The organism is Pseudoalteromonas xiamenensis (assembly GCF_030994125.1).
GTDB lineage: Bacteria > Pseudomonadota > Gammaproteobacteria > Enterobacterales > Alteromonadaceae > Pseudoalteromonas > Pseudoalteromonas xiamenensis_B.
This window is the reverse complement of record NZ_CP099917.1, coordinates 2390001-2505343: the sequence shown is the minus strand read 5'-3', so window position 1 is coordinate 2505343 and position 115343 is coordinate 2390001. Positions and strand designations below refer to the sequence as shown.

At 44.4% G+C, this 115343-nt stretch carries 102 protein-coding genes, 6 tRNA genes, 2 rRNA genes, 5 pseudogenes and 1 riboswitch (1 of these 116 only partly in view); of the genes and pseudogenes, 42 read left to right on the top strand and 73 right to left on the bottom strand.

The features are described 5' to 3' along the window. The 8 genes from rplJ to deoC form a co-directional block, all read right to left on the bottom strand. A protein-coding gene (rplJ, locus tag NI389_RS11685) for a 50S ribosomal protein L10 (RefSeq protein ID WP_208842203.1) crosses the window boundary here: on the bottom strand, window positions 1-18 show its beginning. The gene continues 477 nt to the left of window position 1, outside the view; 18 of the gene's 495 nt are visible here — the first part of the coding sequence; it begins with the start codon at window positions 16-18; the stop codon falls past the left edge of the window. A gap of 305 nt (window positions 19-323) precedes the next feature. Next, on the bottom strand, window positions 324-1025 hold the full coding sequence (gene rplA, locus NI389_RS11680; RefSeq protein WP_308360075.1) for a 50S ribosomal protein L1: 702 nt from the start codon (window positions 1023-1025) through the stop codon (window positions 324-326). Between the two features lie 4 nt (window positions 1026-1029). Beyond that, the gene (gene rplK, locus NI389_RS11675) at window positions 1030-1458 is read right to left on the bottom strand and encodes a 50S ribosomal protein L11 (RefSeq protein ID WP_308360074.1); all 429 of its coding nucleotides are present in this window, start codon (window positions 1456-1458) and stop codon (window positions 1030-1032) included. 173 nt (window positions 1459-1631) lie between these two features. Further along, window positions 1632-2189: a transcription termination/antitermination protein NusG gene (nusG, locus tag NI389_RS11670; protein WP_208842200.1), complete on the bottom strand. Its 558-nt coding sequence runs from the start codon at window positions 2187-2189 to the stop codon at window positions 1632-1634. A 4-nt stretch (window positions 2190-2193) separates the two neighbouring features. Next, on the bottom strand, window positions 2194-2571 hold the full coding sequence (secE, locus tag NI389_RS11665; protein ID WP_208842199.1) for a preprotein translocase subunit SecE: 378 nt from the start codon (window positions 2569-2571) through the stop codon (window positions 2194-2196). Between the two features lie 129 nt (window positions 2572-2700). Then, window positions 2701-2777: transfer RNA gene (locus NI389_RS11660), tRNA-Trp, on the bottom strand. Between the two features lie 291 nt (window positions 2778-3068). After that, window positions 3069-3512, bottom strand: a complete 444-nt coding sequence (locus NI389_RS11655) for a hypothetical protein (RefSeq protein WP_308362549.1) — start codon at window positions 3510-3512, stop codon at window positions 3069-3071. A gap of 62 nt (window positions 3513-3574) precedes the next feature. Next, window positions 3575-4324: a deoxyribose-phosphate aldolase gene (gene deoC / locus NI389_RS11650; protein ID WP_308360072.1), complete on the bottom strand. Its 750-nt coding sequence runs from the start codon at window positions 4322-4324 to the stop codon at window positions 3575-3577. Window positions 4325-4726: 402 nt separating this feature from the next. On the opposite strand from deoC, the pseudogene cysG reads away from it, so the two are divergent. From cysG to NI389_RS11615, 7 genes and pseudogenes are all read left to right on the top strand, one after another. Further along, window positions 4727-6168: pseudogene (gene cysG, locus NI389_RS11645) on the top strand (siroheme synthase CysG). Between the two features lie 32 nt (window positions 6169-6200). Next, window positions 6201-7100, top strand: a complete 900-nt coding sequence (gene cysD, locus NI389_RS11640) for a sulfate adenylyltransferase subunit CysD (RefSeq protein ID WP_208842196.1) — start codon at window positions 6201-6203, stop codon at window positions 7098-7100. Then, a complete protein-coding gene (cysN, locus tag NI389_RS11635) occupies window positions 7100-8512 on the top strand; it encodes a sulfate adenylyltransferase subunit CysN (protein ID WP_308360071.1) in 1413 nt (470 codons plus the stop codon). The genes cysD and cysN overlap by 1 nt, the downstream gene beginning before the upstream one ends. A gap of 36 nt (window positions 8513-8548) precedes the next feature. Further along, window positions 8549-10272, top strand: a pseudogene (locus tag NI389_RS11630) (SLC13 family permease). A gap of 12 nt (window positions 10273-10284) precedes the next feature. Further along, complete coding sequence (cysC, locus tag NI389_RS11625; RefSeq protein WP_308360069.1) at window positions 10285-10881, top strand: adenylyl-sulfate kinase; 597 nt, start codon at window positions 10285-10287, stop codon at window positions 10879-10881. A gap of 3 nt (window positions 10882-10884) precedes the next feature. After that, window positions 10885-11652, top strand: a complete 768-nt coding sequence (gene cysQ, locus NI389_RS11620) for a 3'(2'),5'-bisphosphate nucleotidase CysQ (RefSeq protein WP_308360068.1) — start codon at window positions 10885-10887, stop codon at window positions 11650-11652. 223 nt (window positions 11653-11875) lie between these two features. Next, window positions 11876-12682 (top strand): arylamine N-acetyltransferase family protein, encoded by an 807-nt coding sequence (locus NI389_RS11615; RefSeq protein WP_308360067.1) that lies wholly within the window; start codon window positions 11876-11878, stop codon window positions 12680-12682. A 40-nt stretch (window positions 12683-12722) separates the two neighbouring features. Here NI389_RS11615 and NI389_RS11610 read toward each other — a convergent pair whose 3' ends face one another. Then, window positions 12723-15326, bottom strand: a complete 2604-nt coding sequence (locus NI389_RS11610) for a putative bifunctional diguanylate cyclase/phosphodiesterase (RefSeq protein WP_308360065.1) — start codon at window positions 15324-15326, stop codon at window positions 12723-12725. Window positions 15327-15572: 246 nt separating this feature from the next. Between NI389_RS11610 and NI389_RS11605 the strand changes: the two genes are divergently transcribed. The 5 genes from NI389_RS11605 to NI389_RS11585 all read left to right on the top strand — a co-directional run bounded on the left by NI389_RS11605 (window position 15573) and on the right by NI389_RS11585 (window position 20543). Then, window positions 15573-16544, top strand: a complete 972-nt coding sequence (locus NI389_RS11605) for an ABC transporter substrate-binding protein (RefSeq protein WP_308360063.1) — start codon at window positions 15573-15575, stop codon at window positions 16542-16544. Beyond that, entirely contained in the window at window positions 16531-18999 is a 2469-nt protein-coding gene (locus NI389_RS11600) for an EAL domain-containing protein (RefSeq protein ID WP_308360062.1), read from the top strand. Before NI389_RS11605 ends, NI389_RS11600 begins: the two co-directional genes overlap by 14 nt. Window positions 19000-19145: 146 nt before the next feature. Continuing rightward, the gene (locus NI389_RS11595) at window positions 19146-19580 is read left to right on the top strand and encodes a transcriptional repressor (protein ID WP_308360061.1); all 435 of its coding nucleotides are present in this window, start codon (window positions 19146-19148) and stop codon (window positions 19578-19580) included. Window positions 19581-19656: 76 nt separating this feature from the next. Beyond that, window positions 19657-20124: a chemotaxis protein CheX gene (locus tag NI389_RS11590; RefSeq protein ID WP_208842185.1), complete on the top strand. Its 468-nt coding sequence runs from the start codon at window positions 19657-19659 to the stop codon at window positions 20122-20124. After that, window positions 20121-20543 (top strand): secondary thiamine-phosphate synthase enzyme YjbQ, encoded by a 423-nt coding sequence (locus NI389_RS11585; protein ID WP_308360059.1) that lies wholly within the window; start codon window positions 20121-20123, stop codon window positions 20541-20543. Before NI389_RS11590 ends, NI389_RS11585 begins: the two co-directional genes overlap by 4 nt. A 53-nt stretch (window positions 20544-20596) precedes the next feature. Here the strand turns inward: NI389_RS11585 and alr are convergent, their stop codons facing one another. From alr to orn, 20 genes and pseudogenes are all read right to left on the bottom strand, one after another. Further along, window positions 20597-21676, bottom strand: a complete 1080-nt coding sequence (gene alr / locus NI389_RS11580; RefSeq protein ID WP_308360057.1) for an alanine racemase — start codon at window positions 21674-21676, stop codon at window positions 20597-20599. Continuing rightward, window positions 21676-23055: a replicative DNA helicase gene (gene dnaB / locus NI389_RS11575; protein ID WP_308360056.1), complete on the bottom strand. Its 1380-nt coding sequence runs from the start codon at window positions 23053-23055 to the stop codon at window positions 21676-21678. The genes alr and dnaB overlap by 1 nt, the downstream gene beginning before the upstream one ends. A gap of 125 nt (window positions 23056-23180) precedes the next feature. Beyond that, window positions 23181-24134 (bottom strand): DUF4097 family beta strand repeat-containing protein, encoded by a 954-nt coding sequence (locus tag NI389_RS11570; RefSeq protein ID WP_308360055.1) that lies wholly within the window; start codon window positions 24132-24134, stop codon window positions 23181-23183. Window positions 24135-24148: 14 nt separating this feature from the next. Next, window positions 24149-24628, bottom strand: a complete 480-nt coding sequence (locus NI389_RS11565) for a hypothetical protein (RefSeq protein ID WP_308360054.1) — start codon at window positions 24626-24628, stop codon at window positions 24149-24151. Then, on the bottom strand, window positions 24615-25166 hold the full coding sequence (locus tag NI389_RS11560; RefSeq protein ID WP_208842172.1) for an RNA polymerase sigma factor: 552 nt from the start codon (window positions 25164-25166) through the stop codon (window positions 24615-24617). The genes NI389_RS11565 and NI389_RS11560 overlap by 14 nt, the downstream gene beginning before the upstream one ends. A gap of 217 nt (window positions 25167-25383) precedes the next feature. Further along, window positions 25384-27108: a DUF7305 domain-containing protein gene (locus NI389_RS11555; RefSeq protein ID WP_308360053.1), complete on the bottom strand. Its 1725-nt coding sequence runs from the start codon at window positions 27106-27108 to the stop codon at window positions 25384-25386. Beyond that, window positions 27105-27614: a PilW family protein gene (locus tag NI389_RS11550; RefSeq protein WP_308360052.1), complete on the bottom strand. Its 510-nt coding sequence runs from the start codon at window positions 27612-27614 to the stop codon at window positions 27105-27107. The genes NI389_RS11555 and NI389_RS11550 overlap by 4 nt, the downstream gene beginning before the upstream one ends. Window positions 27615-27621: 7 nt before the next feature. Continuing rightward, window positions 27622-28029: a type IV pilus modification PilV family protein gene (locus NI389_RS11545; RefSeq protein WP_308360051.1), complete on the bottom strand. Its 408-nt coding sequence runs from the start codon at window positions 28027-28029 to the stop codon at window positions 27622-27624. After that, entirely contained in the window at window positions 28020-28478 is a 459-nt protein-coding gene (locus tag NI389_RS11540; protein WP_308360050.1) for a GspH/FimT family pseudopilin, read from the bottom strand. Before NI389_RS11540 ends, NI389_RS11545 begins: the two co-directional genes overlap by 10 nt. Further along, entirely contained in the window at window positions 28465-28887 is a 423-nt protein-coding gene (locus tag NI389_RS11535; protein ID WP_308360049.1) for a type IV pilin protein, read from the bottom strand. Before NI389_RS11535 ends, NI389_RS11540 begins: the two co-directional genes overlap by 14 nt. 213 nt (window positions 28888-29100) lie before the next feature. Further along, a complete protein-coding gene (rplI, locus tag NI389_RS11530) occupies window positions 29101-29553 on the bottom strand; it encodes a 50S ribosomal protein L9 (protein ID WP_208842166.1) in 453 nt (150 codons plus the stop codon). 35 nt (window positions 29554-29588) lie between these two features. Continuing rightward, window positions 29589-29816 (bottom strand): 30S ribosomal protein S18, encoded by a 228-nt coding sequence (rpsR, locus tag NI389_RS11525; RefSeq protein ID WP_005493466.1) that lies wholly within the window; start codon window positions 29814-29816, stop codon window positions 29589-29591. An 11-nt stretch (window positions 29817-29827) separates the two neighbouring features. Then, the gene (priB, locus tag NI389_RS11520) at window positions 29828-30151 is read right to left on the bottom strand and encodes a primosomal replication protein N (protein WP_208842165.1); all 324 of its coding nucleotides are present in this window, start codon (window positions 30149-30151) and stop codon (window positions 29828-29830) included. A gap of 37 nt (window positions 30152-30188) precedes the next feature. Then, window positions 30189-30530 (bottom strand): 30S ribosomal protein S6, encoded by a 342-nt coding sequence (gene rpsF, locus NI389_RS11515; RefSeq protein ID WP_208842164.1) that lies wholly within the window; start codon window positions 30528-30530, stop codon window positions 30189-30191. A gap of 188 nt (window positions 30531-30718) precedes the next feature. Next, a tRNA-Gly gene (locus tag NI389_RS11510) sits at window positions 30719-30794 on the bottom strand. 199 nt (window positions 30795-30993) lie between these two features. Continuing rightward, a tRNA-Gly gene (locus NI389_RS11505) sits at window positions 30994-31069 on the bottom strand. 120 nt (window positions 31070-31189) lie between these two features. Next, window positions 31190-31265 (bottom strand) — tRNA-Gly (locus tag NI389_RS11500). A gap of 120 nt (window positions 31266-31385) precedes the next feature. Then, window positions 31386-31461 (bottom strand) — tRNA-Gly (locus tag NI389_RS11495). A 47-nt stretch (window positions 31462-31508) separates the two neighbouring features. Beyond that, a tRNA-Gly gene (locus tag NI389_RS11490) sits at window positions 31509-31584 on the bottom strand. Window positions 31585-31836: 252 nt separating this feature from the next. Continuing rightward, a pseudogene (gene orn, locus NI389_RS11485) lies at window positions 31837-32381 on the bottom strand (oligoribonuclease). A gap of 160 nt (window positions 32382-32541) precedes the next feature. Between orn and rsgA the strand changes: the two are divergent. The 4 genes from rsgA to NI389_RS11465 all read left to right on the top strand — a co-directional run bounded on the left by rsgA (window position 32542) and on the right by NI389_RS11465 (window position 35888). Beyond that, window positions 32542-33597, top strand: coding sequence for a small ribosomal subunit biogenesis GTPase RsgA (gene rsgA, locus NI389_RS11480; RefSeq protein ID WP_308360047.1), 1056 nt, complete (start codon window positions 32542-32544; stop codon window positions 33595-33597). Between the two features lie 160 nt (window positions 33598-33757). Beyond that, window positions 33758-34624: an archaetidylserine decarboxylase gene (gene asd / locus NI389_RS11475; RefSeq protein ID WP_308360046.1), complete on the top strand. Its 867-nt coding sequence runs from the start codon at window positions 33758-33760 to the stop codon at window positions 34622-34624. 227 nt (window positions 34625-34851) lie between these two features. Continuing rightward, window positions 34852-35361, top strand: coding sequence for a hypothetical protein (locus tag NI389_RS11470; RefSeq protein ID WP_308360044.1), 510 nt, complete (start codon window positions 34852-34854; stop codon window positions 35359-35361). Then, window positions 35358-35888: a hypothetical protein gene (locus NI389_RS11465; protein WP_308360043.1), complete on the top strand. Its 531-nt coding sequence runs from the start codon at window positions 35358-35360 to the stop codon at window positions 35886-35888. Before NI389_RS11470 ends, NI389_RS11465 begins: the two co-directional genes overlap by 4 nt. A 54-nt stretch (window positions 35889-35942) precedes the next feature. On the opposite strand, the gene NI389_RS11460 is transcribed toward NI389_RS11465, so the two are convergent. The 8 genes from NI389_RS11460 to NI389_RS11425 form a co-directional block, all read right to left on the bottom strand. Continuing rightward, window positions 35943-36701, bottom strand: coding sequence for a HesA/MoeB/ThiF family protein (locus tag NI389_RS11460; RefSeq protein ID WP_308360041.1), 759 nt, complete (start codon window positions 36699-36701; stop codon window positions 35943-35945). Further along, the gene (thiE, locus tag NI389_RS11455) at window positions 36698-38218 is read right to left on the bottom strand and encodes a thiamine phosphate synthase (protein ID WP_308360040.1); all 1521 of its coding nucleotides are present in this window, start codon (window positions 38216-38218) and stop codon (window positions 36698-36700) included. The genes NI389_RS11460 and thiE overlap by 4 nt, the downstream gene beginning before the upstream one ends. A 29-nt stretch (window positions 38219-38247) precedes the next feature. Further along, complete coding sequence (locus tag NI389_RS11450; protein ID WP_308360039.1) at window positions 38248-39030, bottom strand: thiazole synthase; 783 nt, start codon at window positions 39028-39030, stop codon at window positions 38248-38250. Between the two features lie 6 nt (window positions 39031-39036). Next, on the bottom strand, window positions 39037-39234 hold the full coding sequence (thiS, locus tag NI389_RS11445; RefSeq protein ID WP_308360038.1) for a sulfur carrier protein ThiS: 198 nt from the start codon (window positions 39232-39234) through the stop codon (window positions 39037-39039). Beyond that, window positions 39231-40235: an FAD-dependent oxidoreductase gene (locus NI389_RS11440; protein WP_308360037.1), complete on the bottom strand. Its 1005-nt coding sequence runs from the start codon at window positions 40233-40235 to the stop codon at window positions 39231-39233. Before NI389_RS11440 ends, thiS begins: the two co-directional genes overlap by 4 nt. Before the next feature lie 75 nt (window positions 40236-40310). Then, complete coding sequence (gene thiC / locus NI389_RS11435) at window positions 40311-42263, bottom strand: phosphomethylpyrimidine synthase ThiC (RefSeq protein WP_308360036.1); 1953 nt, start codon at window positions 42261-42263, stop codon at window positions 40311-40313. Window positions 42264-42447: 184 nt separating this feature from the next. Beyond that, window positions 42448-42548, bottom strand: a riboswitch (TPP riboswitch). Between the two features lie 145 nt (window positions 42549-42693). Beyond that, window positions 42694-42999: an META domain-containing protein gene (locus NI389_RS11430; protein WP_308360035.1), complete on the bottom strand. Its 306-nt coding sequence runs from the start codon at window positions 42997-42999 to the stop codon at window positions 42694-42696. A 188-nt stretch (window positions 43000-43187) separates the two neighbouring features. Further along, window positions 43188-43589 (bottom strand): acyl-CoA thioesterase, encoded by a 402-nt coding sequence (locus NI389_RS11425; RefSeq protein WP_308360034.1) that lies wholly within the window; start codon window positions 43587-43589, stop codon window positions 43188-43190. Between the two features lie 158 nt (window positions 43590-43747). Between NI389_RS11425 and NI389_RS11420 the strand changes: the two genes are divergently transcribed. Further along, window positions 43748-45826, top strand: a complete 2079-nt coding sequence (locus NI389_RS11420; RefSeq protein WP_308360033.1) for a TonB-dependent receptor — start codon at window positions 43748-43750, stop codon at window positions 45824-45826. A gap of 115 nt (window positions 45827-45941) precedes the next feature. Here the strand turns inward: NI389_RS11420 and speD are convergent, their stop codons facing one another. The 11 genes from speD to rpe form a co-directional block, all read right to left on the bottom strand. Further along, complete coding sequence (gene speD / locus NI389_RS11415) at window positions 45942-46754, bottom strand: adenosylmethionine decarboxylase (protein ID WP_208842152.1); 813 nt, start codon at window positions 46752-46754, stop codon at window positions 45942-45944. 92 nt (window positions 46755-46846) lie between these two features. Continuing rightward, window positions 46847-47254 carry an OsmC family protein gene (locus NI389_RS11410; RefSeq protein ID WP_308360032.1) on the bottom strand — a complete coding sequence of 136 codons (408 nt, stop codon included), beginning with the start codon at window positions 47252-47254 and terminating at the stop codon, window positions 46847-46849. Window positions 47255-47330: 76 nt separating this feature from the next. Further along, complete coding sequence (locus NI389_RS11405; protein WP_208842150.1) at window positions 47331-47666, bottom strand: DUF3802 family protein; 336 nt, start codon at window positions 47664-47666, stop codon at window positions 47331-47333. 134 nt (window positions 47667-47800) lie between these two features. Then, a complete protein-coding gene (gene astD / locus NI389_RS11400; RefSeq protein WP_308360031.1) occupies window positions 47801-49273 on the bottom strand; it encodes a succinylglutamate-semialdehyde dehydrogenase in 1473 nt (490 codons plus the stop codon). A 14-nt stretch (window positions 49274-49287) separates the two neighbouring features. Then, window positions 49288-50304: an arginine N-succinyltransferase gene (gene astA, locus NI389_RS11395; RefSeq protein WP_308360030.1), complete on the bottom strand. Its 1017-nt coding sequence runs from the start codon at window positions 50302-50304 to the stop codon at window positions 49288-49290. A 70-nt stretch (window positions 50305-50374) separates the two neighbouring features. Next, on the bottom strand, window positions 50375-51583 hold the full coding sequence (locus NI389_RS11390) for an aspartate aminotransferase family protein (RefSeq protein WP_308360029.1): 1209 nt from the start codon (window positions 51581-51583) through the stop codon (window positions 50375-50377). Between the two features lie 311 nt (window positions 51584-51894). Beyond that, window positions 51895-53067 carry an HDOD domain-containing protein gene (locus tag NI389_RS11385; RefSeq protein ID WP_308360028.1) on the bottom strand — a complete coding sequence of 391 codons (1173 nt, stop codon included), beginning with the start codon at window positions 53065-53067 and terminating at the stop codon, window positions 51895-51897. Between the two features lie 117 nt (window positions 53068-53184). Then, window positions 53185-53766, bottom strand: a complete 582-nt coding sequence (locus NI389_RS11380) for an anthranilate synthase component II (protein WP_308362548.1) — start codon at window positions 53764-53766, stop codon at window positions 53185-53187. A 187-nt stretch (window positions 53767-53953) separates the two neighbouring features. Beyond that, window positions 53954-54958, bottom strand: a complete 1005-nt coding sequence (gene trpS / locus NI389_RS11375) for a tryptophan--tRNA ligase (RefSeq protein WP_308360027.1) — start codon at window positions 54956-54958, stop codon at window positions 53954-53956. A gap of 26 nt (window positions 54959-54984) precedes the next feature. Further along, on the bottom strand, window positions 54985-55647 hold the full coding sequence (gph, locus tag NI389_RS11370) for a phosphoglycolate phosphatase (protein WP_308360026.1): 663 nt from the start codon (window positions 55645-55647) through the stop codon (window positions 54985-54987). 2 nt (window positions 55648-55649) lie between these two features. Next, on the bottom strand, window positions 55650-56318 hold the full coding sequence (gene rpe / locus NI389_RS11365) for a ribulose-phosphate 3-epimerase (protein ID WP_308360025.1): 669 nt from the start codon (window positions 56316-56318) through the stop codon (window positions 55650-55652). Window positions 56319-56512: 194 nt separating this feature from the next. On the opposite strand from rpe, the gene NI389_RS11360 reads away from it, so the two are divergent. Both NI389_RS11360 and NI389_RS11355 read left to right on the top strand, forming a co-directional pair. Then, on the top strand, window positions 56513-56800 hold the full coding sequence (locus tag NI389_RS11360; protein ID WP_372588599.1) for a hypothetical protein: 288 nt from the start codon (window positions 56513-56515) through the stop codon (window positions 56798-56800). A gap of 11 nt (window positions 56801-56811) precedes the next feature. Continuing rightward, window positions 56812-57000: a DUF2970 domain-containing protein gene (locus NI389_RS11355; RefSeq protein WP_308360024.1), complete on the top strand. Its 189-nt coding sequence runs from the start codon at window positions 56812-56814 to the stop codon at window positions 56998-57000. Window positions 57001-57094: 94 nt separating this feature from the next. On the opposite strand, the gene NI389_RS11350 is transcribed toward NI389_RS11355, so the two are convergent. The 9 genes from NI389_RS11350 to NI389_RS11310 form a co-directional block, all read right to left on the bottom strand. Continuing rightward, entirely contained in the window at window positions 57095-57925 is an 831-nt protein-coding gene (locus NI389_RS11350; protein WP_308360023.1) for a Dam family site-specific DNA-(adenine-N6)-methyltransferase, read from the bottom strand. Window positions 57926-57976: 51 nt separating this feature from the next. Beyond that, window positions 57977-59419: an SPOR domain-containing protein gene (locus NI389_RS11345; RefSeq protein WP_308360022.1), complete on the bottom strand. Its 1443-nt coding sequence runs from the start codon at window positions 59417-59419 to the stop codon at window positions 57977-57979. Then, window positions 59419-60489 carry a 3-dehydroquinate synthase gene (aroB, locus tag NI389_RS11340; protein ID WP_308360021.1) on the bottom strand — a complete coding sequence of 357 codons (1071 nt, stop codon included), beginning with the start codon at window positions 60487-60489 and terminating at the stop codon, window positions 59419-59421. The genes NI389_RS11345 and aroB overlap by 1 nt, the downstream gene beginning before the upstream one ends. A 29-nt stretch (window positions 60490-60518) precedes the next feature. After that, the gene (gene aroK / locus NI389_RS11335; protein ID WP_208842137.1) at window positions 60519-61037 is read right to left on the bottom strand and encodes a shikimate kinase AroK; all 519 of its coding nucleotides are present in this window, start codon (window positions 61035-61037) and stop codon (window positions 60519-60521) included. Window positions 61038-61204: 167 nt separating this feature from the next. Beyond that, entirely contained in the window at window positions 61205-63307 is a 2103-nt protein-coding gene (locus tag NI389_RS11330) for a type IV pilus secretin PilQ (protein ID WP_372588598.1), read from the bottom strand. Continuing rightward, a complete protein-coding gene (locus NI389_RS11325) occupies window positions 63285-63833 on the bottom strand; it encodes a pilus assembly protein PilP (protein WP_208842136.1) in 549 nt (182 codons plus the stop codon). The genes NI389_RS11330 and NI389_RS11325 overlap by 23 nt, the downstream gene beginning before the upstream one ends. Next, window positions 63830-64438, bottom strand: coding sequence for a type 4a pilus biogenesis protein PilO (locus NI389_RS11320; RefSeq protein WP_308360019.1), 609 nt, complete (start codon window positions 64436-64438; stop codon window positions 63830-63832). The genes NI389_RS11325 and NI389_RS11320 overlap by 4 nt, the downstream gene beginning before the upstream one ends. 26 nt (window positions 64439-64464) lie before the next feature. Beyond that, window positions 64465-65043: a PilN domain-containing protein gene (locus NI389_RS11315; protein ID WP_208842134.1), complete on the bottom strand. Its 579-nt coding sequence runs from the start codon at window positions 65041-65043 to the stop codon at window positions 64465-64467. Then, window positions 65031-66110: a pilus assembly protein PilM gene (locus NI389_RS11310; RefSeq protein ID WP_308360018.1), complete on the bottom strand. Its 1080-nt coding sequence runs from the start codon at window positions 66108-66110 to the stop codon at window positions 65031-65033. Before NI389_RS11310 ends, NI389_RS11315 begins: the two co-directional genes overlap by 13 nt. A 132-nt stretch (window positions 66111-66242) precedes the next feature. Between NI389_RS11310 and NI389_RS11305 the strand changes: the two genes are divergently transcribed. Then, a complete protein-coding gene (locus NI389_RS11305) occupies window positions 66243-68693 on the top strand; it encodes a penicillin-binding protein 1A (protein ID WP_308360017.1) in 2451 nt (816 codons plus the stop codon). A gap of 77 nt (window positions 68694-68770) precedes the next feature. On the opposite strand, the gene metL is transcribed toward NI389_RS11305, so the two are convergent. Both metL and metB read right to left on the bottom strand, forming a co-directional pair. After that, window positions 68771-71116 (bottom strand): bifunctional aspartate kinase/homoserine dehydrogenase II, encoded by a 2346-nt coding sequence (gene metL, locus NI389_RS11300; protein ID WP_308360016.1) that lies wholly within the window; start codon window positions 71114-71116, stop codon window positions 68771-68773. Between the two features lie 4 nt (window positions 71117-71120). Continuing rightward, window positions 71121-72377, bottom strand: a complete 1257-nt coding sequence (metB, locus tag NI389_RS11295; RefSeq protein ID WP_308360015.1) for a cystathionine gamma-synthase — start codon at window positions 72375-72377, stop codon at window positions 71121-71123. A 309-nt stretch (window positions 72378-72686) separates the two neighbouring features. Between metB and metJ the strand changes: the two genes are divergently transcribed. Next, a complete protein-coding gene (gene metJ, locus NI389_RS11290) occupies window positions 72687-73007 on the top strand; it encodes a met regulon transcriptional regulator MetJ (protein WP_208842132.1) in 321 nt (106 codons plus the stop codon). A 56-nt stretch (window positions 73008-73063) separates the two neighbouring features. Here the strand turns inward: metJ and NI389_RS11285 are convergent, their stop codons facing one another. Both NI389_RS11285 and rpmE read right to left on the bottom strand, forming a co-directional pair. Then, window positions 73064-74305 (bottom strand): malic enzyme-like NAD(P)-binding protein, encoded by a 1242-nt coding sequence (locus NI389_RS11285; RefSeq protein WP_308360013.1) that lies wholly within the window; start codon window positions 74303-74305, stop codon window positions 73064-73066. Window positions 74306-75113: 808 nt separating this feature from the next. Then, the gene (rpmE, locus tag NI389_RS11280) at window positions 75114-75329 is read right to left on the bottom strand and encodes a 50S ribosomal protein L31 (RefSeq protein WP_208842130.1); all 216 of its coding nucleotides are present in this window, start codon (window positions 75327-75329) and stop codon (window positions 75114-75116) included. A 220-nt stretch (window positions 75330-75549) separates the two neighbouring features. Here rpmE and priA point away from each other — a divergent pair. From priA to NI389_RS11255, 5 genes and pseudogenes are all read left to right on the top strand, one after another. Beyond that, a pseudogene (gene priA / locus NI389_RS11275) lies at window positions 75550-77720 on the top strand (primosomal protein N'). Window positions 77721-77725: 5 nt separating this feature from the next. Next, window positions 77726-78262, top strand: a complete 537-nt coding sequence (locus NI389_RS11270) for an SPOR domain-containing protein (protein ID WP_308360011.1) — start codon at window positions 77726-77728, stop codon at window positions 78260-78262. Window positions 78263-78339: 77 nt separating this feature from the next. Next, complete coding sequence (gene hslV, locus NI389_RS11265) at window positions 78340-78858, top strand: ATP-dependent protease subunit HslV (RefSeq protein ID WP_208842127.1); 519 nt, start codon at window positions 78340-78342, stop codon at window positions 78856-78858. A gap of 11 nt (window positions 78859-78869) precedes the next feature. Continuing rightward, window positions 78870-80198 (top strand): HslU--HslV peptidase ATPase subunit, encoded by a 1329-nt coding sequence (gene hslU / locus NI389_RS11260; protein ID WP_208842126.1) that lies wholly within the window; start codon window positions 78870-78872, stop codon window positions 80196-80198. Window positions 80199-80244: 46 nt separating this feature from the next. Next, the gene (locus NI389_RS11255) at window positions 80245-80619 is read left to right on the top strand and encodes a gamma-butyrobetaine hydroxylase-like domain-containing protein (RefSeq protein ID WP_308360010.1); all 375 of its coding nucleotides are present in this window, start codon (window positions 80245-80247) and stop codon (window positions 80617-80619) included. A 34-nt stretch (window positions 80620-80653) separates the two neighbouring features. Here NI389_RS11255 and NI389_RS11250 read toward each other — a convergent pair whose 3' ends face one another. The 3 genes and pseudogenes from NI389_RS11250 to NI389_RS11240 all read right to left on the bottom strand — a co-directional run bounded on the left by NI389_RS11250 (window position 80654) and on the right by NI389_RS11240 (window position 84245). Then, on the bottom strand, window positions 80654-82534 hold the full coding sequence (locus NI389_RS11250) for a methyl-accepting chemotaxis protein (protein ID WP_308360009.1): 1881 nt from the start codon (window positions 82532-82534) through the stop codon (window positions 80654-80656). A 141-nt stretch (window positions 82535-82675) separates the two neighbouring features. Continuing rightward, window positions 82676-83727: pseudogene (locus NI389_RS11245) on the bottom strand (MJ1255/VC2487 family glycosyltransferase). Then, entirely contained in the window at window positions 83724-84245 is a 522-nt protein-coding gene (locus tag NI389_RS11240; protein ID WP_308360008.1) for a phosphatase PAP2 family protein, read from the bottom strand. The pseudogene NI389_RS11245 and the gene NI389_RS11240 overlap by 4 nt, the downstream one beginning before the upstream one ends. A 169-nt stretch (window positions 84246-84414) precedes the next feature. On the opposite strand from NI389_RS11240, the gene rraA reads away from it, so the two are divergent. Then, window positions 84415-84930, top strand: coding sequence for a ribonuclease E activity regulator RraA (rraA, locus tag NI389_RS11235; protein WP_308360007.1), 516 nt, complete (start codon window positions 84415-84417; stop codon window positions 84928-84930). Then, window positions 84930-85994 (top strand): formimidoylglutamase, encoded by a 1065-nt coding sequence (locus NI389_RS11230; protein ID WP_308360006.1) that lies wholly within the window; start codon window positions 84930-84932, stop codon window positions 85992-85994. The genes rraA and NI389_RS11230 overlap by 1 nt, the downstream gene beginning before the upstream one ends. Here NI389_RS11230 and NI389_RS11225 read toward each other — a convergent pair. Together NI389_RS11225 and hutI are read right to left on the bottom strand one after the other, a co-directional pair. Continuing rightward, on the bottom strand, window positions 85959-87755 hold the full coding sequence (locus NI389_RS11225) for a GGDEF domain-containing phosphodiesterase (protein ID WP_308360005.1): 1797 nt from the start codon (window positions 87753-87755) through the stop codon (window positions 85959-85961). The genes NI389_RS11230 and NI389_RS11225 overlap by 36 nt on opposite strands. A gap of 24 nt (window positions 87756-87779) precedes the next feature. Continuing rightward, a complete protein-coding gene (hutI, locus tag NI389_RS11220; protein ID WP_308360004.1) occupies window positions 87780-89003 on the bottom strand; it encodes an imidazolonepropionase in 1224 nt (407 codons plus the stop codon). 111 nt (window positions 89004-89114) lie between these two features. Here hutI and hutC point away from each other — a divergent pair, with 111 nt between their 5' ends. Further along, window positions 89115-89819 carry a histidine utilization repressor gene (gene hutC, locus NI389_RS11215; protein ID WP_308360003.1) on the top strand — a complete coding sequence of 235 codons (705 nt, stop codon included), beginning with the start codon at window positions 89115-89117 and terminating at the stop codon, window positions 89817-89819. Between the two features lie 60 nt (window positions 89820-89879). On the opposite strand, the gene NI389_RS11210 is transcribed toward hutC, so the two are convergent. Continuing rightward, window positions 89880-90638: an NAD-dependent epimerase/dehydratase family protein gene (locus NI389_RS11210; protein ID WP_308360002.1), complete on the bottom strand. Its 759-nt coding sequence runs from the start codon at window positions 90636-90638 to the stop codon at window positions 89880-89882. A 163-nt stretch (window positions 90639-90801) separates the two neighbouring features. On the opposite strand from NI389_RS11210, the gene NI389_RS11205 reads away from it, so the two are divergent. Together NI389_RS11205 and hemN are read left to right on the top strand one after the other, a co-directional pair. Further along, on the top strand, window positions 90802-92832 hold the full coding sequence (locus tag NI389_RS11205) for a methyl-accepting chemotaxis protein (RefSeq protein WP_308360001.1): 2031 nt from the start codon (window positions 90802-90804) through the stop codon (window positions 92830-92832). Between the two features lie 130 nt (window positions 92833-92962). Further along, on the top strand, window positions 92963-94333 hold the full coding sequence (hemN, locus tag NI389_RS11200; RefSeq protein WP_308360000.1) for an oxygen-independent coproporphyrinogen III oxidase: 1371 nt from the start codon (window positions 92963-92965) through the stop codon (window positions 94331-94333). Window positions 94334-94407: 74 nt separating this feature from the next. On the opposite strand, the gene NI389_RS11195 is transcribed toward hemN, so the two are convergent. The 3 genes from NI389_RS11195 to NI389_RS11185 are packed head-to-tail and all read right to left on the bottom strand — an operon-like array spanning window position 94408 to window position 97147. Further along, window positions 94408-95427, bottom strand: a complete 1020-nt coding sequence (locus tag NI389_RS11195) for an aldo/keto reductase (RefSeq protein WP_308359999.1) — start codon at window positions 95425-95427, stop codon at window positions 94408-94410. A gap of 5 nt (window positions 95428-95432) precedes the next feature. Next, entirely contained in the window at window positions 95433-96386 is a 954-nt protein-coding gene (locus tag NI389_RS11190; protein ID WP_308359998.1) for an aldo/keto reductase, read from the bottom strand. 29 nt (window positions 96387-96415) lie between these two features. Further along, window positions 96416-97147 carry a dienelactone hydrolase family protein gene (locus NI389_RS11185; RefSeq protein WP_308359997.1) on the bottom strand — a complete coding sequence of 244 codons (732 nt, stop codon included), beginning with the start codon at window positions 97145-97147 and terminating at the stop codon, window positions 96416-96418. A gap of 331 nt (window positions 97148-97478) precedes the next feature. On the opposite strand from NI389_RS11185, the gene NI389_RS11180 reads away from it, so the two are divergent. After that, entirely contained in the window at window positions 97479-98348 is an 870-nt protein-coding gene (locus NI389_RS11180; protein WP_308359996.1) for a LysR family transcriptional regulator, read from the top strand. Between the two features lie 110 nt (window positions 98349-98458). Here NI389_RS11180 and NI389_RS11175 read toward each other — a convergent pair whose 3' ends face one another. Beyond that, a complete protein-coding gene (locus NI389_RS11175; RefSeq protein ID WP_308359995.1) occupies window positions 98459-99631 on the bottom strand; it encodes an MFS transporter in 1173 nt (390 codons plus the stop codon). A 330-nt stretch (window positions 99632-99961) separates the two neighbouring features. On the opposite strand from NI389_RS11175, the gene NI389_RS11170 reads away from it, so the two are divergent. From NI389_RS11170 to NI389_RS11125, 10 genes are all read left to right on the top strand, one after another. After that, window positions 99962-100723, top strand: a complete 762-nt coding sequence (locus NI389_RS11170) for an AfsA-related hotdog domain-containing protein (protein ID WP_208842111.1) — start codon at window positions 99962-99964, stop codon at window positions 100721-100723. Between the two features lie 27 nt (window positions 100724-100750). Further along, window positions 100751-101332: a glutathione S-transferase family protein gene (locus NI389_RS11165; RefSeq protein ID WP_308359994.1), complete on the top strand. Its 582-nt coding sequence runs from the start codon at window positions 100751-100753 to the stop codon at window positions 101330-101332. 65 nt (window positions 101333-101397) lie between these two features. Next, window positions 101398-102405: a ketoacyl-ACP synthase III family protein gene (locus NI389_RS11160; protein WP_308359993.1), complete on the top strand. Its 1008-nt coding sequence runs from the start codon at window positions 101398-101400 to the stop codon at window positions 102403-102405. A 223-nt stretch (window positions 102406-102628) separates the two neighbouring features. Then, a complete protein-coding gene (locus tag NI389_RS11155) occupies window positions 102629-104950 on the top strand; it encodes an efflux RND transporter permease subunit (protein WP_308359992.1) in 2322 nt (773 codons plus the stop codon). Between the two features lie 26 nt (window positions 104951-104976). Continuing rightward, the gene (locus NI389_RS11150; protein WP_308359991.1) at window positions 104977-105771 is read left to right on the top strand and encodes an outer membrane lipoprotein-sorting protein; all 795 of its coding nucleotides are present in this window, start codon (window positions 104977-104979) and stop codon (window positions 105769-105771) included. A gap of 74 nt (window positions 105772-105845) precedes the next feature. Next, window positions 105846-107501 carry an FAD-dependent monooxygenase gene (locus NI389_RS11145; RefSeq protein ID WP_308359990.1) on the top strand — a complete coding sequence of 552 codons (1656 nt, stop codon included), beginning with the start codon at window positions 105846-105848 and terminating at the stop codon, window positions 107499-107501. Between the two features lie 23 nt (window positions 107502-107524). Further along, on the top strand, window positions 107525-108733 hold the full coding sequence (locus tag NI389_RS11140; protein ID WP_308359989.1) for a hypothetical protein: 1209 nt from the start codon (window positions 107525-107527) through the stop codon (window positions 108731-108733). 13 nt (window positions 108734-108746) lie between these two features. Next, window positions 108747-109424, top strand: a complete 678-nt coding sequence (locus NI389_RS11135; RefSeq protein WP_308359987.1) for an HAD family hydrolase — start codon at window positions 108747-108749, stop codon at window positions 109422-109424. Between the two features lie 38 nt (window positions 109425-109462). Beyond that, the gene (locus NI389_RS11130; protein ID WP_308359985.1) at window positions 109463-110230 is read left to right on the top strand and encodes an SDR family NAD(P)-dependent oxidoreductase; all 768 of its coding nucleotides are present in this window, start codon (window positions 109463-109465) and stop codon (window positions 110228-110230) included. Between the two features lie 2 nt (window positions 110231-110232). Beyond that, complete coding sequence (locus NI389_RS11125; RefSeq protein WP_308359984.1) at window positions 110233-111261, top strand: hypothetical protein; 1029 nt, start codon at window positions 110233-110235, stop codon at window positions 111259-111261. Between the two features lie 950 nt (window positions 111262-112211). Here NI389_RS11125 and rrf read toward each other — a convergent pair. Beyond that, window positions 112212-112326, bottom strand: a 5S ribosomal RNA gene (rrf, locus tag NI389_RS11120). A 130-nt stretch (window positions 112327-112456) separates the two neighbouring features. Next, window positions 112457-115340, bottom strand: a 23S ribosomal RNA gene (locus NI389_RS11115). Between the last annotated feature and the right edge of the window lie 3 nt (window positions 115341-115343).

Below are 115343 nucleotides of genomic sequence, written 5' to 3'. Positions count from 1 at the left end.
TTGAAGATTTAAAGCCATGGGTGTTACTCCTGGTTTATAGGGAAATACTTCCCAGTTCTACTTTACTCTACCGAAGCAGAGTGCTTTTTACGGCGAGAACCAGAAGATTAGGAAATCTAGCTGGGATTCACACCGTCTACGTAGGATAAAGATTAAGGCAAAGCCTCCTACGGTCTTGGACGGAAACGCAATGTATCGAATCACTATATACTAGCTTCCGACATTATGCGCTTCAACCCGAATTTGGTCTTTGTTGGAAATTACTTTCTCAACAAAATGGCGCAAAATTATAGTTCAAATTTCGCGCCATGTAAACACTCAAATTATACTTGAGCGTTTAGAGAGTTTTGGTCAACAGAAACACCAGCACCCATCGTTGTAGAGATAGTTACTTTCTTAACGTAAGTACCTTTTGCTTGAGCAGGCTTAGCCTTCTTAAGCGCAACGATTAGTGACTCAAGGTTTTGTTGAAGTTGCTCAGCAGTGAAGTCAACCTTACCGATAGTAGTATGGATGATACCATTCTTATCGTTACGGTAACGAACCTGACCTGCCTTCGCATTTTTAACTGCTTCTGCAACGTTAGGCGTTACAGTACCAGTTTTAGGGTTTGGCATTAGACCACGTGGGCCTAGGATTTGACCTAGTTGACCAACAACGCGCATTGCATCTGGAGAAGCAACAACTACGTCGAAGTTCATTTCGCCTTTCTTAACTAGTTCAGCAAGGTCTTCCATACCAACGAATTCAGCACCAGCTTCTTTCGCCGCGTCAGCGTTAGCACCTTGAGTGAACACTGCAACGCGTACGTCACGGCCTGTACCGTTAGGAAGAACTGTAGCACCACGAACGTTTTGGTCAGATTTACGAGCATCAATACCAAGGTTAACAGCAACGTCAACACTCTCAACGAATTTAGCAGTCGCAAGTTCTTTAAGAAGAGCTACCGCTTCGTTGATTTCGTAATCTTTAGTCGCATCAACCTTTTCACGGATTGTGCGCATACGCTTAGTTAATTTAGCCATTCTATTAGTCCTCTACGTTCAAGCCCATTGCACGTGCAGAACCTGCGATCGTGCGTACCGCTGCGTCAAGATCAGCAGCTGTTAGATCTGGACGTTTAGTCGCTACGATCTCTTCAAGTTGAGCACGTGTAACTGTACCCACTTTCTCAGTGTTTGGACGCTTAGAACCAGACTTGATGCCAGCAGCCTTCTTAAGAAGGTAAGACGCTGGAGGAGTCTTCATAGAGAATGTAAATGAACGGTCACCGTACACTTCGATTACAACTGGAACTGGTGCGCCTTTTTCCATAGCTTCTGTACGTGCGTTGAACGCTTTACAGAATTCCATGATGTTCACACCACGTTGACCTAGTGCAGGACCTACTGGTGGACTTGGGTTAGCCATACCAGCGGCAACTTGTAGCTTGATAATAGCTTCAACTTTCTTAGCCATGATAATACCTCATTTAGTGGGTCTTAGCCTCGTGCGCGCGAGGACGCGTACTCAAGCGGCTTCCCATTACATTAAAAAACAACTTTTTACCCGTCGCGTATAACGCTAACAGTAAAAAGGCCGCTGATTATAATGTAATCAGCGGCCTTTTGCAATCATCTCAAATCGAGAAATTACTTATCTTGTTCTACTTGACCAAACTCAAGTTCAACTGGTGTTGAGCGACCGAAAATAAGTACTGATACCTTAACACGGCTCTTCTCGTAATCGACTTCTTCAACCACACCGCTGAAGTCAGCAAATGGACCGTCGATAACACGAACCACTTCACCTGGCTCGTACATTTTAGCAGGCTTAGGTGCGTTAATGTTCTCTTGAAGACGGTTAAGAATACGATCAGCTTCTTTCTTGCTGATTGGTGCAGGTCTGTCTGACGTACCACCAATAAAGCCCATAACACGTGGTGTATTGTTCACTAAGTGCCATGATTTATCGTTCATTTCCATTTCAACTAACACGTAGCCTGGAAAGAATTTACGCTCAGATTTGCGCTTTTGGCCTGCACGCATTTCGACCACTTCTTCAGTAGGAACTAAAATCTCACCGAAGTACTCTTCTAATCCCTCGATTTTAATGTGCTCAATAATCGTTTGAGCAACACGTTTTTCGAAACCAGAAAACGCTTGAATTACGTACCAACGCAATTTTCTTTCTTTATTCTCTTCTGACATGGGATCAGATCTCCACTCCAGTTAAAAACCCAACAATGCGGAATAAAATGCCGTCTAATCCCCAAAGAATCAACGCCATAACAACCGTTGCAATCATCACGATAAACGTTGTGTGCATTGTTTCTTGACGCGTCGGCCAAACCACTTTGCGCACTTCGATACGTGCTTCTTTTGCAAACGCGATAAAGGCTTTACCTTTTTCAGTCGCAGACGCAACACCTAACGCAGCACCAATTGCTACTACAACGCCAATTGCACGCACTAGTACAGATAGTTCAGAATACATATAGTTTCCAACTACTGCGCCAGAAAGCAAGGCAATTGCCACTAACCATTTTACCGTGTCCATCGAGCTAGACGGGGTTTCTACATTCGTGCTCATAGTTCTATTTACCTTTAGTACAGACACAACAACCCTGCATACAGCAAGGTAAGTCATTCAATCCAAATTTATAAATAAGCGCTTATTTAGAAAAAACAAACATCATTTTAGACTTGGACTGGAATAAAGTGGCAGGGGCGACAGGACTCGAACCCGTAACCATCGGTTTTGGAGACCGCTGTTCTACCAATTGGAACTACGCCCCTGCAAAGTGGATGCTCATTATACTGACACTTGTTTTTAAAACAAGAGTAAAACACGAGGTTATCGTAATTCTCGTCTAATTAACCAGCAAGGAATTGGAAACTACGGTTTACTCTTTAATTTTCATCAACACTACTAATTTCACGAATTAAATCAATAACTAATTAAAAAAATAAGAATGTAGTTTGAAAACCCACCCTTTCTAAAAGAACATTTTTCATACTGAAACTTACCTAATACCGAATAAAAATTAGATTTAGGCTAAATTTCAGTCTTTGTGGGAAGCGAAAAAATTAACCAATTCGACACAGCCCTTCTTTGCCAAAATAGTCACACACCAGCCAAATTTGTTCGAAGGGTTGATTTTTAGGTGTAGTTAAACGAAGTAGCGCCAATTCAAGATCAGAGCGATGCCACAATGAGCTGGCGTTTCGGATCACCAACCACACGCGTTCTGAGGTATATTTCTTTTTGTATTTTTGCGACAGCAGTCTCGACAAAGCAGTCGGTAGATGTTCGTCGTCAGGTGTTTGCGCCATGAACGCCAATTCCCGTTGCATATTGAGCGACAAAGGCCGTCCCAGCACCGCCATCGCTTCGGATTCACTGGAGTAAAGGTGCGCAATTTCAAGGTCGAGCTGCTGACCATCAAGGTAGCAACTCACATCAGGTTTAGCGGGAGTGTTATGCCAAATATGCCTGATTTGAATGTTAAATTGACTTTCGTAAAGCCGCATAAATAGTTTCGCGGCCTGATGTTCTAGCGCAATTTTCTCTTTTTCACTTTCTCTGAGTGGGCTCACAATTCCAACCGTAATTTAGCATACACATCTTGAAGCAAACTCGATGCACCAAATCGTACCGTATCGGCAGTGACCCCTTCAACACCAAATGTTTCTTGCGCAAGGATAAGGTACGGACGCGCATCTTCAAGCGTCTTAATACCACCAGATGCCTTGAAACCAACTCTTTTCGTACTTTTGCCAAGTACACTCAGGATGCTTTTTGCCGCGTCTTCGGTAGCATTAATCGCCACTTTCCCTGTGCTGGTTTTAACAAAGTCAGCTCCTGCAAGCAATGCTAGGCGCGTTGCCTCTGCAATAAGTGCTGAGTTGCGGAGCTCTCCGCTTTCAATGATCACCTTTAATTTGGCTTTACCTGAAATAAGTTGTTTAGATGACTTAATATATTGCCAAGGTGTATCAGCGTCTTCGAGCAAGAATTGCTGGTACGGCATGACCAAATCAATCTCATCTGCGCCGGCTTCTATGGCTTGCTTGGTTTCTCGCAGTACTTTATCTAGCGGCTCTACGCCTTTCGGAAAATTGGTTACCGTAGCAACCTTAATCGATGTCCACCCAAGCGCTGAGAGCGTTGTTTTAACTTGTTGTACAAATTCAGGAAACACGCAAATGGCCGCGGGTAGCCCTAAACTCGCATCAATACTGCCAATCAATTGCGAAATGCTATTGGCATCATCATCATGATTTAGCGACGTCAAATCCATTAAACTTAACACCTGACGTGCAACTTCACGTTGTTCGACCATGGCCTTTGTCCTACTTTAAATGTTACTTCGCCAGTAAAAAATATCTCTCCCTCACAACCACAGGACATATGTCCGGAAAATGACGTAACTTTTGTGACATTGCAGTACAATTTTCATTCAAAATATATTCTCGCGTGCAGTTTGCTACGTAAGTAGCACCGTGAATAGGTCTTAAGTCATTTTTGCGAATAACTCATAACAAATCTCTCTAAGCCGCAGTTTTTAAGCTAATTCCCTTTATGATTTACGCAAGTCCTTGTATCGTCGAGAAACGAACATGCAGCGCCTCCACTTATAACTTTTGGATATATAATCTTGGTTTTTATTATTTTTTGGCCTGTATCAGTCATTATATCCTGCGCGTTACAAACTGACCGCCGGTCAAGTTAAGAGGACATCATCGTGCAGTACTTACCGATATTCACTAAATTAGATAACAAACCCGTTGTCATTATTGGGGGTGGGGAAGTTGCTGTACGAAAAGCTCGCGCGTTATTGAAAGCGAATGCTCGCCTTACTTTAGTCGCGCCCAGCTTCGATAAAGCAGTCTACGCTTTGCAAGAATCGTTCGACATCACTTTAATTCAAGCAACGTTCGACGCATCACAACTTCATGGCGCGATGCTCGTCATCGCAGCAACCGATGATGAAATAGTAAATCAGCAAGTGTTCAATGCCGCTGATGAACTGAATATTTTTGTTAATGTGGTCGACGACCAACCAAAATGTAGCTTTATTTTTCCATCCATTATCGACCGTAACCCAATTACTATTGCAATTTCGAGTGCAGGCACAGCGCCCGTTCTCGCTCGCCGCTTACGCGAAAAGTTAGAAACCTTGGTTCCTCAACATATTGGACCGTTAGCTGAGTTAGTTGGTCGCTTTCGAAACACCGTCAAAAGCCGTTTTACTCAACTATCAGACCGACGTCAGTTTTGGGAAAAAGTATTTGATTCAGCGGTCGTCAGTGACATTCAAAGTGGAAACACAACTGACGCCGAAACTCGCCTAAAATGTATGTTAGAAGCTGAGCCTAAACCGGAGGGTGAAGTGTATATCGTAGGCGCAGGCCCTGGTGATGCGGAATTGCTGACGTTAAAAGCGCTTCAGTTAATGCAACAAGCTGATGTTGTGGTTTATGACTATCTAGTCTCAGACGAGATAATGGAATTAGTTCGTCGAGACGCCGAACTAATCTGTGTTGGCAAACGCATGGGCAATCACAGTGTCTTACAAGAAGACACGAACAAATTACTAGTCGACCTTGCTCGCCAAGGCAACAAAGTTTGCCGTATCAAAGGGGTGACCCATTTATATACGGCCGTGGTGGAGAAGAAGTGCAAGAGCTTGCTAAGCATAACGTACGATATCAAATTGTGCCCGGCATTACGGCAGCCGCGGGTTGCAGCGCATACGCTGGGATCCCCCTTACCCACCGAGACCATGCACAAGCGATTCAGTTTGTGACTGGTCACTGTAAAAAAAATGGCAATGACCTTGATTGGGCTTCACTCGCAAAACCGAATCAAACTTTAGCGGTATATATGGGCGTGGTAAAATCACCTGACATTCAAGCTAAGTTAATTGAACATGGTCGCGTAGCTACGACCCCGGTGGCGATTATCGAGAATGGTACACGCAAAAACCAACGCGTGTTTACAACAACACTTGAACAGATGGCTTCGGAAATTGAAGCGCAACAAGTGCAATCACCAGCTTTACTCATCATCGGTGAAGTTGCAGCACTGCATCAAGAATTAGCGTGGTTTGGCAAGACAGAGCAGGTCTCAAGCTTTGCCCAACCAATTACGAAAGTTGGTCAAACCGACTTCCGTGTGGCATAACAGTTTTATAGTTTGAAGTAGGACGACGAACAATGGCTTTAACGCATCTTCAGCAACTCGAAGCTGAAAGTATTCGAATTATTCGTGAAGTCGCAGCAGAGTTTGAAAACCCAGTCATGTTGTATTCGATTGGTAAAGACTCTTCGGTATTGCTCCACTTAGCACGCAAAGCGTTCTATCCTGGAAAAATCCCATTCCCTTTGCTGCACGTTGATACGGATTGGAAATTCCGCGAAATGATCGAATTTCGTGACCGCTTAGCAAAAGAGTATGGTTTTGATCTTATCGTACACAAGAACCCTGAAGGCATGGCAATGGGGATTAGTCCATTCGTGCACGGTTCTGCTAAACACACTGACATCATGAAAACGCAGGGTTTAAAACAAGCGCTCGACAAATACGGGTTTGATGCGGCATTTGGTGGTGCACGTCGCGATGAAGAAAAATCTCGCGCAAAAGAACGTGTGTATTCATTCCGTGATAAGCATCACCGCTGGGACCCGAAAAATCAGCGCCCTGAACTTTGGAACAACTACAACAGCCAAATCAATCCTGGTGAAAGTATCCGTGTGTTCCCATTGTCGAACTGGACGGAGTTGGATGTATGGCAATACATCTATCAAGAAGGCATTGAAATCGTACCTCTTTATTTATCAAAGCCGCGCCCCGTTGTTAAGCGCAATGGTACGCTAATTATGGTCGACGACGAGCGTATGCCGCTTGAAGAAGGGGAAGTACCAGAAATGCGCTCTGTGCGTTTCCGTACACTCGGCTGTTATCCGTTAACTGGTGCTGTTGAATCAACAGCAGATACCTTAACGGGGATCATCGAGGAAATGTTGTTGTCGACTTCATCTGAACGTGAAGGTCGTGTAATCGACCATGATTCAGCTGGGTCAATGGAAAAGAAAAAACGTGAGGGCTACTTCTAATGTCAACTGCGAATGAAGTTAAAGAACTGGGTATTGACGCCTATTTATCGCGCCAACAAAGTAAGAGCCTATTACGCTTAATGACCTGTGGTAGCGTTGACGATGGTAAATCTACCTTGATTGGTCGTTTACTCCACGACAGTCACCAAATTTATGAAGACCAATTAGCGGCTTTGCATCGCGACAATGAAAAAGTGGGTAATGCTGGTGAAGAACTCGATTTAGCATTGCTTGTGGATGGCCTTCAAGCCGAGCGCGAGCAAGGGATCACAATTGACGTTGCGTATCGTTACTTTTCAACAGCCAAGCGTAAATTTATCATCGCGGATACACCAGGGCACGAACAGTATACGCGCAACATGGTCACGGGTGCATCCACATCGGATCTTGCTATTATTCTTGTTGATGCGCGTTACGGTGTGCAGGTGCAAACTAAGCGTCACAGCTTTATCTGCGACTCGTTAGGCATTACACAATTCGTTGTTGCAATCAACAAGATGGATATTGTGGGCTTTGACGAAGTGGTCTACGAGCGCATCAAAGCAGATTACCTAAAGTTTGCCGCTCAGCTAAACGTCAAGCATATCAAATTTGTACCAATATCAGCGTTAAAAGGCGACAACGTGGTCTCTCGTTCTGAGCAGACACCATATTACACCGACAAGCCGCTGCTTGAATTGTTAGAAGACTCTCCGGCAGCTGAAGCGAACAACGACTTTGAAGCGCGTTTTCCTGTTCAGTACGTAAGCCGTCCAAACCTCGATTTTCGCGGTTTCCAAGGCACGTTGACTTCAGGGTCATTAAGCCAAGGCCAAGCAGTTAAAGTATTGCCGTCTGGCAAGCGTTCAGCAATCAAAGAGATTGTGACGTTCGATGGTAATTTAGAGCAAGTAGAAACGGGACAAGCGGTGACACTCACGTTGAACGACGAAATTGATATTAGTCGTGGTGATGTTATTGTGCCTGCAGAGTCAGCGGCACAAGTAAGCAATCAAATCCAAGCAAAATTAGTTTGGATGCACGATGCCCCGCTAGTAATAGGTAAAACCTACAACTTCAAGTTAGCCAGCAAGCGAACAGCAGCTATTGTGCGCAAAATCGATAACACCATTGATGTGAATACACTTGAGCACGGTGAAGCGACTGAGTTGCAACTGAATGAAATCGCCATTGTTACGCTCGAATTGACCGAATCAGTCGTGGTTGATTTGTATCGCAATAACCGTGAAATGGGGGCATTTATTCTCGTTGACCGTCTAACCAACTTAACCGTTGGAGCCGGCATGGTCGAAAATGTACTTTCAACGAGTGAAACCAAAACAAGTCAGTACAGTGAATTTGAAGTAGAGTTCAACGCACTCGTACGTAAGCACTTTCCACATTGGCAAGCGCTTGATATTTCTAAGCTGTAACCTGAGATAATGCCTGTTTAAAGGAAAAAGAAATTTATGTTCGAGCAGTGGATCTTAACAGGCATTATGTTGGTACTCGTCGGGTGTCTATTTGGCACTCGACTTAATCCCGCGTGGTTGTTCGTTGGTGCCATTACCACTGCGTATGTAACTGGTCTCATTGAACTGGAACATATGCTGACGAATTATGCGAATCCATCGCTCATCACCCTCGTATTATTGATCTTAATCTCCATTGCGGTTGAGAAAACCACGCTCATTCAATACTTGGCAAAGAGTTTGGCGAATGGCAGTTTAACGCGCTCCGTGTTAAAGCTGGGTTTATCGACGGCATTTCTTTCGTCGTTTACAAACAACACTGCCGTTGTTGCATCGCTTATCAGTGCGGTTAAAGAAAGTCCCAAGCACAGCCCTTCGAAATTGTTGTTGCCGCTGTCTTACACCGCCATTTTAGGTGGTACTTTGACCCTCATAGGCACGTCCACCAACTTAATTGTCAATGGCTTTGCTGTTGAAGCGGGTATGGCTCCAATCGGATTTTTTGATTTTACCTTAGTCGGTTTAGGGGCACTTGGCGTTGGCTTAACAACAATAGTCTTGTTGCTCAAATACCTGCCAGACAATGGGAAAAAAATAACGAAGTCGTGCCGTTTTACCTCGAAGGTAAAGTACAGTCAGGTTCGAAACTCATTGGTCGCACTGTAGAAGAAAACGGACTTCGTGATTTAAAAGCGCTGTTTCTTGCCGAAATTATTCGCGGCGAACGTCGCATCGTCGCCGTGACACCTCAACAAGAAGTACTTGAGGGCGACATACTGCTTTTCGTGGGTGACATCCAGTCCGTCCCCTTACTTCAGCGCTTCGATGGGCTGAAAGTAGTTCACGATAAACACGAAAAAGACGTAAACCACCTTGTCGAAGTAGTTATTAGCCAATCTTCAAAGTTTATTGGTAAAACAGTGAAAGAAGCGCGTTTTCGAGAGCAATTCCACGCGGCCGTTATTGCGATACGCCGTGGCCACGACAGGCTCCAAGGCGGGCTTGGTAAGGTTCAGCTCCAAGCCGGCGATTCTCTTATTCTTGCACCAAGTAGCGAGTTCTACGAATTACCTAATTTGAAACGTGAGTTTGTCTATATCTCGGGTCTAGACCTGCAAACTCATCTCGCGCCAAAGCAGTCGAACTTAGTACTGGGCAGTTTCGTTGCCGTATTAGGTCTATCGATATTTAACGTGCTACCTCTGGTTAAAGGTTTACTCGTCTTACTCGTTGTGTTTTTGGTGACGGGCATGATCAAGGTAAATGAAATGAAGCGTCGCTTCCCTGTCGAATTATTAGCGGTGGTAGGCAGTGCGATTGGCCTTGCTAAATTGATGATAGAAACTGGCCTTGCGGCACAAATTTCGGCAGGCTTATTTGCAGTATTGGGTGATTTTGGCCCATATGGCGCCTTTATCGCTATCTTCCTAATGACCGTTTTATTCACTGAACTCATTACGAATAACGCTGCCGCAGCACTTTCTTTTCCTGTTGCTTATGCGTTAGCGATTGGGTTCAACGTGAATCCAATGCCGTTTGTTATGGCCGTTGCGTTTGGCGCATCCGCTAGTTTCATTTCACCATTTGGTTATCAAACTAACCTCATGGTATATAGCGCAGGCAACTACCGTATTCGTGATTACGTTACGATGGGCTTGCCTCTATCGGTGATCTACTCCATTACCGTTCTGACCCTTATACCTCAAGTCTTTCCTTTTTAACGAGGCCCTAAAATGGATGAAAATATCGTTTGGCATCAATATGCAGTTAACAAACATACACGCAGTGAACAGAAGAAGCATAAACCATGTATCCTTTGGTTCACCGGATTTTCAGGGTCAGGAAAAAGTACCGTTGCCGGTGCACTTGAAAGTGCATTACAACAGTCCGGTGTACACACTTATTTGCTCGACGGCGACAACGTTCGTCATGGGCTCTGTAAAGATCTCGGATTTAGCAACGAAGATAGGGTAGAGAACATTCGCCGAGTTGGCGAAGTAGCAAAGCTCATGGTCGATTCTGGATTAGTTGTCCTTACTGCCTTTATTTCCCCATTTCAGGCAGAACGTGATATGGTAAGAATGCTCGTTGAGGACGGTGAATTTATTGAAGTATTTTTAGACACCCCTTTAGATGTGTGTGAGTCGCGTGATCCTAAAGGCTTATACAAAAAAGCACGTGCTGGGGAAATAAAACACTTTACTGGTATAGATTCGGATTACGAACCTCCGGTTAATCCTGAGATCCGCATCGATACAAGTCGCTTAGCACTTAACGAGTCCATAAATACGTTACTAAGCTACTTAAAAGATAGAGAAATCATAGGATAACCCATGAACCAAACGGAGCTACTGGAAGAAGTATTAAATCTTTCGCGTGAAGCCGGAAAAGCCATCATGGTCATCTATGCGAAAGACTTCGCGATTGACTACAAACAAGATGAAAGTCCAGTGACCGAAGCTGACATAGCCGCTCACCAAATTATCAGTGCTCGTCTTACTGAATTGACACCTCACATTCCAGTATTAAGTGAAGAAAACGCAGACATTAGTTGGACTGAACGTCAAACATGGAGTCAGTATTGGCTAGTCGATCCGATTGATGGCACGAAAGAGTTCATCAAGAAAAATGGTGAATTTACGGTCAATATCGCCCTTGTCAGAAATGGCGTCCCCGTATTGGGCGTAGTTCATGCGCCTGCTCTCAATGTCAGCTATTTAGCCGCCGAAGCAATTGGCGCGTTCAAAGAAATTGGCGAAGCTCGAATTGAACTCAAAGTGACTGAAGTGCCTAATGAAGGTGTAATTAAAGTGGTAGGGTCTCGTTCTCACCCTTCCCCTGATTTAGCGGAGTTTTTGACTCAATTTGATGACGTGGACATGGTCCCAAAAGGCAGTTCATTGAAGTTGTGCTTAGTTGCGGAAGGTGAAGCCGATATTTACCCTCGATTAGGCCCAACAAGTGAATGGGATACCGCAGCCGGACACGCCGTCGCTGCTATCGCTGGAGCAACCGTGACTAATATTGATGGTTCTCCACTTCGCTACAACCAAAAAGACAGTTACTTAAATCCGTATTTTGTCGTGTCACGGATTAAGTGATTTTCAAGCACTCAAGCAATGCGACACCCGATGTCGTATTGCTCTTTTAGAATAATTTTAGCTCCTCCCCCTAACACGCTGTTTTAATCTGCGTAATCCCTCGCCTCTTTTCCTCCAAAACCGATTTGTAAATAAAACGGGTAAAAAGTTGTATTTGAATATTGACCTTAACTTAACTTGAGGTTTTAAACTGCTTATCAATAACAAATCAGAGAGAACCACGATGAGCATTCAAACCTACCTAGACACGTTAAATTTGGAAACAACGTCATTAGGCTTAAAGCAAATACAAGAATTACAAGCTAAGCACTTAATGAACTACAGCTTTAGTAGCATTAATGCGATGAAACCCGATTTATTGCCTTTAGAACTGGATGAGGTCCTCGACAGGTTAATTGCAAAACGCCAAGGCGGGTACTGTTTCGAGCACAACAAAATCGCCTTTGAAGCTCTTAAATACCTCGGGTATGACGTGCAATTGTTGCTAGCACGCGTAAAGCTAAGTGGGGCACAAGACAATGCTAGAACGCATCGCATCACGTTAGTCCATTTGGGGAACGAGAGTTATGTTGTGGATGTTGGGTTTGGTTCTAAAAATCCGCTCGCGCCAATTAACGTTACACGCTCCGGTTTTGTCGAAGTCGGCTCAATGCGTTATTGGGTGGATAGGAACGAACAGGAATTTGAAATCAAAATGATTGAACCCGAAGAGGTCATTTTGTACAGCGCTGATTTCAGTCATGCAAATGAAAACGATTGTAATGTCGGACACTTTTTCTCACATCAACATCCATCTTCAGGGTTTGTGCAGAATTTAGTGCTGTCGAGAAATGAAGGTCACACTATTCATACGCTGCGTAACTTACTCTTAAAAACGTATGATGTTGCCACCAAGACCAGTCAAGAACAGACATTAACCTCTGTTGAAGCACTTAAGCAAGTTATCGAGGTGCAATTTTTAGTGTCACTTAACAACACGGATGGTCAGTTTATCTTCAACAAAGCCAAAACGAATATGCTTTCGCAATAATTGAAATAGAGAACCTACTTCACCATTCTCTTCTCATTGATTAAGTGGGTTCTATTTCAATGGTGCGCTCTTGCGCACAAGTTGGTTGACTTCGAATAAGTTGAATTGCGTCTGTGTGTATCACGGGTTTGCCCAACAAGAATCCTTGAAGTTGATGATGGTATAAAGGTTCTAACGCGCGGAATTGGCTCTCTGATTCAATGCCTTCAACTGTCACAGTAAGCTGAAAGTTCTCCGCAATAGCAGCAATCGTTTTTATAAGCCGATAGGCTTTTGTGCAATGACTCATATCGTCAACAAATGCCTTATCTATTTTAAGGCCGGTTGCGGGTAAGGATTTAAGCCGCGCAAGACTACTGTGACCTGTGCCAAAATCATCAATATACACGTCAATATCAGATTCAATGAGCAACTCAAGTGACTCCGTCATTTGTGTGTCAGCGGACACGAGAGCACTTTCTGTCACCTCAATCTTGATTTGTGATGGTGTTATTCCGTGAGTTTCCATCAACGCTATAAACCAGCGATAAAATCCAGGTTGTTCAAGTTGCAGTGGAGCAACATTGAGGCTGACAAAAAAATCTTGCCTGTTTGAGTGCTCGATAAACTCGCAAGCTGTTTTACAAACCCATTCCCCCAACGCGAGGATCTTGCCGCTTTCTTCAGCAATAGGAATAAATTCTGTAGGACTTACGACGCCTAATACAGGACTATGCCAACGCACAAGTGCCTCAAACCCCTTTATCTCAATTCCATCGCGAGCAAATATCGGTTGATAGACAAGGTGGAATTGATCGAAAACGAGCCTATCACTCAATGCTTTTTCAATTTCCAATCGCCGAGTTTTGGATACCGCCATTGTTGGTGTGAACTCGCAATATCCATTTTTACCTCGTTTTTTAGCTTCTTCCATGGCAAATCCAGCTTCATGCAACAACCTTTCAGCACTGGTCGGTGTGCCTGGCTTAAAATGGCGTACCCCCATACTGACACTCACCAGCAGTGAATTGAATTGCAATAGCATGGGCCTTGCCATGGCAATTAAAAAAGACTCAAGTTCGATTTCTAATGGCTCAGTTAAATTCAACATTGGCAGCAAAACAGCAAACTCATCGGAACCTAAACGTGCAATTTCTCCGTTTGCGGCAAATTGGTATCGCAGACGGTTCGACAATTCAAGTAACACCTGATCGCCAATATCATGGCCTAAGGTGTCATTAACGAGCCTAAAACGATCAATATTTAGATAAAGTAATGCATAGGTGTGATTGGCAGGTTCATTCTCATGGCACACTTGATTGATTGCGTTTAACAGCGAAGAGCGATTCCATAGATCCGTTAAGTCGTCATGCTCAGCTCGATACTTTAATTGTGATTGTTGTAGCATCTGGTCGGTAATATCACTGAGCTGTCCTTCAAAGAAACGGTCGTCACCGCTCTTTATCCACTGGCCCGATAGTTTAACCCACAAACTGCCTTTTGTTTGACTAAGTGCCAACCACTCCCACTGACCAACATCGGCACCGTTTTGGACTATGCTTAACCACATTTGAATGTCCACGTCTTCCGCCATCCACGTTTCAAGTCTTACTTCACTTGCCACCATATCGCCCAAGAAAAGGGCAGCAAATTTAGGGTTGTATTCTTGAATCACGCCATCGGCGTCCACAACAATGAGCGCTTCTTGAGTATGCATGAAAAGGCTTTTGTATTTTCGCTCCGCGATGAGTTGTTGCTCTAACGCCTCAGTTCGAAGTCGCGCGGCCTCTTGAGATGCTTTATTCGCCTTTTTTAGCTTCTCAGTTTGGTTTGTAACAGCCTTTGTGATGATGGCCTTTTGCTGGGTGAGTGTTCGTATATACGTTACTAACATCCAGCCCACAAAAGAGACAAAGCAAAATAATGCCAGAAAGGTGTAGTTCTCCCACCCTGAATTTGCGTCCTTTCGAATCACGGTCGCCAAGTCTAAAATGAGCGAACCATTACCCAACTGCACTTGTCGCTCAACTCGACGATGGGAAGTAAAAAACACATCGTCGCCTTCAAAATAAAGCGTCTGGTGTACTGACGAAATAACTAAATTGTTCGTTAAATCGGAGTAACCATCGACAGCCTGAGCTAAAAACAATGATGCATCAAGGATGGCAACGACAAATTCGTTATCAGCGAGGAGTTGTAACATAGGCTTTTTTATCACAAGCCAGCGAGCCTTACCTTCGAGATTGAAGTATGTAATAACTCTGCTATTCCCGAGCTTGGTATTTGGCAATGTTTGCGCTTGCAAATCGATTCCTTTTGGGAAAATAGCCCCTTCTCCCGCCAGATAACGCACCTGGCTGTTTCCATGATTATCAAGCGTAAAATAACCGATGGCGCGTAAAGGAGCGAAGTGATCGTGCTCTGCATCAAACAATAAATCGAGATCTCGTTGCTTGTCGGTACTTTGTAAGTGGGACTGCGTTGCATCTAAAATATGATCTATATGGACAAATCTATCTTGTAACCGTGCTGCGTAGCTCCCGAGAGATTTATCCACTTCCAAATAGGTATTTTCTTCTAAAGAACCTTTCAATTGGAAAAAACATAAGCCAAAGAGCAAGATAAAGGCGACATAACAAGAAGATAACCAGATTGCAGAGCGCATACTCAATTTCATTACCTAAAACACATCCGTACATATTACCTTTCTCCGCCCATTTAACGCTATTAATATTCATTCTCAATCAGATTAACCATGTAAAAAGTAAGTTTAATTGCGGGTTTTCTCATTTCGTGACTTCACCAAAGACCAAAAACTTGAATTAGCTCAAAAAACGGCCTGTTGGTGATTTTGCTTTGAGAATTTTGGACTAGACTTTTGTTAACGAATAAGCCAAGGCCATCATCATCTATGATTCAATCATTGAATGCTTTCAAAGTTAGCTTCTTCTTTATTGCCCTCATTATATTGAGTGGGTGCCAACCGAGTTATCAAACTCATCTACGTGTTGCTGCAAATAACTGGATTGGCTACACACCGTTATATCTTGCTGATGATATGGGGTTATTTGAACCTCAAAAAATTAAGATGATTGAAATGCCGTCAGCGTCTGAGGTGATCCATGCCTTCCGTTCGGGTTCAATAGAAGTCGCGGCGCTGACCTTGGATGAAGCTTTAACGATCGTTGACGACAACTATGATGTGCGACTAATTCTAGTATTAGATATCTCAGATGGTTCGGATGTATTGCTCGCTAAACCTGAAATAAAGAACATCGCTGAATTAAAAGGGAAAAAAGTCGCCGTTGAATATAATGCTGTTGGCGCTTTACTGCTTGATAGCGCTTTAGCATCCGCAGATCTAACCCCCCAAGATGTTGACATTCAGAGCTGCAATTTTGATGCTCACATTGATTGTTACGCCCAATATGATGCCCTCGTTACCTTCGACCCTGTTAAGACAAAATTACTGAATCAAGAGGCGAAATTACTGTACAGTAGCAAGAGCATGCCCAATGTGATTCTAGATGTGTTAGTCACAACACAAGAGGTCATTGATCATCAACCTGAGCAGCTACAAACTCTACTTGAATCCTATTTTCAAGCCCGTAAATACCTCCAGAAAAGCCCTGAAAAAGCCATAACACAACTTGAAGCCAGTATGAAAATACCTAAGGATGTATTAGTGAAAGCATATGGTGGCGTTATCTTGCCTGACTACTCTCATAATCGACAACTGATAAGCGGCTCATCACCTAAACTCAATCAAACACTCCTTGGTTTGAAAAAGATCATGCTAGAACGCAAATTACTCCGACGAAATATAGATACGAGTGATTTTATTGACGCGTCCTTCTTGGAGAGAGTGGGTGAAGATTATTAACGCGGTACGAATTCGAGTTTGGCTACCGGTTTGTATGCTCATCTTTTTATTGTCATTGATGAGCAGTATTGTTTGGCTAAACTACAGTGAACAGTCACAAAATCTGGTACAACAAAGTCAACTTTCTTTCGTGAACACGATGTCAGGTCTGGCACGCGATATCGAAAGACACGTGCAACGAGAGGAAAATCTCGAGGTAGAACGCCTATTTAAGCTTCGTAACATCGATACTCATTTTGAGCTTTTGCTGGGCCTTAGTGACCAACACGTCATTCAATTCAGTTCAAAGTCCAAGTTTATTGGCCATGACATCAAAGCACTACCCCACCCTCTCTCTGAAGCCACACTGTCAGAAGTTCAAAAAGTTCACAAGCCCGCAGTTCATTACGATGCGCAATCAAAACGCCTCATCGGCTATTTCCCTTTTGCAAGAACGCCAAAAAATGATGAGCTTAGGCCCTTTGTCGTTGGCGTTATTTACGGTGAATATACCTTACAAGAAGACTTCTATCGTATCGAGCAACAAATCATTAAAAAAAGCTTCGTCTTTTTATTTTTTATTTGTCTAATGCTCGGGTTCTTAGCCTATTTTATTCATATCTACGTGCTCAAACCCATTTCGCAGCTAATTTCTGCAACACAATTAATTGGCTTAAATACCGATGTCACCAAGTTAGAAATCAATGGCACCGGTGAATTTGCTTCGCTGGCAAATAACTTTAACTCCATGGCTAAACTGCTTCATCTCCAAGTTCGTGATTTAAAGCAAGCGAAAACCAACAGTCATGAGAAACAACTGTTACTAGAAAGCTTCTTAAATGCCATTCCAGACCTGTTTTTTGTCGTAAAGCAAGATTCTACAATTACCCAGTTCCACACCGCGAATCCTGAGGCGCTCTACACATCACCAAGTCATTTTCTTGGTAAGAAAATGACTGAGGTTTTACCGTTAACGGTCGCAAACTTACTCGAAAGGGCATTAAAAGAGTGCATTAAAAAACAGACTTTGTCTGAGATTCAGTACGAGCTCGACATCATGGGTCAAGTTCGTCACTTTGAAGCAAGACTTAGTCCGATAAAAGCCTATGAGAGTGTTGCGGTGGTCGTCAGGGATATTACCGAGCACAAGCATCAAGAAGAGCTTATCTTTAAACACGCATTTTATGACTCCTTAACAGGCTTGCCGAATCGTTATCTTGTCCTAGAGCGCTTGTCACAAATGATCATTGAATCGAAACGCACACGCGGTCAGATAGCCGTCATGTTTATTGATTTAGATGACTTTAAAAAGGTGAATGACTCTACGGGACATGAAACTGGGGATAAACTCCTGATCGATGCCGCAAAACGCTTACAAGGTGCGCTGCGTGAACAAGACACTGTCGGGCGTCTGGGGGGAGATGAGTTCATCATTTTGCTCAAATCAATACGAGATCAAAGTAATGTGGTGCCTATTGCAAACAATTTGGTCAAATTATTTCAAAGTCCATTTTGTATAGACCAAAAAGAGTTTTCAGTATCTCTCAGCCTTGGTATTGCCATGTACCCCAATGACGCGGATTCTCCACAAGAATTACTCAGTAAAGCAGATTCTGCGATGTATAACTCAAAACGACAAGGCCGCAATACGTTCTCGTTTTATACAGAAAAAATGAGTGAAATACTCGCGCGACGTTTACAGCTCGAATCTATGATGCAAAGCGCGTTGGAACGAAACGAGTTTTCCGTTTTCTTCCAGCCTCAGTTCGACTTGAAGACCAAAAAGTTGATCGGTGCGGAAGCGCTACTACGTTGGAACAGCAACCGCTTGGGTCCCATTTCCCCTGCAGAGTTTATTGAGGTTGCGGAACAAAATGGCTACATCATTGAACTGGGTAAATTTGTACTTCGAGAAGCGCTTGCCAACGCACAAACATGGCAACAAGATTTACCGTATCCCTTAAGGATCGCGATAAATCTTTCTCCTCGCCAATTTAGAGACGTGAGACTCCTCCACGACTTACAGAAATTCATGGCGAACAACGTGGATCCCAAAGTACAAATTGAACTTGAAATCACCGAAGGTCTTCTCTTAAGCGGTGATGATTCTGTAAAGAGTACGCTTTACCAACTGCATGATCTGGGTTTTATGCTTGCCATGGATGATTTTGGTACAGGTTACTCTTCTCTGAGCTACTTGAGACAATATCCTTTTGATGTACTTAAAATCGATAAATCCTTTGTGCAGGACATGGGCCATGATTCAGGCATACAACTCGTCAATACCATCATTAGTATGGCGCATGGACTCGGTTTAAAAGTGGTCGCGGAAGGAATTGAAACAGAAGAGCAAATGGAACTGTTAACCAAACTTGGCTGTGATGTTGGTCAAGGTTTTTATCTTGGTAAACCAATGCCATCTAACGTATTCGATGAGTTAATCACACATTTCCATTCACTCTATGTCGGATCTTAACCGTTATTGTTTGCACCTACTTTAAATACGCAACATACTGATTATTGTGCTCAGTTTAAAAAAACGGCCATGAATTATCGCATCAACGATGAAGACTATTAATTAGATTGTGTTAGTATGGTTGAGTAGTTTAAGGATGTGTGAGCATGAATGTAGAATTGTTGGTAGGCAAGGCAAAACAAGTTTGCGATAACCGTGGTGCGCGTTTTACCCCTATTCGTGAAAAAGTTTTTCGACTCTTAGCCAGTAAACAAGGCGGTGTAGGTGCCTATGATTTGTTGGAAGAGCTCAAAGTGACTGAAACCAGCGCAAAACCTGCGACGGTTTACCGTGCGTTAGATTTTCTTGCTGAATTGGGGTTTATCCATAAAATAGAAAGCACAAATGCGTTTATGCTGTGCCAACATTTTGATCACCACCATCCCGTGCAGTTGCTCATTTGTGACAAATGTGGTCAAGTGGACGAGCTGCATTCAAGCGTTTTATCGCATGAGTTAAACGCGTTAGCGGCAGAACATGGCTTTGTTGTTTCGGCGCAAACCATTGAAGCTCATGGGCGTTGTGAAAAGTGCAAAGATTAAATGCAGGAAATCAAATCAGCACTACACTTAAGAATGAGCATTGCTATTTTGAAATTTTTGTAAGGGAAAAAATACAATGAATGTAGAATTCATCAACCCTTTTTTATCCTCTCTTATCAATGTTTTAGCCACTATGGCACAAACAGAATTGACACCAGGTAAGCCAAAAATCAAGAAAGATGAAGTGGCTCGCGGTGATGTTTCTGGTCTTATAGGAATGGTTGGCCCACAAACCAAGGGATCGTTTTCAATTACGTTTGATGCAAGTTTAGCGCTTGCCATTATGGAACGTATGTTGGGTGAACGCCCAGACAAAATAAATGAAGAAGTCACCGATATGGTCGGTGAAATCACTAACATGGTGACTGGTGGCGCAAAGAATTTGTTGGGCGAAAAAGGCTATGACTTTGATATGGCTACACCGATTGTTGTATCCGGTCCTGGGCACACTATTACACATAAATGTGAAGGTCCGAAAATCATCATGCCATTCACTTCACCTGACGGTAATGCCAATATCGAGGTTAGTTTCGATAAATTATGATTTGGGTAAGAAAATCGCTCTCGTTGAAACCCCGTTCTCGGGGTTTTCATTTAATAGACACTGAAATAGTTAATGCGATACCTGAACTGTCACAGTGCTCTATCGGGCTCCTGCATCTTTTTCTGCAGCACACATCTGCGAGTCTAACCATCAACGAAAATGCCGACCCCACGGTGCGTATGGACTTGGAAAGCCATTTTAATCAGTTTGTTCCCGAGCGCCAATCGTATTATCGTCATGACTACGAAGGAGATGACGACATGCCCGCCCACATCAAATCGAGCATTCTAGGCGTTTCTTTGACTATTCCTGTAGAGGCTGGACGGTTGCAAATGGGAACTTGGCAAGGAGTTTACCTCGGCGAACACCGCGATAATGGTGGCGTGCGAAAACTGATAGTAACGCTTCAAGGGCAATAAACCCATTCGACATAGGGTAAAATGGGCTTTCAACGGGGGGATTATGCGCGTACTTAACCTAAATACTCGTAGCTCACTCGCGGTGTAACGTTACACAGTAATTCATACGGAATCGTTCCCGCACTCTCGGCAATTTCCTCAACTGGCAGATTTGGGCCCCACATTTCGACGGCATCACCAATTTTAACGTTATTGGTATTGTCACCAATGTCGACGGTGATCATATCCATGGAAACACTACCGACTATCCCAAAACGTTTGCCAGCAATCATGACTGGAGTGCCTTCTTTGGCATGTCTTGGGTATCCATCGCCATAACCAACAGCAATAACGGCTAAATAGGTAGTTTCTTTCGCTTGCCAACGTGAACCGTAACCCACCCCTTCGCCTTTTGCAACTTTGCGAATTGCGATGACCTTCGTCGTAAGTCGCATGACGGCTTTAAGACCGTGATCTGAACCAATTTGGCCAACCATCGGTGACACACCATACAGCATCAAACCAGGTCGCACCCAATCGCCGTGACTGCTTGGCCAGCCGATGATCCCCGCAGAGTTTGCTAGACAAAGCGCTTCGTGTTGAGAGTTTATAGTATGCAGAAATGCATCAATTTGTTTTGTTGTTTTGTCATTGGCAAGATCATCTGCACACGCAAAATGGGTCATCAAATTAACGTTCGGTTTGGCATTTGCACAGGCCTTTAAACGACGATAGAACGATTCGAACTGAGAGGGTTCTATACCGAGGCGATGCATGCCGGTATCCACTTTCAACCACGTCGCAATGGGTGCATCCAAATTAGCGGTTTCCAAAGCAGTCAATTGGGTTTCATCGTGGATAATCGTCTGGAAATTGTTGGCCAATAGAATTGGCAAATCCGCTTCATGGAAAAACCCTTCCAACAACACGATTGGCTTGGTTAGCCCGCCTGCGCGAAGCGCTAACGCCTCATCAATACGGGCGACCGCAAATGCATCCGCTTCCGCCAAATGTTGTGCAATCTTTACCAATCCATGCCCATACGCATTCGCCTTCAATACCGCCATAATTTTGCTTTGTGGTGCAAATGCTTTGGTTCTTGAAAGGTTAAAAGACAGTGCTTCTAAATCAATTTCTGCAGCAACTAAACGCATTAATACTCATCTTCAAATGCCGGACCGGCGTAATTATCAAAACGAGAGTATTGGCCTTGGAACGTTAACCTAACCTTACCAATCGGACCATTACGCTGCTTACCGATAATAATTTCGGCAATACCTTTATCTGGACTGTCTTCGTGATATACCTCATCACGGTAAATGAACATGATTAAGTCGGCATCCTGCTCGATGGACCCAGATTCACGAAGATCCGAGTTTACAGGACGTTTATCGGCACGTTGTTCCAATGTACGGTTTAGCTGCGACAGCGCCACAACTGGACACTGCAATTCTTTTGCTAAGGCTTTTAATGAACGTGAGATTTCGGCAATTTCTAAGGTACGGTTATCCGATAAACTTGGAACACGCATAAGCTGTAAGTAGTCCACCATGATCATAGAAATACCGCCATGATCACGCGCAATACGCCGCGCACGTGAACGCACATCGGTTGGTGTAAGACCTGACGCGTCATCTACATACATCTTACCTTTGTCCATGAGAAGACCCATCGTCGAAGACAAACGCGCCCAATCATCGTCATCTAACTGGCCTGTACGGACTTTAGTTTGGTTAATACGACCAAGCGAAGCGAGCATCCTCATCATGATCTGTTCTGATGGCATCTCGAGTGAGAAGATAAGCACAGGCTTGTCTTGCGTCATTGCCGCATGTTCACACAAGTTCATGGCGAACGTAGTTTTACCCATAGATGGACGCGCCGCTACGATAATCAAATCGGAAGGTTGCATACCCGCCGTCATTTTGTCTAAGTCGTTGTACCCTGTACTAACCCCAGTAACACCATCTTGTGGTGACTGATAGAGCTCTTCAATTTTATCTACCGTTTTTTCCAAAATGGCGTGAATACTTTGCGGGCCTTCCGTACTTTTTGTTCGCTTTTCCGCAATTTTAAACACTTTACTTTCAGCCAGATCCAATAACTCATGGCTATCGCGACCTTCAGGATTAAAACCGGCTTCGGCAATCTCATTGGCCACGCCAATCATTTCACGTACAACGGCTCGTTCACGTACGATGTGCGCATAGGCATCTATGTTCGCAGCACTTGGCGTGTTTTTGGCGATTTCAGCCAAATAAGCAAATCCGCCCACACTCGCCAATTGATTGTTCTTCTCCAACGTTTCGGAAATCGTGATCAAATCGATAGGTTGGCCAAGTTCAACCAACTTTTCCATCGCTTCGAAAATCAGCTTGTGCGTTCGCGTGTAAAAATCGTGAGAGACAACGAGCTCCGCCACGCGGTCAAATGCTTCGTTATCCAGCATCAATCCACCCAATACCGATTGCTCGGCTTCAATGGAATGCGGTGGGACTTTTAGTGATTCGACTTGTTTATCCGGTCTTGCCATCTTGCTTATTACCTTGGAAGTGAAGCTCTATTCTATCGGCTTCGAAGGAATGTGCAAACCGTCAGGAAGGAAATCACCAGAAGAACCAAAAAAACGATGCTTCTGGTGACAATTAATGCAAAAAATTAACGATTCTTGAGCGTGATGTTGCCACTGACTGTGTCAATTTCAATGTTAGCTTTACCGCCATTCGTTGAAAAGTTTAAGCGGCGAGAGCCTGAATATTTTGCCTTTGTAGCCTGTTCGTCGCTCAATTTGTTGTGGATACTACCACCCGAGTGCGTTTGGATATCAAAATTTGCCGACACATTGGTTGGGAAATACAGTTCAGTGTCACCACTCACGCTGTTAATATCAATACGTGCACCGGACAATAATTCTTCAACGTAAATCTCCGCCTCACCATTAACCGTATTGTAATCAAGGTTTTTAAGTTGTTTAAATCGGAACTCCACTTCACCGTTCACATTCTCAAATTTCACGTCTTGGGCTTCGGTATCACTGTTCACTTCCCCATTCACGGCGTTAATACGTAGCGAGCCTTTCGAGTGACGGTCTTTAATGTCACCGTTAACCGTTTCTAGATGGATGTCTCCTTCTAAATCAGTCGCCGTAACACCACCATTTACCGTTGATAGGTGTGTCGTTCCTGTAAGTTTAGTCGCTTTAATATCACCATTTACCGTCTTAACTCGAGTATGGTTCAACAAGTCGCTCACCGAAACATCCACATTGACTCCTTCGTAATTCAACGCACTCTGCTTTGGAACATAAATAACCAAATCGGAACCATCACTGTTGTCACGCCACTTCTTACTTCGTGGTGTGTTGACAATAAACTCTGTCACGTTGCCATTGGTTTCCAAACGATATCCTTTGGCGAGCTCATCCAGTTCACCCGTTACTTTAAAAGACGCTTTGTCCCATGCCTTAATGACCACATCACCACGATCATTTTCGATGATAATTTTACCATCCACAGGCACATCGATTTGTCTATCAATGCGTTCCGCGGCAAAGCTACTTGCCGAAAGTAATAGCCCAGGGATTAGCGCGAGTGTCATAGCTGATAATTTCATAATCTTTTCCTATCCTAAATTTGTTGCCATGTGGGCTGATGGACTTTGTTAATCAGATCCAGTTGCTGTTGGTAAACTTGCGATAACATACGAAGCAGCGCTGCATTTTGTGGATCGGCTTCGAGTGCTTTACGAATAGCCGCCTCAGCTGATTCCAGCTCAACAAGCTGTGTTTGCCAGTTATCAGTTAATGCCGGTTGCTCTTTGTATTTCACTAATAAGCTTTGTTTTTGTGTTTCAAAGAAATCCGCAATCACCACGGCGTTATTAGGCTCACGTTGCATCGTTACAGCGATGCTTAAAACGGCAGCCACGGTGCATGCCGCAACCCCCATCCAAGGTTTAACGCGTGTTCTGTTCATTTGCTGTGGCGCTTCACTGACGATTGCACGCTCTATTCCAGTCCAAAGGTCACGCTCAGGCGCAATCTCTCTTGGTAGGGAATTCAACTCTTCATTAAGCATGTCATTGAACGACTTTTTATTCATTTTCATACCACTCCTGCATCAGTTGTCTTGCGCGATGATATTGAGCCTTGCTTGAACCTACCGCCATGCCCATCAGGTCAGCAATTTCTTCATGTCGATACCCTTCAACAGCATGAAGAACAAACACCAATCTCGCTCTTTCCGGCAATCGTACAATCAACTTGTCTAACCCACCCAGCATTGGGCAACTTTCAACGTCAGCTTGTTCCATACCTTCTTCTTCAAAACTCACCACTCGTTGCAGCCAATTTTTTTGCTTACGTAAATAACTGATAGCAATGTTGCTCGTAACACTATGCAGCCAAGTACTAAATTGGGATTGCCCATTAAACTGATCCAATTTATTCCACACTTGGACGAACACTTCCTGACAAACATCCTCTGCACTATGAGGATCTGCAGTCAAACGCAGACTCAGGGCATAAACACGTTTTTCATGACGAGAAAACAAATCTCGAAACGCGTGTTGACAACCAGAGACGCATCGAGTGATCAACGCTTGCTCGTCTTCCTGTAAGAACGCCTGTTTAGCGTCTATCAACATGAGTCTTTCCCATTTTTATTCTATTTTGAGTACATGTTATTTAAACATGCTTTGTTATCTAAGACGAAACAGCCTAACGAAAGGTTTAAATGAATTGCAAAAAAACTCGTTAATCTTTGAAAATATGCGCGAATTTCAACGTATAAATTGAATTGATTGAAGTAAGAAGAGGTTGAAGGGCGCCCTTTTGAAATAACATCGGTGCCCTTTTGATAGATTATTCCGTTGGTAGTTTGTATCGCCAGCCCAAGAAGGTAATTTTCGCGGCTTGCTTCAGTGATGTACTGCCACCTAACTGAATGTTTTTCAGGGCTGCATCAAAGTGTACACCGCTTCCGCCTGATGCATTAATGGAAGCACCTCTCACTGTGCCATAAAGCTGCCCACTGCCTTTCATAATAATTGTAGTACGCGGTGCATAAATTGCGGCATACAGATCAGTCGCACCACTAAAAATGAACCCTTCAGGATCTGAATTCGATGAAAAGAAGCTCAAAGAGGCAAAGCCACTTTTCGTTAATCCTTCTTGTGCAGTGATAATTTTTGCGCTCGCGCCAATATCGACTTTCCCAGTAACGAAAATAGTTAAACTACTTTCTTTGGTAATGTTAATACGGGTATCACCTGACATCACGAAATCACCATCAATAAGCCAGATTACATCGCCACCGAGGATAGTGACTTGACTATCACTCGTCAACGATGCCCCTTTCATACCAAAGACAAGTGGATCATCCGATCCCATACTGCCTTGATTCGCAGTCATGCTGTCTAGAATATAGATTGACTGTGAAAACGGGGTACGCGTACCTGAGCCATTTTTCGTGAAGTAACCAATACTTGGTGTAAAATCAAACTTTTGAGTTGGTCCCGTTTTGAAAGGTCGAAATAAAGAAGATTGCTCCATAACATCGGGCATATTTAGCGGCAGCGCTAACGGATCACATTCTTTATCTGGTTTACTTGGATCATAGTCCGGTGACGTTGGGTCATACACTCTGACAGGTTCAACATTAGGGTTCACATTAAAACGCGAGTTACTGTACGGAAGTCCTTGCTGTGAATGTTTGCTGCTATCATCGAAATTGCCTCGTCCTCCATACTGGATGGCAAAATCATCATTGTTCACGTTACCGATTTTACTTCCCCACTTCATGGTTGCATCACCATTGACGCGAACGGTACCAGTGACCAAACCACCGCGGTGTAAATAAAAGCCGCCTGATAAGATATTCCCTTCAACTCGCGTCCCCCCGCCGTAGGAAATATCTACGCCAGTATTTGAATGAATGTCGCCAATAATGGGCGAAGAACCTTGCAGATAAATAACGCCTGAGGCTTTCACATCACCTTTAATCGGTGAATGACCTGCAAGTACAACATCTGAATCACCAATTACCGTATTCACGTCTCCATCATTGGTTTTCGTTTCTTCATAGCTACCTTTAGAAGAATCATAGCTGTCAACCGAACCGCTACCCGACAAATTTACCCCTTTGCACCCAGTCACGGCATGACTAAAAACAGATTCATACACAGCACCTTGAAACGCAAATCGAGCGACTAGACTTGCATTTGCATCTTTGTTGTATCTTGAACCAGTTGAATGTATTTCAAACTCAGAATCCGAGACTTTGACCAAATTCGTCGCAAACAGCGCATCAGCGTTAATACTCCCTTTTCCTGATTGCTTGCCGTAAAGCTCTAGTAACTTATCCACGGTCAACGTTGCATCATTCGGTAATTCATTTTGAAGAGATTCTGCATGCGTGAAAATACCTTGCTCTGAAAGCAATCGAGCATTGAGGTCTTTTTGGAAGTTACCGCTCATACGTTCTTGCACAATCGATTCTTTCAATGCTGCAAAGACCACGATACTCGCCATTGTCGTGAGCAACATCACTGTGATTAGGGTAAAACCTTTTGACGCTTTTTTCATCATGGCGTACTTCCATATGCATTTGTCAGAACCAGCTGTGTTGCTGCTATGTCAATACGTACACCATTTGCAAAAGGCGCTGGCATATTTACGGAACGAATGAAAATACTGACCAATAGATTGTTATATTGAAATCTCGCTGTGTTGAGGCCCTTCACCAAATTGACTTTGCCAACACCATTATTACACACCAAAAAGTCACCCTCGCGGGTATAGGTTTCCTCATATGCATTTTCAATGACCTGACCACTGCAGCTGATGGTATTGCCGCTTTGAGACAAGACTAGTCGCGCACCTTCATCAAACACTTGGGGTTCACGAATTGTTTGCTTAATACTGCGCGTAAGCACCTGATTACTGTAACGTACGACCTCTTGCGCTATCTCTAAATCACGGGCTGTAGACAATGTGCTTTTGATTGCACCGTACGACATCGCTACACCAGACAATAAAATGAGTCCCGCGACCATTGCAACCAACAACTCGATTAACGTATACCCTTTCATCATTCACCCACTAACAGTTATTGGGCAGTGTTGGATACGCAACACTTAAACGGATCTGATTGTCGAGCGAGTCTTCCATGCGTTCATCAAACCAACGAACAGAAACGGCCATATTTTTCGCAAAAGCGTTAGGCATGATTAGCTCAAACACGCGACTCTGTGGTTGGATTGCTTGTCTAAAACTTGCTTCGTTATAACGGTCAACAGCACCATGTTGTAATTGGCATTGTTCTATCCACATACGTTCAATCGCATTTTGTCCTTGTACAAGCGCCAACGAATAGTGGTAACTGTTCGTCGCAAATTGCAGCGCTTTTAATTGTGTTGCAGCCAACCCCAATAGCGCGACGCCAGCGACAACAATAGAAACCATCACTTCCAACAGTGAAAATCCATGTGAAGGTTGGCTTAAGCGCATGCGTTTTGTCCTTCTGCAAGCCAGCTTTGACCACTTAATAGCGTGCAAAAGCGAATGTCAGTGGTGCTCACATCGTTATCGGTAATTAACACATTACTCGCTTGACTCACTTCGCCGGAATTACGGATCTGCAACGTAGGAAACGCAATCGAAATAGTAGAATGAGCTATTGATACGCGGCGCAGCTCTATCTCTTCACCATTTTTCTTCTCGATAACACGCCAGTCTTTGTCACTCGCACGTAACTCAAGCACAACGTCACGCTTTACCGCTTCGCTGCGCGCAAAGCGATAGAGAGCTTGAATCTGATTCGCCTGAGTAACTAATCTGTCGCGTTTGATTTGTGTGACAAAGCTTGGCATCGCAAGCACACTTAAAATCGCCACAATAGCGACACCGATGACAAGTTCTGTGAGCGTAAATCCGCGGTTCTGTTTACCAGCAACCATCGCTTGATGCTCCTAATTTAGACTGATGATCAATGCTCAGTGTCCCACAGACATCACCAGTTTGGCCCGAACCGGATTTCGGTGCTGCACTGAGTTTGTAAGCGCGGAAGTAATCATCGTCAATGGCTGTCAAAGGCACATACGTGAAGGTGTAGTACTCACTGACTGGTACGTCATAATTTTTGGGATAGCCACCCTGCCGAGTATAAATACGTTCTAAGTGAGTCGCTGTTTGAAACATTGTTTGCTGGGCTTCATTGCGGCGACTTTCTTGAATATAACGAGCGTAACTCGGCATCGCTAAACTGTATAAGATCCCAAGAATGGCTATTGCAATTAAAAGCTCTACGAGCGTAAAACCAGCAAAACGACTTTTCACTTCTAACTCCACAAATGACATCGCTGTCATTTATAAATACATTGATATTGCGAATTTGTAAACAGGGACAAACTCTCAACAGGATAACATGACAATTATACCGATTAAAGGTACTTGCGTTACATGCAATTACACCGTCTGCGCATGTGAGGTTTCATCATCCGATAATGAATTATTATTTGAATTTTTTTGAGGCGAGAGAGAGAAATTGCCGCGTGTTAAACACGCGGCACGCTTAATAAATTAAGCTTCAGCGATAACGATTACTTTGATCGTTGCAGTAACTTCAGAGTGAAGTTGAATCGCTACGTCAAACTCACCAGTTTCACGGATTGAACCTAGTGGAAGACGAACTTCTGACTTAGCTACTTCTAGGCCAACAGCAGTGATCGCGTCAGAAATGTCGCGAGTACCGATTGAACCGAAAAGTTTACCTTCGTCACCAGCTTTAGAAACAAGAGTAACTTCTGCAAGAGCAGCTAGTTTCTCTGCGCGCGCTTGTGCTGCAGTTAGCTCTTCAGCTACTTTAGCTTCAAGTTCTGCACGACGTGCTTCAAAAGTTTCAACGTTAGCTTGAGTCGCTGGAACTGCTTTACCACGTGGGAAAAGGAAGTTACGAGCGTAGCCAGATTTAACAGCAACCTGGTCACCCAAGTTACCTAGGTTTGCGATCTTGTCTAGTAGAATAACTTGCATGTCTCTACACCTTTTAAAAACTGTTAAACCGCTGCTTACTTGTGTAAGTCAGTGTATGGAAGAAGGGCTAGGTAGCGAGCGCGCTTGATAGCTGCTGCTAGTTGGCGCTGGTATTTAGCGCTTGTACCAGTAATACGGCTTGGTACGATTTTGCCACTTTCAGTCACATAGTTTTTAAGAGTAGCTAGATCTTTGTAATCGATTTGTTGTACGCCTTCTGCTTTAAAACGGCAGAATTTACGACGTCTGAAATAACGTGCCATGAGTAATTTCCTCAATTAATTCTTTCAATATGCTGAGCATGCAGTACAAGTTGACTCAAACCATTTCGGCTTTCGTGTCGGTTTAAAAAACCGCTTACTTGTATTACCTGTCCAACGTATAAATGCTGTGTTTGAGACTGAAATTGTTCTCCACTAGCAACTACTTGAAGACGAACATAACTTTGTCGCTCCATCCCTGCTTCAATTTGTGTTGAGCGATGCTCTAGCACGAATTGGCAGTGAGAAATGCCAGCTGGGCTTTGGCTAAATTTCGGTGTTTTACACACCGTACCAGATAAAACGAGTAAATTGCTAAACGGATTCGTTTGCACCACTCACCTCATCGCCCGGAGATTCAGAATCAATTAACGATTAAGCAGATGCTGCTTCTTTTTTCTCTTCTTTTGCAAGAGGAGACGCTTCAGTTACCGCGTTTTTAGTACGCATAACTAGGTTACGAAGCACTGCATCGTTGTAGCGGAAAGAAGTCTCAAGCTCGCTGATTACTTCGTATGGCGCTTCAACGTTCAATAGAACATAGTGTGCTTTGTGAAGCTTTTCGATTGGGTATGCCAATTGACGACGACCCCAGTCTTCTAAACGGTGGATAGTACCGCCAGCTTCTGTGATAGCACCAGTATAACGCTCGATCATACCAGGTACTTGCTCACTTTGATCTGGGTGAACCATGAATACGATTTCGTAATGACGCATGGATATTCCTTACGGTTAATTAAGCCTCGTCCCGTTTCGGCCGGTCGGGTTAAGGCAAGGAACGATAGTTACAAGGCCGAAAGAGCGCGTATTTTACGCGTAGCGCTAAAATTAAGCAATAAAATTTATATGGGAATTCGAGCGAAATTGGTAGTTAGATGATATTTCAGAAGATTAACGGAGGAATTTGGAGCGGCACATGAGGTTCGAACTCATGACCTCAACCTTGGCAAGGTTGCGCTCTACCAGCTGAGCTAGTGCCGCTTCATAGTATGCCCATTTTTTAGAACGCTGGAGCGCAACGGGTTGCGTCTTTCATTCTTAGCAGCTGAGCGAGTGCCGCTTCATAATATGCTCGTTTTTTAGAATGCTGGAGCGCAACAGGTTGCGTCTTTCATTCTTAGCAGCTGAGCGAGTGCCGCTTCATAGGTTTTCTTCTATTTAAAACACCGAAGAAAGTGTTTGGAGCGGCACATGAGGTTCGAACTCATGACCTCAACCTTGGCAAGGTTGCGCTCTACCAGCTGAGCTAGTGCCGCTTCATAATATGCTCGTTTTTTAGAATGCTGGAGCGCAACGGGTTGCGTCTTTCATTCTTAGCAGCTGAGCGAGTGCCGCTTCATAGATTTTCTTCTATTTAAAACACCGAAGAAAGTGTTTGGAGCGGCACATGAGGTTCGAACTCATGACCTCAACCTTGGCAAGGTTGCGCTCTACCAGCTGAGCTAGTGCCGCTTCATAGTTTGCTCATTTTTTAGAACGCTGGAGCGCAACGGGTTGCGTCTTTCATTCTTAGCAGCTGAGCGAGTGCCGCTTCATAGGTTTTCTTCTATTTAAAACACCGAAGAGAGTGTTTGGAGCGGCACATGAGGTTCGAACTCATGACCTCAACCTTGGCAAGGTTGCGCTCTACCAGCTGAGCTAGTGCCGCTTCATAGTTAATTCATTATTTTAACAGTCGAATTAAAACTGAAGATTTGGAGCGGCACATGAGGTTCGAACTCATGACCTCAACCTTGGCAAGGTTGCGCTCTACCAGCTGAGCTAGTGCCGCTTCATAGTATGCCCATTTTTTTAGAACGCTGGAGCGCAACGGGTTGCGTCTTTCATTCTTAGCAGCTGAGCTAGTGCCGCTTCATAGTATGCCCATTTTTTAGAACGCTGGAGCGCAACAAGTTGCGTCTTACATCCGTTGCAGCTGAGCGAGTGCTGCGTTATTTAAACTTAAGATAGATTTGCCCCACAAGACTTCTCTACTCAAGCGGGGCGTGATTTTACAAAATAGAATGGGGTTTGCAAGTACTTTTTACAGTTTGAAGAACTTTTCTTGGTAAACCTTCAATTCCATAATGGAATCTTTAATATCGTCTAATGCAAGATGAGAACTTTTTTCTTTACTTGTGTTAGCAATTCCGGTTTCCAACGACGTGCAAGTTCTTTAATGGTACTTACGTCAATATTTCGATAGTGGAAGTACGCTTCTAGTTCTGGCATGTACTTCACCAAAAAGCGTCTATCTTGACCAATTGAGTTACCGCACATAGGTGACTTACCTGGTGGAACCCAATGTTTAAGGAAATCTAATGTTTCTTTTATAGCGTCAGCTTCAGTATAGGTCGACGCTTTGCAGCGTGCGGTTAACCCTGAGCGGCCATGTTGATTGATACACCACTCATCCATATTATCAAGCAACTCATCGCTTTGATGGATAGCGATAACCGGGCCCTCAGCCAAAACATTGAGGTCTCCATCGGTTACAACTGTACCAATTTCTAAAATTTTATCGGTTTCTGGCTCTAGGCCAGTCATTTCGAGATCTAACCAGATCAGATTTGATTCATGAAAAGACATACACTACCTTAACGGTACTTCCTTTAGATCTAACGCAATAAGATATATCATATTCGCTTCATCCACTGACCAAAAGCTTTTTTTGCCAGAAACCTTGCCTAAATCAAGTTATCTAGCAAAGCTAAGCATAGGCCATTAACAAAAAACCGTACATTATTTCATGGCAAAGCAGAAAAAATTAAGTCACGGCCAATCTAGACGGATCAACGCGAACCACCAAAAACGCTTAAGTAAAGCTAAGCGAGACAGCGGCTCAAAAGACGTTCAGTGGCAAACCGATAATTTAGGGCAACCTGAATCCGCTTTAGTAATTAGTCGTTTTGGACAACACGCTGATATAGAAACAGTACAAGGTGAAGTGCTACGTTGCAACATTCGCCGTACAGTTAAAAGTATCGTTACTGGTGATGAAGTGGTATTTCGTCGCGCAAAAGTCAGTGACGGCGACTTAGCCGGCGTCATTGAAGCCGTTGAAGAACGTCGCTCTCAACTCACTCGTCCCGATTTCTATGATGGCGTTAAAGTTGTCGCTGCAAATATTGATCAAATCTTAATGGTTTCTGCCGTAGTACCGGAATTCACGCCGCAAATCATCGATCGCTATTTAGTGGCGTGTGAAGACATGGGGATTCCACCTATTCTAGTCCTAAACAAAGTCGACTTGTTAGATGAAGAAAGCCGTGAGTTTGTTGAAGAGGTGTTAGATATCTATCGCGAGTTGAACTATCAAGTTTTATTAGTCAGTAATGAAACAGGTGAAGGTATCGACGAGCTTAAACATTTGCTTATAGACAAAAACAGCATTTTTGTCGGGCAGTCCGGCGTAGGAAAATCTACATTAGTAAATACGGTCCTGCCTGAAGCGAAGATTTTAACTCAGCAGGTTTCTGAGAATAGTGGCCTAGGTCAACACACCACAACCGTATCGCGATTACATCATTTGCCAAGTGGCGGTAACCTCATTGATAGCCCAGGGATCCGAGAATTTGGCTTGTGGCATCTTGAACCAGAGCGCGTGACTTGGTGTTTCAGAGAGTTCCGCGAATATTTAGGTGGCTGTAAATTTCGTGATTGCAAACATTTAGACGATCCAGGCTGCATTTTGCGTGAGGCCGTTGATGAAGGAACAATAAGCGAAATGCGCTTTGAAAACTATCATCGAATTTTAGAGTCGATGGCCGATGGCCGCGCAGGCGCGCGTGCTCCACGCGTTTAGTAAATTGAGAAAGGGCCTTGAGCCCTTTTCCGTTTTTATCTACATGCACATAGGCTTGTCGTAGCTGTCCTGAAATTTACCTTCACCGCTGCAATTTCTTATCCAGTACGGCAACTAACTTGTGCTACTATCTGCAAAATTTTGCGAACAGGATCTTATCGTGAGCTTAGATAAACTAAAAATTGCGTTTCAATATGCTTTGCCAAAACATGGTATTTCTCGCTTAGTTGGAAAACTAGCGGCCGCAGAAGCTGGTGCGCTGACCACAGCGTTGATTAAATTGTTCATCAAACAATATAAAATCGACATGACTGAAGCATTGCACGAAGATCCCGCACACTATAAAACGTTTAATGAATTCTTTACCCGTCCACTAAAACCGGGTATTCGCCCATTGGCAGATGCAAGCGACATTATTGCCCACCCTGTTGATGGTGCAATTAGCCAACTTGGCGATGTCGTCGATGGGCAAATCATTCAGGCCAAAGGCCACGACTACAGTTTACAAACACTCTTAGGCGGTAAAGAAGAAGATGTAGCACCGTATCTAGGTGGTAAATTCGCTTGTATTTATTTGGCTCCAAAGGATTATCATCGAATCCACATGCCAATTGATGGTGTGCTACGTAAGATGATTTACGTACCGGGCGATCTGTTCTCAGTGAATCCACTTACCGCTCAAAATGTACCAAATTTGTTTGCACGCAACGAACGTGTGGTTGCGATATTTGATACGGCAATTGGCCCACTTTCGATGGTCTTGGTCGGTGCAACAATCGTTGCGAGCATTGAAACAATTTGGGCTGGTACAGTCACACCACCAGCAGGAAAAGACGTATTCAGTTGGGAATACCCGACTGAAGGAATGAATGCGATTAAGCTGAAAAAAGGCGACGAAATGGGCCGCTTTAAATTAGGTTCAACCGTTATTCTTGCGTGGGGTGCAAATCAAGCTGAATTTTTAGCGGACCAGCAACCTGAAACAATAACGCGCATGGGGACACCATTTGCGACCATCAGCCAGTAAACGACATACATCATGTTCTGAAAGCCAGCGTCCGTTGGCTTTTTTCATACAATCCTTCCCTGTTTAGTATCCATTATACGGCATTGTTAAAAAGCATAGCTGTGCATTATTCAGGAAAAGTTGAACATTTTTTCCTCACTTTGTTGGCCAAATAGGTAAATACATGTTTAAATAAAGGGTACTTCACATTGCAGTCGTGAAGTCTTTGTCATTTAAAAGGATATTTTATGAAACAATGTATTGCAGCTCTGCTGTCACTTGTTAGCTTGTCCTCTTTAGCAACTGAAGTTCCGGTCATTGAATTAGATGGCGCTCCAGTCAAACTCACTATCGATGATTTTTCACCCATCACAAAAAGGTTTGGTCCTCGTGATGCGATAGTTGGTTATGAAGCGCTGATTGATGTAAACAGTGACTCTCCGCTATCGCAGCTCATTATTGAAAGTGATGGATTGCTGAAAACAAAATGGTATGCCGCGAATTTCGGTGTAACGACCCGTTTTTACTGTAGCGGAACTCCTGTCGCAATGAGTAAAGCGTTTGGATACCGTGATTTACGCAAGGTCGTATACGCGGAGCCTCATGTTGAAGAAATTAGATACGACATTGCTACTTGCTCACAGTTGAAAATTGAAATTACCAAAGACGGTTCGCTATCAAGACAGTTTTACACGCAAATCGAGTCCATCGAGTTCAATGTATCCCTGTCTGGAAATCAGCAAGGAGAAGCCGAATGAGCAACCTACTTAAATCGCTAACGATTGGTACATTCATTTTGACAAGCCCGCATGTACTTGCGGATGGGTTTGACCGGGCGTTCACGTTGCAAGATTTCACTCAGCAAGATGGGGTGTACTCAATCGACGTGGATACATCAACATTATCCTATCAACCTGTTCTGACGTTAACTGTCACAACAGAAGGTGAAGGTAAACTGGTAACCGGCAAACGCGCAGCGTGTACATATGAAAAAGCAGGTGAATGTGCTGGTGAACAGATTGAAAGCGCGTTTTCTGAATTAGTGTATGAAGCACAGGTATCCGTGTCTTGTGACGACAAGCCGCTCTACAAACGCTTTATTCACTCAACAGAGCTTACAAATACCGTACTTACGAATAACTCAGCTTCAGCAAACTTAAAGCACACAGAGTACTTAGCAAAAAATACCCTGTGTAGCTCGATTGGTTTGACGATTAGACCTATTGGCGAAACGCAATTAAGTGCGTTGGAAGGCCATCTGAGTCTTGGTCGCTCCACGAAGTAAGCATGGCAACATCAAGAAGCATGTCTCCATTGGCTTGCTTCTTTTCTTCTTCCTCTAATTCGACCCACAACATCCACAATGTGGATCCTTCTGCAACTGAAACACCTTCTGTTCTAACGATTGTCCATCAAAAAAAGCAACATGACACGGTTTGTTCGCACGAAGAATAATGTTCAGGCACAAAATCACTTGCTGAGACCCGATAACACCAAGTAATGGACTTAGCACACCCAACGTATCGCAATTCCCTACCGCTGAGGCTAGGTCATCCGCAGAGTGACTTGGAAACAAGCACTCATAGCACGCACTCTCCATTCGAAAATCAAATGCCATCACCTGCCCAGATGTACCTTGCACAGCACCCGCAACTAAAGGGATTTTTTTCGATTGGCAAAAACGATTAATCAAATAACGAGTGCTAAAATTATCCGAACAATCAAGCACACAATCAGCGTCACTCAACCACGCTGCTATTGTATCTGACGATACTTTTCCGGCATGCGCTTGCAACACAATGTCATTGTTCAAGTTCGCCAACACCTTTTGCGCCGCCTTTGCCTTTTGTTGACCTAAGTGACTTACTTTAAACAAAATTTGCCGCTGCAAATTGGATAACTCAACTGCATCGTCGTCAATCAACGTTAATCGACCAATACCGCTTGCGGCTAGATACAAGAGCGCAGGACTGCCCAGTCCTCCACAGCCCACCACCACGACATGTGCTGACTTTAACTTGAGCTGCCCAACTTCACCTATTTCAGGCATCAAGAGATGACGACTGTAACGAATTCGCTCCTTATCCGTTAGCTTCATTGTCCACCTATTGCCGCTTGTAATTGACCGATTGCAACACGATGGTCGTCAGCTTCGGTGATTGCCCGAACCACAGCCACGCTCCCCACCCCCGTATCCGCAACGTTGCGTGCTCGCGCTAAATCAATACCGCCTATCGCCACTGTCGGATAAAACTCAGCCATTAATGGCACAAAGTAGCGCAGCTTCTCCAACCCCTGAATTTGACCCGTCATGTCTTTTGTCGACGTTGGATAAATTGCACCAAACGCGAGATAGCTGGGCTTGTAATTGTGCGCACGAACCATCTCATAAAATCCATGCGTCGACACGCCTAAACAAACACCTGCCTTCTGAATAGCCGCGAGATCTGCACTTAATAAATCTTCTTGGCCTAAATGAACGCCAAATGCACCATGTTTAATTGCTAACGCCCAGTGGTCGTTGATGAAAACGCGCGCACCGTAAATTTGGCCTAATTTTATTGATTCCGCGATTTGTGACTCTAATGTCGACTCATCTGCGTCTTTTATTCGTAACTGCACGGTTTTCACACCGGAAGCTAAACACTTTTCTACCCAAGTAAGCGAATCCACTACGGCGTACAACCCCAGTTCATCGTCAATTTGTGAAAATCCGGCGGCGAGGCGTTCAGGGTGAGAGCAGTCCAGGTCTAATTCATCCCCAAGCCAACTTCCGCCCTCAATGACCTGTGGGTAATCGCCAAGTTCAATAGGGAAACCTTTATGAGCAACGGGCCCTCGTCCTTCACCAAATCGCACCGCCGTTCGTAATCCTTGATTGATATAAGCTTTCGCTAGGATAAATGCGTCTTTGAGAGGGTACGCTTTTGCCATACACGCAGCAATTACTGAAGCAAAACTACACCCTGTACCGTGGCTGTGAGGGGTTTGAATTGACATCGAACCAAGCCAATACTCGTCTTGCCCATCTGATGCGAAGTCAATGCAATACCCTTTTGGGTAATCCCAATGACCACCTTTAATAATCACGTTTGCTATCCCCATCGCATGGAATTTAGCTGCGGCTTCTCGTACAGCACTTGGACCAATTAAATAAACCCCAGTGAGCATTTGGGTTTCTTGCGTATTTGGAGTGATTACATCAACAAGTGGAAGTAGATATTTCTTTAGTGACTCAAGTGTATTTTCTTCTGTTAAAGCGTCACCGCTGGATGCGATGGCAACTGGGTCATACACAACAATAGGAGGCGTAACCCAAGTTTGCTTATAGTGACTCAAATGTTCAGCCACCAGCTCGACTTGTGCTACGTTCGCCAACATGCCAATTTTGATTGCTTTGGCTGGCATGTCGTTGCCAAGCGCAAGCAACTGCGATTCCAATACATCAAGGCTCACACTATTAATCGCAGAGACCTCAACACTATTTTGTGCCGTAATTGCGGTAATAATACTGCAGCCATGAACACCAAAACTGTGCATTGCTTTTAAATCGGCTTGGATACCTGCACCGCCACCACTGTCTGATCCTGCGATGCTCCATACTACTTCCGACATGCTAACTCCTACGTGTACTACCTAACTATTTATTGTGATTGATGCCAAAAAGGCATGCCCAATGTCGGCGTCGATGGCGCTGCAACCTCTTTTTCAGGCATTGCAACCGCCTCGAAACTCATTCTTCCGGCATCAACGGCTGCACGAAACGCTCTCGCCATTGTTTCAGGACATCCCGCACCTGCGACGGCGGAATTCAATAAAACACCATCATACCCGATTTCAAGTGCCTGGCAGGCATGTGAAGGTAGACCTAGTCCTGCGTCGACTATCAGCGTCATTTCGGGCAAGCGCTCACGTATCGTTTTAAGTGCATAAGGATTTAAAAGCCCTTTTCCCGTACCAATTGGCGCCCCCCAAGGCATCAAAACCTCGCAGCCACTGTCTGCTAATTTTTGACATAAAACTAAGTCATCGGTGCAATAAGGCAGAACTTTGAACCCATCGTCTAATAGAATCTTGGTCGCTTCCAACAACGCAAATGGATCTGGCTGCAAGTTGTATTCATCACCAATGAGTTCAAGTTTAATCCAATCGGTGGCAAACACCTCTCGACACATATGCGCAAGAGTGACCGCTTCTTTTACACTGTGACAACCTGCCGTGTTTGGTAAAACTCGAAGCCCCAATTCTTTTATTAGATCCCAAAAATCTTGCCCTGCCGACACTGAATTTTGGCGGCGCAATGAGACCGTCACAATGTCCGCACCGGAAGCTCGGATAGCTGATTGCATTACCGCAGGCGATGGGTAAAGCGCCGAGCCAATCAGCAACCGGCTCGTGAATGTTTCTCCATAAATCTTCAGCGACATGGGTAGTTATCCTCCTTGAATAGGTGACAACACTTCAATACTGTCGCCATTATTAAGGATATACCCGCCAAGTATGGAGCTTGGCACAAATTGTCCATTAACCGCGACAGCGAAAGGTTTCTTGGCGCCTTGCGCATCAATCACTACATGCAGCACTGAATCCTCAGGGACTTCGATTACATCACCATTAAATAAGAGTTTCACAGCAAAACCTCGCTAAGTGCCTCACGCACCACGCTGGGTGCAAGTAAAAAACCATGTCGATATAGCCCATTGATTTCAATCACATTGCCATGTCGAGAAATACGTGGACGATTGTCTTTAAATGCAGGTCTTAACCCTGAGCGAAGCGCTAATACCCGTCCTTCAGCAAACCCACTGTGTACAGTATATGCCGCAGACAACAGCTCCAAGGTCGAACGTACTGTCACGGGCCCTGCATCTTGAGATTCAATCTCGGTTGCTCCAATCACAAACTCATGATTGGGTTTAGGGGCGATATAAATAGGATAACGTGGGTGCATCAGCCTTACTGGCCGCGTAATTGACACATCTCGTGCGTAAATACGTGCGACTTCGCCACGCACCCCTCGAAGATCCTGCATGACCTCTTTTGCCCCAATTCCACGACAATCGATTATCCAATCAAAATCCTCACCATTGAGGCTCTGCGGACACTTCGATACCGAGACATTGAAGTGGAATACGACGTTTTGTTTCAGCAATGCACGGTAACTTGCTGTGTAGAAAGCCAGATTATCGAGTTGTCCTTCACAAGGTAAAAAAAGTCCTTGTGTAAAGCGCCCAGCCAGTTCCGGTTCAAACTGACCAACTTGCGTCGCATTAAGGACCGAGGCTGAATGCTCCTGAAGCGGCTTAAGCCGCTGCTGAAAACTCAGTAAATCCCCTTTATCTTGCTGGTGCGCAACAACCAGAGTACCTTGCTGTTGAAACATTACCGTGTCATCTAACTCGGCTAATAGCGTCTGCCACAATGTCATCGACTCTAACCCTCTGAGAGCGAGATCAGCTTCGCATATCACCGATTCTGCCATAGGCGCCAACATCGCTGCGGCAAGAGTTCCTGCACTTTGCAGCGTGCGTTCATCATCGGCTTCAAAAATGGTCAATGCGTGAGTTTTAGATAACATGAGTGCCGCCACACGGCCGACTAATCCAAACCCAACAATTGCAACTTTAGCCATATCACCTCGTATTACGATTTTGAATCATTGTGGTGTGCCACGATTCTCGCTTGTGCACACCGTGCATCACAATAATCAGTTTGGTTTATGGTAAAGTTCAGAGCCTGATGCTTTAAATTCAGCTGACTTGGCTTTCATTTCAGCTTCCACATCCACCATTTTGATTTCAATGTGTTCGCCCATTGCATTTGGATCAATGCCTTGAGCTTCCAGTGACTTAGCAAAATCACGTACATCTTGAGTGATCTTCATGGAACAGAACTTAGGTCCGCACATTGAACAGAAATGGGCCACTTTCCCCGACTCTTGTGGCAATGTCTCATCGTGATAAGACAATGCACGCTCTGGATCTAAACTTAAGTTGAATTGGTCATGCCAACGGAATTCAAATCGTGCTTTTGACAAAGCATTATCCCGAACTTGAGCCCCCGGATGACCTTTCGCTAAGTCCGCCGCATGCGCAGCAATTTTATAGGTAATCAAACCTTCTTTTACGTCTTCTTTATTTGGTAACCCCAAATGCTCTTTTGGTGTGACATAACACAACATCGCACAGCCATACCAAGCGATTTGTGCCGCGCCAATGCCAGAGGTAAAGTGATCATAACCTGGGGCAATATCTGTGGTGAGCGGCCCTAAAGTATAGAATGGCGCTTCATCACAATGTTTCAGTTGCTCTTCCATGTTCTCTTTGATCATATGCATTGGCACGTGACCTGGGCCTTCAATAAAGACTTGAACATCGTGTTTCCAGGCAATTTTAGTCAGTTCACCCAACGTACGTAATTCACTGAACTGTGCGTCGTCGTTTGCATCCGCAATGGAACCTGGACGTAAACCATCCCCTAGTGAGAACGCCACGTCGTATTGCTTAAGAATTTGGCAGATGTCTTCAAAATGTGTGTATAGGAAGTTTTCTTTGTGGTGCGCCAAACACCATTTCGCCATGATAGACCCCCCACGTGACACAATCCCTGTGACCCGTTTAGCTGTCATTGGAACGTAACGTAGTAGCACACCCGCGTGAATCGTAAAATAATCGACCCCCTGCTCTGCTTGCTCAATGAGCGTGTCTCGAAAAATTTCCCACGTTAAGTCTTCTGCCACCCCGTTCACTTTCTCAAGTGCTTGGTAGATGGGAACCGTACCGATAGGCACCGGCGAGTTACGCACTATCCACTCCCGTGTTTCGTGAATATACCGACCCGTTGATAAATCCATCACCGTATCAGCCCCCCAACGGGTCGACCACACTAATTTTTCAACTTCTTCTTCAATCGACGAGCTTACCGATGAATTGCCAATATTGGAGTTTACTTTCACTAAGAAATTGCGACCGATGATCATCGGCTCTGACTCAGGATGATTAATGTTACATGGTAAAACGGCTCGTCCACGCGCAATCTCGTCACGCACAAATTCTGGTGTTATAAATTCAGGGATACTAGCCCCAAAGGATTCACCTTTGTGTTGCTGCGCCAGCAACTCCTCACGCAACTTCGCGCGGCCCATGTTTTCACGGATAGCCACATACTCCATTTCAGGCGTCACGATGCCTTGTCGCGCATAATGCATTTGCGTCACATTTTTGCCCGGCTTAGCACGACGAATTTTAGGTAGGTTTTCAAAACGGATGTGATCCAACCCTTCATCGGCAAGACGTTGCTGTGAGAAATGCGAAGTGACGGACGTTAATTCATCAGTGTCATCACGAGATACTATCCACGTGTCACGAAACTTAGGTAAACCAACACGAACGTCGATCCGCATTTCGGGATCGGTATAAGGACCTGATGTGTCGTACACACGAACGGGCGCATTCTTTTCAAAAATCGGGTTTTCTTCAGTACCACCAACAAATGAATCATTCAACGCGATTTCACGCATTCCCACGCGAACACCAGGATGGTCACCTTCAACGTAGACTTTATGGCTGTTTGGAAACGGTTGTCCCGTCAGGTTATAAATATATTCAGAGGCTGCCTCGCGTGACTCGCGACGGCTTAACTTAGATGTAGAATTTGACATGACTTTCCTCATTGCTCTTAAGGTGTCTTGTCAGATTTCCCACTACAGGAAGAGATAAAGCTCATTGGCTTTAATTGGATCTTACTTGTGAGCGAAGGTTACACCTTCCCTTTTCGCGAATTAACGCTTTTCAGAAAAAGCACTTAACTACACGAGGCTATTTGCTCACAAGGCCAATCTTATCACAGACTGGCTGCTTGTTCCCTACGCAGGTATTAACCTGATCAGGTTCACGGATCCCGCAAAATGCGATCTCAGCCCAAAAGGGCACTCCGACAAGTAAACGAAATATTGTACGCCAAAGAGTCTAACTGAGAATTAGGTTAAGGTACAACCGAAAAACGCGTTAATTTCTCATAATCAAAAAACATGCTTTCATACCGAGCGCGACAGGTGAGCTAAAATGAAAGGGTTAAGGCGTCGTCTTAAACTACTTAACCGCTTTGAAAAGGAATGTCTGTTCACCAGATAATTGCAATTTGCCGTCAATAAACGTTGCTCTAACGCCTGACTGTAACAGTGCAAGAAACTGTTGTTCAACCGCGTTACTTGCTTCATCACAAAGTTTTCGTGTCATGCCCAAGTTACCAATATACAAAGTATTGTCTTGTAATGATGCAGACCCAAAGTAACGGTTACAACCTGAAGAGCCAGACACTTGCAAAGCTTCGATAAATTTCAGACTCACTGGAGCCGAAAATTGTGCTTTTTTCCATTTAAACTGATCAATTGCCACGAAGTATGTTTGAGCGAATTCTCAGAAATAACTTGGGTTGAACTACAGCCGCTCAATCCAAACAGAAATGCGACAAAAACAGCAAAAACAACGATACTTTTCATGGTCTAATGGCAAATAATAAATTACGTAAAGTATACACTGCTCTTTTTGCCAGACCCAGTATTTCTGCTCAATTACGCCGCTTTTCAGCCTTTATAGGGAATAAAAAGTGAATCAACTGCTTCAGGAAGAAACGGACGCCCTTGTTCATTAACAGATGTTCCTACAATCAGTGCATCCAACATCACTTTATCATCACTCATTCGGATCACTCGCTGCAAAAATCCGAACTTGAGTCGACTCAATCTCGTCGGTTCCACTTCAACGACAAAACGATCTCCTGGTTTCAATGAATCTTTAAAGTTCATTTCGGCACGGATCACCACTAGATTAATTTTATCTTCTGCGAGCTTGGCAAAATCAACTCCATTGGCGAGCAAAAATTCGTGGCGAGCATGTTCCAAATAGTTAAAGTACACCCCGTTGTTTACAATCCCTTGCAAGTCGCACTCATAGTCACGCACGCTCAATTCTATTTTAAATGTCATAAACTGATCCTTTTGCTAAATTTGACCCGTTTATACCACACTGAATCTGTAGACTGGTCTGCTCTATAACAGAAAGTGACAATTTCTGTGCAATCTCGCCTTTTAACATGGTGTGCTTTTGTTAAAATAGCGGCACTAACGATGGAACTGAATGAATTATGAAAAGAAATCTTTCTGTACTTGCATGTGCTTTACTCCCGTTTTTCCACGGTAATGCGTTGGCATCGAGCAATGATTTAGAGACCATAGAAGTCACTGGCGACTTTAAAAAAGAAAACCTGATCACACTCTCTGCAAGCGCAAGCGTCTTCACCGACAGCGAAATGCAAGACAGAGGAGCGACCCATTTAGAAAACATTCTAAACCAAGCGGCGAACATCAATTTCACAGCTGGGGCATCTCGCGGTAAATTCATTCAAATGCGCGGCATTGGCCTTCGCTCGCAATTTGTCGATCCAATCAATCCAAGCGTCGCACTCCTGATAGATGGGATAAATTACTCCGGTCTAGGTGGGGCGGGTGTCTTATTTGATACTGAACAACTTGAAATTTACCGAGGCCCACAAGGTACTCGATTCGGCGCAGATGCCTTAGCGGGCGTCGTTCAAATCAGCGGAGTGCGTCCAAGTGACAACGCAGTAAAGCTCCAAGTTGGAGCCGGTAACTACAATGCATGGCAAGCAGGTATCGCTGCAGGTGTCGCATTGTCAGATTCATCCGCGGTGCGTGCAAGTTTCTACCAAAATACCAGTGACGGCTATGTCGATAATGTGTATTTGGACAAACCGACGCAGAACTTAGACGAAGCATCCGCCCGAGTGGCATTTAGCACCCAGCTTACTGACGCGCTATCTAGCACTTTAGTGCTTCACTACATAGATATCGATAATGGATATGATGGCTTTACGCTCGACAACTCCAGAACCAGCGTTGCGGATGAACCGGGCAAAGACACTCAAGAAAGCAAAGCTGCAGCTTGGACGGTTAACTACACGGGATTTGATGCGTTTAATCTGCAATCGAAGATTACAGGTCTCGATGCAGACCTTGTTTATAGCTACGACGAGGACTGGGTCTGTAAAGATGCCACTAAACCTTCTCTTTGCGCTGCCGGGCTTCATGCTGACGGTTACAGCTCTACAGACCGTTATTTGCGCGACCGCCAAGATGCGTCTGTGGATGTGTTCTTGTCAGGCAAGCAAAACGAATGGGTGCTAGGCGCTATCGCACAGCGTCGCGATGTCGATTTAGTCCGTCAATATACTTGGTTCACCACTGACTTCAATTCTCGCTATGAAGTTAACAATCAAGCTATTTATGGTCAAAAAGAAACGCTGTTGGATGAGCAAACACGACTCATCACAGGTCTTCGCGTGGAACGCTATGAAGGAGACTACAGCGACAGCTATCAACTGACTGCAACCACGGACGACACGATGGTTGGTGGTAAAATTGCACTAGAGTATCAAGTCCTACCGAAAACCATGATTTACACGAGTTTAACTCGAGGCTTTAAAGCCGGTGGGATTAACAGTGAAGCATTAGCCAAAGCACAGGATGATGGCTTAGCGCTGCCTGTGGAAAACCAAAGCTTTGCCCCTGAATATTTGTGGAATGCGGAATTTGGTGTTCGCGGTGTTTCACTAGACAATAAACATACCTTACGCTTAACGGCATTTTACATGCACCGCGAAGACATGCAGTTGAAAGCTTGGAAAGTGCAAGATCAACGCTTTGCAGGCTACATTGCCAATGCGGATGGTGGCAAAAGCTATGGCTTGGAAATTGAAGGCCAATATCAATTTGATGCGCCTTTTAACTTGTCTTACAGCTTAGGTTACTTGGACACAGAAATAGACAAATTTACAACCCAAAGCGGTGTTGACCAAGATGGTCGAGACCAAGCTCAAGCACCAAAGTACCAGTACGCTTTTACTGGTCGCTATGACTTTGCCGATCACTGGCAAGTGAGTTTAGGGGTAGAAGGTAAAGACGAGTATTTCTTCTCTGACAGCCACAACGCGAAAGCACCGAATACCAACTTAGTTAACGCCGGATTGAGTTACCAACGCGATGCGTGGCGCGTCAATGCGTATATTCGTAATGCATTAGATAAAAATGTGCCAGTACGCGGCTTTGAATTTGGCAATAACCCACTGGATGGTTACACGACACAAAACTACGTTCAGTGGGGTGAACCGAGAGTTTGGGGTGTCACTGTTACTTACTCTATGTAGGCTTGAGGTCACAAATAAAAAACACGCCATTGGCGTGTTTTTTATTGGAAAAAATAAAGCGGCTGAACGCCGCTTATTTTTTGGTTGTTACAAAACAGAAAAGCCGCTTTGTAACTTAGTCCGCATACGGCAAGTTACGACCGTAGAATACTTCTTGAATCTCGCGAGTCAGTTTATGACGGATTTCTTCCTCTTCATCAGCAGAAAGATCGTCCGTTGTTACACCAAACAGATAGGCGTTTAAGTCCGTGTTCTTCAACATCATCTTTGTATGGAACAGGTTTTCTTGATACACATTCACGTCCATCATTTGGTACGCTTCTTTTGTATCTACCGTCATGTAGTTTTGGATCGAGTTAATTTCATGATCGATATAGTGCTTTACACCATTCACATCACGCGTAAAACCACGAACACGGTAATCAATCGTTACCACATCTGACTCTAACTTATGGATAAGGAAGTTTAAGGCTTTCAGCGGTGAAATCACACCACACGTCGACACTTCGATGTCAGCACGGAAAGTACAAATGCCATCATGAGGATGCGATTCAGGATACGTGTGAACACAAATGTGACTTTTGTCTAAATGCGCAACGACCGCACCAGGCAATGGCCCTGGTGTTTCATCATCCACAAACGAATCACGATTTTCTACCGGCTCTTCTGAAACCAAAATCGTCACACTCGCACCTTGCGGATCATAGTCTTGGCGTGCAATATTTAGGATGTTTGCACCGATAATATCAACTACTTCTTTCAGAATGTCCGTTAAACGGTCAGCGCTGTACTGTTCATCGATGTACTCGATGTACTCTTGACGTTGCTGCTCTGTCTGTGCGTAGCAAATATCATAAATACTGAAGCTCAAACTTTTAGTTAAGTTATTAAAGCCATGAAGTTTGATTTTATTAAAGGGCTTGCTCACGTTAAGTCAACCTTATAACATGTCAATCTGCTTTGCAGAACCAAAAGTTCGCGGATTTTATACGAAAATGCCCGTTCAAAAAAGCGTTATTTTTAAACGCTTTCAACTACCTCAAAGCTATGTGTAATTTCGACTGTTTTTTCAAGCATTAACGCAACTGAGCAATATTTTTCTGCTGACAATTGAACTGCGCGAGCTACATGGTTTTCAGCTACCTTTTCCCCAGTAACGACAAAGTGTAGATTCATTTTGGTAAATACTCTAGGTGCGTTTTCTGCTCGCTCCGCTGTGAGTTTGACTTCTACGCCATGCACAATTTGACGGGCTTTTTTCAAAATACTCACCACATCAACCGATGAACAGCAGCCAGCAGACATCAATACCATTTCCATTGGGCTTGGCGCTGCGCTGTCTTTGCCTGCATCAAACACAACGTTATGACCTGAATGAGAACGACCAATAAACGTATCGCCTTCCACCCATTTTACTACTGCGTCCATTTTTTCTACCTTTTATAAACAGAAACCGCGCCAGTCACTGCGCGGTTTAACCTTACCTAAGAATTGAATTTTGCGGTCAAACCGCTGAATCAAATAAATTTTTGACGAGTCCTGCAAACTCTTCAATAAAAGCTCGCTGTTCTTCGGTGACGCGTTTATCCGTCACGCTGGAAAGCACTTCTTGTAGGTCATAAACAATACCATCAACCTCTCGCACAATCATACTGCGCTGCTCTGTCGACAGTGCGTTGTGTTGCTCACACAAACGAATAACCTGCTCCGCGATGACATCTTCAATCAACTCTATCACCGTCGGTGCACCGGGCTTTACAACGCCAGGCTTTTCAAACAAGGCTAAATTGTGTGTTAAATACATCACTAATTCGTCGTATCCTTGTTGATCAAGCACCATGTTTTACCCACCTAAAAGAATTAATACCGCTTGCTTTGATTTAAGCAGAAAGTGATCTTGATTGCTACTTTTGTGCGCCAAGCAAAACAAAAAAAGCAGCCTAGGCTGCTTTTTTAGTACTTAAGACTGAACCACTATTCGATGTTCAGACCTGGGCTTAATGTTGCTGGAATTTCTACTTTTTCCAACTCCACTGAGGCTACCGGAAACGCGCAGTAATCTGCTGCGTAATACGCACTTGCGCGGTGGTTACCTGACGCACCGATCCCACCAAATGGTGCCGCACTTGAAGCCCCCGTAATTGGGCGGTTCCAGTTTACGATACCTGCGCGAATACGACGGAAGAAATAGTCGTAATCGGCTTCGTTATCACCAAGTAAACCCGCAGATAGACCAAATGAGGTATCATTTGCTTTTTCAATTGCAGCATCAAAATCTGTGTAGCGGAACACTTTAAGCAACGGACCGAAGTGCTCTTCATCTGGATATTCCGTTACATTAGTACATTCGATAATACCCGGCGTAACAAAACCTGTACCCGCTTGATGAGTCAGCTCTAGCAGAACTTCAGCACCTAGACTAACCAGTTGTGATTGCGCTACAACCATGCCCGCTGCGGCACGCTCTGAAATCATTGAACCCATAAACGGCTGCTCTTGCGCATCAAAATGACCAATCTTAATCGCTTTTGTTGCGCGGATAAGATGCTCAAGGATCGCGTCACCTTGTGCACCAGCAGGTAAGAACAACTTACGAGCGCAGGTACAACGTTGACCACTTGAGATAAACGCTGATTGGATTATATCGTGAACAACCGCTTTAATATCTGAAGCATCTTTTACGATAAGCGGATTGTTTCCACCCATTTCTAACGCAAGGATCTTGCCCGGTTGGCCTGCATATTGCTCATGCAATAAGTGACCGGTACGTGACGAACCAGTGAAAAACAGGCCATCAATACCACGATGTGACGCGAGTGCTTTCCCGGTTTCAACTTCACCTTGTACAAGGTTTAGTACACCTTCAGGTAGACCTGCTTGTTGCCAAAGTTTCAACGTTTCTTCTGCAACCATTGGTGTTAATTCAGAAGGCTTAAAAATCACCGTGTTGCCGGCAAGCAATGCAGGGACAATGTGCCCATTTGGTAAATGACCAGGGAAGTTATACGGGCCAAAGACCGCAACCACACCATGTGCCTTGTGGCGAATAAATGCTTTTCCTTGCGGCATTGGGTTTTCAACCATGCCCGTGCGCTCGTGATACGCTTTTTCAGAAATGGCTATTTTACCGACCATTGCACCAACTTCAGTGCGGGTTTCCCACACTGGTTTGCCCGTTTCTTTACCAATGGCAATCGCTAAAGCTTCACTGTTTTCTTTTAATAGTTCGGCAAAACGTTTTACGATAGCCAGACGCTCTTCAAATGGGCGGTCGCTCCAGGCAAAGAACGCATTGCGCGCTGCTTTTACCGCAATATTGACTTGCTCTGCAGATGCTGCATTCGCAGCCCAAATCACTTCGTTTGTCGCGGGATTCACAGAATTAAATGCTGTGCCTTGGCCTGCTTCCCACTGACCATTAATAAACTGTGCAGGATGTGTTGTCATAATTCGCCCCTAACTTAGATGGTTGCGATGGTGAGAGAGTCACCTTCTTTTACAAGTAGCGCATCAGCCACTGCTTGCGAAATAACAAGTTCGTTAGAACCTGCATCCACGCTCAACTCAACCACAGCAGCTCGATAGTCGACAAGTTTATCATTAGCGACCATGTATGGGGAACCACCTTGGTTGTTTCCAATTTTGACTATTTTGACTTGAGAGTCACGTACGGTGCGAATGTTTTCGACCTGAGCTTCCACGGTTGGACCGGCATCGAAAATATCCACATAGCCGTTGAACGTGAAGCCTTCACTCTTCAAAAGTTCAATTGCAGGGCGCGTATTGTCATGCACTTCACCCACAACCGCTTGTGCTTCTTTGCTTAAAAGATTCACGTAAATTGGGTACTTAGGCATCAACTCGGCGATAAACACTTTCTGACCGATACCGGTTAAATAATCGGCTGTTGGGAAATCCATCGAGAAGAAGTGCTCTTCCAACCATTTCCAAAATGGGCTGTTGCCGTGCTCATCAGACACGCCACGCATTTCTGCAATCACGGTATCCGCAAAACGCTCTTGATGTTGTTTGATAAACATAAAGCGCGCTTTAGACAGCAATTTGCCATTGTACTTTTGACGAAATTGCGGTCTCAAAAACAGAGTACACAATTCCGTTGCACCAGTGTAATCATTACACAAAGTTAAAATATCTACGGCTTTGTAGACGTTTAACGTGCGTGACGAATGGATCACTTTAGAAAGGTGGTAGTGATAAAACGCATCATCTAACCCGACGGCAGCTTCGATAGCAGACGTACCTACAACATCACCTGTTTCTGTGTCTTCTAGTACGAAGAGATAGCCTTCATCGTGCGGATGATCGGCCTCTTTTTCAAATGAAGCCATTGAACGCGCAATTTTGTTTTGCAGCAATTCTTCATGAACGGGTAACGAGGTGAAACCATGGCCCGATTCATGGGCTATGTTTAATAACGCTGGAAAATCACTTTCTCGGATTGGGCGAAGAACTAACATGAGCTCGCTTACTCCCCATTTAAATAATTGATATTTTTAGGGGAGCTATGCACTCCCCTAATCCTAATTCTTAATTTGCAGCAACAACTTTCGCTACTGCTTTTTCAAAGCGAGCCATACCTTCGCGAATATCCGCTTCAGGGATCACCAATGAAGGTGTGAAACGCACAACGTCTGCACCTGCCACTAAGCTCATCACACCTTCTTCAATACCCGCTGTTAAAAAGTCTTTTGCTTTACCTTTGTATGCGTCAGAAACCACCGCACCGATCAAGAGGCCTTTGCCGCGAATTTCGCTAAATACGTTGTACTTTGCATTGATGTCATTAAGCAAAGACTTAAACAATTCTGCTTTTGCCTTAACCCCATCCAGTACTTCAGGCGTATTAACTGTGTCAAATGCCGCTTCAGCAACAGCACACGCTAACGGGTTACCGCCGTATGTTGAACCGTGCGTACCAACTTTCAAATGCTGCGCAATTGCTGTCGTTGTTAGCATGGCACCAATCGGGAAACCACCACCAAGCGCTTTTGCTGAAGTTAGGATGTCAGGTGTAATACCTAGACCTTGATACGCATACAATTCGCCAGTACGACCAACACCTGTCTGTACTTCATCAAAAATCAACAGTGCGTTGTGCTTGTCACATAGTTCACGCACACCTTTTACGAATTCCGCTTCAGGAGAAACGATACCGCCTTCACCCTGTAAAGGCTCCATCATTACCGCACACGTGTTGTCCGAAATCAGTGCTTCTACTGCACTTAAATCGTTGTAATCAACATGATAAACGTCGCCTGGTTTAGGACCAAAACCATCAGAATATGCAGCTTGGCCGCCCACCGTCACTGTAAAGAAAGTACGACCGTGGAAGCCTTTATTGAACGCAATAATTTGGCTTTTGTGTGCGCCAAAGTTGTCTAATGCCCAGCGACGAGCCAGTTTCAATGCGGCTTCATTCGCTTCTGCACCAGAGTTCGCGAAATACACCTTGTCGGCAAACGTCGCGTCGACTAATTTTTTCGCTAAACGTAAAGCCGGCTCATTGGTCATTACATTGGATAAATGCCAAATCTTTTCGCCTTGCTCTTTCAAAGCGTTAACCAAAGCTGGGTGACAGTGTCCAAGACAGTTAACCGCGATACCGCCAGCAAAATCGACAAACTCTCGACCTGACTGATCCCAAACGCGAGACCCTTGACCTCTTACTGGGATAACCGCAGAAGGTGAATAGTTAGGGACCATTACTTCATCAAATAACGCACGATTGACTGTCATGTTCTTTCCTCTTGGTTAATTTTCGCCAAATAAATTACTCTTTCAGTTAAGCATTATTTCACAAATCCGCAGTCTAAATAGCTGTACAAATTTGCATTGGCGCATTTTTTGTCCGAGCATTATTTCAGAAAAAAATCTCTTTGTCTCATGCAAAAAATTCGTTGAGCCTTTGATTTTAAAGGGGTTGAGACATATTATTCAGTCGGAGTGAATAACTATTTGGCTTTTGAATGGAAGCTTTCGCCAAACAACTCCATGGCTTAGGAGTATTGTTTACATTTGGCGAAATGAATGAATAGTCGTAAAAAAAATTATAAAATAGTTAACTGCAGCGTATGGTAGCTGTACTTTCCTAGGTGTTCGAGCAACGATTTATCCAACCCTAAATGCTCAAACCACATTTGTGCTTCGTCTTCTTCAATCAAATTACTGTCTTTAAGTAACAGATACTGAGCATAACCGTGTGCTTTGGTTAAAATTCGGGTCAAAGGTAATGGGTCTGAGATAGCTTCATTGTTGGACGAGTGGATCGCCACTAACTCTTCCATGACCGCATTGAATGGCAAATAGCGAAAGGCCATTTTCTCGATTAATTTTGCCGATAAAATCATGCTGTCATGCATTAACAGATTTCGTAAAAACAACGGATCAGGGCTCAACTCAAGCAGCGCGGTGTGAAGATCTTTGTGGTTTTTTTCGCGTGCGATCATTACCTTGTTTTGCCATACCTGCTCAAACGTTCGCAGATAAAGACGCGTCACCGCAATTTTTCCAAGATCCATCAACATACCAAGGGTGAAAGCATGTTGTGGGTTGACCCCCTCGAGTTCGGCTAACTGCCTTGCCGCAATGGCAGTCGACATCGATAAGTCTCGTAATTTGCGTTTCAACAACGGAAATGGCTCGGTAGCATGAGGCATCCAATGGCGCATCGCAAACGTTGGAATGACAAACTGAAGATTTTCTAAACCGAGATACCTAAGTGCCAGTGCCGGTGTATCTACCTTTACTGCAGTCCCTTTGGCTGACTGTTTCCGATATTGTGGCAAGTTCACCAGAGACACTAAATCTCGTCCCAGCCAACTTAAATCATTAACTAGTGGTTCTAATCTACCGACGGAGGCGGAGCGCACGGACAGAAGATCTAATATGGTGGGCACCGTATCTTGAATTCCCACTACTTCGGTGTAAAGCTGTTCTAAGTCTTCTTTTTTGTTTTCGATTGCTGATTCAATAACTTGATGTAAGTGATTACTGGCTTTCGCGACGTATTTTAAATGGCTTGAATTGAGTTCCTGACGTTTTGACGCCGCAGCAATTTCGACGTCCAACATGGTACGCTGTGGAATATCTTCACCATAATTGAGATCAAGTGTATGAATATAGCCAATTTGCTGTTGAGCAAAATTATGGCTAATTAGCACATCGTGAGCTCGCTGCGCTAACGCTTGAGCAATCCTTGACTGGCGGATATCTTGGCTCATGGATCCTCTAATTACTTTACGTGATTCTAAAAAAGAAATGATGCTTTTGGCTTACTTACCGTAATACTATCCCGATTTTACTAATAAATCACATTTTCTGTAGACGCTTATTATAGGTTAGAAGCGACGAATAAAGTTATCAAGTAGAGTCAGACCATATTCCGTTAGGATTGCTTCGGGATGAAATTGCATACCTTCGAGTGCTAATTCCGTGTGTAACAACCCCATTATTTCCTCAATAGAACCGTCCGTTTGCTGTGTCCAAGCCGTCATTTCTAGCGAGCTTGGCAAGGAAGATTGCTCGACGACAAGCGAATGATAGCGGCAAACATTGAATTGTGTAGGTAGGTCTTGGAAGACCCCTTTATGGTTGTGGTGTAGTACGGAAGTTTTGCCGTGCATCACGGTTTTTGCGCGAATAACATTCGCACCCAGTGCTTTTGCTATCGTCTGATGTCCAAGACAAATACCGAGAATAGGGTAAAGCCCTTTTAATTGCTCCACGACTTGAAGTGAGACCCCCGCTTCATTTGGCGTGCAAGGCCCGGGCGAAATAACGATGTGTTTTGGCTTTAATTGTTTAATTTGCGCAATCGAAATTTCATCGTTGCGTTTTACTATCACTTCTTGATCGAGTCGCTGAAAGTACTGCACTAAGTTATACGTGAATGAATCGTAATTATCTATCATCAACAACATGAACACGAACCCATTAAAACTCGGTGCAACACACACCGTTTTATAAACAGCGGCATTGTACACGAATCACGCTTGCCGGAGGTAGTTATTGGCAAAAATACGCGTTCAGGTTGAACGAGACGTCAATAATCTCATCCAAAAATAAAGGGAACCGCAGTCCCCTTTTTATTTTGAAACGGCCGAATTACTATGGTCTTGGAATAAAACCAAGTGCGTCGTACACTTTTTTCAAGGTTTGCTCTGCACGCGCACCTGCTTTTTCCGCACCAGAACGCATAATTTGGTTTAATAACGTTTGATCTTCGCGAATGGCCTTGAAACGTGCTTGGATAGGTTCAAGCATAGCAACAACAGCATCTGCTGTGTCTTTCTTCAAATGACCATACATCTTGTCCGCATAGTCTGGTACAAGATCGTCAACGCTGCGTTTTGTTGCAACGGAGAGTAATGTCAGCAAATTCGATACACCCGGCTTTTCATCACGGTCAAAATAGATACGAGCTTGCTCGTCTGAATCCGTGACTGCTTTTTTCAGCTTTTTCTCGATTTGCTTTGGCTCGTCCAACAACATCACGTAACCATTCGGATTGTCATCCGATTTCGACATTTTCTTTAGCGGATCTTGAAGGCTCATCACTCGAGCGCCAAGTTCAGGAATGTAAGGCTCTGGAATTTTGAATACATCACCGTATAAGTTATTGAATCGAGTCGCGATATCGCGCGTTAATTCAAGATGCTGCTTTTGATCTTCTCCGACCGGCACTTGATCCGCTTGATATAGTAGAATATCTGCTGCTTGTAGCACTGGGTATGCAAATAAACCAACGTTGATGTTGTTCGCATTTTTAGCCGATTTATCTTTAAATTGCGTCATGCGGTTCAATTCACCCATCTGCGCGTAACAGTTGAGTACCCACGCCAATTGTGCGTGCTCAGGCACTTGTGACTGAACAAAAAGTGCTGCCTTTTCCGGATCAATGCCACATGCGGCGTATAGCGCAATACCATCAAGTACACGGTTTTTGAGCACTTCAGGTTCCTGGCGAATGGTGATCGCATGCAGGTCAACCAACATAAAGAAACTTTCGTGATCTTCTTGCAAGCTAAGCCACTGGTTAATTGCACCAACATAGTTACCAATTGTCATACCACCGGTTGGCTGAATGCCGCTTAACACTACAGGTTTAGTCATGATGTTCCTTTACGTTTTGTTAATTGCTATTTCATTAAAACAGGGATTATATCCAAGAATCCATCTAAGAGGTACTGTGGATTAAATTCTTGTAAATTTTCGCCTTGATGATAGCCATAGGTCAAGGCTATTGCGGGAATTCCTGCTGCATTGGCAGCAACTAGATCACTTTTTGAGTCGCCCACCATCATCACGTCTTCAGGTTTCAATCCCAGTGCTTTGCAAGCATTGAGCAACGGCTCTGGACTTGGCTTTCTCTGTCCATCATCCCCACATACCAACACCGGAAAATGAGATGCAATACCCAATTTATTTAAAAGCGTTTCCGTAAAGTCTCGATTTTTATTGGTCACAATCGCTTTTGGAAACGCAGCAAGCGCACTCAATCCCACCAAGACATTTTGATAAAGCGCAGCATATTGCCCAACAATTTCAGCGTAATGGAGTTTAAAACGTGAAATTGCGTAGTCCACCGTTTCCGTAGGTAAAGTTGGGTTCACTTCCATTGAACCGCTGAGTCCACGCTTAACTAACATATCGATGCCATTACCCACCCAAGTCGTCACTAACGCGTGACTGACCACAGGATAAGCCACTTCCGTCAGTGTCAAATTCAGCGCCATGTACATATCTTCGGCACTGTCGACTAAGGTCCCGTCTAAATCAAATAAAATGCCCTTAACCGCCATGATTAAACCTTTGCTAATTCTGCGCGCATCGCCTCGATAACGTGTTTGTAATCTGGTTGACTAAAAATAGCCGAGCCAGCAACGAACATGTCTGCTCCAGCCGCTGCAATTTCTGCGATGTTGTCTACTTTCACACCTCCATCAACTTCCAAACGAATGCTGCGACCCGACGCATCGATACGCTCACGTACTTGGCGCAGTTTATCTAACGTATTTGGAATGAAGCTCTGTCCGCCAAAACCTGGATTTACTGACATTAGAAGAATTTGGTCGACTTTGTCCATCACATAATCAAGATAATGAAGTGGCGTCGCTGGGTTAAAAACCAGCCCAGCCTCACAACCGTTTTCTTTGATAAGCGCAAGACTTCTATCTATGTGCTCGCTCGCTTCCGGATGGAAAGTAATGATGCTGGCGCCCGCTTTCGCAAATTCAGGGATTAAACTGTCGACAGGCTTCACCATCAGATGCACATCTATTGGTGCTGCAATTCCATAGGCTCTTAACGCCTGGCAAACCATGGGACCAAATGTTAGATTTGGGACATAGTGATTATCCATCACATCGAAATGAACAACATCGGCGCCGGCATCGAGGACGCGCGCAACATCGTCACCTAATCTGGCAAAATCCGCAGATAAAATGGATGGTGCAATCAAAAATTGAGACATAGTGAAACCCTTGAACGACTAGATACTGGCTATACTTTACCGCAATTTGACCCACTCCATAAAATTATTCTTTGAATATCCAAATGTTGTTGTACATCAATCTATTTGTTTCCAAAATAAGGTAGAGAAAAGTTTGTTTATTGACCAATTTTTGTGTACTATTTGGGAATTACCAAGTGAGTTGGAGTGGTATTATGATACGCCTTAAAACACGGACGCTTTTAGTTGCTACGTTTATCACAGCTTCAGTTGGCGTAGTGTCATTCGATGGTCAAGACGACACCTTACTTGCAGACGCGAGTTGTGGATGTCAGCAAACAAGTAAAATGAACCAAGCCGTTTGTCAAAAGCAAGTTGGCAGTGAATGGATCAATTGGCTAACAGGCAACAGCGGCAGTGCACAATTCCATTACCTTGATCTTCTTGAACTGCTGTTAGGTGGCGATAAAAGCACCAAAAACACTAGTATCCCAGGCTTGTAAGACGTACTACCATGCGGTGGCTTAGTGTCTTACAAAGCGTGCTGGCTGCGATGTTTGGCGTACAAAGTGAAACTAAGCGCCAACGTGATTTCCATCAACCAAGACCTCTTCCATACATCGTTATTGGCGTGATACTCGTTGTCCTATTTATCATCGTACTGCTTGCCTTAGTCAATTTAATTACCCCAACCGCGGACTGAACGACCAATATATTAATAGAAATTGCGACTAGGATTACGCGTTTACTTAACGCAATACCTGTGATTTCGGTCTCGCGAGAATTCGACAGATTGACTAACGACGATATAACGCCATTAATTCGTTTACGGCGTTACGACTATTCCCTTTAGGACTTATCGTACGCTTGACTTGAATAACATCGAGATGGGCTTGTTCGTATATTTTACGTGTCCAAACCGTGTCATGGTTCGATATGAGCACCGGCGTCTTTGAAACGAATGCAGCGTTTTCGGCCAAGTTTGCCAAATTTGCCTGATCGTCCAAATTAAATCCCCCTTTAGCATATGCGGTAAAAGAGGCTGTTTTACTAAGCGGCACGTAAGGCGGATCACAATACACGACAGCATTGTTTGGCATGCTAGCAAAAACTTTCTCATAACTTTGACAGGTAAACGTTGCCTGTTGTGCTTTGCTGGCGAATGCATACAACTCATTTTCAGGAAAATATGGTTTTTTATATTTTCCAAATGGCACGTTGAACGACCCTTTGAGGTTGTACCGACACAAACCATTGTAACCATGTCGGTTCATGTACAAAAATAAAATCGCACGTTCATACACATCAACACTTTCGTTAAACTGCTGACGATAACTGTAATACGCATCGGGGTGGTTATTGAGCTCGACAAACAGCTTTTTTGCATCACTCACAAACTCATCAGGCGAAGTTTTTAACTCTTTGTAGAGGTTAATTAAATCTGCATTGATGTCGTTGAGAATGTAGTGTTTGTAATTGGTATTTAAAAACACAGATCCCGCACCAACAAAAGGCTCAATCAACGTATCAGCGTCCGCATTGGCAAGTCTTAGGCGACGAGCAATGTCCTCAACTAACGTGTATTTTCCGCCGGCCCATTTTAAAAAGGCTCTCGTTTTTGTTTGCATGGGTCTTAATTTCTTTTCTGAATTGCGCGATTCTACACTAAAGCATCCGGTTTACCGAGATGAAGCGCGAATTTCTTCTTGGATTTGGCTGACTTTTTTATAGAACGGTTGGTTTTTTAACACATTCTCTGGTAATTCCTGGCGGGCAGATTTAGCCTCTGCTATGTTTGCATACTGTCCAACAGTAACCACATACCACCAAGTCCCCTTTCGCAATGCTGGATAGACTTTTGCGTTGAGGTTCGGAAACTCATCCCTAAATGCCTGAGCATCTTTGTCGTCTGTCACAGCCATCACTTGAATAGTCCACGCACTCGATTCCAACGCGACGTACCACGATGAATCATCGATTGAATGGATGCTGAGCTTCGGTTCCTCGGAAATCGTTGCATTCGTGTCTGGCATGACAACCACTAACTCCGTTTTTTGGTCGTCCGTTTTTTCTTCTAAGACGCCAGAATGGTCAATTGGACTCTTTACCGTTTGTTTTGCAATTTGTGGTAGTTCAGTATCCTTATTCACCTCTGCAGGCTGAGTGACTATCGGCTCCAGATCAGACAAAATGCTCTGCACATCATTTTTCACCGTGGTGTTTAGCACCATCGCCGAATCAGCAGTATCGACCGAGTCACTTGATTTATCGAGCTCAATCGAAGAATTAATATTAGACGTTGTCGCTGGGGCTTCTACAACCTCGTTTGTCGGTTGCTCATTCAACTGAGGGGGCGGCAACACCAGTTCTGGCACATCTACGACTTGTTCATCAGGTAACAGCGTGACAAGCTCTTTCTTATACAATAACCCTACAGCAAGCACAGCCAACACAATGGTTAGGACAAGAAAATGCCAATGCCAGTTTGAAGGTTTCTTTTCACGTAAGTTGGTTGATTGTTCCTCTGGTTTCCACGATAACAACAAAGCAGGGTTACCTCGGGATGATTCTATAAACGTCTGGAAAATTGGGTCTTCATCCATCGGGAGATTTTTGAAGTACCACTGCATTAGTTGCTTACTTTCGTGCCACGTCAATGGCTCAAGATGAATATCAAGCGCACCGACTATCATGTTCGCTTGTTGAGAACCAATTAAAATATATATTGTTTCATTGCTGGTTTTGACCAGACGGTTGAGCTGTTCAATTATTTCATCGGACAGATGACGCCCACCATCTAAAATCCAGAGACACGGTCCGCATGGCGCATGTTGATGCAGTAATTGGAAGTTTTCATATAATGACAGATTATGGTCAACTAGAGGCGCTCTAAAACTATGTTCAAGTAGCGCGTGCATCAACTCGTTGTCGGTCAACGTTGCCGAAACCTGCACGAATGCTTTGTTGAATTCAGGGTATTTGTCAGTAATGAAAGACTCGAGTAAATAGCTCTTACCCAATCCAGACTGGCCAACGACGTTAATAATCTGTTGACCATATTCGAGTTGAAGCGCAATTCTATCGATAAGCGCTGCGCGACTTGGCAATAACTGCGACTGCATCAGCGGCCTATCAGTTGTACAACCATTTCGTCAGTGACATCGTCCACTAAGGCACATTGACCAATACCTGTTGGGACAATAAAACGGATTTTACCGCGTTGGTTTTTCTTATCTTTACGCATGTGACGTAAGAAGTCGTCTGCGGTCATTGTTTCTGGTGCAGACGTCGGCAAATCAAACGACGCAATCAGAGCAACCGCGTTCTCAAGTTCGTCATTTAGTATATCGCCACGCATATGGGCCAACTGCAACGCAAGTACCATCCCTGCGCCAACCGCTTCTCCGTGTAACCACACACCATACCCTTGTTCAGCTTCAATGGCATGCCCAAATGTATGACCTAGATTTAATAATGCCCGCAAACCAGATTCTTTTTCATCTTGTCCAACAATGTCCGCTTTGATTTGACAACAGCGATGAATCACTTGGGTTAACGCTGCAGTATCCAAAGCTTGGAGTACGTCACGTTTTTCGCTTAGCTCGTTCAAAAACTCAGCATCATGGATAAAACCATACTTGATCACCTCAGCCATGCCGGCTGCAAATTCACGTGGAGGCAACGTACTGAGGGTATTGGTATCAATGAACACGGCTTGAGGCTGATAAAATGCGCCAATCATGTTTTTACCAAGCGGATGATTGACCGCAGTTTTTCCACCAACCGATGAATCCACTTGTGACAACAACGTTGTGGGCAATTGAATAAAAGGAACACCTCGTTGGTAACAAGCTGCCACAAACCCTGTCAAATCACCTATTACGCCACCACCAAGGGCCAATAAACACGTATCTCGGCCACAGTTGTGCTCAAGTAAAAACGCGTTAATACGCTCGAACCAGTCAAGTGATTTATATTGTTCGCCATCCGGTATGATGAAATGCAAAGGAGACAAAGGTGCTAGCTTGTCGAGTAGACTCGCTAAGTAAAGCGGCGCAACCGTTTCGTTGCTAATTATGACGGGACGACATTTACCGATGTACGATGTCAGTCGTCCTGCATCATCAAACAGTGATTGACCAATAAAGATGGGATAACTACGCTCGCCTAATTCAACAGTTAACTCAAGCATGGTTTTCCCTCCACTACTGGTACATCACATTAGAAATCAAGTTTCTCAATAATTTGGTTTGCAACCACTTTCGCACTTTGCTCATCAGTGCGAACAACGAAGTCAGCAACTTCACGATACAACGGTTCACGTTCGTCCGCCAAGCGCTCTAACACTTCACGTGCCGGCTCTTCGGTTTGCAGTAACGGACGACGTTTATCACGTTGAGTACGAGCCACTTGCTTTTCGATTGGCGTTTCAAGGTAAACCACAATGCCGCGCGCAGATAACTTATTGCGCACGTCTTTGCTCAACACCGAGCCACCGCCAGTTGCTAATACAATACCTTGTAATTCTGTTAGATCAGAAATTACCGCCTCTTCGCGAACACGGAACCCTTCTTCACCTTCTAAGTCAAACACCCACGAAATATCTGCACCAGTACGGCGTTCAATCTCTTGGTCTGAATCATAGAATTCAAGATGTAAAGTGTCAGCGATGTGACGACCTATTGTGCTCTTACCAGCCCCCATTGGGCCAACTAGAAATATATTACGTTTCTCAGCCATATCTTTTTAGTACAAACGAACTCTAAAATTTGAATAAAACCCCGCCTAACGACCTGGCCCCAAAATTAAGGAGGGGATTATCTCAGCATTCCTACTGGGATTTCAACCCCCATTTGTTCAAAATGCATTAATCCCCCAAACTTAGGTTTTATCCCCGGTCCGAAAATTTACAGTCCTTCATGTAAGATTTTTGGAGTCACAAAGATGAGTAATTCTTTCTTTTCGTTAAACTCACTTGTGTTTCTGAACAACGCACCAACGTATGGTAGATCACCAAGCAAAGGTACTTTTTTCACAGCATTAACGATTTGCTGCTGATAAATGCCACCCAGTACTACCGTTTGTCCATTTTCAACTAATACTTGGGTTTGAATCTTCTGCGTATTAATTGCAACCGCCGAGCCTGTTGGCGTTTGCACCACATCACCACGCGTATCTTGCGTGATCAACAAATCTAGAATAATTTTGTTGTCCGGCGTGATTTGTGGCGTTACTTCCAAGCTTAGTACCGCTTTTTTGAAAGTCACGGTTGTTGCACCACTCGACGCGGATTCTACATAAGGGATTTCAGTACCTTGTTCGATCCGCGCTTTCTTCTGATTGGCCGTAGTAATACTCGGACTTGCAATAATTTCACCTTTGTTCTCTTGCTCAAGCGCAGAAAGCTCTAGATCAATAATCGTACCGTCTGCCAACTTTGCCACGTGCATACCAATACTACCTGCAGGTGATGTCACGGGTAAATTCACATTCAGACGATCTGCAAGCGCGGGGATTGTACCATTAGAAAGCTCTTGTGCCCCCTTCAATGTGCCTGCAATTGCATCTGCACCTTGTTGATCACTAAAACCCCAGCGGATCCCTAAATCTTCTTGCACGTTGTCACGTACAGTCACCATTCGTGACTCAATAACCACCTGTTTTACCGGTACATCGAGGGTTTCGACCATTCGACGGATACTTTCAATCGAGCGGGAAGTGTCTTTGATAAGCAACGTATTGGTACGTTTATCAACTGAAACACTGCCGCGAGAACTAACAATACTATTAATATCCGTTTTTAATAAGTCCGCAAACTCTTCCGCTTTCGCGTAATTTAATTGAATGTACTCGCTGTACAGCGGTTCGAGCTCTTCCACTTGCTTTTTCGTTTGCAAATCTTTGGCTTCACGAGCTGCTAATTCTTCTGACGGTGCGACCATCAAGATAGAACCTTCGGTACGTTTATCTAGGCCTTTTACTCGTAAAACAACGTCCAATGCTTGGTCCCATGGAACCCCATCTAAACGCAGTGTAATATTGCCCATGACAGAATCACTGGTCACTAAATTGAAGTTGTTGGTATCAGCAATAATCTGCAACACTGAACGAATCGGAATGTCTTGAAAATTTAAGGTAATTGGCTGACCGCGATACGTTTTCTTTTCGCCAAATTGGCTCGCGCCTTGGTCCTTTTCAACCGTTAAGGTAAACACATTCTCGAGCTGTTGGTAATTGAATTTAAACGCCGCATTCGGTTCAATGATAAGACGCGTTTTGTTCGCTTCTCTGAACGTTTCAACTTTACTCACCACAGTACCAAAATCAAGTACATCCAGTTGATAGAGTAAGTCGTCAGGAATACCAATATGGTGAAAATCGGCAATAATTTTGCCACCACGCTCTTGCACATCTATCGCTGCTTGAGGTGACTCTAAAAACGCGAGAATTTGAGCTGCACCTTTTTCTGTGCGACGAAAATCTATTGATTGCACCATATTCATATACTGCGGTGCAAGCTCTCCGCCGATGGAAGATGTCGTATCAGCTTGCTCATCAACCGTGGTGATTGGGTTATCTGATACGCGAAGATAAACGAGATTATTCTTCACCTCAGTTTTGTATAATTTCAGTTCTTTTAACGCAACCGTAACCTTAAAACCGTCTTTTTGCATTTCACTGGACAGGGATTCGATCCCCGCTTTGTTGATTTCCAGCTTCTTCAGACTTTCTTCGTATTCAGCCCCTTGGAAGAATAACTCAATACGAGCAGGTTGATTTAGGACTGTCACTTTCGGTTCTTGACTTAATTGCTCGTCAAAGACTAACTGAAGTTCAGTTTCTTCCTCTAACACTGGGTTATAACGAATGTCATATAGCATGGGAACTGCTTGAGCGAAGGTCGAAATACCGACTAACATACTCAGCGAGGCGAACTTTGCTGTTTGTTTTAATGTTGTGAAAACGTCGCGCTTCATTTTCAACCCTTTATTGTTTTTCACTCTGGCCATTCTCCACTGCGTCTAACAGTTCCAGTTTTGTCAGTCGTTCTTTCCAGCACCCTGTACCATCCGGGATCAGTTCTCGCAATTCTAGATGATCTGCGTTAACAGCAACCACTTCGCCATGATATAGACCAATGTAGTTCCCTTTTCTCACTCGATAAAGGGCATTATCTGAGGTGCGAATTAATCCCCAACGTACCCCGCCTTTTGCAATGGTCCCTTTCATCATTAAGTTATCCAATGGATACTTTTCGAGTGGGTCTCGCGAGCGGTCTGGGTCAGGTTGTAAACAGTTTTTCACTTGTAAAACATTGCTTTCGATAATTGCGGGTTCAGGCACAACAAACGGACTACGAAGTTGTCCCGCTCCGTAAGGAAAGTGTTCAAAATCAGGCATTTTTGGGATTGGTTCGACCTTTGGAACCGCACTCGCCTTAACCTGATCTATAAATTCTTTTTGTTCAGCCGTATTGTCGTTACAGCCAACCAGCAAAGTAATAAGCCCTAGCGCTACGCCATGGAACAGTCTCATTTCTTCTGCTCCTTCTGCTCATAACGATAGGTTTTCGCTATCACGGTAAAGATTAGTTGGTTGTTCGCTGCATTCTCAATTTTAAAGTCATGCAAACTTACAATACGAGGCAACTGAGCGACTTTACTCACAAATTCACCGAATTCGTGATAATGGCCAACCACTTCTAAGTTAATGGGTAATTCGGTATAAAATTCTTTTTTGATTTCCGGAAGCCAACCAATTTTTAAGAAAGTAAGGCCACTTGTTGTTCCTACATACGTCAAGTCATCGAGTAAACCTGGTGTTTCGTTCGAGGTCGGCAGTTTTCTCAACAATTGAGAAAATTCTTCCTCCATTTGCAGCATTTGCGTACGGTAAAGATCTAAGTTAGTCGCGCGAGCATACTTAATGCGGTAAGCGCTTCTTAATTCCGTCTCTTTTTGCACAGCCTGCTCGTAGCTGGAAACTTCACTTGAGACCAACGTGCTGTAACCTAAAAACAGCGTCAGAACGACAACAAAAATACAACACAGCACTTTGACTGGAAACGGCCAATCACCCATGTTTTCCAGTTCAATCTCGTTCCAGTTAATGTCTTTGAGCGACTTTAAATCAAATTCCACTACTCGCCTCCATCAAATCCTTCGCATTATTTTCTGACATATCTTTCTGCCTCATTAATGTCTTCATAGGCTTTGATATAAAACTGCATAGTAAAATCGCTTAGTAAGCGAGCTTGCTGTTCTCCGGCGACAATGCCTTGCAATGTTGGTTTTTCAAGTAAATAAGATGATTCGACATTCCGTAACATTGATGACAAGCGATTATTCGACTCGCTTCGTCCTACCACTTTTAGCATTTTGCCTTTTCGTTCTAGGCTCGTTAAATAAATTCCCGCAGGGACGATTCTAGCTATCTCGTCAATAAGCTGCGTACCGAGATTTCGGTTACTCTGCAGCTCTTCAATTAACTTCATCCGCTGCTGCAAGTTTTCTTTCTTTGTATTGAGTTCATTGATTTCACGTATTTGCTTATCAAGTAGCGCGATTTCCGTATTCAAATACGCATTTTTTATGTCTTGGCCGTCGCGCATTGAGCTGTAAATCCCGCCCAACATGTACATCGAAAAAAAGGCGACGAAAACCAAACTACCAATCAACGCCAAAAAACGTTTTTGTGACGCCTGACGTTGTTGTTGACGCCAAGGCAACAGGTTTATATGTGGCATGTCGAAAAGCTCCTTAATGCAAGGCCTGTTGCTATCGCGAATTGCGTTCGATGCTTTTCAAGCAGCATACGATCGACTTTAGGCGATATTTCCATATCGGCAAAAGGGTCCGCCACTATAGTGTGGATCCCTAATTCGTCGACCAATAAGCGTTCCAACCCCTCAATTGCCGCTGTTCCACCGGTTAGGATGATGTAATCAACATGATCTTTACCACTTGTGGTCATGAACATCTGTACTGCTCGGCGAATTTGCTGAATCAGTGAGGTTTGAAACGGTGCGAGTACTTCAAACGTATAATTAGGGGGTAGATCTCGCGTCACTTTACCCAATTCTGCGTCGTCGTATGTTTTGTTGTAATACGCGACGATGCTGTTCGTAAATTGTTCGCCACCAAAGACTTGATCGCGGGTATACAGCGTCTTACCCGATTGCAATACACTCACTAATGTAATCACCGCACCAACATCAATTACGGCAACAATTTTATCGAACGCATCGGAAGGTAACTGCGGGTACATTACATCCAATGCTCTGCCCAATGCATAACTTTCAACATCAACTACTTTCGCCTTAAAGCCACCTTCTTCCAACGCACCCACTCGAGCTTCAACACTTTCGGTACGTGCTGCGGACAACAAAACGTTCATTTTTGACGGATCAGCTTCATTGACCGATAGCTTTTCGAAATCTAAACTCACTTCGTCCAATGGATAGGGGATCAAACTGTCCGCTTCGATAGCAATTTGTGATTCTAATTCAGCGTCGGTTAAAGCAACGTCCATGAAAATCACTTTGGTGATAACAGTTTGGCCAGAAACGGCAACCGCAGCAAGATTGGCAGATTTTGGCACGCGCTTCTTAAGTTTAGCGATAACTCGGCCAATTGCCTCAATATCTTGAATGGTGCGTTCGGCCATCGCCCCTTTTGGAATAGGTTCAATCGCCGCAGCTTCTAGACGGTAACCAGAACCCGTTTTAGCCAACAGAACGGCTTTTACACAATGGGAACCGATGTCGATCCCCACCATCATGGATTCATTCTTGTTAAATAGTTGACTAAACATACTTATCGCTCTGGTCCTTTGATTTATATCTGAACGAAGTATAATGGCAATTCGAACAAAACTTTTTCATTATTAACCGCGATATACTAGCAGCGTCTGCCAATAATTGGGAGACTTAGCAGGGATAATTCAGTGAAATTATTAAAGAGATTTTTACTTTTTTGTACGTTTGGGATTGGATTTGGGCTACTTTCACTTGTCATCCTTTATTATTACGTAAAATCCGATATTCCCAGTGTCGCGGTACTCAAAGACGTGAAACTGCAGACCCCAATGCAAGTATTTACGCGCGATGGAAAATTAATCAACCAGTTTGGTGAAAAACGACGTATTCCCGTCCACATTGAAGATGTACCAAAACCCTTGATCCAAGCCATTTTGGCGACAGAAGACAATCGTTTTTATGAACACGTCGGAATTGACCCCATTGGTCTTGCGCGAAGTGCTGTAGTTTTGGTTACGACCGGCCAAAAAAAGCAAGGTGCAAGTACCATCACCATGCAAGTAGCGCGAAACTTCTTTTTAACAAGAGAAAAATCCTACATTCGAAAAATCAAAGAAATCTTCATCTCTTTGCATATTGAGCAATTGTTAACGAAAGACGAAATCCTCGAACTCTATCTCAACAAAATTGAACTTGGGAACCGCGCTTTTGGTATCGGGGCTGCCGCGCAGGTTTACTATGGTAAATCCCTAAATGAACTGACCCTTGCTCAAATGGCAATGATTGCTGGTTTGCCAAAAGCACCTTCTGCGCTGAATCCAATTCGAAATCCAGAACGTGCGATGCAGCGCCGTACAGTGGTGCTATCACGAATGTTAGCCGAAGGCTACATCACCAAATCTCAATACGACGAGGCTAAAGCAGCCCCAATCTCCGCGAAAAGACACGGTGCCGAAATTGAGCTCAATGCACCGTACATCGCCGAAATGGTGCGCTCTTACATGGTTGAACAATACGGTGAAGAAATCGCCTATAACAGCGGTTTCAAAGTTTACACCAGCGTGGAATCAACGATTCAGGCACATGCCCAAATCGCATTAATGGAAAATTTACACGATTACGATGAACGACACGGCTATCGAGGCCCAGTAAAACGCCTGTGGTTGCCTGAAATCGACCTTCCGTGGAATACGGACCTCATCGTTAAAGCACTTAAAGAACAAGAAGCCTTTGGATTACTGCGTCCTGTTGTTGTCCAATCGGTCGATGAAAAAAGTGCACAAGTCATCAATACCAAAGGTGAAACGTTGACCCTTGAATGGAGCGGTCTTGCTTGGGCAAGAGAATACATTAACGAGGATAAACAAGGTGATGCGCCGAAGTCGGCAAAGGAGATCTTAGCACCTGGTATGCTCGTGTTTGTACGTAACAAAGGTGACCTTTGGCAGCTTGCACAATTACCCGTTGCGACAAGCGCTTTGGTCTCTCTTGATCCTCAAGATGGCCGGATAAAAGCTTTAGTGGGTGGTTATAGCTTCGAACAAAGCCAATTTAACCGTGCAACTCAGGCAAAACGTCAAGTTGGCTCAAACATTAAACCATTCATTTATTCCGCGGCACTCGACAATGGGTACACACTTGCCAGTATCATGAATGACGCACCAATTAATCACTGGGATAAAAGCCAAGGCGTGGCATGGCGCCCAAAAAACAGCCCTGATGTTTATGACGGGCCCATCCGAATTCGTCGTGCATTGGCGCAATCTAAAAACGTGGTGTCAGTTAGATTACTGCGTGGGGTCGGTTTACAAAAGACCGCTGACCATCTATTGAAGTTTGGCTTCCAAGAGCAGGACATTGTGCGCAGCGAGTCACTCGCTTTGGGCAGTGCAGCAATGACGCCGCTGGAGCTCGCTCGAGGCATAAGCAGTTTTGCTAACGGCGGGAAGCTAATAACGCCCTATTTTGTTACTGAGATCCAAGATGCTTTTGGTACTACCGTGTTCACTCATGAACCTATTCTGGCGTGTGATGAAGCCATGGCGGAATCTGCAGAGCATGCATGCGCCCCTTCGGTTATTTCTGAGCAAAATGCTTTTCTTGTTGCCGATGCAATGAAAAGCACCATCCAAGGAGGAGGAAGTTGGCGTCATAAAACGGGCTGGAGTGGTACAGGCTGGCGTGCACAAGCGCTAAAACGTAAAGACTTATCCGGTAAGACGGGAACGACGAATGATGCTGTCGACACCTGGTTCAGTGGTTTTAACCGCAATGTATTAACGACAGTTTGGGTGGGCTTTGATGATGCAGGAAAACCGTTAGGTCGTGCGGCATACAACGCGAATCTTGAGCAAAATCAGCTTGCGGGCTCCGAGTCCGGTGCTAAAACGGCACTACCAGCCTGGGTAGACTACATGCGCGTGGCGCTAGAAGATGAGCCTTACGCACCAATTGAGCCACCACCGGGCCTAGTATCCGTTCGAATTGATTTGAAAACAGGCTTACTAACAAATCGCAATGACCATACCAGTCGATTTGAGTACTTTTTGCCAGAAACCCAACCCACTAAATACGTGTTAGATGACGGTACAGACACTCCTTTTGAGGATGCGCCAGTGTCAACGAATGAGCTATTTTAACTTGGTTTGTCACTGTTTTTAGATATAAAGAACGCACCTGTTGGTGCGTTCTTTATATTCAAGACGAGTTTTACATTCTAACGAAGCTGTTGAGTAAGCCAGTATAAATCGGAATGAATGCCCGCCGCAGTCACTTCTTTTCCAGCCCCTGGTCCTTGGATAACCAATGGATTGTTTTGGTACCACTGGCTACGTATCACAAAAATGTTATCACCTGGCGTGAGATTAGCCAGTGCCGAAGTGGCACCAACGTGTGCGACTCCAACTTTTGCTGTTACTTTACCATCTCGTAGCGTTAAAGCACCGGTATAGCGAAGCACACAACCTTCTCGGGCTGCTTCTTCGGCTTTCAGAGCAATAAAGCTATCCAGCAATGCTCGATTGGCCAGAAAGGCATTCCAGTCGCCGTGTGCTAGTACCTCTGGCATTAGGGGGCTTAATTCGATGTCATCCAAGTTTAGTGATAAACCAAGGTCTCGAGCCAAAATAAGCAGCTTACGCTGCATATCTCGACCAGATAAATCTTCTCTTGGATCCGGCTCGGTGAATCCCAGTGCTTGTGCTTCAAGTACCAAATCAGAGAAAGCTTTTGTACCATCGTACTGGCTACAGAGCCAAGACAACGTGCCTGAAAACACCCCTTCCACTTCAATAACGCGGTCACCACTGTTTTGTAAGTCCGCTAATGCGAAATTGATTGGCAATCCAGCACCCACACTCGTGTTGTAACGCCAATACAAGTTGCGTTCTTTTAATCGGCTTCGTAATGATTCATACCAATTTAATTCAGCTGTTCCAGCATATTTATTGGCACTAATCAAATGGCAGTCTGCAGCAACAAAGTCCGGGTACAATTGGCTAAATGCTTCACTCGCCGTGATATCAATGACTACTTTGTGCTCGTAATCTAGCTCCACGATCCGCGCGAGTAAATCTTCTTTGGCGTAAGGTAACGACTCAACGCTCCATTGGGTTTGCCAATTGTCCAAGTTAATCCCACTAGCTGCAAAAAGCATGCTTTCACTGCGCAGCAAAGCAACTACTTTTACATCGAATTGCTGTTGTAAATGGGCTATTTGGTCTTTGCATTGTTCAATAAACACTTCGCCAACATTGCCCAAACCCGCCACTATAATCGCCAATTCTTGGCCTTTGGTGACTAATTTGTCATGCAATGAGGCCAACGCGTCGCTGTCGATCAGTTGATCGGTCAGAAACAGTGCATAATCGCCTGCTTCATGTTCAAAACGAACCACAACTTCTTGCTCATCCAATAACAGACGAGCTTGCTTCTTCAAGCTGCTGACTTCGTTTTGTGCAGCCACTACTGCACAGCCGTTTAGATTCGAACCAACCAGATTTGCTCTGCCCTGTAACTGTTGTACGACAACATGAGTGAAGGCAGCTGGCACCATCAAGAACACGTCTCCAACTTGAGAAAAGTGATGAATGCTGTGCTGGATGAGCTGACTCAAATCGCGCACTTCACCTGCTTGAAGTTGTTCTACACGTAGCAAATCTTGATTTTCGAAGGTGGTGATAAAGCGCTTTGCTTTACTGTACCCTTCTTTGACCACTTCTGTTGGCGTCGCTTCCGGCTCATAACTCGAACGTACCACCAGTTTTATTTCTGTATTTTTCAATGGCGACAATGTTTTTGCATGCAATACCGGGTTACCAAGACGTGCCAATAAGTTAGCTTGTCCTCGGCATACTTTAGGGTACTTAATTGCATTGGACACTTTACGCGGATCCGTGCTGTACACACCTTGTGTGTCGGTCCAAATTGATACACTCTGGGCATGAACATAACTTGCCAACAAAGTCGCGCTGTAATCACTGCCATTGCGGCCTAGCGTTACCGTAGTTCCTTCACTGTCACTAGCAATAAAACCCGTCACAACATTTATTTGATCAATAGCGATTAGCTCGCCACACGCCTGCACATTTTTTTGCTCAACCAATTGGCCATGATGCAATGTAAATAACTGGCGGGCATCAATATTCTTTGCCGCCACACCTAAATGCTGTAAATAATGCGCAAGTAAACGAGCAGACCAAACTTCACCATGAGCCAACAAAGAAGCTTCATGTAACTGCTTTTGTTCACTTTGCGACGCAATAGCTTTTAACTCCGCGTGCAATAAATTTAATAAGTGACGCTGTAAATCCCCTTGCAGCAGCTCACTGATCAATTGCGTTTGTTGTGATTCAAGTTGCAACAAAATATCACTTACAGCCTGAGTATCGCTTTGAGTGTGACTTTGCCACAATTTGACTAGTGTATTCGTGGTTTTACCTGCCGCCGACACAACAACGCAATCGCCCGCCACACATTGACCTAAAATAATATTCGCTACGGCCTGATAACGAGAGGCCGAGCTTAAGCTCGACCCACCAAATTTATGTACTGCTTGTGTCATATTCTTACCATAGTGCCGGAGTTGCAGGCACTAAATTGAATGCCTGTAAATTATCTTGGTTGTTTTGCTGTTGCTGAGTATCTACGGATGCAACTTTTACTTCGCCAGGGCGTACCATAGTAAACGCACTTTCTAAATCGGCCAGTAAATCTCTAACGTCTTCAATACCCACAGAAATTCTAATTAGTGTATCACCAACGCCTGCCTCGAGTCGCGCTTGAGGTTCCATACCAGCATGAGTCATGGTCGCTGGATGACAAATCAAGCTTTCCACTCCACCCAAGGATTCTGCGAGCGAAAATTGTTTGAGGGACGTTAAGAATGCCGCAGCGTCATTTAATCCACCCTGAATATCAAAACTGACCATCCCACCAAAACCACGTTGTTGCTGTTTCGCAAGCTCATGTTGAGGATGAGATTTAAGTCCTGGATAATACACTTTCTTTACGAAAGAGGATTGTTCAAGATATTCAGCAATCGCTAAGGCGTTTTCTTGATGCTGTTTTAAACGAACGTTTAATGTGCGAAGTCCACGTAGCGTTAAGTAGCTATCGAACGGCGCACCGGTAATACCGATGTTATTCGCCCACCATGCTAATTCCTCGCCTAACTCTTGCGTTTTGGCTATCACGGCACCTCCAACCACATCCGAATGGCCGTTAATGTATTTCGTGGTTGAATGCACCACAATGTCCACACCAAATTGAATCGGATTCTGCAAGCCAGGCGATAAAAAGGTATTGTCTGCAGCAACCAGTGCACCACACTGCTTGGCAACATCAACAATGGCAGATATATCAGTGAGTCGTAAAATAGGGTTGCTTGGCGTTTCAATCCAAATCACTTTTGGCTTGGCACCAATCACCGTTTGATAGTTCTCTGGATTGGTTAAATCCACGACTTGCAGTTTCAGTAAACCGCGTTTTGCCAATGATGTGAACAATCGATAACTGCCACCATAGCAATCATGTGGAATAACCAATGTATCGTCATGATTTAACAGTTGTGTCACTAGGTGTACAGCCGCCATTCCCGTCGCCGTAATGATCCCTTTCGCACCACCTTCAAGTTGCGCTAAGGTATCGGCCAAAATGTCGCGATTCGGGTTTCCGCTACGACCGTAGTCATAAGCGCGCTTTACGTTGAAATCAGCAAACGAATACGTCGTCGATAAATACAGAGGCGGTACGACTGCACCGTGATGCTTATCGGCTTCAATTCCATTTCTGACTGCAATCGTCGCTTTATTTGACAGACTCATAATGACACCTAGATTTATGGATGTTTAGACGTCTAAAAGGTTAGACCATGATCTATCGGAAGTCAAAACATTTATACGCCTAAATGGCTAAATAACTAGTATTTGACTATCTTTTTTAAACCGATAAAATTTCGCCACTTCCTATTAGTACCATGCTAATACGACTGAGTTTTTGATCCAGCGCGAATGGTGAAAGCGATGCTCACAATCGAAATGTAAATCAACCTACATTTCCTGTTGAGACTAGTTTAGTATGAACCACGAATGCAGTCGTATTGGCATTACCCAACACTGAGGCAATAAAAGATTATGGCAACTTGGAATGGTGAGTATGTTCACCCTTATGCAGAACACGGTAAAAAATCAGAACAAGTAAAAAAGATCACCGTATCGATTCCATTAAACGTATTAAAAGTACTGACGGACGAGCGTACACGTCGCCAAGTCAATAACTTGAGACATGCGACAAACAGTGAACTACTGTGCGAGGCCTTTCTACATGCGTTTACAGGCCAACCATTGCCATCCGATGAAGACTTACGTAAAGATAATCCAGAAAAAGTGCCTGCCGAAGTGCGCAAGATTATGATTGAGATGGGACTTGAAGTACCAATCATCGAAGAAGATTAATTACTAATAAAAAGCCTCGCATCGCGAGGCTTTTTTCACTCTAATTGCACTGCAATTTATGCCATGTAGTTGTCTGGCATTGGAATTTGAGCAACGCCCGAATCAATCGCCGCTTGTGCGACCGCTTTAGCGATGCGAGGCAATAAACGCGGATCCATGGGTTTTGGAATGATGTATTCTTTCCCAAATTCAAGCGCGTCAACATCTGATGCTTTAAGTACTTGAGCAGGTACAGGCTCTTTTGCAATGCTGCGAATGGCTTCTACCGCTGCAATTTTCATTGCATCATTGATTGCTGTTGCACGTACATCTAACGCACCGCGGAAAATAAACGGGAAACAAAGTACGTTATTTACTTGGTTCGGATAATCTGAGCGACCTGTTGCCATGATTAAGTCATTACGAGCACTGTGTGCTACTTCAGGGCTGATTTCAGGATCTGGATTTGAACATGCAAATACAACTGGGTTGTCTGCCATCAGTTTTAAGTCTTCAGCTGAAATAAGGTCAGGGCCAGATACACCGACAAACACGTCCGCATCGGCAATCACGTCCTGTAATGTACGTTTATCCGTGTTGTTAGCAAATAGCTTTTTATATTCATTCAGGTCTTCACGGCGTGTATGAATAACCCCTTTACGATCAAGCATGTAAATGTGCTCACGCTGCGCACCGCATTTGATCAGCAGTTCCATACAAGCAATCGCTGCCGCGCCTGCGCCCAAACACACGATAATCGCATCGTGAATATCTTTACCTTGGATCTCTAGCGCATTCAGCATACCTGCCGCCGTCACGATTGCAGTACCGTGTTGATCGTCATGGAACACTGGAATATCACACCGTTCGATTAGTGCCTTTTCAATTTCAAAACATTCAGGCGCTTTAATGTCTTCAAGATTAATACCACCAAACGTATCTGCGATATTGGCAACCGTGTTGATAAAGTCTTCGGTCGTTTTATGTTTAACTTCAATATCAATTGAATCTAAGCCTGCGAAGCGTTTAAACAATAACGCTTTACCTTCCATTACTGGTTTTGATGCCAAAGGACCTAAATTACCTAGACCAAGAATCGCTGTACCATTACTGATAACCGCAACCATATTCCCTTTGGCCGTGTATTTGTATGCATTCGCTGGATCTTCTGCAATTTCACGAACAGGTTCTGCTACACCTGGGCTGTAGGCCAAAGCGAGATCCCTAACCGTTTCTGCCGGCTTAGTTAATTCGACACTAATTTTTCCTGGAACGGGGTGCGCGTGGTAGTCCAACGCTTTTTGACGAAAATCAGTCATGACGCGATTTTTTCCTGCAATGTTGAGAGTGAGAGTGAAATATCAGTATTGCTTAAATCTTACCCTAGCGGTTTAGCGTGACAACGGCGTGTCAGTAAAAATAACCTCTAGCGTTTATTCACAATACTGTTTTTTAAAATATATTCAAGCACTATCAGGTCTATCCTGTTGCCGACCTTTCGCAGCATTTTCTTAGAATATAACCCAATTTTTACTTCATTTACTTTGGCAAGGGTGCACTGTTTTTGCGACAAAATGGATAAAACTAACGCATTTTTTCATTCATAAAGTTGAATACTCAACCACTTTTTCATTCAAACGCAATAAAAAAACATAAAGGACTAAAATTGAACATTTTAGCTTCACGTTCAAAGCAATTGACTACAACTTTATTAACTACTGATAATTCAAAAATGAATACCCACCCAGTTTCAGGTCAAATTTGTGCACATTTAATCTATTGAGCACGTTGTTACGTCTGCGTATTTCCGCAAGGGATTATTGAATTTACTATAGTAAAGAAGCTGACTAGGTTCTAACACTCAGAAGAAATATTAAGCATAAATAAAATTAATAGAGTTATTACTCTATATAAACCATTCCCATCGAGCGGCGTATTTATGCGTGTTTTCTTTGGCTCTCAACAAATAAACTCGGATGTGATGAAAAGCGGAAGGGCATTTCTGCGTGTTCGAATGCACAGGAACCGGATGGATGTATACGATAACCGTTACTGAAAAAGCCTATATAGCAAAAAAGCGCCTTTAGGCGCTTTTTTTCATTACAAAACTCATCGACGAGTCTGTAATTATTTTTTGCTACCGAAAGCAGCAAAACGCTTGTTGAAGCGATCAACACGACCACCTGTATCAACGATTTTTTGTTGACCAGTGTAGAATGGGTGACACTGATTACAAACGTCTAAGTGAATGTCTTTACAAAGCGTTGAACGTAGTTCGAACTTGTTGCCACATGAGCAAGTTGCGTTGCTCGATTGGTACTGTGGGTGGATACCTTCTTTCATAGTAACCTCTGAGGTAAGGCCGTATCGCTCTCCAAACCCGAAGTCTGGCACCATACGTAGTTAAACAAATTTAGTGGTCGCGTATTCTAATGTAGAATCTGTACAAACGACAAGCAAAAAATGATCTTTTCTTTTCTTTCTGATCGGAATGAATACGGCCGCTGGGTTTTTTGTCGTGCCTTTAGTAAAGTAACGCTGTGTAATTGATTGTGTCGATATTATGAAACTCGTTGAAGTAGCTCTAAAAGTCCCGTTAAATCGAACTTTCGATTACCTAGTCGATGAGTCTCATCGTTCAAAACTGGCGATCGGCAAGCGCGTACGCGTACCTTTCGGAAAACGTGAATTAGTTGGCGTCGTGCTCGCTATTAAAGAAGACACGGCTCTTGCAGTCGACAAATTGAAATCAATTTATGAGGTCATCGACGAGCAGCCCATACTCACCGCCACGTATCTAAAGTTCTTACAATTTTGCTCTCGTTACTATTGCTTTCCTCTTGGTGAAACTCTGTTTACCGCCTTACCTGCGGCACTGCGAAACGGTGATGCCATTGACAAGCTCGCGACACAGATGTTGAAACCGAGTGAACAAGGGTCCGCAAAAGTGCGAGGTAAAAAGCAACAAGCACTGTTGGATTACTTAATTGAAAACCGAGCTTGTAGTATCGGTGAGATAAAAGCACTGGGTTTCACTCAGGCGCAAATCACATCGCTTGAAGACAAGTCTCTGGTTGAACGCTTTATTGCCCCCCGACTACCTGGCAGTCCGACGTGATCCAGATTAATCATAAGCCTGTACTCAACGCCGAACAAGCAACGGCTTGCGCCGCCATCAAACAGGTAGATGCTTTTAGCTGTTTTCTTCTGGAAGGGATAACCGGTAGCGGCAAAACTGAAGTTTACCTACAAGCACTTGAAGACATCGTGAAACGAGGCCAACAAGCGCTCGTGTTAGTGCCCGAAATTGGTTTGACACCTCAAACCGTCAATCGCTTTCGCAAACGCTTTGCTAATCTCCCCATTGCATTGTGGCACTCCAACCTCAGTGACAACGAGCGCTTGGAAGTCTGGAGACAAGTTGAAACTAACGAGTGTGCTATCGTCATTGGCACTCGTTCAAGCATATTTCTCCCATTTGCGAAACTCGGAATGGTCATCGTGGATGAAGAACACGATGCGTCGTTCAAACAACAAGACGGATTGCGCTATCACGCTCGCGATTTGGCCGCGTATCGTGCCGCTACACATCAAATTCCAATGATACTAGGCAGTGCAACTCCTGCGTTAGAGTCGCTACAACATGCCATTTCTAACAAGTATCGCCTGCTCACGTTGTCACAACGAGCACAAACGGCCACCGCAAATCAATTTCATTTGGTCGATATGAAAGGCCAAATAGCGCAACAAGGTTTTGCCGGTATCACTTTGCAAACCATCCAAGACACCTTAGCGCGAGGTAAACAGGTGATGGTGTTTCTTAATCGTCGTGGGTTTGCTCCTACACTAATTTGTCATGAATGTGGATGGTTGAGTAATTGCCATCGCTGCTCAAGCAATGCAACTTATCATAAAAGCATCGCTCAACTCATTTGCCATCACTGCGGAGACGTCAACACAATCCCTAGACAATGCCCGGACTGCGGCAGTACACAAATTATGCCGACGGGACTTGGAACTGAGCAGGTTGCCGAGTTTTTGAGTGCGCATTTACCCAATACACCCATTACTCGGATAGACCGAGATACAACTCGCAAGAAAGGCTCCTTTGAAGAAGCGCTTGAAGAAATTCGTCGTGGCGGAGCTCGGGTGTTAGTAGGTACGCAAATGCTGGCGAAAGGCCATCACTTTCCTGACGTTGCATTAGTTGTGATTTTAGATGTCGATTCGGGACTTTACTCCAGTGATTTCAGAGCAACAGAACACATGGCACAGCTCATCACTCAGGTTGCGGGCCGAGCAGGTCGTAGCGGAGAGCCGGGTAAAGTGCTATTGCAAACACATTTTCCGGAACATCCGCTACTCCAGGATTTGGTCAACAATGGTTATCAAGATTTCGCGCGTTTTGCGTTGTCTGAACGTCAAGAAGTCGGTCTACCCCCATTTAGCCATTTGGCTTTGATCCGTGCTGACAGCCATAAACTTGAACAAGTTTTGCAGTTTTTATCCGATTTAGTTCCGAAGCAGCGGTTAGCTGGTATACAATTGCTGGGCCCGTTACCTGCTCCACTTGAGCGGATCGCTGGCAAGTTCCGCTATCAGCTACATATTCAAGCTGAAAGCCGAAACGTACTGCACCACTATTTGGCGCAGTTAAGCGATTACATCAACAGTCATCCACTTGCGAATCGGATTCGTTGGAGTATTGATGTTGATCCAATAGACATGTATTGAAGACAATGGCACAGCACGACTATATCAATAAAAAACCCAGACCCAAAAAAGACGCGAAACCTGCGAAGAAACCCTTTCCAATCGTCCTTGTCGTGATTGCGACAACGCTTGTTGGGGCTTTTGGCTTTGGGCTTTGGTATGTCAAACAGCATGCCGACCCAGAACAAGTTAAACTTGCGCAGCACCCCACTGCTCAAAAAAGTCAACCAACCGTTGAAACGAAGGCGGAACCACCGCGTATGCCCGATTTCATTAAAGAAATGAAGGAGCATGAGGTGAAGGTTGAGGTCAAAGAAATGGAACAAGGCGGACCCTATCAAGTTCGTTGCGGTGCATTTCGAGAGTACAATCAAGCGGAAACACTCAAAGCGAAAATTGCCTTTACGGGACTTAGCTCTGAGGTACGTCGAGTTGAGGGAAAAAATGGCGTCTGGTTTATTGTCCGGTTAGGTCCTTATGAAACAAAACGTCTCGCCGAAGCCGATAAAAACCGCATCAAACGCTCGAAAATCATGGGCTGTACCGTTTTGAATTGGACTTGATAAAGTCAAAATAGCCCCCATATCGTCGTAATCAGTTTGTTTAATGCATCAAAGAAGATGCAGCTATAAGGATTACTATGACTACGATAGTGAGCGTACGCCGTGGCGACAAAGTTGTGATCGGTGGCGATGGCCAAGTTTCACTTGGCAACACAGTCATGAAAGGCAATGCGCGTAAAGTACGTCGTTTATACCACGGTAAAGTACTCGCGGGCTTCGCTGGCGGCACAGCAGATGCCTTCACCTTGTTTGAGCGTTTCGAAGCGAAGTTGGAAATGCACCAAGGACACCTCATGCGAGCGGCTGTTGAAATGGCCAAAGATTGGCGTACCGACCGAGCGCTCCGTCGTTTAGAAGCTTTGCTTGCAGTTGCTGATGAAACCGCATCCCTCATCATCACCGGCAATGGTGACGTCTTACAGCCAGAACATGACCTCATCGCGATTGGCAGCGGTGGCAATTTTGCACAGGCGGCCGCAACTGCACTGCTTGAAAACACCGAACTGGGCGCGCGTGAAATCGTAGAAAAAAGCCTGAAGATAGCCGCAGACATCTGTGTCTTTACCAACCACAACCAGACCATCGAAGAATTGTAATAGGACTTGCTATGACAGCTATGACGCCTAGAGAAATTGTCCACGAGCTGGACCAACACATTATCGGCCAACAAAAAGCGAAGAAAGCAGTCGCGATTGCCCTTCGTAACCGTTGGCGCCGTATGCAATTAGACGAAGCATTACGTGCAGAAGTAACACCAAAGAACATTCTTATGATTGGTCCAACGGGTGTGGGTAAAACCGAAATTGCACGTCGTCTTGCAAAGCTCGCCAATGCGCCATTTATCAAAGTAGAGGCGACAAAATTTACGGAAGTTGGTTATGTGGGCAAAGAAGTCGAGACTATCATCCGTGATCTAGTCGAAATTTCGGTCAAAATGACGCGTGAACAGCAGGCGAAAAAGCATCGTTTTCGTGCTGAAGAAGCGGCTGAAGAACGTATTTTAGATGCACTATTACCACCAGCAAAAGATGCTTGGGGTGAAGTGCAACCGACTGAAAATAACAGCACTCGCCAAGCGTTCCGTAAAAAATTGCGTGAAGGCCAACTTGACGATAAAGAAATTGAAATCGATGTTGCAGAAAGCGCTCCGCAAGTTGAAATAATGGCACCTCCGGGTATGGAAGAGATGACCAATCAACTTCAAAGCATGTTCCAAAACTTCGGTAATGAGCGTAAGAAAAAACGCAAGCTGAAAATTAAAGAAGCGATGAAGTTGCTGATTGAAGAAGAAGCTGCACGCATGGTCAACCCTGAAGAGTTGAAAGAGCAAGCTATTTTCGCGGTTGAGCAAAACGGTATCGTTTTCATTGATGAAATCGACAAAATTTGTAAACGTGGTGATACGTCAGGCCCAGATGTGAGCCGCGAAGGTGTACAACGCGATTTGCTACCATTGATTGAAGGTTCCACGGTAAGTACAAAACACGGAATGGTTAAAACGGATCATATTTTATTTATCGCATCTGGTGCGTTCCAAATGGCTAAGCCATCAGATTTAATTCCTGAATTACAAGGCCGTTTACCGATCCGAGTAGAGCTTGAAGCGTTGACCGCAAATGATTTCAAACGGATCTTAACTGAACCACATGCGTCGCTGACTGAACAGCAACAAGCCCTATTGTTAACAGAGCAAGTTAACATTGAGTTCACTGATGACGCCATTGATCGCATTGCTCAAGCGGCTTTCCAAGTGAATGAAAAGACTGAAAACATTGGAGCTCGTCGTTTGCATACAGTAATGGAAAAACTGATGGAAGAAATCTCCTTCGACGCCTCAGATAAGACGGGTGAAAAACTGGTCATTGACGCAAGTTACGTTGAAGACCATCTCGATATGCTAGTTCAAGATGAAGATTTGAGTCGCTTCATTTTGTAATGTCCTATAGGGTATCCATTGGATACCCTTTTTTCGGTACTCTATTATGTATCTCGTGACAAAGTTACATTACCACAAACAGCGTCGGTTACTCGACGTACACTTTGATAATGGTGAATTACATAGTTTTAGTAGTGAATTTTTGCGCACACACAGCCCATCGGCAGAAGTGCAAGGTCATGGCCACAAACATTCTCTTGAACCCACAAGTCTTATATTAAATAAGCAGCATGTGAACATTGAGCGTATTGAGCCTGTAGGCCATTATGCCGCAAGGCTTGTCTTTGATGATGGCCACAATAGTGGGCTGTTCAGTTGGCAATATTTTCATGCGTTGGCGAAAGAGCATGAGACATTACAAGCCGCTTATGTAAAACGCGTGAACGACATGGGTCATATCCCCATTAAATTCACCCCATAAAAAAAGGCGCTTTCGCGCCCTTTATATCTCTTTATTAGACTCGGTACTTAGCTACGGCTTGATGTAAGACACTCGCCTGCTCTGCTACCTCTTCCGTACTTTGGGCATTCGCAAACGCGTGATCTGAAGCCACTTGCGCGATATCACGGATACGCACCACGTTTTTGTTCACCTCAGACGCAACTTGGTTTTGCTCATCAATTGCAGTGGCGATGTGTGTACTCATGTCCATGATGGTTTGTACGTCACTGGTAATTGACTCCAGCAGTTGCCCTGCTTTTTCCGCCTGAGACACACTCTCATTACCCTGACTACGGCATTGCTCCATAATGTTTACCACTTCGCGCGTGCGAACTTGCAACCCAGAAATAATGCTTTCAATTTCTTTCGTCGAGTCCTGTGTGCGCTGTGCAAGCGACCTTACTTCATCCGCAACCACCGCAAAACCACGACCTTGTTCGCCTGCACGAGCCGCTTCAATGGCCGCGTTTAGCGCAAGTAGGTTGGTTTGCTCAGCGATGCCTCGAATAACATCCAACACCGAACCAATCGTTTCCCCGTCGCGCTCTAATTGAGACACCACTTCCGATGCTCCACCCAGCGAACTGGAAAGGTGCATAATCAATTTGATCGTCGCCGCCACTTCTTGGCGCCCTTGCTGTGCATTCACGTTGGTTGATTCTGCTTTTGTCGCCGCCGCTTCGGTATTATGACTAATATCCTGAATCGTTGCTTGCATCTCTGTCGCAGCTGTTGCCACCATATCCGCTTCATGCAACTGTTCACGCATACCTGAACTTGTTTGAGTCGAACTTTCGGTCAGATTCTGAGTAGCTTCATTTATCGTCGTCAACGCATTATTAACCTCCGCAATGAGATTGCGGAAGTCATCAATAAGACTGTTGAAGTCTCCCGTCATATGGGTGATTTCGTCATTGCCAGTCTGCTCAATGAGCAAAGATAAATTATTCTCGCGACGGATGCGCTCAATGGTCTGATACACACGCTCTACCGGATTGATAATGGAGCGACTTGTCGAAAGCACCAACAACATCACAATGATTGCTGCAGCAATAAAGACTGCAATCGCAAACATTTGCGTATTGCGAGCGTTCAACTGAGTTTGCTCTTTAGCCAAATTTACCACGAGCGTGACAACTTGGTCGCTTTCCTCAACTTTGGCTTTCATATTACCGAGCAAACCTGACTCAAGATTTAAACCAAGCTGAACTTGTGCATCAACCAACGCATTAAACTTAGCTTTGTAGACATCGACCAATGACAGCAGCTCAGTTTGCACATTGGAGCTTAACCCACTGGCTCGAATAGCGGTCTGAAATCGCGTAATCAGTTCATTGAACGTATTTCGATATTTATCGTCCAAACGGAGCATAAAATCTTTTTCAGTGCGTCGTAACTGCAACATCACTACCAGCAAACTATCGCTCGAGTTTTGTTTCAGTAGCGTTTCAACTTCATGCACTGCACCACGTAATTCGCCGTACAAACCATCTTTTGGGTGTAACCCGATGGTTTTTTGCAGCGTTACAACGGCTTGAAAGGAATCGTAATACTGTTTCGCCAAATGCCCGAACTGCGAAGTTTCCGTTTGTTTAATGTTTAATGCTTTAAACAAATCTTCTAGCTGTTGAGCTTTTGAATTCAGTTGTTGATACTCCTTATCAAACTTACCTAGCGCGTCAATGTCCTTATAAAACAAGAAATTTTTCTCATACTTACGCATGCTTAACTCATGAATATCGAGTTCTTCAGCAAGCTGTATGGTTTCATTGAGCTTCAACATGGTTCTGGCTTCATAAATGATGACCAGAAGCATGACAACCATTGCCACACCAACGACAAACGCGTTGATTTGCAAACGGCGCTTAATGGTAAAGTTTTCTAAAAAGCCCATTCGCCTCACCTTACGTTACTAAAACAAACACAATTATAGTCGTATATTCAGGCAATTGCGTAATACTAAGTTGCAATTTAACGGACAAAAATCTGCTTCAAATCAAGTAGCTGTAACGTATTGTAACTTTGGAACAATCCATTAGGCGGCATGACGCTTAGAAAAGGCGACTTGTTGCCACAATCGATGGTGGATCGTGTCGACATCTTGCCATTGTTTTTTGAGTAACCAATCGATTAAAGGCGATGGATCGCTCGGAAACTGGCAATAACCTTCACCGGTCGATTTCATCCAATCATCTAGGGCATTTGGGTTGAGGTAGTTCATAGATTGAGCGAGATTCAACTGCTCCAGAGCGACAATATTCGCTTGCTGCTCAAATTGGCCATGCAGCGGCTTTAGTAAGAGCTTCTTACCAAGCTGCAATGCTTCAGTAGAGAGTTCAAAACCGGCATTCGCGACCACACCACTTGAGTTGGTTAAATCACGTAAGAACCCCCTCTCGATGGAGCTCGCAAATGAATATGCTTAAGTGACTGATCGGTTGCTTCAGGGTGATAGCAATAAAACTCTTTATCTGGAAAATCGTTTAAGAAATCCACCACACTGGAAAGCTGCTCAAAAGGTAAATACACCAACACCTTGTTTGCGATGGACGGGCAATAGGTATTCGCTGGAGTGTGCGTTACAAAAGGAGGCAAAATGTGTGAATGGTAAGGACGCCAATGGACACCCAGATACACATCTGCTGGCGCAAAGTTTCGGATCAAGGCTCGGTGAAAAAACTGATTTCCAGGCGAGGGAACTGCGTCGTGCAGAAATGAGGCTTGATGACTCATCGCCACTACAGGCACGCCTTGTCGGCGCGCAGCCCAAGCTGATAGAGGCTCGAAGTCGTTAAACACCAAGTCATACTCAGAAACATCAAGTTTGTTCAAATCTTTAAAGAATTGACTCACCCCGAGTTGTTTAGCGGTTTTCCAAACTTTGATGCTGCCTTGTTCCGTGACAAACGACAGGCCCGCGCGCGTTCTAAACTCACCAAACGCCTCCATATCAAAGTACTTATCTTCAGAACGACCACTAAAGAAATAGTCAACTTCCACACCTTGCGCCGCAAATCCTTCCGCCATCATCCTCGCTCGCGTGATATGGCCATTCCCTGTTCCCTGCACACCGTAAAGAATTCTCATACTTTTCCCTGTAGATACAACGCCAATTCCGCACAACTCAGACCCAAGATAGCGCCTGCTACAATATCGAGAGGATAATGTACGCCCACGACCACACGTGAAATTGCGACGCCACTCGCCCAAACGTATAACATCAGTGCAAACTCTGGAAAGGCGGCAGCCCACAAGGCAGCAAACAGAAAAGCACCTGCACTGTGGCCCGATGGCAAACTAAATCGATCACTAGGCGTTAAAAAGGCCACTTGTTTAAAGCAATCACAGGGTCGAATTCGACCTATGTATTTTTTACAAATGAAGTAAACGGGGCGTTCTATGGCAAACCCAAGTAACGTTGTGATGAGCAAAGGCACGCCAAGTTCCGGCACCAAATAGGCAAACCCGAAACCTAAGATGACGTACATGCCACCATTACCACTTTTAGACAGCGTCAATGCGATGAGTCGCACCACTTCTGAACGTTTTGGTTTAAACAACACAAAATACAGCGCCGTATCAAATTCGCTTAGCCAGGCTTTCATTGCTTTTCTCTTTTTAAACACCTTGCACACAAATTCAGCATAGGTGGAAAAAATAACAACTAGGTGACAGTTTTAAGACATTAATATTGCGTACAATTAATGGGATTGATATGGCCGTTGATGGGAGTATACTGAGTCCAACAACCATAATATTTCAGAGGAAATCAGGATGGATTACAGCACTTCCGATCTGTGCGATCATTTTGTCGATGTTGTTGACGTGTTAGAACCAATGTTTGTGAACTTTGGTGGGCGCGCGTCTTTCAGTGGCCGTATAAAAACGGTTAAATGTTTTGAAAACAACGAAATGATCAGAGAAATCTTGCAACAAGATGGAAGTGGTCAAGTACTTCTTGTTGACGGTGGTGGATCAACTCGTCGCGCGTTAATTGACATCGATGTGGCTGAACTCGCGTTTGAAAACAACTGGGAAGGTATGGTTGTTTACGGTGCAGTTAGGCATGTAGATGAGCTAGAAGAACTCGACCTCGGCGTTCAGGCCATTGCGTCTATTCCTGTTGGTGCTGATAGTCTTGGTGCTGGTGAAGTCGGTGTACCTGTAAACTTTGCAGGTGTGTCATTTTTTGATGACGACTACTTATATGCAGACAGCACGGGGATCATCATATCACCTGAAGAGCTACTCCTAGAAACGCTCGAAGAAGACGAGGCTGACGAGTTTTAATGAGTAGTCCGTTAATCTGCTACCGTGAGAGTGACATCGAGTCATACACGGTAGCTCGCGCGAATGAAATTCGCGTTTGGCAACAAGTCGCCTTTCTCGATCCCAATAGCCACTACACGGATGCGTTAAAAGATGCCGCTGATTTTGGTATTCGCTACGTCTTAGTGGGTATAGCTGAGGATATAGGTCCACGAGCTAACTGTGGATTGGGTGGTGCAACGGAAGGCTGGAAAGCCTTCTTAAAACGCTTTTTGAACATCGCCAGTAATCAATTCCTCGATGCAGGAAAAGTACTCTTACTGGGCGAAGTCGACTGTCGGGATTTGCAGCAAGCCGCCGATTTAATCAAATCAGGCGAAGCGGATGAACTAAAGACTCTTCGTGATTTGTGTGAGCTGCTCGACCAGCGGGTCAGTGAAGTATTAACGGCAATTTTTAAAGCCGGCTTGGAACCGATTGTGATTGGCGGTGGACATAACAATGCTTATGGCATTATTAATGGTTTAAATCGAGCTCGCCAACAAAAGGTCAATGCGATTAATTTTGACCCTCATGCTGATTTTCGTCCATTAGAAGGTCGTCATAGTGGTAACGGTTTTAGCTATGCACATCAACACAAGTTGCTGGCCCATTATCATGTTATTGGTATGCATGAACAAAAAAACAATCAGCATATTTTGAATGGACTGCACGAAGCAAATGCGGGATATACGTCCTATCAAGATATTTTAGTTCGTCGCAAACTGAATTTAACCACGGCGTGCAAACAAGCATTATTGGATTTTGATACGCGTTTACCATTGGGTGTTGAAGTCGATGTTGATGCAATTAGCGGAGTCCCAGTCAGTGCCTTTACTAATTGCGGATTTACGGCCAATGATGCGGAGCATTTTGTGCATTTGGCCGCGAGTGAAAAACATGCTGCGTACTTACATCTGTGCGAAGCGGCACCAGGTAACCATCCGCTTGGCTTGGCACAAGGCATGAATGAAGCAGGTCAAGTATTAAGCGCGCTAGTTTGTAGTTACTTACAAGCCAGACAAGCTCGACTCGCTATAAGCTGAAGTGGGATGCTCTGCATTCCACTGCTTTAACCAAGAAATCATACCTACACTACTTAGTGGTCTTGCGAAGTAATAACCTTGTGCCCCATAAGTATTTAAGCTTTTCGTAAAGTTAAGCTGCTCGAGTGTTTCCACACCTTCGCACAACACTTTACTGTTTAACTGTTGCTGCATTTCAACTACACCCCGCACCATTGCTTTAAACTGACCTTGATGCTGGTGCTCTCGCGTCAACGATTGGCCAATTTTAACGTAATCGACAGACAACTTCGGTAACTTCGCCAACACTAGCGGTGCCTCACCAAATCCATCCACACAAAGTTTAACGCCAAGGGATTTTAGGCGTGCAATCATCGCGATTTCTTGCGGTGTCAGCGACAAAAATAACGCCGCTGGACATTCGATAATAAGTGAACCTGGGTTAAGCTGATGTTCCTGCAATACGCTATCAATAAACTCAATAAACTCTTCATGAAGCATCTCTGGGCCAAAAACATTCAAGCTAAGCGGAATGGATAAGTTTTCCATCTTTAATGCCATCGCAATTTCAGCGGCACGTTCAATAACAAACTGCGCAACGGGTAATGCGAGACCTGATAAGCGAATGTCATCAATAAACACGTTGGCAGCTAAAATTCCTTGTTTAGGGTGCTGCCATCGAAGCAGTAATTCGAGAAACTCAATGCCACCATCTTCGTGTCGAACAATCGGCTGGAAATACAATTCAAATTCATTGCGAAAGTCCGCATGGACAAGTTCCGCAAGGCGAGCCTGCTGCTCTTGCTTTAACGTCCGAATTTGTGGTTCATACGGGCAAACTTGCTGTTGAGGGTTACCATCCAAGGCTAAAAAGGCGTAGTTTAATATTTGGTCAAAATCACCATGAGCTTCGTCGCAACTGACATAACTCGCTCGCGCCTTAATTTCCAATGTACAGTTGGCGACATTAAATGGCTTCAGCGTGTTGTTAAACACATCGTCAAGTAACTGTTCATGCAAATGCTTGTGAACGTCGAGCCGACATAGAAATACAAAGTTCAGTCCACCTAAATGAGCCACTTTCTCATATCCTTGGCTACATGCAATCGATACCACTTCTTTGTGACGAAGTTGTTGACGTAGTCGATTCGCGGATTGCACAAGTAACATATCCCCGTAATCACGCCCTAGATGAAGGTTAATGTCTTGGAAACCTTCTAAGCGCAATAACACCAACACAGCAGGTATTGGCTCTGCAACTTTCAAATTGAGGAAAGCCTGACGCAAACTTTCTTTGTCTGCTACGCCCAAAGGATCGATCATTCGTTTTTGACGTGGAAGTGCGCTCTCAATATTGAGCGGTGCAGATTGCCAAAATAAGTTGATTTGGAGCAGTAAAATAGGAAGTGCAAACCACAGCACGGGCCAATCTGCCCGATAGTAAACACTTATTAATGCAAAGGTCAGTAACGAAGCAAGGCTTGTTACAGCAATTTGTGGAATGACTTTACTTCGGATAGCAATAAATAACTGCGACAACATGAGCCCAGCTAACACAAATGATAGCCACATTGTGCCTGAGCTAAACATCGCCAGTGTTGCAAGACTGGCGAGGACAAGCAGGCACTTTTCAAGTAATGGTCTGCGATAAAACACCGTTGCAAAAACGCCCATTAAGAGCGCCCCTGCGAAGCAGGCTTGTAAAGATCCGGATGCAATCCACTGAGACATCTGTGTCGGTACGCCTATTGCCGCACTTACCAACCCAATCAAAGACCCCATATTCAAACCATTGCTAAATCAACACTATTGAATAAGTTTACCCAAAATCCAGAGATTTAACAGATCATTTACGCCAAATTGATAGCTCAATTCTGCTGGGTGTTGAATATTCCACATTGCTAAATCGGCACGCAATCCAACTTGCAACATACCTCGGTCGCCAAGACCCAAAGCTTTCGCCGCATTAACAGTGACACCAGCAAGGGCTTCTTCAGGCGTTAATCGAAATAATGTACACCCCATGTTAAGTACCAGGCGCAGTGAACAAAGGGGTGCAGTGCCTGGATTAAAATCGCTTGCTAATGCCATCGCAACATTATGCTCGCGAAGTAATGCAATCGGCGGTTGCTGTGTTTCACGCAAGAAATAGTATGCCGTAGGCAGCAATACCGCGACCGTGCCTGCACTCGCCATGGCAATCACGCCAGTTTCATCGAGGTATTCGATGTGATCGGCAGACAAGCCCTGAAAGGATGCGACCAGCTCTGATCCATGCTGATTAGACAATTGTTCCGCATGACATTTCACTTTTAGGCCGAGCTCTGTCGCTTTATTGAAAACGCGTTTTGTTTGCTCGAAACTGAACCCCACGTTTTCGCAAAAAACATCCACTGCGTCCGCTAACTTTTCCTGTGCAACTTTTGGCAACATGACATCGCATACTAAGTCAACGTACTGTTCTGCCCTGCCTTTGTATTCAGGTGGCACCGCATGAGCTCCTAAAAAGGTGCTCTGAACAGTTACTGGATGATGTGTATCGAGCAAGCGATTCACTTCCAATAACTTAAGCTCATTTTCTAAATCCAGCCCATAGCCAGATTTGCTTTCAACCGTCGTCACCCCTTCTTTCATCAGACTATTTAGGCGTGTTTTTCCCAAAACAAATAAAGCTTCAACGTCAGCTTGTCGTGTTGCTCGCACGGTGCTCGCGATGCCGCCACCTTGAGCTGCGATTTCTTGATAAGAAACGCCTTGTAAACGCTGTTCAAACTCTTGCGCACGGGAACCCGCAAATAAGATGTGAGTGTGGCAATCAATAAGCCCCGGTGTAATCCATGCACCTTTCCCTTGAATAACGGGTGTCGACAGTGCGTCGAACTCAGGCAATGCATCCATTTGACCTAGCCAAATGATATTCCCATCTTTTACAAAAATGGCAGCTTGCTCAATTGCACCGTAAGGCGCCGCGATACTCGGATCCATCGTGGCAAGGTTTACGTCGAGGATCACTAAATCAGGGTTGTGCATGGGGTTACTCCAAAAAATTTTACTGAAGTGTAGCAAGCCGTGTTGTATATACAAGAGAAGCGTGCCATCTTTACTGTCAGCATCGACCAACATGACATCAAGAAGAACACCATGCAGCCAAAATTTGCGCTCATCAAGCAGCATATTATCGACAATATTCGCGCTTACAAATGGCAAGAAAATGATAGGGTTCCGTCAGAAAACGAACTCGCAGAACAATTTCAAGTTAGCCGCATGACCGCACGCCGCGCATTGACTGAATTGACCGATGCTGGAGTTCTAAACCGCAGCCAAGGGCTCGGCACCTTTGTAGCAAGTTTTAAGTCACAATCCTCCATGTTGGAGATCCGCAATATTGCCGATGAAGTTGCAGATCGCGGCGGCAATTACTCTTGCACCGTATTAACACTGGAGTCAATGTCGGCCATTGCGCCTATTGCTATCGCACTGGGTGTAGAAATAAACAGCCAAGTTTACCGGAGTGTCTTAGTTCACAACGATACCGAACAACCTCTTCAAGTTGAAGAGCGCTTTGTAAACCCAAAACAAGCACCACATTATCTGCAGCAAGATTTTTCTCAAATCACACCGCATGAGTATCTCACGCAAGTTGCGCCACTTACAGAAGCACGCCATACCGTAGAAGCCATCTCTCCAAACTCAGAGGTGTGTCAATGGCTAAACCTCTTTAACGAAGAGCCTTGTTTGCAAATTATCCGTCGTACGTGGTCTGCTGATGGCATTGTTAGCTTTGCACGGCTGATTTCACCTGGCAGTAAATACCGTTTGGGCGGTCACCTGACTTTCCGCCGCTAAGAAAACAGCGAACACACGAAGAGAAAAGCGGACCGCTTTTCTCTTCAAACAGTTGGGTCGTTAGATAGAATTGGCGTAACGCAGTCCAAGTGCCTCAATTGCACTGCCATCTATCACTCTTTGTTGTGTCTGTTGACTCATAAACTCAGGCATGTCGGTTCCTTTTTCGCCACAATGAGCTTGATAGTACTCAAATCGAGTCGGGTGAGCTGGGTAACACACGTTATAAATGTCTCGAGCTTCGCGCCAATTCGACAGCACAACATCAATTGCCGCGATGACATCATCTCGGTGAACCATATTAACGAGAGCTTGAGCCGAACTGCGTAACACTTTTCCTGCCACAAATTGCCCTGGTTCACGCTGTGGGCCAACGAGTCCAGCCAGTCGAAGTACTTTTCCGCCAGAAGACAAAACTTTCTGTTCAGCTTCTTGCAATACTTGTATTCGACGCGACGTTGGTGCAGCCAATGCGCCGGTTTCATCATAACGTCCGTCTTCTTCGGCATACACGCCCGTACTGGAACACAACAAAAAACCCCTGCATTTCATGGTGTTCGATAAACTAAGGGCCGCATCCAACATCGCAAGATACGATGAATCGGGATCACTTGCTCTTGGTGGGATTGCACAAACCCAATACGCGTCTGCCAACGTCAAATCATGGACCATTTGCTGGCCTTCGAGCGTAAATACTTTCATAAATGGTTCAGCAGACGGCGAGCGACTTGTCCCTTCAACATGATATTTTTTCTTTTCAAAATAGTGACATAGTGGTTTACCTAACCACCCTGCACCTAGAATAATTATTTCAGCCATTACAAATTTTCTGACTATACTTTTCTAAGATATTGGATGAATGTCATTGAAGCACAAATAAGCTGAAAAGTCTTACCGCAAACGGTAGCAAAGTGCCGTCAGATATGGTTTTATACTTGGATGAGCTCTATCCAATAACAATAATCCAGATAAAGAGATTGCCATGCTTGATAATCTGTCCTTTCGCCAAAAAATATTGGTCCTAATCGGCGGTACGATCGGTATTTTATTGATCGTCGCATCAATGTATTTCGTGAATCACATTGCCGATTTATCTCGCCAAGGTGTGCAGCGTGAAGCACAAAGCTATATTCATTCCGAAAAACTCTCTATGGAGTCGTATTTCAAGCAATATGGCAGTGTGGTAGAAACGTTTGTAACCAGCCCGCACGTTTTAAATTGGTTTACCGAATACTCACAAAGGGAAAGCGATCTTTCGAAAGATAAGGATTATCAAGAAGTCAACGCTGATTTTGTACGGATCAGCGGCCGTGATGAGAATTTACATTCTGCGTTTTTTGCTTCCGCAAAAACAGGGGAATATTTCAAAGAAAACGAACGTACCTCAAATTATAAAGAGGGTGAACCCTACTTTGCTTACAAGCGCCCTTGGTGGCAAGAAACGATGGCAAAAGGCAAACTTTTTGTTGGTGCGGTCTCTGTTGATATCAACACCGGTGCGGTCAATGCGGTAGTTCAACAACCGGTTTATAACGATGCTGGGCAACTAGTAGGTGTAGGTGGTGTCGACCTTAAGCTGAAAAAAATCAGTGAGCTGGCCGAAAACATTCGTTTTTCAGGGCAAGGTTTCGGCTTCTTATTAGATGATCAACTCAAAGTCGTTCACCTATCAAAACGTACGGGGCACAAGCTGTCTATTACAGATGAAGGTCCAAAAGGAAAAGAAGGGCTCGACGCGCTTGAAGCGCAATTCCCAGCAACGAGCGGCTTCAAATCACTCAATCAACAAATAAAATCGACACCGAAAGGCAACAGCATTGTGACCTTTAACGGTGAAGAATATTACGTGGTTTATGATTCATTGAGTTTAGATAAACCGCTGCTTGATTGGCACGTTGGGATTTTAATCCCCATGAGCTTCATTGAGGCGCCAGTCGAAAAAGCCGTCATGACGACCGTGACGACCGTAATTGTCATTCTCGGCATTGTCATTGCCATGATTATTCTTGCGACAAACATGATCACCAAACCTATCGTTGTGCTAACCAAGACGATGCAGGACATTGCCACAGGCGATGGTGACTTAACGCGTCGTATTGAAATCGACAGTAAAGATGAAATTGGTCAACTTGCTCTACACATGAATACCTTCATCGACAAACTGCGCGCGATGATGATTGATACTGCGGCACAAGCTTCCCAGTTAGGCAGTGCGTCGGAACAATTACGAGAAGTATCGAACAATACTAACCATGAGATCCAGCAAGAGAAAGAACAAGTCGATAGCGTCAGTGCCGCGGTTACTGAAATGGCGGCTACGGTTCTCGAAATTTCTCGAAATGCTCAAGAGACCAATCATGCAGCAGAGCAAGTGCAACGTATGACAGAAGATGGCATGTCGCGTTCTTCTCAAGCTCAAAACGTGATGACCAATTTATCCAGCCACATCGGTGAAGCGGCAAAAGTTGTTGCTGGTCTTGAACAAGAAACCAGTAGCATTGGCGCTGTGGTGGACGTCATTAACAGCATCGCTGAGCAAACTAACTTACTCGCACTTAACGCGGCTATTGAAGCTGCCCGTGCCGGTGAACAAGGTCGTGGTTTTGCGGTGGTTGCTGACGAAGTGCGTTCTCTTGCAAGCCGTACACAAGAGTCTACCGATGACATCCGTAACATGATCTCGCGCTTGCAACAAATTGCACAACAAGCTTCAACGATGATGCAACAAGGTCAAGACCAAGCGGAAGGCTCAGTCACTCAAACTCAAGAGGTGCTTCAGGCACTGCAAAATATCATGGATGCTGTGACGGTTGTTCAAGATCAAAGTCATCAAATCGCAACGTCGACAGAGCAACAAACGGTGGTCGCTGAAGACATTAACAACAGCCTTAACTCAATCAATGAACTCGTCAACAATACGGCGCACCATGCCGGCACATTAGCGTCGGAAGCCAGTGATTTGAATGATTTGGCCAGAGCGCTCAACGCTTCAGTGAATCAATTTAAACTCTAATTACTGCTACCGCTTAAAAGGTCGCGAAAGCGACCTTTTTTGTTTCTCCGTCAAGCTTGCGGCAGATCAACTTGGCTATTTTAATTTTCTCTTACACTTCGGACATCATTATTATCAATGAGTGCGTATCGTGATTAATTTGCCAATTTGGGATGATTCCCTAATCAAAAAATACAATATTTCAGGCCCCAGATATACGTCGTATCCAACGGCTTTATCACTTGAATCGGGGTATAGCCAAAAAGACTTACAGGCAGCGATTGATGGTTCTTCGTCCAAAGCGCTGTCTCTGTATATTCACATCCCATTTTGCCATCAGCTTTGTTACTACTGCGGCTGCAATAAAATCATTACCCGTCATCAATCAAAAGCAGATGTTTATTTAGACTACCTTGAAAAGGAAATTGCAGCCAAAGCGCCGCTTTTCCAAGACTATCGTGTTGAACAACTTCATTTAGGTGGCGGCACGCCAACCTTTTTGACCGATGAGCAGATGACTCGGTTGATCCTTATTCTCAATAACTCGTTTTCGTTTTCAAACGAGGCTCAACGCGGTATCGAAATCGACCCTCGCTCTCTTGCACCCAATATGATACGCCGTCTTCATGAACTTGGTTTTAATCGCGTGTCGTTCGGTGTACAGGACTTTAATGACGATGTGCAAGCGGCAGTCAACCGCCCGCAACAGGTTGAAGAAGTGTTAGCGGTATTGAATGAGGCTCGCACTCTTGGGTTTAAATCCATCAATATGGACATGATTTACGGTTTGCCGTTCCAGACCGTTGAAAGTTACCGAGAGACCATCGAGCAGTTGATTGCGCTCTCACCTGACAGAGTATCTGTTTTTAATTACGCACACTTACCTGATCGTTTCGCAGCGCAGCGTAAGTTGAAAGAATCCGACATGCCAGGTGCTGCAGACAAGTTAGCCATCTTCAAGCAAACCCTTCAACAAATGACACAAGCGGGCTATCAATTCATCGGCATGGATCATTTTGCCAAAAAAGAAGACGAACTTGCCATTGCACAGAATGAAGGTCATCTCCATCGTAACTTTCAAGGTTACACAACCCATGGTGAATGTGATTTGCTTGGTCTAGGTGTGTCATCAATTTCGCAAATTGGTCATATGATTTTGCAAAATGAAAAAGATTTAAAACCTTATTACCAAGCAATTACGGATAATGGCTGTGCGATTAGCAAAGGGATCACACTGCATCGAGATGATGAGATCCGCGCAGCGGTTATTAAACAGCTCATTTGTCATTTCGAACTCGATAAATCATCGTTTGAAGCACAATTTGAAATTACGTTTGATGCGTATTTTGCTGATGCAATTACCGCACTGCAACCACTCGTCGCTGACGGCCTTGTTGAGGTAAACGAAACAAACATCAAAGTCACTCGCACCGGTAATTTATTCATTCGTATTATCTGCATGTGTTTTGACGCTTATTTACAAAGCCAAGTGAAAAACACCCGATTTTCGCGCGTCATATAAGCGCTGTGTTGACACTCTAAAAAAAGGCTCAATGTCACATGACATTGAGCCTTTTCGTTTGTTGAGTTGTGGCTTTACTTCATTTCTGCAGCATTAGCAGCAACTTCTTTATTCACTGTATAACGGCCACCAGCAACATTCGTCGGCAAGAATGCCTCACTCAGCTGTGCAACTAAACTCGGCTCTAAAGCCAACTGTGCGGCACGTACATTTGAAAGGATATTTGCCGACTTGGTCGAACCTGGAATCGGCAAGACATCATCACCTTGCGCCATTAACCACGCCAACATCAACTGAAATGGGGTAATGCCCAATCCGTCCGAAATATCATAGAGCAAGTCATACAAATGTTGGTTTTTGTGCATATTTTCTGAGGTTGCGCGCTCTAAGCTGAGTCTGAAATCAGTTGGTTCAAAATCAAAACGAGCAGCTTGTCGAGAGCGTGGCACCATACCTCGACCAAGAGGAGAATAGGCAACAAAAGTGATACCAAGCTCTCTGCACTTAGGTAAAATGTGTTCCTCAACGCCTCGCGACCAAATCGAATATTCCGTTTGCAATGCGCTTATAGGATGAACCTTGTGCGCACGCTCCAACGTCGATGGGTCAGCTTCTGACAGCCCTATGGCTTTAATTTTCCCCGCTTTCACAAGTTCAGATAATGCACCGACGGACTCTTCAATGGGCACATTTGGGTCGATACGATGCAGATAAAATAAATCAATACATTCAACCCCGAGGCGCTGCAAACTTTGTTCGCATGCTTGTTTTATGTATTCTGGACGGTTGTTGTATTCACGGCGAAAATTTCCATCCGCCATGACTTCTTTGCCTCTGACGATGCCACATTTAGTCGCAACAACCAAGTCACCGTGGGTGCGTTTAATAAATTGCCCAATTAATCGCTCATTGTCACCATCGCCATAGAAATCGGCGGTATCAAACATTCTGACTCCACTGTCGTACGCGGTTTGCATGACGTTAAGCGCATCCGTTTGCGACAGTGCGGTGCCGTAGAACTCGGACATCCCCATGCAACCCAGTCCAAGATTAGGCAGCGTTTTATCAAGGTGTTTTAATGTGATGGTTTTCATCCTGCTTATTCCTTTTCACTGGATTGGAAAATCGTGTTTAGCTGCGCTTTTGTTGTTGCATCGAGTGCATAGTCAACCGCATTAAGGTTTGCGGTAAGTTGCTCAAACGATGACACACCGACTACGATGCTATCGACCTTTCTATTTTCAGCGAGCCACGCCAACGCAAGCGTCGCCATGGGCACATCGAGTTTTTCACTGAGCGTGCGCAGTTGTTGTGCTTTAGCAACGTGTCCATCATTCCAATACTTATCACGTAGCTGGGGGCTGTAGGTCGATAGCAAAGTATTTGGTTGCACATGTTGATCTAAATTTTTACCTGCCAAGATACCCGCAGCAAGAGGGCTCCAGCACATCAACCCCAATCCATACTGTTCTCTAAGCGGTTGAATTTCTTGCTCGACATAGTCACGCACTAAGAGAGAATATTCTGCCTGCTCAACAATCGGTGGTTCATAGCCCATTTCTTCGCAGACTTGAAATGCTTGCACCAATTGCTCTTTTGTCCAAGCACTGGTGCCCCAATACAAAATTTTTCCATCACGGATTAGGTCATCAAAAGTACGGATCGTCTCACGTAGCGGCGTATGTTCATCAAATCGGTGACATAAATACAGGTCGATATAATCCGTATCTAAACGCTTCAATGAATTCTCTACCGACGCTCGAACATGTTTGCGTGAAAGCCCTCGATCGTTAACGTCATCGCTCATTGGCCAATAGCATTTCGAACTTAAGACTAATTTGTTGCGGTCCAGTCCTTTAAAAGCTCGCCCCATTGCCTCCTCAGCATTGCCATACACATCGGCGGTGTCGAACGAATTAATGCCTTGTTCTACCGCATGATGAATAATTCGCTTCGAGTCGGTGTCATTTAACCGCTCGCCAAAGTTTTTCCAACCACCAACAGAAAGTATGCTCGCTGATAATCCTGACTGGCCTATTTTCCTGTATTTCATTTATTATCCTTAAATCTGCTTTGGGTAAACTATGCAATGCCACCGAGTTGCTTTACATGATTGGCGACTAAGTCGACGCTTAATTCAAGCGCGTCCAAATTATAGATAGAACCCGGCCCTATATACCCAACTTCTTGTTTTGTAAAACTATGCCGACTTTCACCTAATGTGTGGCTATACCAAGGTCGACCACTTACTTGCATTTCCTTTAGAAAAAGAGAAATATCTTCTTTAGAAATGAGCGGATCTGAGCCTCCGCCGACAAAGACCATAGGAACTCGACTTGCGTAGGAACTCAAATGGAGATCAGTACTTGGATTACCATGGATAGACACCGCAAGGTCTATCGCAGAGCTAGTTCTTGCCGCTTCGAAGGCTATCGAGCCACCGAGACAAAAACCGACCATAACTAATTTTGCCGCTTTGTTTTCCCAATGATTTTCCAACTCAGCAATGGCTTCTTGAATCCATTGCCGACAACGCGCTCTATCGCTCAATACTTCATACACCTCGAAACGCCCTTCCAAGATATAATGCACGGGATGTGTATTGACATTATATGGATGGAAAATGACGGTTTCGGCATTGAGCGCTTGGCTAAATAACCCCGCCATTCTTTGCATATATGCAGTATTTGCTCCTTGCCAGTCTGGCAAAAGCAACAATCGAATATTAGCGCTAGGATTGTTATTAAAACGAATAAAACCACTCGGTAAAGCAGTATTTAAAGGGAGCAATTGATTCGCTTTTTTAATCTGCATCTCTCTGATTTAACCCTAAATTTTGCATTACGATAAAATCAATGAGACCACTATTAAAAAACCGAATCAATATGCAATAATGAAACGCCTGTTTCAACAACCTTTAAAGCCGTAATATGTTTGAAATAGTTCGACAAATCAAAATAAACTAAAAAACACTCTTGACTTTCCGTCAATATAACTTTTTGTATTATTGACTCACATTAGCAATCTTGTTAGTATCCAAATTAACAACAAAAAAACAACCCACCAACATAAATCACATATAAAACCAATAGTTAACATTAGGAAGTGACAAACTTACAATTTAGTTCTTTAGGATAATAAAAGGATGTTTGAGCAAGAAAATAAAGGTATGAATTGGGATTTACTATATAACTATATGGTATTTTCTAAATGCGGCAAAATGAGAAAAGCTGCAAGCATGCTAAACATTAGTGTTTCAACGTTAAGTCGGCGAATGGAAAAATTGGAATCCGACCTTAATATGTCTTTGTTTAGAAGAAATGCAAATGGTATTGCTTTTACGGAAGAAGGCTATCGACTCGCAGAATATTGTAAATTACTGGATGGCAGTATCGCTGAAATTTCTCAAGCAATGCGCTTAACAGAAAACAATATTAGAAAAGTGGTTCGTTGTTCAATCGTTGCCGATATCGCTCGCTACTTGATCATTCCTCATTTAAATGAGTTTTATCAGAATAACCCAAATATTTTGATGGAAATGGATACGTCAATGCAGCTTGTTGATCTCGCAAATGAAGATTGGGACTTAGCCGTCCGCTTCTCCAGACCTGAACGTGGAGCACTTATCGTTAAGCGACTCGGTTCAACGCGGATAGGCCTCTACCGCCATCAAGAAATGCCCTTTGACCCCGACAAAAGCGTTCCATTTATTGGGTGGCACAAAAAGGATGCCGATTTTTTACCCAATGTTTTAGCAAGACAAATCGAAAACTACACGGAAGTGTTAAGAGTCTCTGACTTTTCTGAAGTCATATTAGCAATGAAAGACAAAGTCGGTATTGGTTTTATGCCTGACTATGTCGCCAAACAATTTCCTCAATTCGAATACGTAGATTTACCAGGAACATATCGAGATGTCGATATTTGGATGGTAGTCAGGGAAGCTTCCGCCAAAGCACCCCACGTTAAGCAATTTATGGCTTTTTTAAATCATCTTTTCTCCGACTTTAATTAATCTCCGCCAAATAAAAATGGGTTATTCATTATATTGAATAACCCAAATTAGAATCCTAATTAACAGTAACAAATTAAATACTGATTAACTTAGCCGAACTTTCATCTATCTTACGCTGAAACCGCTTGCTTTGATTCGTTGACAGATGAGGTACGAGCCTGTGTTGAGAACGCAAAGATCAAACCGAGTAACGCAAAGGATGCAGCACCAAAAGGTAGGAAAGTTAACCCGAGTGAGCTGTCGATGATGTAGCCACCAAACGCAGCAGCTAACGCGTTTGCTAGGTTAAACGCGGCAATGTTAAATGACGCGGCCATAACTGGCGCATCACCCGCTGCAATCATTGCATTTACTTGCAGTGGCGTAATCGTCGCAAACAACGCCGCACCAAATAGGAAGGTCAAAATGTACATTGGGATCATGTAGCTAGACAGAAGACCAATCGCCAGTAAGACAACAAAGAGGAAACCTAGCGTCGCATTTAAACCAAGGGTTAAATTCTTGTCTGTTAACCAACCACCGATTGGGTTGCCAACAGCCATACCTAATCCAAAAATAAATAACATCATTGAAATGTTACTTTCTTCAAACCCTGTGACGTCGATTAACAGAGGAGCAATATAAGTCAGTAGTGTAAACGTGCCAGAAAAACCGACCAAGGTCAGCAACAAAGCACGGATCACTTTTGGTTGTAATAATGTTTTGAATTCTGCGCCGATGTTTTGTGGCTTCTCCGATTTCACTTTTGGTACCAAAATAAAGATACCCACCATTGCGACAAAACCAAGAATAGCGCAAGCAACCGATGTACTTCTCCAACCGAATTCTAAGCCAATCATTGTTCCTAGAGGCGCACCTGCGATATTTGCAATCGTAGCCCCCATAAATACCATCGACATTGCGCGGGCTTGTTTGTCTTTACTGACCAACTGCGAGGCAATAATGGACGATAGACCGTAGAACGAAGCATGTACAAGCGCCGTAAAGACCCTTGAGAACAACAACGTTTCGTAGTTCGGTGCGAAAACAGCAATCACATTACCAATGGTGAAGAGCGCAAGTAAGAATACAACCACTTGTTTTCTTGGATACCTTGCCAAAATAGGCGTTAAAAGTGGCGCACCAATGACCACGCCAATGGCGTAGGCAGTAACAAGGAACCCAGCATCTGAAACGCTTATTCCAAAGTCTTGAGATACATTCAGAAGTAGTCCCAATATCACAAATTCAGTAGTTGAAATTGCAAAAGCCCCGAGGGCCAGTGCGAATACAGCTAATGGCATTTTTTATTCCTTAAGTAATTTATACCAATTTAATTTGAAGTAATTATTTAACTCCAAACAATAAAACAGTCACCAAGCACATTTGTTGACGTGTTTGATAATAACAATACAAAAAAGGAAATTATGTAATAAAAAATGCAACTCATGTTTCATTTTTAGGTATTGAACTAAAAACCCCTAATCAATAACATCATTTCAGTCCAGAAAAACGAATGAGATAAACACCAACACAAATCGAAATAAAAAATAAATATTTTTTAAATAAGATTTAAATCGAATTATTTGGACACTCAAAAACACAAGATTCGCAATTAAACAAAGGTATTAATTATGTGGAAAAACTCACACATTATTGTCGATGACATCTTCCAAGGATTTTCGGATGGCAACGACGCTGTTCTCACAAGAACCGAACTGTATAACAAACTGTTGAAAAATGAAGTTGATTTGGAAAATGTAAACTTCATCCTTGGCCAAGGCATCAACGAATTAGACCTTCGCAACATGTTGCGCTCTTTAGACGTTGATACTTCAAAATTTACGTTCGCCAACGAAAACAAGTACGTGAAAGCAAGCCAAAACAACACGCACAAGCATTATTTCCAAAACATTCTTGTCAGCGTGGCCCGTCGTCTAGAAAACAAAACGTATGAAATGGACTTAATGCTTGATGGCGGCAATGAGTTTTTCAGTGACCATATGACCGGCCAACACGTCCAAGGTATGGCGATTATCGAAGCCGCTCGACAAGCCTTTTTGTCCGTTACAGAACAGTTCTATCTGGCGTCAAAGGATGAGAAATTTTACTTTGTTATCAATGATATAAACATAAAGTACAAACGCTTTGTGTTCCCTGTAGCCTCGACCATTCAATACACTATTTTGGAAGAACGCTTAACCGATGACCGTATGTCTTTTGATGTTTCTGTCGATGTAATTCAAGACGGGAAGATCTGTGCAAATACGTTGGTGAGCTTCACAGTGTTTGAATACAACACGATCGATGAGAAAGAAAAACGCGCAGCGGCGAAAGTCGTCTCCTCATTGCTTGAGCAACACTCAACCACAGTTCTGGATAAAGAGCTGGCTTAAGTAATAGTTTTATAAGGAAATTGTGAAATGATTTTGTATACAATTAACGGCTCAGGCTCCGATTCCGTATTAGCTTTAGCGAAATGCTTAAATATTGAACTTGAGGTGAGACCTCGTTCGGAATTCCGCCCAGCACTTGAAGCTGTAAACCCAAGAGCTACAGTTCCGACACTTGTAGAAAGCCAAGATACTGCCATTACTGAAACGGCAACGATCTTACGTCTCTTAGCTAGACGTCATGGCCCTGAATTATTAGGCGAGTCTGAGTACATCCAAACCAAAGTTGATGAACTGGTAGGATTTATGAGTACGGTTGTATATCAAGGCTATTTATTAAAGTTTCGACCCGAATTCTACACCAGCGTTGAAGCCCATTACCCCGCAGTAGGCGAGAAAGCATTACAAGTACTTAAGAGCAACCTCCAATCTTGGGAGTTTTTCCTTACAGGCTCACAGTACTTAGTTGGTGACAAATTGACAATTGCCGACTTCTACGCATACGTATTGTTGAAATGGCAATCCAATATTGCTCCGCTCAACGAAACGGACACACCTAAACTGTTCCATTATTGGAACACGCTAAAAGCGCTCGAGTACTTTAAAAAATAACCCCTCCTTAAAGCCCTATTTTCCAATTGAAGGTAGGGCTTTTTTATCATACATGGGTATACCAAATGACTGATATCTACATTCAGGCCTGTCATTCTTATCTTCCCAATAAACGCATTCTTGTCACTGACGCTGTCGCAAACGAACTCTACGATGAAGACGAAGCGAGACGCGATGAATACGAATCTATTGCTGTTGAAGAGGAGTTATGGCCAATTGAAATGGCGTTGAAGAGTGTTCAAGAAACACTGAAGCAAGGCGCAAGTTCACGCGATGACATTGATTTTCTGACCTACAGCTTTATTCATCGGCAAGGCCATAAGCACTTGTGGCAGCCCGCGGCTTATTTACAAGACAAACTCGACTTGAATCATGCAATGGCCGTATCTGTAAATCATGGCTGCAATAGCATGATGCTCAGCACAAAACTGGCAATGGATCATTTACTTGCCAGTACTAGTCAATCCGCGCTTGTTGTTTGCGCAGACCGATTTGCTAATTCAGGCTTCGATCGTTGGCGTTCTGACTATGCAGTAGTTTACGGGGATGCGGCGGCCTCAGCGCTACTGTCCAAGCAATCTGGCCCACTCAAAATACTCCATTTTCAACAACAATCCGTTTCCAATCTCGAAAGTATGCACCGCTTCCAACGACCAGAACCTGAATCCATAGGAAGTGTTGCGTCCCAATACAACACACGGGAAGCAAAAAAAGCCTATATGAGCCATTACGGAAAAGAAGGGTTCATCAACAACATGCGTGTTGCACTGAATGGCATGAGAAAGCGCCTTATTAACGAAACAGCGCTTTCTGAATCTGTTGCAGATTGGATTGTTTTTCCAAATGTGGGGAAAAGCATTCTCAAAGGCCTCTATGAACCCCTGTTTTCTGACCTTGCAACGCAAAACTTATGGCACGTAGGAAAGACCATTGGACATGCTGGTGCGGCAGATCAGTTTCTTGGACTTGCCACTTTATTGAAGTCTAACAACCTGAAATCTGGTCAAAAAATATTGATGCTTGGCTCTGGTGCAGGGTTCAGTTGCAGCACCTTACTGTTGGAAGTGTGTTAGTTGATACGCGATGTTACGAATTAAAACCTCAGTCAGGGCATTATTTTACTTAATGCAATTCATTTTTAGAACCGCTGTTTCATTTATGCTCATTGCTTATAAATTCGTTCGTTCTTAAAATTAACAAACTACAACAACATTATTTTAATTTAATATAAACCGGCATTTTAATATGAAAAATGAAAAGTCAAAATCAAGTTTATATAGATATACTAGCAACATTGTGAAGCATAGAATAATCGTTATTTTACTCGTCGCAATAGCTTGTTTTCTAATTGGTCAAGGCCAAAATAAAATTGGAGTCAATACAGACTATAAATACTTTTTTGGTGAAACGACCCCTCAAATCGTCGCCATGGACGAATTAGAAGCAACCTACAGTAAAAACGACAACGTTTTTTTTGCAATTACCCCTAAGGATAATCAAGATATCTTCTCTAAAGAGGTATTGGGCGCGATTACTGAAACCACCAGCAAAGCATGGAAACTTCCTTTTGTTACCCGTGTGGATTCATTGTCCAACTTCCAACATATTGAAGCGAATGATGAAGGCTTAGTCGTTGAAGATTTGGTACGTCACCCTGAAGCGCTTTCAACACAGCAAATTGACAAAATAAAACGCGTCTCTTTACATGAACCGTTATTGTTGAATCGCATTGTTTCACCTGATGGAAAAAACGCCGGCATTAACATCATCATCCAGTTGCCCGGAGAGTCGCCGATGGAAACGTTCCAAATCGTTGGTGCCGCACGTGATCTCATCAAAGACATCGAAGCAAAGTACCCTGTCGACATCCGCCTAACGGGCGTGACCGTATTGAATGCAACGTTTGGCGAAGTGGGCGCATCAGATTTACAAAACCTAACGCCGATTATGAATGGCATTATGGTGGTATTACTGCTGGTCTTATTCCGCTCCATTTGGATGTTGTTAGCAACGCTTGCCATCGTCCAGCTTTCAAAAATGGCTGCGATGGGTTTAGTTGGTTACATCGGAATTCCAATTACAGCCCCGTCGTCAATCGCTGCGACGATCATCATGACGCTTGCTGTTGCTGATTCTGTGCACATCATCATGGGTATGGTGTCCGAAATGCGTAATGGCCTTGAACGCAAGTTTGCTGTCATTGAAAGTATTAAAAAACAATTCATTGCCGTACTGGTGACTAGCTTGACCACCGTTGTGGGCTTCCTATCTCTTAACTTTAGTGATGCGCCGCCATACCATGATTTAGGTAACATTACGGCTATTGGTGTTGTTGTCGCGTTTATTTTGTCAGTAACAATTTTACCTGCTCTGCTTACGCTACTGCCGATTAAAGTAAAACCGCAAAATAAAGCACAAACGATCACGGGCAAATTCTTCTCGTCCGTTAACCAATTTGTCATTAGAAGAAAGTTTTCAATTATCACGTTATCACTGCTCTTTATCGGTACGTGTGCTGCTTACATCCCGAAAATGGTCTTAGATGATAAGTTTGTTGAATACTTCACAAACGACATTAATTTCCGCGTTGAATCTGACTACATCTCAGACAATCTAACTGGTTTGTACACCATTGAATTCAATATTAAATCGGGTGCGACGAATGGTGTTGCAAACCCTGACTTCATGAAAAAAGTGGACGATTTTGCCAACTTCTATCGTGAACAAAGCGATGTCTACAACGTTAACGTGTATACAGACGTAATGAAGCGGTTAAACCGCAGCCTACATAGCGATGATGCGAACGAATACAAGTTACCAAAATCAACCACGGAAGCGGCTCAGTATCTCCTTCTATACGAAATGTCTTTGCCTTACGGATTGGATTTAACAAACCAAATCAACATTGAAAAATCTGAAACCAAAATGGTTGTAACGATGCGTGATGTGTCAACCGTCGAGTTACGCAAAGCTGCTGAACGTGGTGAAGCGTGGTGGCAAGCAAATGCTAAAAGCTACGAGCCAGTCATTGGTTCTGGTGCAACGGTAGTGTTCTCTCACATGTCTAAAGCGAACATTGAAGGCATGATCACGGGCACTATCCTATCGTTCATCCTAGTCACAGCGTTTATGTTTATTTCACTTCGCAGCTTAAAATACGGCTTGATCAGTATGGTCGCGAACATCTTCCCTGCCATTATTGCTTTCGGAATTTGGACCATTTTATACCAAGAAGCAGGTATGGCCATTTCCATCGTCGCGTCTGCAACACTCGGTATTATTGTTGATGACTGTGTGCACTTCCTATCGAAATACGTACACGCCAGACGTGACCTTGGTTACAACGCCGAAAACGCACTGGGTTACGCATTTAGCAGTGTAGGTGTCGCTCTTGTGTTCACATCTGTAACCTTGATGGCTGGTTTTATCGTCCTTGCGACGTCACCATTCCTCATCAACAGTACATTAGGCATCTTATCTGCAATTACCGTGCTTGCTGCACTGGCTATCGATTTCCTACTGTTGCCAGCAATCTTGCTACTCGTTGACCGTTCAACTCAGCCGCAAACAAGTACGGCGCAGCAAGATATGCCTTCACTAAGCACAAGCAACGTATAACCAAGCATTCATACAAGGAGTAAAAAATGAAACTGACTTTTAAACCTCTACTTATCGCATCAGCACTTGCGGTATGTTCAAGCTCACTTTATGCGATGGATAATCAGGGTGATCGCGGTTTGCAAATTGCCACTGAAATGGAACATCGCGACACGGGTTGGAAAGACCAAGAAGTAAACGTTGAAATGACGATGTTCAGCAGCACTGGCGATAAGAGTATTCGTTACATGCGAAACAAGGCTCTTGAAGTGGAAAACAATGGCGACAAAACGTTAGTTATCTTTGATCAGCCCGCAGACGTCAGTGGCACTGCATTTCTTTCTTTTACTTACAAAGAAGGAAGTGACGACCAATGGTTGTTCTTACCGGCTTTAAATCGCGTTAAACGTATTGCCTCTGACAACAAGTCAGGGCCTTTCATGGGCAGTGATTTTGCTTATGAAGACATCACCTCTCAGGAAGTCGAAAAGTACACTTATAAATACATTGGTGAAGACAAACTTGGTGAACGCGCGATGTTACAAATCGAACGATACCCAGTAAGTGAAACCTCTGGCTATTCGAAACAAGTTGTCTGGGTCGACGCTGAACACTACATCAGCCAAAAAATCGACTATTACGACCGTAAAGGATCTCTGCTAAAAACCCAAGAATTTGTGGATTACAAGCTCTATAACAACAAATTCTGGCGCGCCGACAAGCTAGTGATGGTTAATCATCAAAAGAAAACACGCACCGAAATTGAGCTAAAGGATTATGCGCTCAGTGCAGGTATTCCAGTGACTAACTTTAGTACTCGTGCCCTCACTCGTCTGAGATAAGCACGCACTGTATGCATGAGCATCGCTTGATGCTCATGCTCTAACACGAAGAAAGATTAAAAGGACTTTCGAGAATGAATACAGAATCAGAAGCTCAAGTGCTGATTGTGGGCGCAGGCCCGATTGGCCTAACAACAGGCATTCTACTGACACTAAATGGCATTCCTTGCCGGATTATTGACAAAAACAACCGCATTCCCAGTAAAGAATACTTTAGCCGTGCCCTCGGTTTGCACGCTCGTACACTAGAAGTCTTTGAAGACATTGGCGTCATTAAAAACATTATGACGAAGGGGCGCATTATCAATGGTATCGGTTTTTATGTTGAAGGCCGCCGAGTAACCGGTGTTTCCTTTCGGGAATTGCCAACAAGCTACCCTTTCATGCTAAGTATTCCACAAAGTGATACTGAAAGTATTTTAGAAGCCCGCTTAAATGAACTCGGTGTATTCGTAGAACGCCAGACAGAGCTCGTTGACATAGTTCAAAGCGACTTGTTTGTGACGGCGCAAATTCGTTTACCGGACGGTTTTTTACAAACCCAAGCATACGCATTTGTCGTTGGTACGGATGGTTTTCGCAGTAAGGTAAGAGACCTGTGCAACATCCCTTTTGATGGCTCGGAATACGAAGAGAGCTGGCTTCTTGCTGAATCGTATCTGTCACGAGATTTCCCAAGTGACGAGGCGAACGTCGTCATTTCTAAAAACAGTTGTTTCGCGGTCGTTCCTATGCCTGATGGCAAAACGCGAGTTACAGGGCCAGATACGAGTTCAATGAAAGACGTCGATGAGGTGGACTTAGCGCTCTTTGACACCGCGTTGAAAGAAATGGGTGCCCTTGCAAACATTTCTTACACAGACCCCGAACAAGTGACGCGTTTTCGAGTGCACAAACGCTTAGCTAGACACTACGCTAAACATCGCGTTTTCTTAGCGGGCGATGCCGCACATGTTCATAGCCCAGGTGGTGGACAAGGGCTGAATACAGGCGTTTTAGATGCCTATAACCTCATTTGGCGACTCAATTTAGTCATAAAAGAACAAGCGACTTTCGCTCTGATGGATGACTACGAAGTGGAACGCCGTCATGCGGGTGAAGTTACCGTCTTTGGCACTGATAAAGCAATGCAAATGCTACGTAGCAATCGCTCAGCCATGAGTAAATCCATTACCAATTTAGTTTTGCCTTGGTTAATGAAATCAAACTTTGGCAAACAATTGGCAGCGAATATGAGCCAAATATTCAATCACTATCGCCACAATTATACTGAGCAAGAACAGGATTACTATAACTGCTCTATCCAGCTTGGAGATCCGTTACTCAGAGTTGTTCCGCCTATCGATGTTGCGGGTGATCCACTTAAAATTCAGCCCAATGGTAAATTCACTTTCTTGGTTTTTTCGGCACACATGAAAAACGAAGCTCTTACTGCTGAATTGAAAAAACTTGTTGCCGTTGCAAAGAACTACCAAAACTTTTTCCGCCTCATTTTGATAGCTGATGCGCCAATGCAAAGCCTCCCTGATGTTGAGCTCGTCTTTGACAAATCCCGCTACATCCATAACGCATTTGGTATGAATGAACCAGGCGCGTATGTCTGTCGGCCCGATGGCATTATTGCCTCACGTACAAAAAGTGCAAATTTTGAATATGTCTTCGACACCTTCATTCAAAAGTCACTTCGTTTAAGAACAAACGAGTCGTCAGCGATGCGCGCAAGCGCCTAACTAAACTAGTCGATGGAAGTACTATGATGTTAAAACATCTCATCAATGGCCTGCTTATTGTTAGCTCTTCGGCATGCCTTGCTGGCAACCTGAATTGGAAAATGGAATCGGGTGTCGAGTTACGTGGGTTTGAGCATGCGGGGTTGGGCACAAATAGCGACGCTACGGTTTCATTGTATGCGGAGCCGGAATTTAGCTACGAAACGAGTCAGGGCACAGACATCTTTTCGGGTAAAGCATTTATGCGGGCTGACAACGAAGATGCACAGCGAAGTCACGCCGACATCCGAGAACTGTCTTGGCTTCACATCAATGAAGAATCGGACCTACGAGTTGGGATCAGCCGAGTTTTTTGGGGTGTGACCGAATCTCAACACTTAGTTGATGTCATCAACCAAACGGATCTCGTCGAAAATCCAGACGGAGAAGCCAAGCTCGGACAACCGATGATCCAATGGGCATGGATGCAGGATTGGGGTACGTTAGATTTCTATGCCCTCATTGGCTTTCGTGAACGCCGCTTTCCTGGTGAAGATGGTCGGTTTAGAACCCTCTACCCGATTGATAAACAGGCAGCAACCTATGAAGCCAGCAATAACAAAGATCGTATCGACTTGGCCGTACGTTATAGCCGCACAATCGAGAGTTGGGATTTCGCTGTTTCCCATTTTTCCGGCACGGCGAGAACTCCGGTATTAGAAGAGCGACCAAACATCGACGGTTTTAAGTACACACCCCATTACCCTCTATTGGAGCAAACCGGCTTTGTCTCTCAATATGTCCAAGGTGATTGGCTTTGGAAAGTCGAACTCATTAGTGCACAACAGCAGAATCAACGCTTTACCGCTAGTACTTTTGGATTTGAATACACCCAAGTAGGGGTCTTTGCAAGCCAAGCGGACTTAGGTTGGCTAGTTGAATACTCATTTGATGATAGAGGCACAAACGGGCCATCCTCTTTTGAACATGACTGGTTTGCAGGCTGGCGTTTATCGGCCAACGACCCCCAATCTTCTGAAGCTTTATTCGGTCTATTGTGGGACCCCGCTTCTGGTGAAAAGTCCGTCTCTATCGAAGCCAGCACTCGATTTGGCAACGACGTCAAAATTGCGTTCGAGATGCGCAGTTATAGCGGTGCTAAACCCGCAGATGATCTTTTCTCCGACGACGACAAACTCCTGTTCTTAAATTCAGAGAGTTACGCTCAACTTGAAGTTGCTTATTATTTTTAACCAAGGAATCCAGATGGAACACAATTACAAAAGCTACGCTTTTTTTGACGTAGACAACACGCTCATAAAAATAAAAAGCATGTTTTCCTTCTTAGAATTTATCGAAAAAGAAGCAAAACCCACAGTGACGATAAATCCCCAAGCAAAAGAAAACTTCCTCGCTTTGGCAAAACAGAACCAAGATAGGAATCTGGCAAACAAAGTCTATTACCAACTATTCAAAGGTATCGAGGTCTCTCTCTTTTACCGATTAGCGCAACAATGGGCAGACCGTCAACGCGAAGGGATTGCATCTCTCTTGCTCGAAAACACAGTGAAACGCTTACAAGAGCATAAAAATAACGGCACAGGAGTCATATTCGTGTCGGGGTCCTTTCCTGAATTACTTGCGCCTTTTATGGAAGCGCTGGATGCGGATGGCTGCTTAGCCACCAAAATTGAAGAATTTGATGGCGTACTCACAGGTGAAATCGACGCCCCACAAACTATCGGAGAAGGCAAAGCCGTCGCGGTTCGCACTTTTCTTGCTGAGCAAAATGTGTCACCAGAACAGTGTTTTGCGTATGGCGATGACATCAGTGATGCCCCAATGCTCCATGCCGTGGGAACCGCTACGGCCATCATTGGCAATCCCCTGTTAGAACAAGAAGCAGACAAATATCACTGGAAAAAACTACACGCTCAGTTGTAGTGAATTCACTTTATTTAACAAACCGAAGGACACGAAAAATGAGTTTATTAAAAGATAAAAAAGGCATGATCGTAGGCGCAACATCTGGAATTGGTCGTGCTGCAGCAACGTTATTTGCGAAAGAAGGTGCGGAAGTTGTCGTGATTGGCCGCCGTGCAGAATTACTGGAGAGCCTCGTTTCTGAAATCAAGGAGGCCGGAGGTAAAGCACATTACATTGTCGCAGACATTGCTAAAAGTGATGACATCAAGCGCATGACCGATGAAGCACAAACGTTGTTAGGACGCCTTGATTTCGCCTTTAATAACGCAGGAACAATCGGGAATTTCGCTCCTATTTTTGACCAAAGTGAAGCTGATTGGGACCACACCATCGGCACAAACCTAAAAGCAGTGTGGCTATCGATTAAAGAGCAAGCGATTGCAATGCGTGCTCATGGAGGCGCTATCGTTAACACGTCTTCATGGCTTTCTAATGGTGGCCTGATTGGGTCTACAGCCTATTCCGCAAGTAAAGCGGGTATGGATGGCATTATCCGCCCTGCCGCGCTCGAACTTGCTCAATATGGTATTCGCATCAATAACATTAATCCTGGTGGTGTTGATACTGAAATGACCCGCGAAGCATTTCAGCATGATGAGCAAGTGCTAAGTACGTTTGCAAAGTCTCATCCATTAGGGAAACTAGCTTCCTCAGAAGAAATCGCTGAACTTGCCGCGTACCTATTATCAGACAGAGCTAGAAACATCACTGGCCAGGCTATCTTTACGGATGGTGGATATGCCATTGCGGGTCAAAGGGGCTAACGGTGCGAACCAATCAACTTTTCAGAACTCGAAAATCGCCATTAATGGCAATTCTCGCTTCACTGTTCATTGGGTCGGTATCTGCTCAAGATGGGATGACTCAATGGTTCGATGATGAAACTCAATCCGAACGTATTGTCTTACCTGAAGGCTATAAGTATCCGAATGGCATTACTCACTCGCCAAAAGGCCGTGTTTTTGTTGGATCTGTCGTATCTGGCGACATACTTGAAATAAAGCCAAACAAGAAAGTACGCGTTGCATTTCCTGCTTCCGAGCAGATCTTTGCAGGGACAAGCTTGCGTTTCGATGAGAACACGAACGTTCTTTGGGTTGCGTCACCAGACTTCCTTGGTGTAACGGATAGTGATGGTAACGTCACTCGCAGGGCCCATCGAGTGGCCGCAATCGATGTGAAAAAGCGCAAAGTCCTGCGCATTTGGACCATGCCGAATCACGGATTCTGTAACGACATAGCTTTGGATGGGCAAGGTGGTGTATTTATTTCAGATAGCATCGCAGATCTCGTGCATCATATTGATTCACCCAGTGCGGAACTTGAACCTTATGCAACCAGTAGCCTGTTCTCGCCTGGCGAACTTGGGCCTGCAGGCATAGTCCAGCTAGCAAATAGCGACCTGATTGTTGGTCTATATAGTGCCGGAGAATTGCTACGAGTAAGCGGAAACGACCGCTCTGTTAGCCGTATTCCACTCCAGCGCAATTTAGAAAATCCTGATGGCATCTTCGCAATTAACGACAATAAAATCTTAGTTCTTGAAGGTGGAGCAAGTAGTGGAAACGGTAAGCTCGATCTGATTGATTTTAATGGTGATGCACCATATGCCGTTCACACGCTTGTCGAACATATTGAATCCCCACTAAATCTGACGGTAGTGGATGACAAAGTTTATATTACAGAAAGCAGGATAAGGCATTTACTTATTAAAGATACAGGTTTACCAGTACCTGAGGAGTTCTTTATAAGAGAAATCGACCTATCTAGCAATCCGTTTTACGAAATAGAATAACTTACTCCACAATGCCCCGATCGGACTGCCTTGTCGGCATCCTAGTTGGGGCATTTTTATTTTCGATCAATTCTTTATCCTCTGCTTGCAATCACCACGTGCTTTTATGCATACAAAGAAACCGTTCGTGATGATACTGCGCCATCGAGTGCAATTATTTCAATAAGCAACACTCATAACCTTAAATAGACTCGGCAGTTTTCTCTGTTTGCCACTTCAAATCATACCTAAATTTATTTTCTAATATTCAGGTAATTAAAGGACTACATGAGTTTTGAGCCGGCTCGACCCTTAACATCCGACATTGAGTCTAGGGTAATCTTACCGTTGAACAGTTAACCAGCAATAAATTGATTCGGAGTTTCATTCACGCCTTTATCAGAGGTTCAACGAAGATTCGCAATGTCAGAAATCAGAGCATAAATTAAATATAAGAGATGATTGGCTGAACATACACTGCATTGCTGATTACTTGGAAGACAATAGTAAAAAGCTTGATCATAGCGAGCATCATTTGCTTTGGTCAGAAAAGCCTCGTCCGGCTGCACTTCCGTTAGTAGCTCTGCGAAGGCAGATACATTCGACGCGAAGCTTCATAGCATGGTGTAGGTGTAGGTCAGAATTTACCGAGGTACGATGCTACAGGAGCCATTCCAACACCGAACTTCGTTTTTTGGGGATCGTTTCTCGAATTGGTCTGAATTTTCTAGAAAAAAATAAAGCAAAAAAGCCCGACTCTTTCGGATCGGGCTTACTTTAATTAAGAGTCGGGGGCGCCCAGCCTGGCGATGTCCGGTCTACGGCCAGAGGCCTTCGACGTTCAAAGCCGGTGAAGCAAAACTGTTTGCTTCCCTAATCGACTTTTCACCCTACTTTCACGTAGCACATCCCTAAACACGTAATAAATAAAAAGGCCTCTTCTTTCGAAGAGGCCTTTTTATTTAATTAGAGCCTGGCGATGTCCTACTTTCACATGGCAGCTGCCACACTATCATCGGCGCTGTTGCGTTTCACTTCTGAGTTCGGCATGGGGTCAGGTGGGTCCACAACGCTATTGTCACCAAGCATAAGCTGGTCGTCTACTCGCTACCGCAAGTAAACTAAATCTGGAACGCTAATATTAATGTCTTTTACTTCGTCGTTGTCTACTTTAGTCAATACTTAACTTCTAACAACTAAACCACTTTGGCGTTGTATGGTTAAGCCTCACGGGTAATTAGTACAGGTTAGCTTCACGCCTCACAGCGCTTCCACACCCTGCCTATCAACGTTGTAGTCTCCAACGGCCCTTTAGTGGAGTTAAACTCCAAGTGAGAACTCATCTCGAGGCTCGCTTCCCGCTTAGATGCTTTCAGCGGTTATCGATTCCGAACGTAGCTACCGGGCAATGCCATTGGCATGACAACCCGAACACCAGCGGTTCGTCCACTCCGGTCCTCTCGTACTAGGAGCAGCCCCTCTCAATTCTCAAACGCCCACGGCAGATAGGGACCGAACTGTCTCACGACGTTCTAAACCCAGCTCGCGTACCACTTTAAATGGCGAACAGCCATACCCTTGGGACCGACTTCAGCCCCAGGATGTGATGAGCCGACATCGAGGTGCCAAACACCGCCGTCGATATGAACTCTTGGGCGGTATCAGCCTGTTATCCCCGGAGTACCTTTTATCCGTTGAGCGATGGCCCTTCCATTCAGAACCACCGGATCACTATGACCTACTTTCGTACCTGCTCGACGTGTCTGTCTCGCAGTTAAGCTTGCTTCTACCATTACACTAACCGAGCGATGTCCGACCGCTCTTAGCAAACCTTCGTGCTCCTCCGTTACTCTTTGGGAGGAGACCGCCCCAGTCAAACTACCCACCAGGCACTGTCCGTAACCCCGATTAGGGGCCAACGTTAGAACATCAAACATACAAGGGTGGTATTTCAAGGACGGCTCCACAAGAACTAGCGTTCTTGCTTCAAAGCCTCCCACCTATCCTACACATGTAGGTTCAATGTTCAGTGCCAAGCTATAGTAAAGGTTCACGGGGTCTTTCCGTCTAGCCGCGGGTACACAGCATCTTCACTGCGATTTCAATTTCACTGAGTCTCGGGTGGAGACAGCGTAGCCATGATTACGCCATTCGTGCAGGTCGGAACTTACCCGACAAGGAATTTCGCTACCTTAGGACCGTTATAGTTACGGCCGCCGTTTACCGGGGCTTCGATCAAGAGCTTCGTCCAAAGACTAACCCCATCAATTAACCTTCCGGCACCGGGCAGGCGTCACACCGTATACGTCATCTTACGATTTTGCACAGTGCTGTGTTTTTAATAAACAGTTCCAGCTACCTATTCTCTGCGACTCCCGTCTGCTTACACCGCAAGGGCTTAACAGACAAGAGCGTACCTTCTCCCGAAGTTACGGTACCATTTTGCCTAGTTCCTTCACCCGAGTTCTCTCAAGCGCCTTAGTATTCTCTACCTGACCACCTGTGTCGGTTTCGGGTACGATTCAATATGAACTGAAGCTTAGAGGCTTTTCCTGGAAGTAGGGCATCAACAACTTCACACCCGTAGGTGCTCGTCTCGTATCTCAGCTTTAGCGACCCGGATTTGCCTAAGTCACCAGCCTACATACTTTCACATGGACAACCAACGCCATGCTTGCCTAGCCTGCTCCGTCCCCCCATCGCATTCATATCAAGTACGGGAATATTAACCCGTTTCCCATCGACTACGCTCTTCAGCCTCGCCTTAGGGGTCGACTCACCCTACCCTGATTAACATGGGATAGGAACCCTTGGTCTTCCGGCGTGCGGGTTTTTCACCCGCATTATCGTTACTTATGTCAGCATTCGCACTTCTGATACCTCCAGCATACCTCCCGGTACACCTTCAACGGCTTACAGAACGCTCCCCTACCCCGCAGATAAAATCTGCAGCCGCAGCTTCGGTGGTATGTTTAGCCCCGTTACATCTTCCGCGCAGGCCGACTCGACTAGTGAGCTATTACGCTTTCTTTAAAGGGTGGCTGCTTCTAAGCCAACCTCCTAGCTGTTTTAGCCTTCCCACATCGTTTCCCACTTAACATACACTTTGGGACCTTAGCTGGCGGTCTGGGTTGTTTCCCTCTTCACGACGGACGTTAGCACCCGCCGTGTGTCTCCCGGATATTACTTACTGGTATTCGGAGTTTGCAAAGGGTTGGTAAGTCGGGATGACCCCCTAGCCTTAACAGTGCTCTACCCCCAGTAGTATTCGTCCGAGGCTCTACCTAAATAGATTTCGGGGAGAACCAGCTATCTCCCGGTTTGATTAGCCTTTCACTCCAATCCACAAGTCATCCCCTACCTTTTCAACGGGAGTGGGTTCGGTCCTCCAGTCAGTGTTACCTGACCTTCAACCTGCTCATGGATAGATCACCGGGTTTCGGGTCTATACCCTGCAACTAAGCGCCCAGTTAAGACTCGCTTTCGCTACGGCTACCCTATTCGGTTAACCTCGCTACAGAATATAAGTCGCTGACCCATTATACAAAAGGTACGCAGTCACACCACGAAGGTGCTCCTACTGCTTGTACGTACACGGTTTCAGGTTCTATTTCACTCCCCTTACAGGGGTTCTTTTCGCCTTTCCCTCACGGTACTGGTTCACTATCGGTCAGTTGGGAGTATTTAGCCTTGGAGGATGGTCCCCCCATATTCAGACAAGGTTTCACGTGCCCCGTCCTACTCGATTTCACTGTGTATAAGTTTTTGTGTACGGGACTATCACCCTGTATCGTTACACTTTCCAGAATATTCCACTAACTACAACACAGCTTAAGGGCTGGTCCGCGTTCGCTCGCCACTACTAACGGAATCTCGGTTGATTTCTTTTCCTCGGGGTACTTAGATGTTTCAGTTCTCCCGGTTCGCCTCCTATGGCTATGTATTCACCATAGGATACCTATAAATAGGTGGGTTTCCCCATTCGGAAATCCTAGTCTCAAGCGCCTCTTACTGGCTCAACTAGGCTTATCGCAAGTTAGTACGTCCTTCATCGCCTCCAACTGCCAAGGCATCCACCGTGTACGCTTAGTCACTTAACCATA

What these genes read in the sequence shown, in the direction of transcription:
- rplA (WP_308360075.1), bottom strand. Translation starts at nt 1,025, where the DNA reads ATGGCTAAATTAACTAAGCGTATGCGCACAATCCGTGAAAAGGTTGAT.
- rplK (WP_308360074.1), bottom strand. Translation starts at nt 1,458, where the DNA reads ATGGCTAAGAAAGTTGAAGCTATTATCAAGCTACAAGTTGCCGCTGGT.
- nusG (WP_208842200.1), bottom strand. Translation starts at nt 2,189, where the DNA reads ATGTCAGAAGAGAATAAAGAAAGAAAATTGCGTTGGTACGTAATTCAA.
- secE (WP_208842199.1), bottom strand. Translation starts at nt 2,571, where the DNA reads ATGAGCACGAATGTAGAAACCCCGTCTAGCTCGATGGACACGGTAAAA.
- NI389_RS11655 (WP_308362549.1), bottom strand. Translation starts at nt 3,512, where the DNA reads ATGCGGCTTTACGAAAGTCAATTTAACATTCAAATCAGGCATATTTGG.
- deoC (WP_308360072.1), bottom strand. Translation starts at nt 4,324, where the DNA reads ATGGTCGAACAACGTGAAGTTGCACGTCAGGTGTTAAGTTTAATGGAT.
- cysD (WP_208842196.1), top strand. Translation starts at nt 6,201, where the DNA reads ATGGCTTTAACGCATCTTCAGCAACTCGAAGCTGAAAGTATTCGAATT.
- cysN (WP_308360071.1), top strand. Translation starts at nt 7,100, where the DNA reads ATGTCAACTGCGAATGAAGTTAAAGAACTGGGTATTGACGCCTATTTA.
- cysC (WP_308360069.1), top strand. Translation starts at nt 10,285, where the DNA reads ATGGATGAAAATATCGTTTGGCATCAATATGCAGTTAACAAACATACA.
- cysQ (WP_308360068.1), top strand. Translation starts at nt 10,885, where the DNA reads ATGAACCAAACGGAGCTACTGGAAGAAGTATTAAATCTTTCGCGTGAA.
- NI389_RS11615 (WP_308360067.1), top strand. Translation starts at nt 11,876, where the DNA reads ATGAGCATTCAAACCTACCTAGACACGTTAAATTTGGAAACAACGTCA.
- NI389_RS11610 (WP_308360065.1), bottom strand. Translation starts at nt 15,326, where the DNA reads ATGCGCTCTGCAATCTGGTTATCTTCTTGTTATGTCGCCTTTATCTTG.
- NI389_RS11605 (WP_308360063.1), top strand. Translation starts at nt 15,573, where the DNA reads ATGATTCAATCATTGAATGCTTTCAAAGTTAGCTTCTTCTTTATTGCC.
- NI389_RS11595 (WP_308360061.1), top strand. Translation starts at nt 19,146, where the DNA reads ATGAATGTAGAATTGTTGGTAGGCAAGGCAAAACAAGTTTGCGATAAC.
- NI389_RS11590 (WP_208842185.1), top strand. Translation starts at nt 19,657, where the DNA reads ATGAATGTAGAATTCATCAACCCTTTTTTATCCTCTCTTATCAATGTT.
- NI389_RS11585 (WP_308360059.1), top strand. Translation starts at nt 20,121, where the DNA reads ATGATTTGGGTAAGAAAATCGCTCTCGTTGAAACCCCGTTCTCGGGGT.
- alr (WP_308360057.1), bottom strand. Translation starts at nt 21,676, where the DNA reads ATGCGTTTAGTTGCTGCAGAAATTGATTTAGAAGCACTGTCTTTTAAC.
- dnaB (WP_308360056.1), bottom strand. Translation starts at nt 23,055, where the DNA reads ATGGCAAGACCGGATAAACAAGTCGAATCACTAAAAGTCCCACCGCAT.
- NI389_RS11570 (WP_308360055.1), bottom strand. Translation starts at nt 24,134, where the DNA reads ATGAAATTATCAGCTATGACACTCGCGCTAATCCCTGGGCTATTACTT.
- NI389_RS11565 (WP_308360054.1), bottom strand. Translation starts at nt 24,628, where the DNA reads ATGAAAATGAATAAAAAGTCGTTCAATGACATGCTTAATGAAGAGTTG.
- NI389_RS11560 (WP_208842172.1), bottom strand. Translation starts at nt 25,166, where the DNA reads ATGTTGATAGACGCTAAACAGGCGTTCTTACAGGAAGACGAGCAAGCG.
- NI389_RS11555 (WP_308360053.1), bottom strand. Translation starts at nt 27,108, where the DNA reads ATGATGAAAAAAGCGTCAAAAGGTTTTACCCTAATCACAGTGATGTTG.
- NI389_RS11550 (WP_308360052.1), bottom strand. Translation starts at nt 27,614, where the DNA reads ATGATGAAAGGGTATACGTTAATCGAGTTGTTGGTTGCAATGGTCGCG.
- NI389_RS11545 (WP_308360051.1), bottom strand. Translation starts at nt 28,029, where the DNA reads ATGCGCTTAAGCCAACCTTCACATGGATTTTCACTGTTGGAAGTGATG.
- NI389_RS11540 (WP_308360050.1), bottom strand. Translation starts at nt 28,478, where the DNA reads ATGGTTGCTGGTAAACAGAACCGCGGATTTACGCTCACAGAACTTGTC.
- NI389_RS11535 (WP_308360049.1), bottom strand. Translation starts at nt 28,887, where the DNA reads ATGACAGCGATGTCATTTGTGGAGTTAGAAGTGAAAAGTCGTTTTGCT.
- rplI (WP_208842166.1), bottom strand. Translation starts at nt 29,553, where the DNA reads ATGCAAGTTATTCTACTAGACAAGATCGCAAACCTAGGTAACTTGGGT.
- rpsR (WP_005493466.1), bottom strand. Translation starts at nt 29,816, where the DNA reads ATGGCACGTTATTTCAGACGTCGTAAATTCTGCCGTTTTAAAGCAGAA.
- rpsF (WP_208842164.1), bottom strand. Translation starts at nt 30,530, where the DNA reads ATGCGTCATTACGAAATCGTATTCATGGTTCACCCAGATCAAAGTGAG.
- rsgA (WP_308360047.1), top strand. Translation starts at nt 32,542, where the DNA reads ATGGCAAAGCAGAAAAAATTAAGTCACGGCCAATCTAGACGGATCAAC.
- NI389_RS11470 (WP_308360044.1), top strand. Translation starts at nt 34,852, where the DNA reads ATGAAACAATGTATTGCAGCTCTGCTGTCACTTGTTAGCTTGTCCTCT.
- NI389_RS11465 (WP_308360043.1), top strand. Translation starts at nt 35,358, where the DNA reads ATGAGCAACCTACTTAAATCGCTAACGATTGGTACATTCATTTTGACA.
- NI389_RS11460 (WP_308360041.1), bottom strand. Translation starts at nt 36,701, where the DNA reads ATGAAGCTAACGGATAAGGAGCGAATTCGTTACAGTCGTCATCTCTTG.
- thiE (WP_308360040.1), bottom strand. Translation starts at nt 38,218, where the DNA reads ATGTCGGAAGTAGTATGGAGCATCGCAGGATCAGACAGTGGTGGCGGT.
- NI389_RS11450 (WP_308360039.1), bottom strand. Translation starts at nt 39,030, where the DNA reads ATGTCGCTGAAGATTTATGGAGAAACATTCACGAGCCGGTTGCTGATT.
- NI389_RS11440 (WP_308360037.1), bottom strand. Translation starts at nt 40,235, where the DNA reads ATGGCTAAAGTTGCAATTGTTGGGTTTGGATTAGTCGGCCGTGTGGCG.
- thiC (WP_308360036.1), bottom strand. Translation starts at nt 42,263, where the DNA reads ATGTCAAATTCTACATCTAAGTTAAGCCGTCGCGAGTCACGCGAGGCA.
- NI389_RS11425 (WP_308360034.1), bottom strand. Translation starts at nt 43,589, where the DNA reads ATGACATTTAAAATAGAATTGAGCGTGCGTGACTATGAGTGCGACTTG.
- NI389_RS11420 (WP_308360033.1), top strand. Translation starts at nt 43,748, where the DNA reads ATGAAAAGAAATCTTTCTGTACTTGCATGTGCTTTACTCCCGTTTTTC.
- NI389_RS11410 (WP_308360032.1), bottom strand. Translation starts at nt 47,254, where the DNA reads ATGGACGCAGTAGTAAAATGGGTGGAAGGCGATACGTTTATTGGTCGT.
- NI389_RS11405 (WP_208842150.1), bottom strand. Translation starts at nt 47,666, where the DNA reads ATGGTGCTTGATCAACAAGGATACGACGAATTAGTGATGTATTTAACA.
- astD (WP_308360031.1), bottom strand. Translation starts at nt 49,273, where the DNA reads ATGACAACACATCCTGCACAGTTTATTAATGGTCAGTGGGAAGCAGGC.
- astA (WP_308360030.1), bottom strand. Translation starts at nt 50,304, where the DNA reads ATGTTAGTTCTTCGCCCAATCCGAGAAAGTGATTTTCCAGCGTTATTA.
- NI389_RS11390 (WP_308360029.1), bottom strand. Translation starts at nt 51,583, where the DNA reads ATGACAGTCAATCGTGCGTTATTTGATGAAGTAATGGTCCCTAACTAT.
- NI389_RS11385 (WP_308360028.1), bottom strand. Translation starts at nt 53,067, where the DNA reads ATGAGCCAAGATATCCGCCAGTCAAGGATTGCTCAAGCGTTAGCGCAG.
- NI389_RS11380 (WP_308362548.1), bottom strand. Translation starts at nt 53,766, where the DNA reads ATGTTGTTGATGATAGATAATTACGATTCATTCACGTATAACTTAGTG.
- trpS (WP_308360027.1), bottom strand. Translation starts at nt 54,958, where the DNA reads ATGACTAAACCTGTAGTGTTAAGCGGCATTCAGCCAACCGGTGGTATG.
- gph (WP_308360026.1), bottom strand. Translation starts at nt 55,647, where the DNA reads ATGGCGGTTAAGGGCATTTTATTTGATTTAGACGGGACCTTAGTCGAC.
- rpe (WP_308360025.1), bottom strand. Translation starts at nt 56,318, where the DNA reads ATGTCTCAATTTTTGATTGCACCATCCATTTTATCTGCGGATTTTGCC.
- NI389_RS11360 (WP_372588599.1), top strand. Translation starts at nt 56,513, where the DNA reads ATGATACGCCTTAAAACACGGACGCTTTTAGTTGCTACGTTTATCACA.
- NI389_RS11355 (WP_308360024.1), top strand. Translation starts at nt 56,812, where the DNA reads ATGCGGTGGCTTAGTGTCTTACAAAGCGTGCTGGCTGCGATGTTTGGC.
- NI389_RS11350 (WP_308360023.1), bottom strand. Translation starts at nt 57,925, where the DNA reads ATGCAAACAAAAACGAGAGCCTTTTTAAAATGGGCCGGCGGAAAATAC.
- NI389_RS11345 (WP_308360022.1), bottom strand. Translation starts at nt 59,419, where the DNA reads ATGCAGTCGCAGTTATTGCCAAGTCGCGCAGCGCTTATCGATAGAATT.
- aroB (WP_308360021.1), bottom strand. Translation starts at nt 60,489, where the DNA reads ATGCTTGAGTTAACTGTTGAATTAGGCGAGCGTAGTTATCCCATCTTT.
- aroK (WP_208842137.1), bottom strand. Translation starts at nt 61,037, where the DNA reads ATGGCTGAGAAACGTAATATATTTCTAGTTGGCCCAATGGGGGCTGGT.
- NI389_RS11330 (WP_372588598.1), bottom strand. Translation starts at nt 63,307, where the DNA reads ATGGCCAGAGTGAAAAACAATAAAGGGTTGAAAATGAAGCGCGACGTT.
- NI389_RS11325 (WP_208842136.1), bottom strand. Translation starts at nt 63,833, where the DNA reads ATGAGACTGTTCCATGGCGTAGCGCTAGGGCTTATTACTTTGCTGGTT.
- NI389_RS11315 (WP_208842134.1), bottom strand. Translation starts at nt 65,043, where the DNA reads ATGCCACATATAAACCTGTTGCCTTGGCGTCAACAACAACGTCAGGCG.
- NI389_RS11310 (WP_308360018.1), bottom strand. Translation starts at nt 66,110, where the DNA reads ATGTTTAGTCAACTATTTAACAAGAATGAATCCATGATGGTGGGGATC.
- metL (WP_308360016.1), bottom strand. Translation starts at nt 71,116, where the DNA reads ATGACACAAGCAGTACATAAATTTGGTGGGTCGAGCTTAAGCTCGGCC.
- metB (WP_308360015.1), bottom strand. Translation starts at nt 72,377, where the DNA reads ATGAGTCTGTCAAATAAAGCGACGATTGCAGTCAGAAATGGAATTGAA.
- metJ (WP_208842132.1), top strand. Translation starts at nt 72,687, where the DNA reads ATGGCAACTTGGAATGGTGAGTATGTTCACCCTTATGCAGAACACGGT.
- NI389_RS11285 (WP_308360013.1), bottom strand. Translation starts at nt 74,305, where the DNA reads ATGACTGATTTTCGTCAAAAAGCGTTGGACTACCACGCGCACCCCGTT.
- rpmE (WP_208842130.1), bottom strand. Translation starts at nt 75,329, where the DNA reads ATGAAAGAAGGTATCCACCCACAGTACCAATCGAGCAACGCAACTTGC.
- NI389_RS11270 (WP_308360011.1), top strand. Translation starts at nt 77,726, where the DNA reads ATGGCACAGCACGACTATATCAATAAAAAACCCAGACCCAAAAAAGAC.
- hslV (WP_208842127.1), top strand. Translation starts at nt 78,340, where the DNA reads ATGACTACGATAGTGAGCGTACGCCGTGGCGACAAAGTTGTGATCGGT.
- hslU (WP_208842126.1), top strand. Translation starts at nt 78,870, where the DNA reads ATGACAGCTATGACGCCTAGAGAAATTGTCCACGAGCTGGACCAACAC.
- NI389_RS11255 (WP_308360010.1), top strand. Translation starts at nt 80,245, where the DNA reads ATGTATCTCGTGACAAAGTTACATTACCACAAACAGCGTCGGTTACTC.
- NI389_RS11250 (WP_308360009.1), bottom strand. Translation starts at nt 82,534, where the DNA reads ATGGGCTTTTTAGAAAACTTTACCATTAAGCGCCGTTTGCAAATCAAC.
- NI389_RS11240 (WP_308360008.1), bottom strand. Translation starts at nt 84,245, where the DNA reads ATGAAAGCCTGGCTAAGCGAATTTGATACGGCGCTGTATTTTGTGTTG.
- rraA (WP_308360007.1), top strand. Translation starts at nt 84,415, where the DNA reads ATGGATTACAGCACTTCCGATCTGTGCGATCATTTTGTCGATGTTGTT.
- NI389_RS11230 (WP_308360006.1), top strand. Translation starts at nt 84,930, where the DNA reads ATGAGTAGTCCGTTAATCTGCTACCGTGAGAGTGACATCGAGTCATAC.
- NI389_RS11225 (WP_308360005.1), bottom strand. Translation starts at nt 87,755, where the DNA reads ATGGGGTCTTTGATTGGGTTGGTAAGTGCGGCAATAGGCGTACCGACA.
- hutI (WP_308360004.1), bottom strand. Translation starts at nt 89,003, where the DNA reads ATGCACAACCCTGATTTAGTGATCCTCGACGTAAACCTTGCCACGATG.
- hutC (WP_308360003.1), top strand. Translation starts at nt 89,115, where the DNA reads ATGCAGCCAAAATTTGCGCTCATCAAGCAGCATATTATCGACAATATT.
- NI389_RS11210 (WP_308360002.1), bottom strand. Translation starts at nt 90,638, where the DNA reads ATGGCTGAAATAATTATTCTAGGTGCAGGGTGGTTAGGTAAACCACTA.
- NI389_RS11205 (WP_308360001.1), top strand. Translation starts at nt 90,802, where the DNA reads ATGCTTGATAATCTGTCCTTTCGCCAAAAAATATTGGTCCTAATCGGC.
- NI389_RS11195 (WP_308359999.1), bottom strand. Translation starts at nt 95,427, where the DNA reads ATGAAAACCATCACATTAAAACACCTTGATAAAACGCTGCCTAATCTT.
- NI389_RS11190 (WP_308359998.1), bottom strand. Translation starts at nt 96,386, where the DNA reads ATGAAATACAGGAAAATAGGCCAGTCAGGATTATCAGCGAGCATACTT.
- NI389_RS11185 (WP_308359997.1), bottom strand. Translation starts at nt 97,147, where the DNA reads ATGCAGATTAAAAAAGCGAATCAATTGCTCCCTTTAAATACTGCTTTA.
- NI389_RS11180 (WP_308359996.1), top strand. Translation starts at nt 97,479, where the DNA reads ATGTTTGAGCAAGAAAATAAAGGTATGAATTGGGATTTACTATATAAC.
- NI389_RS11175 (WP_308359995.1), bottom strand. Translation starts at nt 99,631, where the DNA reads ATGCCATTAGCTGTATTCGCACTGGCCCTCGGGGCTTTTGCAATTTCA.
- NI389_RS11170 (WP_208842111.1), top strand. Translation starts at nt 99,962, where the DNA reads ATGTGGAAAAACTCACACATTATTGTCGATGACATCTTCCAAGGATTT.
- NI389_RS11165 (WP_308359994.1), top strand. Translation starts at nt 100,751, where the DNA reads ATGATTTTGTATACAATTAACGGCTCAGGCTCCGATTCCGTATTAGCT.
- NI389_RS11160 (WP_308359993.1), top strand. Translation starts at nt 101,398, where the DNA reads ATGACTGATATCTACATTCAGGCCTGTCATTCTTATCTTCCCAATAAA.
- NI389_RS11150 (WP_308359991.1), top strand. Translation starts at nt 104,977, where the DNA reads ATGAAACTGACTTTTAAACCTCTACTTATCGCATCAGCACTTGCGGTA.
- NI389_RS11145 (WP_308359990.1), top strand. Translation starts at nt 105,846, where the DNA reads ATGAATACAGAATCAGAAGCTCAAGTGCTGATTGTGGGCGCAGGCCCG.
- NI389_RS11140 (WP_308359989.1), top strand. Translation starts at nt 107,525, where the DNA reads ATGATGTTAAAACATCTCATCAATGGCCTGCTTATTGTTAGCTCTTCG.
- NI389_RS11135 (WP_308359987.1), top strand. Translation starts at nt 108,747, where the DNA reads ATGGAACACAATTACAAAAGCTACGCTTTTTTTGACGTAGACAACACG.
- NI389_RS11130 (WP_308359985.1), top strand. Translation starts at nt 109,463, where the DNA reads ATGAGTTTATTAAAAGATAAAAAAGGCATGATCGTAGGCGCAACATCT.